We start from the raw sequence: 111,747 nt of genomic DNA on the forward strand, positions 1-111,747 counted from the left end.
CCGCGGGCCTGAAGGCGTGTCTGGAGCCAAGAGGTGCAGATGGGCGAGCCGCCGCAGGGCGAACCAGAGGGACGCAACCTATAAACATACCTTTGCGTCGATAATTCCCTTAAAAGTCACGTAATTAGGTAGACTTACCGGGTTGGTCGACAAGAAGAACGCACTAACTTCACTGTAGATAAGCTCTATTCAATCGGTTTAACTATAGCGAGTTTTTACCATGCGCAGCTTTTCGCGTTATACTGCCGCGGCACCCCTTCTATTTTTCGGCGCGCTTTTTCCTTTGTCTGCTCAGGCAGCAACGGAGACTGATACGTTTGAGGTGCTGTTAACGATCGAGGACGCCTGCGCCGTGACAGCAGGATCTGGCTCTGCGATCGATCTTGGAGCCCAGGCAGCCAGTCAGACGGATATAGCCTCGAGCGGTACGTTCACGGTCAATTGTTCCAATTCAACGCCTTATTACATCGGTCTTGCGCCTTCCAACGGCAGTACGAGCGGTGCGGGCGAACTGGCTTCGGGCACCACTACAGATAAAGTGCCTTATCAGCTCCGCTCCGCTACTGGTGGGGCCGGGACGATTTGGGGCAATACGGCCACATCCAGCGCTGTCGGCAATGGCGTCGCCGGAACGGGCGAGGGCTCTGATCAGAGCTATACTGTCTATGTGACGGTGCCGGACGCCAATTTTACGCCTGCCGATTACAAAGATACGGTAACGGTGACGGTGAATTTTTGATCGTTTTTTGATGCGATGCGCATTCCCGCTCCTTTTGTCGGCCTTCTTCTTGCGTTCCAGAGCGTCGCAGCCAGCAGTGGTGGCTTGCAGGTTTCACCTGTTCGGGTGACAATTGACCAGCCATCGGAAGTGGTGTGGTTGTCCAATGCATCACCAGAGCCGTTATCCGCGCAGATCCGCATCTTTTCCTGGACCCAGGATGGCGGTGAAGAAAGTCTGCGTGCGACCGACGATCTGGTAGCCAGCCCCCCAATCATGGATATTGGTGCGGGTGAGCGTCAGCTGGTCCGGCTTATTCCTCTGGCGGCGTCAGTTATGCAAGCATCGCCGAGCAAAGTCGCCTGCGAAACGGCTTTTCGCATGATCGTGGATGAACTGCCCCCCGAGAGGGATGCCAGGGCAGTCCCACGTGCGGGCGTGCGTTACAGGCTGCGTTATTCGATACCCGTGTTCCAGCCAGCATCCTCCTGCCCGCAAGAAATTACGCCCGAACTCACGTTTACCTGGGAGAGAGAGGGCGAGGATCTGATGTTGAAAGTGGCCAATATCGGGCACCGCCACGCGCAATTGGGCCGGGCAATCCTGCGAGACGCAAATGGCGATGTGAACATATTAAGCGAGGGGTTATGGGGCTATGTCTTGCCCGGAAGCGCGATGTCATTCGCTGTGCCGAGCCTGCCCGATCCTCGATCCCTGTCAGGAACGCTCGAGATCATGGTCAATGGGACGGAAGAACGCCATTTGCTCCAGAGCAGCGCGGCGGATAGCTGATCTCGTGGCGGCCTGCTGTCTAACGCTCTGCATTCCATTCAATGCCAGCGCGGCTGCCCGTCTGGATGACCGACCTACACAAGCCGGCGGCCTGCCGCCAGCGGCGGTTGAGGATGAGCCGGGCGAAAAACCGGTTCCGCTATATCTTGCCGTGACAGTAAATGGCGTTCAGCGCGGTGTCGCGCCCTTCGAGATGCTGGGTAGCCGCATCCGCGCAGCCCCGCTGACGCTCTCCTCGCTTGGGCTCCGTGTTGAGGTGGACAATCCGTCGCCGCTGTCATTGGACGATCTCTCCTGGCTTTCCACTCGATATGATGCCGGTCGGCAGGCGATCGAATTGTTTGCGCCTGCGGAACGGTTGCTGGCGGAGACCGCCTATCTCAACCAATTGCCGGAAGACAATCCGCCCATTCTGCGCGGACAAGGCGCGCTGCTCAATTTCGATCTCGCGGCCAATCTTGTCCGCGATACGCTGAGCATGAATGGCTATGGCAATCTGCGTCTCTTTTCCGGAGATGCCTTGTTCGAAAATAGCGGTCTCTGGCGTCAGACATCAGGCCCTCAGAAGAGTGGTTCTGCATTTCTGCGCTTCGATAGTACCGCGCAATTCAGTCTGCCGGACCGGAAATTGCAGTTCCAACTGGGCGATGTGACCACCATAGGCAGCAGGCTGGGCCGTGCGACGCGGATCGGCGGATTGCGGGTGGGGTCGGATTTCTCTCTGCAACCTTATTTCGTCAGTACGCCGCTGCCCGCGTTTCTGGGATCGGCCATCCTGCCGTCCAGCGTCGATCTGTATATCAACGGGTTGAAGCGCTATAGCGGCAATATCGCGCCGGGGCCGTTCGAGCTTTCAGCCGGCCAACCGCAGATCAGCGGTGCGGGCACAGCGCAGGTGGTACTGACCGATATTCTTGGCCGCAGTGTCACTCTCGATTTTCCGATCTATGATTCCGAAAGCCTGCTGCGGAAGGGCGTTTCCGAATGGTCGTTCGCGGCCGGGACATTGCGGCGGGATTACGGAATCCGATCCTTTGCCTATCAAGATGACGTGCTGGCCAGCGCGGACTGGAGACACGGCGTGTCTGACAGCCTTTCCGTGGCGAGCCACGGCGAATGGCGTGAAGGGATGCTTAATCTGGGCGCAGAGGCGCAATGGCTGAAACCGACGATCGGCCTGCTTTCCGCCGGACTTTCCGCCAGTAGCAGACAAGGGCGCAAAGGCTATCGCTACAGGCTGGGCTATAGCTGGATGGACAGTCGGTTCAGCATATCGGCCGATATCGAACGCGCGAATGAGGCCTATGCCGATATTGCTGCGACCTATGGCGTTCCCTTTCCCACGATCCGTGATCGTTTTCGAATAGGGTACACGACGCGCAGTCTGGGGAGCTATTCGGCAGGTCTGCTGCGGCAGAAAATCGCCGGCAAAGGTGCGGAAACGATTGCCAGCGCCTATTGGTCAAAGTCTTTCAGTTCCAGCCTGTCTGTCAATATGTCCGGCAACTATGCCTTTGGCCAAAGTGGTTACAAAAGCGTGTTTCTGACTTTGTCCTACAGCCCGGGCAGCCGCGCGCATTATTCGGCGTCTTTCAATGAAAGCAATCGCTCCCGGCAGGCGCTGCTCTCTGCCCGCCGTTCCGCGGATTATGATGGCGGCGCTGGTTGGCGGATGCAGCTATTGAGGCGAAGCGATGATGTGGAACTGGCCGGACAGGCTGACTATCTGACTGACTTCGGGCGCTTCACCGCAGGCGGGCGAACAGGGCAGGCAAGCTCAGCCTTTGCCACCTATCGTGGGGCGCTGGTGGCGATGGACGGGGGGCTTCACGCGGCCCGTGAGATTAACGACGGTTTCGCCATCGTTTCTGTTCCGGGACGTGAAGGTGTGCCGGTCCGACTGCAGAACCGCGAATATGGCGTTACCGGCAAGGATGGCACATTGTTGGTGACGGGGCTCAATGCCTATCAGCACAACCGCATCGAAATCGATCCCAGCAAGCTGCCGCCCAATCTCGAGATCAAGGCATTGGTGAAGGACGTGGTGCCCGCGCGAAAGGCGGGCGCTTCGGTCAGATTCGAAATGCAGCCGGGGCACTGGTTGATGATGCATGTCGCGGATGAGAGCGGCAATTATCTGGCGGTGGGCAGCCAGGCAGAATCCACGCTGACCGGCAAGCGGTTTCATCTCGGCTATGACGGAATGCTCTATATCGAACAGGCTCAAGCTGGCGATATTCTGATTATTCAGGTTGATGACGGGGCATGTCAGGTGACACTGCCCGATAGTATCCCGAGTGAAAGGCTCGGGCGCCTTGGCGACGTGACATGCGCGGAGACCATTGATGCCCGGCATTGATCGCTCGTGTTTGAGGAGCAGCCTGTGCTGGAACTGCGCGCTGTTGGCTCTGGCGCTCTGCTGTGGTGCGGTGTTGCTATGGCCTGACCGTGCGAAGGCCAATGTTTATTGTGAACAGACCGATGCGGGAATTGATTTCGGCACGTCGCAAAGCGGGACCGGATCGATCGATTTTCGCTGTTACAATTGGGAGCAGCAGCCGATTACCTTCACACTGTGTGTAGCGCTCGGCACTCCGAGCTGGCCGGGCACGTCCGCCGAACCGCGATTGCGATCGGGCAGCAACAGTCTGGCCTATAATATGCATCTTAACCCCGCTGCGACCAGCGTCTGGGCACCCAACAATCCGTTGGTTCAGGTGGTCTCCATGCCGGCTGCCAATGGCAGTATGGTGACCGGTTCCATCCCCTTCTACGGCCGGCTTGAAAGCTCTGAGACCGTAGCGCCGGGAACCTATACCGGCAGTTTCTACAATTCGCAGATTGGCTTTCTGCCCAACGGCAGCACGGTCTGCCTGCAGCGGATGGGGCGTTATACCGGGCGCAATTTCAATATGACGGCGCGGGCAACGGTGACCAATAATTGCATAGTCTATGCCGGCAGCCCCGCCGATCTCGGGGCGGTGCCGCGGACCGCCGCCAATGTGTCGGGTTCGACGGCGATCACGGTGCGCTGCCCGAGTGGAACGCCCTATGCGATCGGGCTGACACCCAGCAATGGCAGTCACGCCGGGGCAGGGCAATTGTCTGGCACGGGAGCGAATATGGACCGGCCGCCCTATCAGCTGCGCTCTGGCAGCATCGCTGGGCCAGTCTGGGGGGATCTGACAGATGTTTCCTCAACCGGAAATGGTGTGGCTGGCACAGGTGATGGCACGCATCACACCCATGATGTCTTCGTGACGATGCCGAGTCTGCAATATGAGCCCGATAATTACAGCGATTTGGTGCTGGTAACGCTGCATTTCTGAACCGCTGTGGAAGGTGGAAGGCGGTTTCAAATGATTGCAGTTTGGCACGCCTGTGCTTAGATATTGTCCATGCGTATTCTTCTTGCTGCCGCGCTGCTGACCAGCGCCGCCCCGATTGCCGCTCAGACTTCTGATCAGTCCAGCGCTGTGCCGGCTCCTGTTTTAACCACGCCTGATGCGAAGGATGTCTGGACCTATGCCCAGCCTGAAATCGCGCGCGTTACCCATGTAGGGCTTGATCTCGATGTCGATTTCGACAGCCGGACTTTGTCGGGTCATGCGACACTCGATATTCAGGCGCAGCCTGATGCCGGGGAGATCATCCTCGACAGCGACAATCTGAATATCAGCGCGGTGACCAATGGAGAAGGCCGCCCGCTGAATTGGAGCGTCGGCGCGCGCGATGATGCGCTGGGCGCACCGCTGACGATCGAACTGGACGGATCGCGCCAGATCGTGATCACCTACAGGACAAAACCGGGCGCGAGTGCGCTGCAATGGTTGCCGCCGGAAATGACCGCCGGGAAGAAAAAGCCGTATCTTTTCAGTCAGGGGCAACCCATTAACAATCGCAGCTGGATACCGACACAGGACAGTCCGGGTATTCGTCAGACCTGGGATGCCAGCCTGACTGTTCCGGGCGATCTGGTCGCGGTGATGAGCGCGGAAAAACTGAGCGGCGAAACCGGTGAGCTGTTGCCCGATGGCCGCCGCCGCTTCCGCTTCCGCATGGACAAGGCGGTGCCGCCTTATCTGATCGCCTTTGCCGTGGGGGATCTGCAGTTCAAGTCGCTCGGCCCGCGTTCCGGCGTCTGGACGGAAGCCTCCATGCTGGATGCTGCGGCTTATGAATTTGCTGATGTCGAGAAGATGATTGATGCGGCCTCTGACCTTTATGGTCCCTATCGCTGGGGCCGGTATGACATGCTGGTTCTGCCGCCATCCTTTCCCTTTGGCGGGATGGAAAATCCCACGCTGACCTTCCTGACGCCCACGATCATCACAGGCGACCGGTCCAACACCGATGTCGTCGCGCATGAGCTGGCGCATAGCTGGTCCGGCAATCTTGTTACAAATGCCACATGGTCGGATAGCTGGCTGAATGAAGGGTTCACGACCTATTTCGAGAACCGCATCATGGAAGCGCTCTATGGAGAGGAGCGCGCTGCCATGTATTCCGATCTCGATTGGGATGGAATGATGGCGGATCTTGAGGTCTATGGCGGCCCCACCGGAACGGGCGCTGCCACGCGCCTGCATGGTGATCCCGGTGCCACCGGCGGACAGCTTGATTATTTCAAGGGTTCCAACTTCCTGCGCATGCTGGAAAAGACCGTTGGGCGGGAGCGGTGGGATGCTTATCTGCGCTCCTATTTCGACCGGCACGCCTTTCAGCCGCAAACCACGGCCGGTTTCCTGACCGATTTGCGGCAAAATCTGCTCAAGGATGATGCCGATCTGGAACTGTCGATGCAGCTGGATCGCTGGGCCTATGCCGCTGGTCTGCCTGATAATGCGGTGCATATTCAGAGCGAGACGCTGGCGGAAGTGGATCGTGATCTGGCCGCGTATAATGCTGGCGGCGTTGCGGCGGATGTCGATACGCAGGGCTGGAGCACGCAGGAATGGTTGCGCTTCCTGAACGGAATTCCGCGTGAGCAAACCGAGGCGCGCCTGCAGGATCTGGATGAAGCGCTGGGTCTGTCTGATTCATCCAATGCCTATGTCCGTTCCGCCTGGCTCGAACTGGCGATTGCCAATCGTTATCAGGCAGCGGTTCCGTCTCTGACTGAATTTGCGACACGGGTGGGCCGCGGCTTGCTGATCCGCCCGCTCTACTCCGGTCTGATGGAACAGGGCGAGTGGGGACGTGATCTGGCAAGGCAGTTGTATTCAGAGGCAAAACCGACATACCATCCGGCCACGGCTGCCGGTATCGAAGCCATAATAGAGGTGAAATAGAGGGGCACTGATGCCCCCTCCAGTCGGGTGAGGCCGGATCTGCCGGTGCGGGGAGATGATGATTGCAGATAGACGAATTCCAAAGTGATCATCATCCGTTCCCCGGCTCGCCGGGGCCGGATTTGCAGCTGACAATGGCCATGGTCCTGTGTGTCCGTAACTGGCGTGGGATATTAGAGGACCATCTGCGTCCCTTGGGCCAGAGCACGGCGCGGATGGAGGCGCTGTGGGCGATCGCTCATATGCCGCCGGAAAGCACTCAGGCGGATATCGCGCGCGCTATGGGAATAGAAGGTGCGACGCTGACGCGCATGGTCCAGCTGCTGGTTGATGAAGAGCTGGTTGAACGTTTCGCCGACGATGTCGATCGCCGGCGCAATCACTTGCGTCTCACCGCTAAGGGGCAGGAAACCTTGGCCAAGATCAACGAGATCACCGAGAAACTTCGTGCTGAACTGATTAGCGGGTTCGAAACGGAGCAAATCGAGCAGGCCAATGGTTTTCTCGCTCAATTGCTGTCGCGCCTCCGGACGATGGGCCCATAGGGGGAGCCTCCCTCCTACACATTGCTTCTTAATCGAAAACTTAACGATTAGTACTTAGTTTCGCTGGTTGAGAGGAATTGCGGGTTGTCCGGATTCAGCAAATGTATTGAGCGTTATTAAGTATATGCAGTGGCTCAATTCCAGAACTTGGTACAGCACCGTAATCCTGTCGGTTTTGCTAAGCCTGACCTATTTGCTCGGTGGTTTGTTCGGCACGCAATTTGCCATTCCTCCTGGTTACGCCTCTCTCGTTTGGCCTGCCACCGGCTTGGGCCTCATCGGAATTCTGGTGGGTGGAAATCGGCTATGGCCAGGAATCTTTCTCGGTTCCTTTCTTGTGGTTGTCGCGGTCACGGTATGGCGCGATTTGCCGGCCAGTATTCCCAGTGTGCTGGCCAGAGGAAGTCTGGTTGCCATTGGGGCGACGCTACAGACCGTTCTTGCCGCGACACTTTTGCGCAAACGCTTCAGCAATGGAGTGGAGCTGTCTGACTGGCGAGATTGCACGGCGCTCTTGTTGTTGGGTGTGCTTCTCCCCCCGGTCGTAAAGGCGAGCTTCGGTGTCTTGGCGCTGAATTTCTCCGGCTTGCTGCCTTGGGGGTGGGGCGTGACAAATTGGTGGACATGGTGGCGGGGGGACGTTCTCGGCGTTCTGGTTTCCCTGCCAGCCCTTTTGTTCAGCCGTTATTCGCCGTTTGAGATGCGTTGGCGCGGCTCAGCTTTTGGTGTTGCGGCAGGCGGTGCGGCTATTGGCCTTTGTCTGGCCGTTGGTCTCACCTTCTACATGTGGAAAGTTGCGGTCGAACGGGAATATGAACGCGCCCATGAAAGCTTCGTCGCCCTGACCGTAGATGCCGAACAGGCTTTGCGTCACCGCCTGGATACCTATGATCAGGTTCTGGAGGGGGCGGCCGCGCATTTTGCTGTCTCAGACGAAGTGGACATGCAGGAATGGCAGGCTTACGTCGCCCGTCTCGACCTGGATAACACGCTGCCCGGATTGCACGGGCTGGGTTATTTTCAACGGGTCGAGGATGCTGATCTGGCCGCCTTTGAAGAACAAGTCCGGCAGAAGGGTATTCCGGATTTCAAAGTTCATCCCAAAGTTGAACGAGATGAACATTATGTCATCACTTATCTCTCTCCGCTCGAACGCAACAAAGAGGCGGTGGGGCTGGATCTGGCATTCAATGAGGGGCGCCGCAGAGCCATCCTCCGTAGCCGGATCAGCGGAGATACCAGTCTCACGAGCCGGATCATCCTGGCGCAGGATAGTGCGCGCGGGAACGGATTTTTGCTGCTGCGCCCGATATTGCCGCCTTCGCTGCGATATCAGGATTCAACACGCTGGGTCTATGCGCCCTTGTTGGCGAAGGCCTTTCTCCATCGCCTGACCCCGCGGGAAAACATGGATTACGAGCTCTCTATCTATGAGGGAAGCTCGATAGACAACGCCGATCTGATCTACGCATCAATCAGCGTGGACAAGCTTGAAGACTATGCTTTTGAACAGACACGCCAGATCACGATAGCGGGGCAGCACTGGACCTTGCGGTGGCGCAGTCTGCCGGGTTTCGAATACCGGATCGTCTCCAATCAACCGCTGGTGATCCTGGTTACCGGCCTGATCGTCACCCTCGCTCTTGCCATTCTCCTGTTTACCTTGCTCCGCCGTGAAGCGATCATCCGGCGCAAGGTCACCGATGCGACCGAAGAACTTGAGGCTCTGGCTGAAGAGCGACGCCTGAGCGCCGAAGAACTGAACGAGAAAAATTCGATGTTGGTGATGACAGAGGCGATGGCGCATGTCGGGCACTGGCACCTGGACCTGAATGACAACAGCGTCTTCTGGTCGGAACAAACCTACGTCATTCACGGCAGAAAATCACGCCAGCCACCAACCATTGAAGAGGCATTCTCTTATTATCATCCCGATGATGTCGCGCATGTTCAGGAATCGGTTGAAATCGCCAGATCGCAGGCCAAACCTTATGGCTTTGAAGCGCGGATTGTTCAGGAAGGCGGCGATATTCGCTACATTCATGTGACTGCGCAAGTCGAGCGCGGACAAGATGGTCAGGCCAAATCACTGTTTGGGGTCATTGGCGACCGGACTGAAGAAATACAATTGCGTAACGAATTGCTTGTGGCCCGCGATGAAGCAGAGGCGGCTACAGTCGCCAAATCAGCATTTCTTGCCAATATGAGCCATGAAATTCGCACGCCGATGAACGGGGTGATTGGCTTCACCGAACTGATGCTGTCGGATCGCTTGCCGGATATTCAGCGCAAGCGGGCTCAGCTTATTGCGGAATCGGGCCGCGCGATGATGTCTCTGCTCAACGATATTCTGGATATTTCCAAGATCGAAGCGGGTCAGATGGTTCTGACGGATGAGGCGGTGGATCTGCGCCATAAGCTGGATGCCTGTTTCAAGCTGATCGAGCCGCTGGCAGCACAGAAGGGTGTATCTCTGGAGTATGAGATCGCATCCGATGTGCCGACTTACATTCAGGGCGATGGTTTGCGTCTGCGCCAGATCGTGCTCAATTTGCTCGGTAATGCGGTCAAATTCACACATGAAGGCGGTGTGAAAATGCATGTCGAGATTGATCGCGATGGGGATGAAGAATGGCTGTCCATTGCCATTGCCGACAGTGGCATCGGGATTCCTCAGGATCGCCTCGGTCATATTTTTGAGAGCTTTGGTCAGGCGGACAGCACGACGTCAAAGAAATATGGCGGTACCGGGCTGGGCTTAGCGATCAGCCAGAATCTGGGGCAGATGATGGGCGGGGACATCAGCGCCAAAAGCAGAGTCGGAGAAGGCACGACATTTACCCTGCGAATTCCCTTAATCGAAGCCGCAGTACCGCAAATTGATGAGGACGTGCAGGATAGCGGAGACCAAATCGATACCGCAGGAAAACGTGTTCTGGTTGCCGAGGATAATGACATCAATCAGGAGTTGACGCTTTCCATTATCGAACGGCTGGGACTGAAAGCTGATATCGCAGAGAATGGCCGGCAGGCTGTTGATATGGTGATGCAGGCGCGCAGCGATCACACGCCCTATGGCGGGGTGCTGATGGATCTGCAGATGCCGGAAATGGATGGGCTGGAAGCCACTCGGCAGTTGCGCAAATCTGGGGTGACGCCAGAGGAATTGCCGATCATTGCTCTGACTGCCAATGCCTATCCTGAAGATATCGCTGCTTGTCTGAATGCCGGGATGCAGCACCATGTCACCAAGCCCGTGCGTTTGGCGGAATTGCGGAGCGCGCTCCGCAAATGGCTCAGCACGGAAGAGGCTGAGGACGTTACGCCGGAAATCGCAAAGAAGCCGTCACTGGCGGAGCGTTTTGCTATGCGCAAGCAAGAGCTGAATGACCATCTGAAGCAGCTTAGCGCGCAAGATGAAATAGACGAAGCAGCGGCGGAAAAACTGGCGGGTATGATGCACCAGGTAGCGGGAACCGCGGGATTCTTCGATCAAGATGAACTGGGCGACTGGGCGCGCGAGAAAGAGGTGGAAATTCGGAAATCTGAAGACGCTTCCCGAAAGTCCCTGATCAACAACGCATTATCCGAATTCGAACAATTTTCTTGAAGCGCGGCTTACTTGAGACCCTCTTCAGTATTGATTTATCAAATGGTTAATTGACAATTAAACAATGTACACGGAGTATTGTGTACAATCTTGTAAGCGATTCTTTCAATTGATCGGGTCGCATCCTGGGGCGTGGATATGACTAACAGAAAAGGCATTATTCTTGCCGGAGGGTCCGGTACACGGCTCTATCCATTGACACGCGGTGCTTCGAAACAATTGATGCCGGTTTATGACAAACCGATGATCTATTATCCCTTGTCGGTTTTGCTGATGGCGGGAATTCGGGATATTCTGGTAATCGTACGGCCGCATGAATTGTCTGCCTTTCATGCCGTGCTGGGCGATGGCAGCAGTCTCGGAATTGAATTGCAATATGCACTTCAGCATGCGCCCGAAGGGCTGGCTCAGGCATATCACATCGGTGCAGATTTTGTCGGCAGTAATCCATCGACGTTGATACTTGGCGATAACATTTTCTACGGAAATGGTTTTACCGGCCTGTTGAGCAACGCGCTGGCGCGGCCGGACGGGGCCAGCATATTTGGCTATCCGGTAAAAGACGCGAGGGATTTTGGCGTGGTTGCCTTCGACAAACGCGGGAGAGCTGTGTCGATTGAGGAAAAGCCTGCCCAGCCACAATCCAATATCGCAGTTACCGGTCTCTATTTCTACGATGAGAACGCCGTCGCGCTGGCCCGTGATCTGAGGCCTAGCCCGCGCGGTGAATATGAGATCACCGATCTCAACCGGCATTATCTTGAAGGCGGCGCACTGAACGTCGAAATTATGGAGCGGGGCATGGCGTGGCTGGATACCGGCACCCATTCCAGTCTGCTCGATGCCGGGCTCTATGTCCGCACGATTGAGGAGCGGCAGGGGATCAAGATCTGCTGCCCAGAAGAGATCGCATGGCGTCAGGGATTCATCGATGATGAGGATCTGGAACGGCTGGCATCACCTCTGCGCAAAAGCGGATATGGCGACTATCTTCTCAGCCTGATTGAGGGCCGCAGTGTGAATGAACCGCAAAGTGAATTCGATGATATTTCACTCTACTGCTATAATTGACGTCAAACGCATTGTGCCCGACGTCTATGCCGATGACCGCGGCACATTTCACGAAAGCTGGAACAGCCGCGCATTTGCGGTCCATGGAATAGAGGCTGATTTCGTTCAGGATAATCATAGCCGGTCCGCGCGGGGTGTCTTGCGCGGGCTGCATTATCAATATCCGGCACCTCAGGGTAAATTGGTGCGGGTGGTTGCCGGGCGAGCATGGGATGTGGCGGTTGATCTGCGTCCGCAATCGGTGAGTTTCGGCCAGTGGGCGGCGGCGGAACTATCCGCTGAAAACCGCGAGATGCTGTGGGTGCCACCGGGTTTCGCCCATGGCTTCCTCGCGCTCGAGGATGACACCGAATTTCTCTATAAATGTACCGATTATTATATGCCGGATTGCCAGAAATCGCTGGCATGGAATGATCCCGATCTCGCCATAGACTGGCCGTTGGAGGGAATGGAGCCAATCCTTTCCCCAAAGGATCACGAAGCCCCGCTGCTTAGCCAGATCGACGCTGCCGGATGAAGGCGCTCATACTTGGCGCACAAGGTCAGCTCGGCCAGGCTTTGCTTTCTGAAGCGCCCGAAGACGCCATTTGCACCGGCGTGACGCGGCCACAATTGGATGTCACGGATCATGAGGCTGTCGATCGACTGGTGGAGGACAGCCAGCCTGATTTCATCTTCAACGCCGCCGCCTATACAGCTGTTGATCGGGCGGAAACTGATGAAGACAAGGCGCGCGCGGTCAACGCTCTCGCCGTTGGCAATCTATCCGCTGCCGCCCGGCGCCATGGTGCGCTATTGGTGCATACTTCCACCGACTTCGTATTTGATGGCCTGTCTGGCGTACCCTACGCGCGCACCGCGCTGCCCAACCCGGTCAACGCCTATGGCCGCAGCAAATATGCTGGTGAGCGATTGGCGGGCGAAGGGGCTTTGATCGTCCGGACTGCCTGGCTCTATAGCCCGGGTTCGGACAATTTCGTCGCCACCATGCTGCGCCTCATGCGGGAAAAACCCCAGCTGAACGTAGTTTGGGACCAATATGGTACGCCGACATTGGTGTCGGGACTGGCGGCGGCGCTGTGGCAGCTGGCCTGCGCGAATATCCGCGGCATTCACCATTATACGGATGCCGGTGTTGCCAGCTGGTTTGACTTCGCCATCGCCATTCAGGAAGAGGCTCTGGCGTGCGGGTTGCTGGATCAGGCGGTGCCGGTCCGGCCAGTGTCTCATGCGGATTTCAATCTCGCGGCGCCCCGTCCTCGCTTTACGGTTCTCGACAAAAGCGAAACATATGATGCGCTGGGCTATGCGGCTCCGCACTGGCGCAGCAATTTGCGTATGCTGCTGCAGGAAAAAGCTTTCATAGAGCGGTTGCATGCAATCTCAGCCGGAATATCGGCGGCGACACACGGAGAGTTTGGGGGAGGGGCATGGCGGCAATCCTGATTACAGGAGGCGCAGGTTTCATCGGGTCGAACTTCGTCCGCTATTGGCGGAAAAAGGCACCCAATGACGCGATCATCGTGCTCGATGCACTTACCTATGCGGGAAACCCTGCCAACCTGTTCGAGGTGCCCGGCGTAACGCTGGTGAAGGGGGATATTCGCGACACGCAGATGGTGACGGGCCTTTTGTCAGCGCATGGCGCCGACAGGATCGTTCATTTTGCAGCGGAAACGCATGTCGATCGCTCCATTTCTGGGCCGGATGCTTTCATCAGCACGAATATTGACGGCACGCACAGCCTTCTCAAGGCAGCCAGAAGCGTCTGGCTGGATCAGAACAGCGGCAGGCCGCACCGCTTCCATCACGTTTCAACAGATGAAGTCTATGGCGCGCTGGAATATGAAGATCCTGCCTTTCGCGAAGACCATCCTTATCAGCCCAATTCGCCTTATGCCGCATCAAAGGCTGCCAGCGATCATCTGGTCCGAGCCTATAACCGCACATATGGATTGCAGACCACGATCAGCAATTGCTCCAATAATTACGGACCGTTTCAATATCCGGAAAAGCTGATCCCCTTTTTCATTCTGAATGCGCTTCATGGTCAGCCTCTGCCGATTTACGGGGACGGGCTGCAGATTCGCGATTGGTTGCATGTGGACGATCATTGCCATGGCATCGGCTGCATTCTGGACCATGGCGAAATCGGTGAATGCTATAATATCGGCGGGGGGGAGGAGTTGCCCAACCTGACCGTGATCAACGCGATCTGCAGCGTGATCGATGCAGCCTTTGCTGCTGACCCTGATCTGGCCCGGCGATTTCCCGATGCCCCGTCGGCGCAGGGGCGGCTGACTGCGGACCTCAAAAACTACGTGACCGACCGGCCCGGTCATGACCGGCGCTATGCCATTGATGACAGTAAGATCCGCAAGGCGCTGGGCTATCACCCGGGGCATGATTTTACCGCTGGTTTCACTCAGTGTCTGCGCTGGTATCTCGACAACGAAGCATGGTGGCGGCCACTATGGACACCTGCGGAACCGGAATTGCGCTGACCACATAAATCATCCGCACGGGCAAAACTGCCCTGTCCTACAAGATATCACGCCGCGCAGAAGCTTTGTCCTTCACACAAGGATGGAGCGATCATGACCGAAAAACCGCATATTGAAACACGGGGACGTTTCGTGCCCCAAATGGCGCTGGCGATTGGGCAGGCCGGAGAGTCCGCCCTTTCTGTTCATGCTGGCAACCCGCTCCCGGTTCAGCAATATTTGCCTCCGGCTGCTTCGGAGCCGCTGACCGGCACTGCTGCCACAGATGCGGTGCTGGGGCCGTTTTATCCGGCGATGGGCCGGTCAATTTGGCTTACGCTCAGCGGAGACTGGACAGGCAAGGTGACGGTGCTGCGTTCCGCCGATGGGGGGATCACCCAATTGCCACTGACGATTGGCGGTGCCCAATGGGCCAGTTTTTCCGATAATGTTCAGGAAGCGATTGGGGAGGAAAGCGTGGCCGGGGCGGGATGGTATCTTGCCGTCACGCTGAGCAGCGGCTCGGTTGATTATGAGGTGCGCCAATGAGCACTGATATCATCGCCCGAGGGCTCGCCGCTCGGTCACGTGAGGACGTGCAAGGCATCGCTCGCCGCGCTACCGGCTGCATTGGCACCCGCATCGCGGGTGGCCGCATGTTCAAGGTATTTTCCCTCGCATCAGGCGTCGATGCGGGGCTCACCTTTGAACTCACCATGGCTATTGCACCGCCAGAAGGAGCGGATGCGTTCCGCTTCCTGATGTGCCTGGGGCAAACGACCCCGGAAAATAGCAGCGGCTTGTTGCAGAATGTATCGATGAATGGCTCCGTTACCACGTTGGGGGGCATGGGCAATGCCGATCTCTCTAATGCGACATGGACCCGCGCCACAGTGGGAGGCGAGGGAGACTGGACGATGCAGCCGCCCCAAACTTACGGGCGGCGTTCCTATCAATGGTCGGACTGGCTGCCGGTGCCTAGCATGGAGAGAACGGACGGCGACAAACACCATTTGTTGACCGCCCGCGTCTATCTTTATCAGACCACCGGTGCGAGCGCGCCTGTGGTGCTTTGGGGGCATGCGGCGGACAATTTTGAAAACCATGCCAGCCATCCCAGCGGCCGGGTCTGGCGTACGATCTATCGATCCGGCAGTTGCGCCGCTGCCAATCAGAATACGCTTAATCTTACGACGGGATCGCCTGCGAATGGCGGACCGATTGTGGGGTTCCAATATGCCGCCGCTGGAAAGGTGGTGAATCTGGTCGGCTTTGGGGATTCGATTTGTGAGGGTCGCGCGAGCTATATCGGAGATGGATTCGGAGCACCGGCTGCGGCGGCACTGAGCAAATCGGATGCATCCGCTTCCTATGAATGGAGCAACCTCGGCTGGACGGGGCAGACCTCGGCCCAGATCGGCGCCAATCTGGCTGATGCGCTGGAACACGGTATATTGGGGCCGCAGGATATTGCGATTATTCCCGGCGGGTCGCCCAATGACCAATCCAGTTTTACACCAGCCAGCATCGCCAATATGCGCGGTCAGCGGGGTAAATCTCGCGCGAGGCTGTCCGAGGCGAACGTTCCGCATATTCTCTATACGCAGCTGCCCATCGACCCGGTGGCGAAACTTTATGGTGCGAGTGACGCGCTGCGCCGCAGCGACAATGACCGATTGCGGAAACAGGCACAGCACGGGGACGTCGTGGCGGATTTTGCCTCTGCTTTCACCCTGTCGGAAAATGATCAGGGGCAGTCGATACCCAAACCAAACTATATGCAGGCTGATGGCGTGCATCCCAATGATGCCGGAAATGCTGCGGCAGGTGGTCTGCTTGCAACGGCTGTCTCTGAAATGCTCCGGCCTGCTGCGGGCAAGCTGGTTCGATAATCTATGATGATCGGGGTATCTCGAAGCCGGGGCGCATTTTGATGATGCGTGCCGGCACCCCTGCGGCAATCGCGCCCGCGAGTATGTCGCGCGTCACCACCGCCCCCGCGCCGATCACGGCATGTGGGCCGATGGTGACGCCTTCCAGCACACTCACATTTTGGGCCAGCCACGCGCCATCACCGATCCTTATCGGAGTCGAACTTATGCCTTGCGCCACGATGGGGCGGGCAGGGTCGTCAAAGCGGTGATTGCTGTCGCGAATATTGACTGCCCCGGCGATCAGCACATCCGTTCCGATGTCGATCACCGTGTTCGCACCGAAGATACAATTGGGACCGCACAGACTGCGCGCGCCAAAATGGATCGTGCCGCTGCCTTGAAACATGGTGCCCTGGCCAATCGTGTTGGCACCAGCAAATCGAACTTTCAGCAAGGCAGCATCGCCGATCTGCAAGAAGCGCACGCCAGGAAAGAAGCGCACACGCCCGCCAAGTTGAAAATGCGGCCAGAAGCGCAGCCGGATCATCATCCCGCTGATCATGAATGTCAGCCGCGTGATCACCATGCTCCACAGGTGGCCCAGTTTCATGTGTCTGTTCCTTTGGCTGCTGATCGGCTGCGATATCTATAGCCGGCCAGATTGTGCGGATGCGGCGGAGTGAATGTGACGGAAACATGCTGCATCTTGCTGCCTGCCAAGGCGCCGATCAGCAGGGCGAAGACGCCGCCCGTGCTGCCAATGGCATAAAGACCGCCAATTGTAGGCCCGGCCAGCACAGCGGCGATAAGCAGCGCAAACCCAAGGCTGGATGATTGGTCTTCCCGGACTATGCGCCAGCCAAATAAAGCGCATAATAGCGCAATTTGAAGGGCATAGAGCAGCAGCCCGGTCAGGCCGCCTCGCACCATCAGATGCGAATAGATGTTATGAAACTTACCAATTGCGCGCTGTCGCTCTGCGCCGAGCTTAATCGACATCAGCAGCGGCACTTCCTTGCCCCAGCCAAGGCCGAATAGCTGTGCCGAAATGCCCTCACTAACCACGAAGTCAAAACTGAGTGCAGTTTCAAAACCGCGCCAATTCTGCTGAATTTCGCGGCGAGAAGAATAGCTGGTCGGCTGCAGCTCTCCCAAAACCGCATGCTGGTGTTTGGGCGTTGCAGAGTGCACACCGCCAATGTCCTGCACAGCAGGCGTAGTGAGCAGGAACAGAAACCCGGCGCTGCCGAGACCAAGTGCGATATTTCGCCACTTCCCAGCGCACCAGAACAGCAGCAGAGCAGCGAGGACGCCAAGTGTAAGCAAATGTGCGCGACTGCCGGATAGCAGCAGCGATCCCGCGGTCAGCAGCAAAGTGAGAATGGCGCTGGCTTTTGGCGATTGGACGGCTGGGAAGCGGGCAATGCAAAGTGCCGCTGCGATCGCGCAAACTGCATAGCCATGGCCGATAGTTTCCCGAAAATCCGCGCGGGTGGCGCTTATCTCGGGATCGGCGGTGATCGCTTTGCAAATATAGAACAGCGCGAGGATCACCCCGGCTTGAATGATCGCCCTGAAATACACTTCCGAGCGGGGTATATGGGCGCTGAGCAAAAGCCCTGTGGTGAGCAGGATAAGCGGGAAGGCGATATAGAAAAAGGACCGCAGAATGACCACCAGCGAGTCCAGATCGCCGCTGGCAGTGACGATAAGGCCAAGCGGAATCAGCAGAGCCGTTGGGAGTAGCAACAGAAAAACAGCAGGCCGGGTTTTCGCGGAAATAGCCAGGCCGCATGATATCAGACAGCAAATGCCAAAGCTGAGTTCAGGCGGTGCAAGGCTGACGATCAGGAGCAGGCCGGTCAGTACCAGAGACGGGCCTTGGACTATCGACCGCAAGGGATTCAGAGAGGCCGCTGCCGGGTTGTTCGCGCCTTGAAATCTGGAAAATGCCTTGTTCATCGGGCTTTCAATTGCGCCCCCATGGGGGATTGAAGCCCTGCTGTTTCAACAGTTCCAGATCCTCGGAGAAGTGGTTTTGCAGCCGTTTCATCGTTTCTGCAGAAACCGGCGTGGCGGCAGGTTTTCCGCGATTAGTTTCGTTCCATTGCTGCAGGCGATAGGCCGATCGTGGGGGCATGTGGGCAATCATCTGGTCGGCCAGTTTCGATGCCCAGGGAAGCCGCCGGAGCGCGCGCAGCCGTGACAGGCGCGTATGGCCACCGCCCTTGAAGAATTGCTGGCCAGTTTTGCTTGATCGCCAATCGGCATCCACGCCGATCTGGCTGTGAATCTGCCGCATGGTTTCGGCTGGCCGTGCCTCCAGATCGGTCAGAAAATGCACATGCACCTGCGCTTCCCCGAAAAGGTCGATCCATGGTTGCAGCTGTCGGCCATATTCGCTCCAGGCGATGCAGCAATCAGCTTCGTTTTGAGCGGTCATTGCGGCCCGGCGCGCTTTTGCCAAAGCGCCGGGCTGCAGCCATTTTTCGGTGCATTCTTCAAATGATGCCCCAATCTGGCCGCGCCGCAGGCACATGCGGTAATGCGACAGGGTGCGTTCTATGGGCGGGCGCAACATCGCCAGAATGGTCATGCCGGGAAACAGGGCATGGGCCCGTTTCGCAGCATCGCTGCTTGCCAGATATTGCGGGGTACATTTCCCCAGCAGGCGGTTTTCAGTGGTACCAAAGAACTGGCGCGAAAAATTCTGCCATTGCGGGAAAGACGCCGGAGCGCTGTCGAAAAAAGGGGCTTCCTTATTCAGTGGCAAGGCAAGATTGGGATGATCGCGCAGTAATTCATGCAGGGTGGTAGTCCCGCATTTCTGTGCGCCAATCACCATGAAATGCAGCCCCTGCATGCCCCCGTCCAGAATTGTTGTGTTAACAATATTGTAACTATACAATAATCCTCAATCGAATAAAGTTCTGTTCTTCGGGCAAATCATTGTGAGGGGGCTCCACTTGATTACTATAACGACCCTTGCATCATTTTTTTGGAGCAGGGCGCCACATTGGTAATGATGGTAGCCCGGCAAGGTGAACGGCGCAGTGCAGCTTTGCAGGCTGTCTTGCCGGCGGACCGCCTATGGATGCTGGCTGCTTCGGGGATCAGGCTGGCAGGCGGCGTGCTGGTCTTCGTTTTGTTGGCGCGGTTGCTCGGGCCGGGCGCCTTTGGCCTCGCCGCTGCCCTGCTGACTTATGCAGCCTTTGCTGCGCTGATCGGTGATTTCGGCTTGTCGCTCTATTGCCTGCGGGAAGGCAGTGCGCAGCCGGAGCGGGCAGCAGAAATTATGCGGGGTGCATGTTGGCTGAAAGCCGTGATCAGCTTCGCCCTGATCCTTGCCGGCGCTTTCGCGGCTGTATTCCTGCTACCGGTTGCTGCCTTTGGTTTGGTCGCATTCGCTGCGCTGGCCGCGCTGGCGGGGTCCTACGCGGATCTGTTGCTGTTGATGGCCCGGATCCGCCGCCGATATGATCGGGAGGCGCAAGCGGTCACTGCAGGCACGGCGGCGACCGTGTTGCTGGTCGCACTATCGGGGGTGACCACAGGTGATATTGATTGGGCACTGGCCGCTTATGCCGCCGGGCGGATCAGCTATCTCGGCTTCGTGCTGATCGTGTCGCACCGCTGGTGGGGCCAGCCCGCAACGGGGCAGCCTCTGCGGCGCAATGTGCGGACAACATTTCACGCAACCAAAGCCTATGCAGCCGACAGTGTCCTGACCGTCACATCGGGGCAAATCGACATTCTGCTGTTTTCCGCTTTGCTCGGAGCGCAGGCGCTGGGCATTTATCAGGCCGGTGCGCGGCTGGCCCAATCGATTATGCCACTGGCCATAATGCTGTCGGCAATTTACCTGCCGCCGCTTGCTGCTGCATGTGCCGCCGATAGCAGGGCCGCATTTCGCCGTAATGCAGCCCGTCTGAACTACGAATTTCTGATCCTCGCGATGGGCGCTGCCCTTGGCTTTGCGATTTTCGGACCCGTTTTTACGCGGCACATATATGGCGCCGAATATGCCAGCCTGTCTGAGTTATGGCCTGGATTTGCCGCCTATGCCGCCTTGCGCATGATGGCGGCGAGTTTTGGGATACAGCTGGCCGCCAATGGCGCAATGTCGGTACGGATCGCGGCGCAAAGCTCCACGATTGCCGCTTTTGCAATTGCCGTGCTGCTGATCGCACCGGCTGCAGAGCCATTATGGATGCTGCCATGGTTGCTCGCGGCCGCGAACCTGCCGTTGCTGCTGATAATGGGCGCCGCCGCCTGGAGCCGCGACCGCGCCAATCACAGTTCTGCTGTCTGCCTTGCGGCGATCATCGCCGTGGTGGCCGCACTTTTGCTGTGGCAGCATTTCGTCCTCGCAGGGGCGGTGTGACAATGCGTATTGGTGTCGATGGACATGTGCTGACCGGCAAGTTTCAAGGTACACGCACCACGCTTGGCCGGCTGCTGAATGAAGTCAGTCAGCGTGCGGGGGCGCACAGCCTGCTGCTGTATAGTTACAGTCCGGATGAAGCGCGCGAATTGCTGGGGCACAGGGCGATTGCGCACCGTCAATTGCCACCTGGCGGCGCGATCTGGCGGCTGCTCCTGCAATTTCCCCGCCTGTTCCGGCGCGACGCTGTGGACCTGGGGGTTTTCCAATATATTGCCCCGCTTCGAGGGCGGCACATGGTGTTCATCCATGATCTGCTGCCTTTGACTCATCCGCATCTTTTTCCCTGGAGGATGCGGCTGCGCAGCCGCCTGTTTTTTACGCTGAGCATTCGCCGCGCTGCCATGGTTGTGGCGGTGAGCGATTACACCGGCGATCAGATTAGGCAGCGGCTGAATATCCCGCGTGAACGGTTGGCGGTGGTGAAGAACGGCCCCTCTTTCCCGCAGGAGGCCTATTGGCTGCCGCGTGAAACAGGGGATCAGCGCTATATTCTGGCTGTTGGACGGATAGAGCCGCGCAAGAATATGGATTTGCTGGTGCGTGCGTTTCGGCAAGCGAGCCTGCACAATGTGAAGCTGGTGATTGTCGGCACGATCGATCCGGCATTCCGGCATGCGGAGATAGAGGGGGCGGGGGTGGAAATTCGCACTGACGTGTCGGACACGGAATTGCAGGCGCTTTACCGCAATGCCAGCCTGTTCGTCTTTCCCAGTTCGGCGGAAGGCTTCGGGCTGCCATTGCTGGATGCGGTTCTTTTTGGCCTGCCTACTATCAGCTCCGATCGCACTGCCATGCCTGAAGTGGGCGGCGATTGTGCGGTGTATTTCAATCCCGATGCGGATGATGCGCAAGCCGTGCTGGCTGATTTGATCGCTGGCCATTTCGCTCTCTCACCCATTGTGCCACCAAGCCCGGAACAGCGCTGCCAGCATCACGAACAATTCAATTGGGGACATGCGGCACAGCAGTTTCTGACTGCGGCCGAGGCCGCGTATGATGCGTGATCCCGCCAGCATTGCGGGCAGCAAAAGCCGCATCAGCATCGTGATCGTCAGCTATAAATCACTGAACTTCATTGATCAGTGTCTCACGCCAATCGCGCATCGGGCGGATTGGGATATTATCCTGTGGGACAATGATAGCGGTGACGGTATCGGCGGCCATGTTCGCCGCCATTATCCCCATGTTCGCGTGGTGGAATCACCCGAAAATCTCGGCTTTGCTGCGGGGAATAATCGCGCCTTTCGGCACTGCCGTGGCGATTATGTTCTGCTGCTCAACCCGGATGCCTTTTTGCGCGATGCGGCGCAGGTGGAACAGCTGGCCGAATATCTGGAGGCCCATGCTGACGTGGCGGCGTGCGGGCCCCAATTGCTCCATGGAGACGGTAGCCATCAGGTCGGTGATGCGGGCTGGCGGATCAGCCTTCCCACTGTGCTGGTGCATGGCTTCGCACTGCAGCGTGCGGCACCGTTTCTGCGCGGGCTTTACTTGACCAGTCCTTCCCTGCGGCGGCGTGAGCATGTTCCGGTGGACTGGATATGCGGCGCATGTTTGATGGTCCGGCGAAGCGTGATCGACTCACTGGGCGGGCTGGATGAAAGCAGCTTTCTCTATGGGGAGGATATTGAATGGGGCACGCGGATGCGGCGTGCGGGCTGGCAATGCCACTATCTGCCGCGTGTGAAAGTGCAGCATCTGCAAGGTGCAACCCAGCGCGAGGCCGGGCAGGCCTTTCGGTCTTTCGCCTGGCTGGATGACATTGCGCGGCGTTACCGGGTTTCGGGTGGCCGCTGGGGCTATGGAGTGATGCGGCTGGGCTTGGCGGCTGGCTATATCGGCAGAGCGCTGATCTGGGCGGTGCGGGCGCGTATTTTACGGCGACCTGAGGCGAGGGAAAGAGCTGTTATCAAAGGTGCCATCGCCCGCGAATATGCGGCGCATATCTGGCGCTGGCCGCGATTTGATACGCCGGATTAGGTTCGCAGCATTGTGGCATGGGCCTCACTCAGCAGCGTCTCATACTGCTCCAGAATCCGCTCCCAGGTGAAATTTGCCTGCCAACGTCTGCGGCTGGCGGTGCGCAGTGCTTCGCACAGGTGGTCATCCTCGATCAGGCGCGTGATCTGGTGATCGCATTCATCGATATTGGCAAAAAACAGGCCGCCTTCGTCCAGCACCCAGCGATTGAAGCGATTGTCATGGGCAATCACCGCGCTGCCCGCGCCCATGGCCTCCACAAGAGACGGGTTGGTTCCGCCTACCGTATGGCCGTGAAGATAGGCCCTGTTGTGGCCGCGCAGAGCCGACAATATCACCTTGTCATATATCGCTCCGGGGAAAATTACTTCCTCACTCGCTGCTTCCAGCACGCGGGCCTGATAGGGAATGCTGCGGTGATATTGCCCAAGCACGACCAGTTTTTGCCCGCGCAACCGGCGCGAAAACGCCGTTACGATTTCCAGCACTGAATTTTCGGGTTCCGGCCGGGCGATCAGCGTGAAATAGCGATTGGGTTCGAGCTCCAATGCCGCCAGAGGTGCGGTGGCTGCATCGCGCACATCATCTCCGCCATAGGGGATCATTGCGATCCGTTCGGCTGGCGCACGGCTGGAAAGATGTTCGGCGATGCCCGGATGGTCGGCTATCAGCCATGTCCCGGCGCGGGCAGCCAGTCTTTCATTGATCCATAGAAACGCTTTCTTGGCTGCACCATATTTTGCGCGTTTCCATTCAAAACCATCCATGTTGATAAGATTGTGGCGGCCGCGCAGAGCCAGCCAATGCGACAGAAAGCCGGTATTATAGCCCAGCGTCAGCAACAATCCGGGACGTGACACGACATCCCGCGTCGCTTTGGCATCAAATTCGATCGTCCCCCATGCCCCGCCGAGCCGGGTGGGCACATGAATGCGCGTAATACCCGCCCATTCATCACAGGCGATGGCACCGCTTTCGCTGCCCTGACAATAAACGGTGATGTCCCAGCCGCGTTGCTGCAAATGGAGGGAGAGCCGCTCCGCAAAGGTTTCAAACCCCCCATGTGCAGCAGGCACACCGCGAATGCCGAGTATGATCAGCCTTGGTCGCGGATCGCCATTTTCACTTCGCATCGGTGCGCCCCCTCGCAGTTCCGACCTGATGATATGGCGCGACTATGCGGCCATTGGGGAGCAAGAGGAAGAGCTGGTTTTGCGAAAGCGTGGAGGCATCAGGCCAAGCCAGCTGTCAGATTACGCGCTGCATTACTGGTCGCCGCAGGTCAGGGCTGCTCTTTTTCCCATCCGCCGCCAAGCGCCAGAAAGATCTGAACCCGGTCCGCGGCAAGTTTGGCCTCCGAATTGGCGAGCGCGGCTTCTGCGCTGGCCAGACTGCGCTGCACATCGAGGACATCCAGCACGGAAACAGCGCCCTGGCGTGACAATTTGGCCTGTAAGGTTGCAGCTTCTCGGCTTGCATCCCGGGCACTGCGCAAACGCTCATTCTCATCGAGATCGTTGGCATAGCGCGTGAGCGCGCTTTCTGTTTCTTCGAGTGCGCGCAGGACAGTCCCGTCAAAGCGGGCCAGAGCTGCTTTGGCAGACGCGCTGGCCTGATCGATCCGCGCCCGCGCCACATCCGTATTGGGGAAGGACCAGGAAATCAGTGGGCCAACACTGAAACGAAATGCGGAATCGCTCACCAGTCCGTCGATCGTACGCGATGTCGTGCCGGCGGAGGCGCCGAGCGAAACAGAGGGATAAAGCGCGGCGGTTTCCACGCCGATATTGGCGGTGGCGGCCGCCAGTTCGCGCTCGGCCTGACGAATATCGGGCCGCCGACGGATCAGGGCTGCACCATCGCCGACGGGTATGGGTTGGTCCATCTGCGGGATCGCGGAACAGTCCGCCAGATCCGCAGGGTAATCCTGCGGATGGCGTCCCATCAGAATCGCCAGCCGGTACAACGCTGTACGCCGGGTGGAACGATATCCGGGCAGGGCCGCCTGCAGCTGGGAAAGCAGGCTGCGCGACCTTGTGGCATCCAGCGCCGGGAAAACACCGCCACGCACGCCGCGTTCAATCAGTTTTACGGAGCTTTGCTGAAGCGCAACGGAGTGCTGAGCAACCGCCAGAGAGGCGCCCGCTGCGCAGGCATCGCTATAGGCGGCGGCGACATTCGCAGCGACGGTCGTCCGGGCTAGGTCCAGCGCGGCGGCTTTGGCTTCCTGACTGGCAGTGGCGGATTCCACTGCGCGCCGAATTCGGCCCACGGCGTCGATCTGATAGGAAATGCTGGCGCCGAGATCGTAACTGCCATGGGTGCCGGCCGGTCTTCCTATTCCCAGGCTGGATGTCTCGCCGGCGCTGGCCGATCCTTCAAGGCTGGTCTGCACGCCCGCTGCTGCGTGCACTTCGCGGGTCGAGGCTTGCGCCCGCTCCAGATTTGCTGCGGCTTCGCGCAGGTCGGTGTTGGCGGCCAGAGCTTCTTCGATTAGCGCATCCAGCCGCGTATCATTATACAGGCGCCACCAATGGGGGGGCAGGGGGGCCTGCGAGATGGCGGGTGATGCGCTGGCCTCAAAAGCGGTGTCTGTGCTGCTATCCGGCATGGGGGCGGGCGCGACATAGTCAGGCCCGACCGTGGTGCATCCGGCCATGAGCAGACAGAACATGGGGCCAAGATTTCGGGCAGATATTGTGCGCCTCATAATACGTGGTCCGGTTGCAAATGGTCATCGGCCCCCTCCAGCGTGATCGTCGCGGTTCGCCCGGCGATCAGGTCAACGCCATCGGGCACCTGATCAATGGCGACGCGCACTGGGATACGCTGGGCGAGGCGCACCCAGCTGAAGGTCGGATTGACGTCGGCCAGCAAATTGTCGGAGGATGTCGCCCGTTCCCGGTCTTCAATCCCGGCAGAATGGCCAACGACATGGCCCTTCAGCTTGCGGTCTTCACCCATCAGGCGGATGGTGGCGGGCATTCCGTCGCGAATATGGGCGAGCTTGGTCTCTTCAAAATAGCCGGCGACGTAAAAACTGTCGCTGTCGATCAGGGCCATCAGTGGCTTGCCTGCTGTGGCATAAGCGCCGGGGCGCAGCTGCAGATTGGTGACGATACCGTTGACCGGCGCGCGGACTTCTGCCCTCTCCAGATTGATCCGGGCAAGATCACGATCCGCGAGCGCTTGAGACAGCCTGGCGCGTGCTTCCTCTGCGGCGGAACGGCGAAGATCGCGATCCTGCTCCGAGACGACACCTTCCAAAGCTGCATAGCGCCGGGCTTCGCGATTGGCGGATGACAGCGTGGCGCGGGCCGTGGCGATGGCGGCATTGGCCTGATCCAGCGCGTTGCGCAGCCTTGCCTTGTCGATAGTGAACAGCAGATCGCCCTTCTTCACCACCTGATCGTCTGCCACCGCGACGCTTTCGACCCGTCCGGATACGTCAGGTGCCATTTGCACCACATCGGCGCGCAGCCTGCCATCGCGGGTTTGCGGGGCATAGGTGTAGTAATGGTACAGCTTCCACAGGACGAGTGCCGCCAATGCTGCCAGAGCGATGGTGAGCAGCATTTTGCCACCGCGAATAAGGTCGTGTCTGTTTATCATCATTAATTTGTCATCACGCGCAGGCCCGTGAAGACGAGCCATAGGAGGAGGAAGAAAAAGGCGAGATCGAATAAGGGGCGCTGCCACACGATGCGGTAGAACCCGATCGCATCGAGCAGCCGTGAAAGAAGCATCCGTGCGAAGAAGGCCGCCAGCAAAGCGAGCAGCAAGGGGGACACCAGAATCCCGAAAAGGTCGATTTCACCGATCATGACTGGGCGCTCCAGGCAGGGCTTTTTTCAAACAGCGCGAGCCGCAAACCGACCAATCCGCGCATGAACAGGACTTCGTCGGTCTTGTGTTGGCGAACCGCCAGTGACAGCGCGGCATCGATGCGTTCCAGCAACGCAGGCGATGGGGTGTCCTTGTCGAGGTCGTCACGAATGGTTGCCAGAACATTCTCCAGCGCTTGGCGGAGTGCGCCGCTGCTGCGGTCAGCCGCGCGGCGCAGATCCGCGATATTCACGCCGACCCGCAACCGCGTCATCAGGCGCGGACTTTCATCCTCCGCGCCCACCGCCTGCAGGCGGCCGGCCAGTGCACCGATACTGTCGAGCGCGCGGATAACGTACTGATCGCGGTCGCGCGAATTGGCGCGCCAGGTGAGGGCATAAATATCGGCACGGGCTTTGTGGATGAAGCGCCGCACGGCGTGTTCTGTACCCAGTTGCCGCACCATTCTGAGGCAGAAGAATGCCACGAAAATGCCCATCAGATTGGCGCAGGTGCTATCCAGATAGACATTGAAAGAGGCCGGGGCGTAGGTTCCCTGCAAATTGATGGTACTGAGGGATACCACCATCACCAGAATGACCAGCGGATTGCTGAAGGCCCATAGCGTTAGCGGTATCATGTAAATCGCCATCGCGAGGATGAACGTGGTATAATCGCTGGCCATGGGCAGCAAAATATAGCTCAGCACGCCGCCTGCGGCGAAGGCGAACAAGGCGAAGCGCGAAAACTTGGTAAGGACGGCGGCGGCTTCGTCCATGCTGCCAAAAAATGCCAGCGCCACTGGGCCAAACAGCATGGCATAAGGAACACTTTTCCAGCCGGTGAAATACCAGATGAGGCTGAGGATGCCGTAAGTGGAGGCAATGGCCAGCGCCACGCGGGCGGCCATATGAAAATCCGGACGAAGCGGAAACGGGCGTGAATTGTCGACGGCAGTTTCGAGGTCCGGCGACAAATTGCCCTGATTGTTGAGGGCATTTTCGAGGGCGTGAAGCTCCGCTGAGACCGTCAGTGCATCGGCGATAATTCCGGACAGATTGCGCTGAACCAACCGGCGCCAACCGGTCACTCCGTCGTACTCGGCGGCATCCATACGGGCGATGAAATCGGCAGGAGGTTCCTTGCCTGCTTCCAGTAAAGCGCTGGCTTCTGCCAGCATCGGTGCAACGGCTTCGCGATGGACCTGATCGGGATGAGCCAGACGCGATTCAATCGCTGAAATCATCGGGACCAGGCGCAAAAGCCGCTGCTGAATGGCGAAAATCAGACCGCGCTCCCGGCTGGCGATCAGGGGGTCATATTTGATCTGACTGGCGAGGGCGGACAGGGCCGTCATATCGGCAATCATGCGCAAGCGGTCATTGTCACTGCTGGCACTGATGGCCGCATGCTCATCGTCTTGGTCTTGTTCCGGATTGTTCAGAACATCACGCAACCAGCGCTGCGCATCGGGCAGCCACACTTGCAGCTTCTGATGCATGACGGGCCCGATTGAGCGCGGTACGACGATGCTGTCGATGACGGTAACGCATATGATGCCCAGGCCAATCTCCGTGAGACGTGCCAGCGCCGTGGTGAACATGCTTTCGGGCTGACTGATGGCGGGTACGACAACCAGCAGCATCGTAATCCCGAGCAATTGAAAACCGTAGGCACGCGGGGTGCGATCAATCACACCCATGGCGAAGGCGGCCGTGGCAACCAGCCCGGACATCCCCACCATCAGGATCTGTTGGCTACCGAATATCCGTGCGAGAATGACCGCGATGGCGCCGGCACACATGGTGCCGATGAAGCGATAGAGCGCCTTGGACAGCATCGCGCCGCTGACGGGGTTCATCAGCACGCAGCATGTGACCAGCGACCAATAGGGTTGCGGCAAGCCGATATGAACCGCGATCGTAAATGCCAGCATGGCAGCGGTGAACAGCTTGAGTGCAAAGATCCACCGGCCCGGATTGAGGAGGGCCGCGCTCATTCCTTGTCCTGATTGACAAAGGCCTGTGCCCGTTCTTCCATCAGCCTCAGGACGCGTATGGCGGTCTGCAGGTCTTCCTCTGGCAAATCGCCCAGCAGCTCATGCCGCAGTGTATTGAGGCGCGTTTCGAGCATTTCGGCCAGACGCAGCCCCTCGGGCAGCAGCTCGACATTCTTTGACCGCCGATCATTGGGGACATCGCAGCGCTGCAGTAATCCGGCCGCTTCTCCGCGATCGAGCGTACGCACCAGAGCGGCTGGGTTCACCCCCACTTCAACGGCCAGATCCTTTTGCGAAACCTGCGCGCCGTGGCGTGACACCACGAGCACGACCGTGCCCAGCGATGGGGACAGCCCGGCACCAACAAATGCGGACGTCGCCGCCTGCATCCAGGCACGGCGTACCGGTTGTAACGCATTTGGCAGCGCAAACAGTGCTTCGCTCTTGGAGTCGTTTCCTTGGGACATGCATTTCCATTGCCAAAGCAACCATTGCCTTGTCAATGGAAATGTTGCACCTGCGAAGGCGGATTCAGGATCACTGATCGCAAAGCGGATGCGCCCAGATGCGGCACACCGATATAGCGCTGCTATTCAGACCAATTCTTGCCGCGCATCGCCGCGCAATATCCGCCGATAGAGAACCAGCGATGCAAGACAGGCAAGCTGCACGCAGAAGAAGACCGCCATGGCGGGGGCGAGTCCCAACCAATCCGCCAGAGCTCCGGCTGCCACGACCGGGAGGCACAAACCGCAATAGGCATAGATGAAGAAGCCTGCAGTTGTGCGGGCGCGGTCATCCGGGGCGAGCAGGGAGAATTGAGACAGGCCGGAAAGATAGGTAAAGCCGTAACTCGATGCACTGGTCAGCGCCGTGCCGAGCAAGATGAGCGAGATCGATCCCGTGATCGCGCCGGTGAGCAGGGCCGCAAAGCCCAGCGGGATCAGGCAAAGACCCACCGCCAATGCGCGCGGATTGGTCAGGCGCCCTGCCAGCGGCTGGCAAAGCAGGCCGCCCAGGACGGCGAGGAAGATGACAGCACCGGACCAGCCGCCGAGCCCCTGCCGGTCGAGCAGCAGCGGGACCATGGCGATGGTCATGCCGGTGGAGGCCCAACTGAGCGCTATGGCGATGCCGTAAGGCGCGCTGCCGATAGGAAAGACCGGCAGCCTGAGCATGGGTTTGTCTTGCGGCATTGCGATGCGGGGAAGGGCCAGACAGGCCATTACCAGAAGCGGAACCGCCGCAATCAGAGCCCAGAAGCTGATCGGAGCAAAGCTTGGCCCCTGCACGACCAGACTGATGCCCGTGGCCAGCGCTCCGCCGCCGAAACCGAGCGATGTCGCCGATGTGACCATCAGCGCGGCGCGTCTGGCGTGGGCCTCACCCATCAATTCGGTCATGTAAGCTGTTCCCGAGGTGGTGACGAGACCGGTTGCCACGCCCAGAAAGACGCGTGCAATGACCAGCTGAGGCCAGCCGGGAGACAGGGCCAGCAAGAGCGTCGCTCCGCCGCCCAGTAGCAGGGCGCAGATCGTGGGCAATCTGCGGCCCACACGATCCGAGAGGCCGCCAAGGAAAATGAAGGTCGGCAGCAGTCCCGCGACATAAGCGGCGAAGGCAACGGTTGCCGCCATCGCGCCCAGACCACTTGCCGCGACATAGGCAGGATAGAGCGGTGCTTGGACATTGACGGAGAAAGTGACGACGAAAAGGCAAAGCGTCAGCAAGGGCACGGAAAAGCGAGCCATATGGACCTCGATTGTGGAAATTCTTGCCAATCATGGCCCGGCGTGCCTAGGGGCGACAGGAACAATACCGTACAGTTTGACCAAACTGTACTGATCAGATGGGCAGTACACATGAGCGCATTCACTCTTGCCGATGATGCTGGAAAGACCCTTGTCGAACGGGTGATGGAAACCCTCCGAACCAGGATTACCGGGCGTATGGCGGCGCCGGGAAGTAAGCTGCCTTCTATTCGCACTCTGGCTGATCAGCTTGGCGTGTCGCGTTCTACCGTGGTTGACGCCTATGATCGTTTGATGGCGGAAGGCATCGTGCAATCGCGCCGTGGATCGGGTTTTTATGTGGCGGCGCATCTGCCACCCTTTTCACTGAGCGATAGCGGGCCGCCATTGGCGCGTGAAATCGATCCGCTCCTGATCACAAGGCAGGCGCTGGATGGCCGGCATATCCGGGCCAATCCCGGTTGCGGCTGGTTCCCGAACAGCTGGATGCCGCAGGAAGAGATCCGCCGCGCCTTGCGCAGTCTGGCACGGAATTCCGATGTGGGGCTGACCGAATACAGCACACCGCTCGGACTGTCGGACCTGCGTATCCTGCTGGCTGTACGGATGGCCGATACCGGAGTGGAAGCGCATCCCGATCAGATCATTCTGACGGAAAGCGGGACGCAGGCGCTCGATCTGTGTTGCCGATTCCTGCTGGAGCCGGGGGACCGGGTGCTGATCGACGATCCGTGTTATTTCAATTTTCTGGCTCTGTTCCGCGCGCACCGGGTGGAGGCGATTGGCGTGCCACGGACAGCACAGGGCCCTGATCTCGCGGCTTTCGAAGCGGCGCTGAAAGAGCATCGGCCGCGGCTCTATATAACCAATTCGGGACCGCATAATCCGACCGGCACGACCATTTCCCAAGTGACCTGTCACCGCATATTGCGACTGGCTGAAGCGCATGATCTGATGATCGTGGAAGACGATATCTATGCCGATTTTGAGGAACGTCCGGCACCGAGGCTGGCTGGTTTTGACGGGCTGACACGGGTGATCCAGACCGGCAGCTTCTCCAAAACGCTCTCCGCTTCGATGCGCTGTGGTTACATCGCGGTGCGTCCGGATTGGGTTGATGCGCTGGTCGATCTTAAGCTCGCGACATCGGTGGCGGGCGGCAGCATGTCTTTTGAATTGCTGCGGAACTTGCTGAAAGAAGGAAGTTACCGCCGGCATGTCCAGAATATGCGCACCCGGCTGGCCGGGGCCATGAGCGCGCTGACGCCGCAGCTGGTGTCACTGGGCATTATGCCGTGGCACGAGCCGGAATCGGGTGTTTTCCTGTGGTGCCGCCTGCCCGACGGCGTCGATGGCGGCGCATTGACCCGGCTGGCATGGGAGAAGGGAATTGTTCTGGCCCCCGGCAACGCCTTCAGTATCTATCAGAATTATGCATCCTTCATGCGCTTCAACGTCGCTCAGATGCAGGACCCCATGCTGATGGATGACCTCAAGATATTGCTGGACAAGGCAGCGGCGATGGCGGGCGATGCTGCGCCATAATCCGTGCGGTCAAAAGGTCGATTTTGGAGATCTGGGAAATGGTGCCCAGGGACGGAATCGAACCGCCGACACTGCGATTTTCAGTCGCATGCTCTACCAACTGAGCTACCTGGGCATCTTCATTTCAGGATGAGTGCGGAAAGCACTGCATCGCTTGGAGGGGCGCCTATGGCGCGCTGCGCCGAGCTTTGCAAGAGGGAATTCAATCTTCTTTTGCAATATCCTCAGGAGAGGCCGCAGGCCCGGGCACGGCATAGCCATCATTGAACCATTGGGCGAGATCGCGGTCACGGCATCTGGCCGAACAAAAGGGCGCAAATTCAGCGCTTCGTGGCTTCTTGCAGATCGGGCAGGGCTTGTCTGGTCTGGTGCTCATATAACCACCGATTGCGCAAAGGCGCCCTCGAGCGCAAGGGCCGGATCACTTTTCAGCTGCACTTGCCGGCCGCTGCGGCGGCTGAGTTCATCCTGCCAGGCCCTGGGAATCACCGCAATGACCTCTGGATGCGCTGTCAGCAGCAAGGCTCCCGGACTTTCTACCATTTCTGCCTGACGGAGCAAAAGCCGCGCGGCGAGCCGGGCTGGCTGGCTGGCGGCGCGATGCAGCAGGGATGGCCGTTCCAGCCGCGCGACCAGCTGGACAAAGCCGAAGCCATTCATGCCGGTGCGTTCATGCTGCCAGTCCTGCAATGCGTCGCCCAGCGCGCTATCCACAGCCTTGCGTTCAGCCTTGGCAGGCAGGGTGGGAAAATCGATGCCGATGGAGCCGCCCAGATCGAATCGCCTGACACTTTCCGCGAGCGGCGTGATGGCCGCCTGAGCCAGCGCTGCTGGTGGCAGGGTGCCGTCGATATCGATCAGCATCATCGCCGCGGTCGGGGCAAATTGCAGCGCGCCGCCGGGAAAGGTCACTTCGCGGGAAAATGCCTCACCAATCACTTCATTCCAGCCGCTTACCGGGAAGCGGTGAACCTGCTGCACCTGATATCCGCGACTCCGTAATGTCTGGAGCAGGGTGGGGCGCATGGCCGGGCCATTGGCGGGGCGGCTATGGGGTAGCTTCACCCGGCCTGTCTCGGCAATTCCGGCGCGGGTTATTTGCAGATGAAGCGGGGCCCCTTCGCGGGCGTCCTTCGGTAAGCGATCGACCAGTATCTCGCGCGCATTGTCGGTCCTGGCGGTGCCGCGCGCGCTGCCGGCGCGGCGTGAAACCAGAGTGGCTTTGACCACTTCACCGGCAATGAACTCTTCTGGCCAGATAACTGCGCTTGCGACAATTTGCCCGCCAGCCACGGCGATCGCACGCTCTTCACCGATGCCGTTTTCGATGAACCATTCCATCGCCGGCAATTGCATTTCCCTCAGCCGGCAATCAGATTGGCGGAGGCGAGCAAGGTGCGGGTTTCATACAGAGGCAAGCCGACAACACCCGAATGGCTGCCCTGAATCCACGCGATCAGGCCTTCGGCTGCGCCCTGAATGGCGTAGCCACCGGCTTTGCCGTGCCATTCGCCGCCCGCGATATAGGCATCCAGCTCTGCGGCGGAGAGCCGTTTGAAACGGACCGCCGTTTCGCTCAGCTTTTCGCGGATGGTGCCATCCGGCGCGCGCAAGGCGATGGCGCTGAAAACGCGGTGCCGCCTGCCGGACAAGAGTGACAGACAGCGCCTTGCGCTTTCCTCATCCTCGGTCTTGGGCAGAATGCGCCGGCCGGCGGCAACCACCGTGTCGCCCGCCAGGACATAGCCATCGGGCGAGGCAGCGGCGACGGCCTTTTCACGCGCCATGCGTATGGCATAGGGGCGCGGCAATTCGCCTTCGCCGGGAGTCTCGTCAATATCAGCGGGTGCAATGCGCGCAGGTTCAATCCCCAGTCGGGCGAGCAGGTCGCGCCGCCGAGGGCTGGCCGATGCGAGAATCAGCTGAGGAGCGGGCGAGGGCGCGGTCATGCGCCTTTACCAATCAGTTCGACGGGCCAGGGCCACCGCGGCCGGGCATGAAGCGATAGGTAATCCGGCCCTTGGTCAGATCGTAGGGGGTAAGCTCGACCAGCACTTCGTCGCCAACCAGCACACGAATGCGGTTTTTGCGCATCTTCCCAGCCGTATGGCCGAGGATTTCATGGCCGTTTTCAAGCTCTACCCGGAACATCGCATTGGGCAGAAGTTCAACCACCCGGCCGCGCATTTCGAGGAGTTCTTCTTTAGCCATGTAGTTCAGTTTCCATGTTCAGCATTCAGCATGGTCGCGCGCCATAAACGTCCTGCCGCAAAAAGAAAAGTCTAACTGTACAAACCTTTGCCGATCGCAGGCCCTGCGCATCGGCGTTTCACCCCTGGCATGCGACATTTTGTTACATTCCGCGACTTGAGCTGAGCCGGGTTGACCGAGCATAGCGGTGCCAAGTCGGGGGACTTAAATAATTGAGGAAATTGATCTTGCGTTCATTACCCCTTGTCAGCCTGTCCGCACTGATTGCCGGCCTTTTGGCTGTTCCTGCTCAGGCGCAGGACGTTTCTTTCGACGAAAGTGCCGACAGTCTGGCCGATAATGGCGAGATCGTGGTGGTGGCGGAAAGCATGCGCGGGCAAGTGGATGCGCCGCAGCCGCCTTTGTTGGTACTCGATACAAAAGACATCGCGGCCTATGGCGTGGGTTCGCTGCAGGAATTGATGGAAGTCCTTTCCCCGCAAACCGGTAGCAGCCGCGGCGGGCCACCCGCTTTTCTGGTCAATGGCATGCGCATTTCGAGCTTCCGCGAATTGCGCTCCTACCCGCCGGAAGCGATCGAAAAGGTCGAAATTCTTCCCGAAGAAGTCGCCCAACGCTACGGTTTTGCGCCCGATCGGCGCGTGGTGAATTTCATCCTCAAGAAGAATTATTCCAGCCGCGAAATTGAGCTGGAATATGGGCAACCGGATCAGGGTGGCTATTCGGAAAAGGAAGTGGAACTGACCTTTCTCAAGCTGGATGGCCCCAACCGGCTCAACATCAATGCCGAATTTAACGACAGCAGCATGCTGACCGAAGCCGAACGCAATATCGTGCAGGCCCAGACATCCTTGTCCGACATTCCCAGCGATCCCTCTCAGGCGCCCTATCGCAGTCTGGTGAACGATTCGAATGAAGTTGAGGTGACAGCCAACTGGTCCCGCAAACTGGGTGATGCGGGATCATCGCTTAGCGTCAATGGGACCTATGAACTGTCCGACAATCGCAGTCTGCAGGGGCTTAATTCGGTTCGCCTGACAGACCCCGATGGGCAGAGCGTGCTGCGCAATTTTGGTGCGGCCGATCCGCTGGAAAAGAATCGCCGCAATGACACATATTCGCTCGGCAGCACGCTGAATGTGCCGGTGGATGAGTGGGAGGTGACTGCGACGCTGGATGCCAGTCTGGCCAAATCGCGGACAGAAACAGACCGTAATGCTGATACAGCAGCGCTGGAAGCTGCGGCTCTGGCGGGAGAATTCGCGCTGGATGGCGCGATCACGGCAGATACCAGCAATGGCTATGATACGGCGCGCAGCAAGGTGTACTCGTTAGGCAGTTTGGTGACGGCCATGGGCCGTCCGCTGTTGCTGCCTGCGGGGGAAGTTTCTGTCACGCTGGATGCAGGCTATTCCTGGGACCGGATTCAAAGCCGCGATATAGCGCTGCTGAGCGAAGATTCTGTGCAATTGACGCGCGGTGATCTCAGCGCCGGGGCCAATATTGCTATTCCCATCGCCAGCCGCCGGGAAGACCATTGGTCCGCTTTGGGTGATGTTACGCTCAACCTTGCAGGCGGTGTGAACGAGCTTTCCGATTTCGGCACGTTGACCGATTGGAGCGCGGGTGTGAACTGGGGCCTGACCGAAAGCCTCAATCTGTCGGCAACATATATTGCGGAAGATGCAGCGCCCAGCCTGTCTCAACTGGGTGATCCGCAGGTCGTCACGAACAATGTGCAGCTCTATGATCTGCGCAATGAAGAAACCGTTCTGGCGCAGGTGACATCGGGCGGTAACCCGGCCTTGCCCAAGCAAAGCCAGCGTGACTGGAAGATCAGCCTGAACTGGGATTTGCCCATTATGGAGCGGGCCAGCATCAATCTGGATTACATCAACAGCCATACGGATGACGTGACGGCATCTTTCCCGACGCTGACGCCATCGATCGAAGCAGCCTTTCCCGATCGTGTCACGCGCGATGAAACCGGCAGGCTGATCGCGCTTGATCAGCGGGCCGTAACTTTTGCGCAGCAGAAGCAGCAGCGGATCAAACTGGGCATCAATCTTGGCGGCTCCTTTGGCGAGAATGATGACGCAGCGGGCGGAGGACGGCCCGGTGGCCGGGGCAGGCCGGGCGGTGGCGGTCCGCCTCCACGTGGCGGCGCGGCGGATAAGGCCGGGGCGGGGCGGAGCGATGGAGCGCCCGGCAAGCAAGGTGCCAATGCAGCCGCAGGTGAAAATGGCCGGCAATCCAGTGAGAATCAGTCTGCAAATGCGCAATCGGGTGGCAGCGAGGCCAATGGCCAGCAATCGGAAGGAAAGCGGCCGGAGCGCTCAGAGGGGCGTCGTTCCGGCGGGGGACGCCGCGGCGGAGGCGGAATGGGCGGGCGGCCCAGTGGTGGCCGCTGGTTCCTCAACCTCACCCAGACGATCGAGCTGAATAACACAATCCTGATAAGCGAGAACGGCCCGCAGCTGGATCTGCTGGAAGGGGATGCGCTCAGCGCCGGGGGCAATCCGCGCTACAGCGCTGCCTTGCGAGGGGGCGTATTTTATAAAGGCTATGGCCTGTTCACCAGCGGCAAATTCAGCGGAAAGTCGCATGTTTCCGGTACGGTTTCCGATCTTTATTTCGACGATCTGGTGACATTCGATATCCGCCTGTTCGCTGATCTCGGCCAACGGGAGAAGTTGGTGGAAAAGGCGCCGATCTTTGAAAACACGCGCATCTCGCTCAAGATCGACAATGTCTTCGATGCACGCCAGCGCGTGACCAATGGGGAGGGCGAAGTACCCCTGCGTTATCAGCCGGATCTGGTGGACCCAACCGGGCGTTTCATCGGGGTGCAATTGCGCAAGCTGTTCTGATCGTCAAATTGCGGGAAAACAGGCGGCGGCGGGGTGACGAAGCGCGGCGGAGATCCTATCTCTTGGCCGATGCCTCGCAAACCTGCCGCCCCTGACGCGCCCCATAGCGCCGAGCGTTTCCATGAAGATCGCGCGACCTATACGGTCCGCTCTTCGCAGCCCGATATTGAAACCGGGGTGCAGGCGATCCGCGATATGGTCAAAGTGCTGAAGCCCAATCCGGGCGTGTACCGGATGCTCGATGGGCGCGGTGAAGTGCTGTATGTCGGCAAGGCGAGGGCGCTCAAAAATCGCGTGACCAATTACACGCAGATCAACAATCTCACCAACCGTCTGCAGCGCATGGTTTCGCAAACCCGCTCGATGGAGATCATCACCACCAATAGCGAGGCGGAGGCGCTGCTGCTGGAAGCGCAGCTGATCAAGCGCTTTCGCCCACCTTACAATGTGTTGCTGCGTGATGATAAGAGCTTTCCCTTCATCCTGCTGCGGGCAGACCATGATTTCCCGCGGATCATGAAACATCGCGGCGCGCGCAAGGCGAAGGGCAATTATTACGGGCCGTTTGCCAGCGCGGGCAGTGTGAACACCACCATCAATGCGTTGCAGAAACTGTTCTTGCTGCGCAGCTGCACGGACAGTTTTTTCTCCCGCCGTGACCGGCCCTGCCTGCTCTATCAAATTAAGCGGTGCTCGGCCCCCTGTGTCGGGCGGATCGATCAGGAAGGCTATGCCGCGCTGACGCGTCAGGCGAAGGATTTTCTGGCCGGCAAATCTTCTGCCGTGCAGCGGCAGATTGAAGAGGAAATGCAGCAGGCGGCCGAGGCGCTCGATTTTGAAAGCGCGGCGATGTTGCGGGACCGGCTGCGGGCGGCGACCTTCATTCAGGGTAGTCAGGCGATCAATGCCGAGGGGGTGGGCAATGCCGACGTCTTTGCCCTGGCAGCCAAGGGCGGCCATGTCGCTGTGCAGGGTTTCTTCATTCGCGGGGGGCAGAATTGGGGACACCGCGCTTTCTTCCCGCGTCATACGAAGGATATGGATGAGGATGAAGTGCTGGCCGGTGTGCTGGCGCAATTCTACGAAGAAGTCCCGCCCCCGCGCACCATTCTGGTCGACCGGGAATTATCGGATCGCGCTTTGCTGGAAGATGCCTTTTGCCAGATCGCGGAGCATAAGGTCGAGATATCGGTGCCGCAGCGGGGCGACCGGCTGAAACTGATCAATCAGGCCAGTCGCAATGCGGTGGAAGCACTTGACCGTCGGATGGCCGAAAGCGGTACTCAGGCGAAAATCATGCGCGAGCTGACCGAGTTTTTCGAACTTGCCGAAGTCCCCGCACGGATCGAAACCTACGATAACAGCCATATTCAGGGTGCGCAGGCCGTGGGCGCGATGGTTGTTGCCGGACCGGAAGGCTTCATCAAGAACCAATATCGCAAATTCAATATCAAGACCGCGCAGACGAATGACGATTTTGGCATGATGCGCGAAGTGATGACGCGCCGCTTCTCCCGCGCGATGAAGGAAGATCCCGACCGCGATCAGGCGGATAAGGGGGTGTCCATCTGGCCCGATCTGGTGCTGCTCGATGGCGGCAAGGGGCAAATGAGCGCAGCGCAGGATACGCTGGAGGAACTCGGCATTGAAGATGTGCCGATGATCGGCGTGGCCAAGGGGCCGCATCATGGCCGCGAAGGGCGCGAAGTGTTCCATTTTCCTGATGGCCGGGAAAAGACACTGCCGGTCAATTCACCGGTGCTGTTTTATCTCCAGCGACTGCGTGATGAGGCGCATAGATACGCCATTGGCGCGCATCGGGCGAAGCGCAGCCGGGCAATTTCCGCCTCACCACTGGATGAAATCCCCGGTATTGGCCCGTCACGCAAACGAGCCTTGCTGCTGCATTTCGGCACTGCCGGAAAGGTGCGGGCTGCATCGCTGGATGATTTGAAGCGTACGCCGGGAATCAGTGTTGCCGTGGCGCAGACAATTTTTGATTTCTACCATCCGAATGGATGATCAGACTGTGCTGATTGGGTAATCCGGATTCAGGATTGCGATCGCGCTTCGCGGACCATACCTTCCTGAGCCACGCTAGCCACCAGCCGTCCATCCCGGGAAAAGATCTGCCCCCGGTTAAAGGTGCGGGCCGAGCCGGCTGATGGGCTGTCGGTGACATAGAGCAGCCATTCATCCGCGCGAAACGAATCATGGAACCAGATTGCATGATCGAGACTGGCTGCCTTGATCTCGCCGCGATGGAAACTGAGGCCATGCGGCATCAGGCTGGTCGAAAGCAGCTGAAAGTCACTGGCGTAAGCGAGCACCGCCCGGTGGATCGCGTCGTGATCGGGCAGCGACCCTACGGTGCGGAACCACACATGCGACAAGGCTTCCCGCTTGACTGGTTCCAGCCAGTCACGTGTTTCGACCGAGCGAAAATCAATCGGCCGGGCCCTCAGGAGAACGTCGCGCATCTGGCCATCCACTTGCGGAGCCAGTTGCCGGCGGATCACGGCATCGGATTCAATGTCTTCCGGCGGCGGCACGTCCGGCATGCTGGGCGATTGATGAGACAGACCATCCTGCGGCTGCTGGAAAGATGCGGTCAGATTCAGAATGGGCTGACCCGCCTGACTGGCGACCACCCGCCGATTGGAGAAGCTGCGCCCATCGAAGTCGCGCTTCACCCGAAACTCGATTTCCTGATCTTCCGTGCCGGGGCGCAGGAAATAGGCGTGCAGCGAATGTACCGCGCGCTTATCTTCCACTGTGCGCCGGGCGGCCCCCAAGGCCTGAGCAATAACCTGCCCGCCAAATACCCGGCCAAGGCCATGTTTTCGCCGGTGGCCGGTAAAACGATCTCCACCATGCGGTTGAAGATCGAGCAGCAGAACAAGGTCGGCGACCAATTGTTCTGGTGTGGGTGATGAATGGCCAGACTGAAACATTTGGCGCGGTCTTGCTACGGCTTTGGGTTCAGGTCAATCCATCGTGCTGATTTACAGCAGGCTGCACCATTTTTCATTGTCTCTGTTGCCTCCGCGCACTTGGGCATTCCGCGCAAGTTTTCTCTGCCGCTGGTTCGGTCGCCATCAAGATTTTCTCTGTCTTGCTAGAGTAACGCATATCTTTGTCAGCAGCGACGCCGATTGGCTTGTCATGACACGCAATATTCCAGCGATCGTCTAAGGCGGTCACCCAGTTTGCCCATGCATGAGAGACCTTCGACTTCATGATGAGGCAAGTTTGGACTGATGTTCATATGCCCCCGGTAGCAAAGTTTAGTGCTTTTGCTGACATAATTGTCAAGATTCGCCATTGTTCCTTGTCAATTTATGAAACACTGAAAGAACGTAATTAAAATAGGAGTCGGTTAGTATGTATAGTAATACGGATTCGCTCATTCGTTCAAAGTGAATATAATTTTTATTTAAAAATCACAATTTTGTGATAAATTTATATGATTTATCGCGGATTTAAAGATTGAGCATTCAACAAAGGGGTTCTGGTGAATGGATAATGCAGTCGTCAATGTGGCGCTGTTTTTAATCGGGCCGGGCATCATGCTGGGTTTCTGTCTGGCGTTCATCGGGGTCTGGGCAGTTGATCGGCGGCGTTCTTACCTGCTGCTGCTGGGCCTTACATGCCTGATATTTGTGCTAAGCTCCTTGCTTAAAACGGTTCACTGGCCCCACTCAACCAACCTGAACACGCTGGTTACCGGGACGCTGCTTTCAGCAGTCGCCTTGCTCGCCGTTCAGGCAATCCTGATGCGTTCACATCGTGAATTTCACTGGAGCCTTTACCCAACCTTGCTGAGCATGTTTTGGGCGGTGTCGGGCTACTTCCTCTTCGTAGACGAGAACTTTCTTGCCAGGATCTCCATTCGGAATGCCGGATATGGTCTGCTGTTTCTCATCACTGCCTGGCGTCTGCGCGAGCTGCCGCCCGCTCATTCCATGGATCGGGCTCTGTTTTGGGCTGTGTTGCTCTTTGCGCTGCATTTCTTTCCTCGCACATTGTTGGAAATCGGCCTGACAACTCCGGCAGGAGAGGTGCCGATGGGCAACTATCCTTATTGGAACGCATTGCAGCTGGTCGTGACGGCGCTCAGGCTTGGCCTGACGCTCGCCATATTTGCGGCCGCGCTCGCCGATTTGCTTGCAGTTGTCAGGCGGCAACAGACCACTGATCCGCTGACCGGGGCATTGAACCGAACCGGTTTCGAGGAAGCGGCTGCGGCCAGCATCGCAAACCGTGTTAAATCAGCCTCTGCCGCATCCCTCGTCATCTGCGATCTCGATTACTTCAAGCGGATCAACGACGTTTATGGTCATGACGTGGGCGACGATGTTTTGCGCGCGTTCGGGCTGCTTTTGCGGGGATCGGTAGGTCCGGACGATATCGTAGGGCGCTATGAGGGTGAGAAAATCGTGATTTTCATGCCTTCGACCGATTTGGAAGACGCCGCGCCAGCCGTAGAAAGGCTGCGGATTGCGGTCGCAAAAAACCATTTTCCGCACCTCCGTGACGGGGAATTGCTGACGGCCAGTTTTGGTGTGGCAGGGCTGGTGCCCGATGAATGCTGGAGCAGCCTGTTCAAACGTGCTCAAAAATGCCTCTCAGTGGCGAAGAAGGCAGGCAGGAATCGCTGTGTTACCACTCTGGATGTGCAGGAGGAGCTGTCGGGCAGTTCCATCGCAGCGTTCCAGATAAACATGCATCCGCGCAATTCGCGCTGAGCACCACGTCACGATGCGTCTGCCAACGGTCCACTCTCTGCCAGTATAACTGCGCCCGATTATGGGAATAACTGGCTGTTACCTAATGATCTAATGAGACGACCGAGAATGGTAGCACTAAAAATGCACCACGCATTGATCTGGCGCCTTGCGGTCACGCCTGCACAAATGGTATATAAATAGTTAACAAATAACTGTCGTAAGAGTGTCGTTTTGCGAGAGCGTATTTGAGTGCATGCAAAGCAGCGCTGGTTCTGAGCCAAAGCCTGCTTTCGTTAATTTGAAGGGGCAGGCATGATGGACCGTCCGATAGATGTGGCAGACCGCCCGGCGATGGTGCCCGAAGTGGATGGCGCTGCACCGGTCTCGGATCGGGATTCCCCGCGCTTGGCCGTGCCGCTTTCCGCTTCCGACACGCTCGACAGGCATACAAGGGCCGATCTGCGTAGGCAGGAAATGCGAATTGCGCGTGAATTTCATCAGGGACGTATGTGGCCCTATGTGGTCGCCGCCTGGGGCTGTTTCGCGATCTGGCTGTCTTTCTTCCCCCTTGCCATCATGGGGTGGCTGAACCTGCCACTGGCTTTCGTCCTCTCCTGTTTCTTTGCGACGGGCGGCTATGTGACCAGTCATGAGGCGATGCATGACAATATCGCACGGCCGGGCAGCAAATATCGCTGGGTCAATGAGTGGGTAGGGAAGGTTTCGACCATTCCGATCGTGTTCCCCTTTTCCATGGCGCGGCTGATGCATCTGGAGCATCATTACCACTGTAATGACCCCGTGAAGGACCCGGATTATACCGATGAGGCACCCAATATGTGGATGGCCTGGTACAAGACCTGGTATAATCGTCAGCCCGGAGTTGACGGTTCCATCCATCATTACAAACGTATTCTGGCCGAGATGGGCACCAAAAAGGCCGGTAAGGCGATGAAAGACACGCTGAAGCTGCAATTGCTGTTCATGGCTGTGCTGTTTGGGATGGCGTGGAGCGGCTATGCGATCGAGGCGGCGCTGATCTGGTGGCTGCCGCGCCATATTGGCCTCTCTTACATCCGTTTCTACCTGAGCTGGGCACCGCACCATCCGCGTGAAGAGCAGACGGAGCGCTATGCGCAGGCGCGGATTTTCAAGAGCCGCCTGGGGCATTTCATGTCGATGTGCATGGAAACCCATCTCATTCATCATCTTTATCCGGGCATTCCCAATCACCGGACGAAAGATGCCTATTTCGCTTTGAAACCCATTCTCGAAAAACGCGGCGTGGATTGTTCGGCGCTGTGAGCGCCAGCCGGAAAGCAAGGATCTGACAGCATGGAAATCGCGCTCAAGAAACTGTTCCACTGGATGCCTTTCCTGTTCGGGATCGGCTTCATCGCGCCGTTGATCGCGCAGACAATGGCGGCATGGGATATTGCGGCACCTTTCGGAATGGAACGGATCGTGTTCGGCCTGATTATCGGTGCGCCCTGGGGGCTCTATGCCGTGCTCCGCGGTCGCTGGATCTGAGGCGCATAATGGCCGACCATAGCGACACGCTGGAAGCGAAAGAGGGCAGCGCCTTCACTTTGGCCCCGCAAACCGATCAATCGCCCGCTGAAAAGCGCGCGATCCCGCTCGGGCCGAATGAAGGGCTCGACAAGCATACACGCGTCGAGCTGCTGAAGCAGGAACGCGTCATCGCTGATAAATATTACGCGATGGGGCAGACACGGATGTGGATGTATGTCGCCGCGACGCTGGTGGGTTTCACCGTCTGGGTCGCGCTCTTCCCGCTGACGATCATGGACGTGGTGCCGTTGCCACTCGCTTTTATCCTGTCCTATCTCATCGCGACGGGCGGCTATGTCACTGCACATGAAGCGATGCATTCCACCATCGGGCGCAAAGGCACGAAGCGTCGTTTCTGGAATGAGCTGGTCGGTCAGCTTTCCATGGTCCCGCTGATGTTCCCTTTCAGCATCGCACGCGCCACCCATATCCAGCATCACAAATTTCCGAACGATCCGGTGAAAGACCCGGATTATCCCGACAGTGCGCCCAATCTGCGCGCGGCACTGGTGAAGGCATGGCTCAATCGCCAGCCCGGGCCGGATGCACAGGTCCACCATATCAAGCGGGTTATGCTGGAAGAAGTTGGCACACCGGAGGCCAAACGTGCGCTCAAGGAAACGGTGATTTTCCAGATTGTTGGCCATCTGATCTTCATCGGCATGGCCCTCGCTGGCTATGCAATCGAAGTGGCATTGGTCTGGTGGCTGCCGCGCTGGTGTGCGCTGATCCACACCCATGTCTTCTTCAGTTGGGAAACCCATTACCCGCATTCGGGCCGCGGACGTTACGACAACACGCGGATTTTCCGGAGCAGCGTGGGTTCGATCCTGTCGATGTGGATCGAATTCCATCTGATCCACCATCTTTATCCCAATATCCCGATGCATCTGACCAAGCCGGCCTATTTCGAAATGAAGCCGGTGCTGGAACAGCGCGGGGTCGATTGCAGCGCTTATTAGAAGGCGCTGTTACGGACGCTCAGATGTGGCTGAAGCCGAGCCCGTCTGGTTGGGTCATCGCCCGGTCATCCAGCCATACTGGCCCCTGCACGTAAGGCGTGACCCGTCCGATCTGCGTTGCGGGAACGGGCGGCGTGCTTCCTGCGGGGAGCGTGAAGAGCAATTCATAATCATCGCCCCAGCGCAGCGCATCCTGTCGCCGGTCTTCCGGGGCAGCGATTGGCACCTGCTGAGCGTTGATATGCAGTGACACATTGCTGGCGGTGCCCATGCGAAAAGCATCGAGCAGTAACCCGTCAGAAATATCCATCATCGCAGTCACCAGCGGCGCGAGTGCGCGGCCTTCGGCGAGGCGCGGCTGAGGACGGCGATAGGCGTCAGAGCCAGAGCTGGAATCATCTGGGGCCGACTCCGTTTCGGGTGTCGATGCTGCGCTTTGCAATGCCTCCAGCCCCATCATCGCGGCGCCCAGTGGCCCGGTCACATAGATATCGTCGCGGGGTTTTGCGCCGCTGCGAGAGGGCACGGGCACGCATGTCGCGCGGCCAATCGCGGTCAGCCCCATACTGCGCCCGCCAGGCTCAGGCGCAGATACGGTGTCTCCGCCCAGCAACGGCACGTTGTAACGCTCCAATACCTCTTTCAGTCCTGCGGCAAAGCGGTCATCGCCGTGCCCGAGCATATGGCCGAGCAGAACACCCACGGGCTCGGCCCCCTTGGCTGCCAGATCGCTGAGATTGGTCGCAACCAGTTTCCAGGCGATATCCGCCGGGTCCTGTTGGAGCAGGAAATGCACGCCTTCCACCATCATGTCATGCGTCAGGATCAGCACTTCACCGCCAAAGGGCAGCACGGCGGTATCATCCGCCAGTCCGCGCGCGGCGGGGTGGGTGGCCAGAGCGCGCATGGCATTTATAAAGGCGGCTTCACCTGTCATCATGCCTCTTTCATAGCGCTGTCATTCCGCTAGGGGAGATAAAAGCGCTTTCTTCTTCAAACAGGTTGCCCATGAAACGCCCGCTTCGCCAAGTCGCTTCTTCGCTCGCCGCACTCTCGCTCGGCCTTGCTGCCACACCAGCTTGTGCATGGGGGCCGCTTGGCCACCGGATAAGCGCCGAACTGGCTGAGCGCAATCTTGACGGCAAGACCCGGGCCGAAGTCACAAAGATACTCGGGGCCGAGAATCTGGCGGATGCGTCAACCTGGCCAGATGATCAGAAATCCAACCCGGACCCTTTCTGGCAGAAAGAGGCATCCCCCTGGCACTATGTCACCCTACCTGAAGGCATGAATGCGGCTGATTTGCACCATCCCGCTGAAGGAGACGCAGCCACCGCACTTGAGCGTTTCACCGCCACCTTGCGCAATCCCGATGCATCGCAGCAGGACAAGGCCAGGGCGCTGCGTTTCATCGTCCATATCGCCGGTGATCTGCATATGCCGCTCCATGTCGGCAATGGGACCGATCGCGGCGGAAATGACTTCCACGTTCTGTGGTTCGATGAGCCTGTGAATTTGCACTGGGTCTGGGATGAGGGGCTGATCCAGAAACGTCAGCTGTCCTACACCGAATATGCCGACCGGCTGGAACGCGCGATGACGCCGGATGAAACCATCGCCTGGTGGGATGCGAAACCGGCCGACTGGATGGCTGAAAGCGTCGCATTGCGCGACCGTATCTATCCTGCAACCAGCGTGGAATTGGGCGACGGCACGGAGGAAGCGCCCGTCAGCCTGTCTTGGCAATATGCCTATGACTGGACCCCCGCGATGGAACAGCGGCTGGAACAGGCCGGCATCCGGATCGCCGCCTATCTCCAATGGGTGTTCGCCGACCAGACCGGGTAGCGGTCAATTATCGGCAGCTTCTGCTATGAAGCGATTGTTACCGGGGCGGCAGAGTTTGGGGTGATTAGCGGTCGTTCAATTTTCGTCTGATTGATCTTTAACCTCAGAATTCGGCGCCATCCAAAGCCGTTCTCCTGGGAATGGTATTCGGTAGGAGGCAGCCCACTTGCGACCGTTAATCTCTATGGCGCCTTTGGGGTTTCTCTGAGCGAGAAAGCTCTCGAGGGCTCCCATTTCGGAGGATGGCAGGAAAAGGCTATAACTGTCTCCTCGCTGGATAGTCGACGGTGCGGATATGTCGGGCCACTCCTCGTTCCAATGGATCGATGGTTCGGGCGCATATTCGTATGGCCAGATCATCACCTCGATCTCTGCTGGCATCCACGGTTCTGATCGCGCGGATTCGAAAGCTCGTATCGTGCTAAATGCTTTGACTACCGCTGTCGGAAGTCTTGAAGTGACTTGTTGGTCATCAAGTGAGCCATAGACACTAAGAAATACGGGAGGATCGCCATACCAAAGCAGCCTGTTGTCTGGTTGGTCAGTCGCTTCAACGACGCGATATCCCCCATAAAGTTCGGGAGCATCGGCCCCTGAAAGAGAGTTCTTGATCGAGAGTAACTCTGTTTCCTTCAAGCGAACCGAGCGAAAGCCATCTTCGGTTCGATAGATCACCTGTCCATCACTATAGAGCGCAAAACGCGGCGACTCTGATCCTAGGACCTTCCCCCAAGGGTCGCGTTCCAGAAGGACGATCTCAGGCATCGGTCCTTCGCCTTGACGCATCTCCGCAAGCATTCTTGGCCGCTCAAAGAAACGCACATTTTGGGGCAGCGGAATTATTGGCGCATCTGCGTAGGACAAATCGAATGAGGGTGCCTCAGGCACATCCCCTTTGCTCGCGTCGCATGAAGCAACCGCAAGACTGATGAGGATTGCAAGCGCTTGTTTCGCAGGTAGCATTTACTGAGTTTGCCTAATGACCGGATCGTCCGCAATGTTGTCGTATGCGGAACGGCAGGTTTTAATCAGAAAATCGGCAAAGCTGCCATGTCGGCTTTCAGAGATGCGGAAGAAACGATGGTACGGCAGGGATTGGGGTGGAAAGCGGACTGTCAGCTATCAGAGCTAATCTTTAGTTAGCCGCTCTACTTTGCTACGCTCGATGGCCCCGCACAAAGTGTCTTATTCTTGCTTAGCCAGTTTCCCCACCAACCGGTTGAATAGCGTTACTCCCCGGTCGTGTGCACTGGGCATCACTTGCGGATCGGGAGTCATATCAATGACCTTCTGCTGTGCCTCGATCATGATCTTGTCTTCACCGAAAGCCCGGTCGGCAATGCTCATCAGCATGTCACGCAGGACCTCATCCCCATGGCTGCGGTGTGGGCCCCAAGAGAAGAAGTAGCGCGCTGTTCTGTCCGCCATCGGAGTGACAGCCTGGCTGGTGAAGGTAACACCGCTGACCGCCCTGCTGTAATCTGGTGCGCCGTAATCTAGCTCTTTCGCAGTGCCGAGCGGAAAGACGCCGCCGGTCATCAGCAGTACGCCCGGGATCAGAAAGTCGTAGGTCATGAAGCTGTCCATCGGCCCCGCGCTCTTGCGCGAGGATGCGCCACGGGTGTTTTCGGTCCAACGCTCATAGCGGATGCCGCGGTCCAGTGGCGTGATCCGCGCTGGGCTCTCTGCAAATTGCGGACCGGGGCCGAAGCTATTGGCATGGACGAAGGTCAGGTGGCTGAAATCGAGCAGATTGTCGTTTATCAGCCGTGCCTCGGCCTCGTAATCGAGATGGCCGTGCCCCAGAATGTAGTCGAGGTGGTCCAGGCCCACGGCGGGCGGGATTAGCGCCTGATCGGCCAATTCCGGATTTCCCATCCAGACCCATAGCCAGCTATGCCGCTCCACCACCGGGTAGCACCTGACCTTTGCATCGGGCGGAATTTTCTGCTGGCCCGGCATTTCAGCCACGCGACCGTCGGGATCGAAGAGCAGGCCGTGATACATGCACCGGAGCCTTTCGCCCTCGCAGCGACCCAGCGACAACGGCGCCAGCCGGTGCACACAGCGATCTTCCAGCGCGTGGATCGTCCCCGATCCGGTCCGCCAGATCACAATGCGCTCCTTCAGGATGGTGATCGCAAACGGTTTGTCGGTTTCCAGCTCATGCGTCCAACCGGCAACATACCAGGCGTTGCGAACATAGGTCATGGTTGTTCCTCTTCAGCCTCTCTCTCTGCGGAATCCGAAAGTTGACTCCTTAACAGTGTTAAATTGACTTAACAGCGTTAAGGAGTCAACAGTCTGCAGATGGTGCAGCATCCGATGCCAAGTCTTACCCGCGATCAAATCGTGGCCGAAGCTTTCAACTTGCTGGAGGCTGAAGGGCTGGAGGGCCTCAGCATGCGGCGGCTGGCGGCCCGATTGAAAGTCCAGGCACCGGCTCTTTACTGGCACGTCAACGACAAGGCCGAAGTGCTCGGAATGATGGCGGCCGACATCTATGCCGCAGCGTATTCCCGAACCGGCCCCGCGCAGGACTGGCGCGAATGGTTGAGGCAATTCGGCCGCGCGCTCCATCTCAGCCTAACTTCCCATCGGGATGGAGCAAGATTGTGCGCCATAGGTCGCCCGCCTTCTCCTACCGACGCGATTGCCCAAGCGGGCAGGATTGCCGCTCCTCTCACCGCTCTCGGTCTCAACGATCAGCAAGCTCTGGCCCACCAAGCAGCGGTCATTTCCTTCACACTCGGCTGGACGACTTTCGAGGCGAACGGCCCGATGCGTGACTTTCTCCGCCAAATGATGGACTTTGATGCGACCTTTTCCACCGGCTTGGACTCACTGGTGAAAGGACTGCCGGACAAATAGGACAGCGCATAAAGGCGAACTGGGTATCACGTCCGCAATCGGGTCGGATGCGGACATGCTCCATTTCTATAAAAATCCTTGGAAAGCTGCCAGTCCGTTTTCGGGAGGTCGAGAGGCGTAACCGAATGCCCTCTATTCGTGGAACGCGAAAGGGCGGTATTTGCTTGCGATCCTGCGGAGACAGGCGCCCTGGGTGCCTTAACGTTCATTCCATTCATGCCGCAGAATGGCGTATTGCATGGTGTTTTCGTAGATTGGATTTCCGGCGCTGTCGTTTTGGAACGTCACATATTCCAGGAATAGGCCTTCCCTTCGCATGCCAAGCTTTTCGCACAGCCGCCGCGAGGAGGCGTTGTGATCCTCAACATAGGCGTAGATGCGCCTTTTGTTTTGATGCGTGAATAATTCGGCGAACACAGCCTTTGCCGCTTCGAACGCATAGCCCTTGCCACTGAACAGAGGATTGAAATTCCAGCCCACGGAAACCGTGTCGGGTTGTTGAGGTTGTTCCGGATCATCTGGCCATGCAGCATCTGGATGGATGAACACATCGCCGATGAGCTGACCGGATTCTTGCAGACAAACGGCGAGATATTCATCGTTGCCAGCGCGTTTCAGAACCTCCTTCTCGGCTGCCGCCAGATCGGCCAGTTTGAGCGAGAAGAAACAACTCACAGTAGGCTCACGCAGATAAGCGAACAAGGCCTCCGCATCACCCACACGGAAATTCCTGATGGCCAGACGGTCAGTGTGGATCGGTTTCAACTGCTCAATTTCCTGCGCTTCAGACTTATAGAAAACCACGGTTGCCATCGCGTGAACGCTCTATGGCACCGCTTGAGTAACCATCAAGCATTCAAAATCGGGCTATTTCCGATAAATCCGATCTTGAGCAGAAATCCGCGGGCGTTGTCAGGCGTATTCTAGGGTAGGGACGGTGATCGATTGAACGGCGGAAATATCGTGATGAGCGGAAAAGTGAGGGCGTCCGCTGAGCCCGTTTCAAGAAGCCGGGGGCTCGATCGTTTTGAGCATTGCGCGACATTCTCTCTTGCCTATTCGGATACATCCCTTCTTTCAGCGGTTTAGTGAATCCGGAGGGTTTCAAATGTTGCAATGGTTTCGCCGTCGCTATCTCGATGTGCTTGGTTCTATCTATATCTACAACGAACATCGCGGATACACCGCCATTGACCGTGTTCTGGAAGCTATTCGCAAACGCTCTCCTGACGATGAGGGGCTGATTGCCGCGGTTGAGCAGCACCGTGCAGATGAGCGCGCACATTACGTGATGTTTCGCCGGTGGTTCGAACTTCAGCGCAAGATGCCTCTCAAGGTTGATCGGACCTTTGGCCATATCGATCGCTTTATCGAAATCATGTTCCGCACGAGGATTGATGAGCTGGATACGCAAGCCGTCATCGATGATGATCGGCAGTTTGAAAAACTGTGCCGGGTGATCGCCTTGACGGAACAGCGCGGGTACAAGCAGGTCGAAATCCTGATCAATCACCGGCTGGTGAAAAGCGACCCGGTGCTGATGAAGATCTTTCGCGTGATCAAGAAAGACGAGCCCAGTCATTGGGCCCCTTATGAAGAATGGTTGCGCAAAAATGGAAAGCGCGACCCGAAATGGTGGGAATACCGGATAGACACCTTTATCCATTCCGAACTCCTCTTCCTGAAATTGCCGCTCCTGTTTCTGAATCCCTTTATCGGCCGCCGGACGGATTGGGCGGATGAGATTGAAGGAGAGATTTCGCCCAATATGGTGTCTGGCCGCGCGTGACAGCCGATCTTGATAACGCTGAAAGGCGTCCGGCATTCGCGCGTTTTCTGACGCTGCGTGTGGGCGGAATGCTGTTTCGCAACACCGTGGTCAGCACGGCAGCTTTCCTGTTGGGCCTGTCTGCCTTGTGGGCACTCGTGACCTATGGCGGCATGAATGAGGTGCTTGCGACCGGGATCAGCTTCCTTGTCGCGCAGACGCTCCATTATGCCCTGGGCAGGACATGGATATTTCGCGGGACAGACCGGTCAGTCGGAACGGGCTATGTCATTTTCCTGCTCAATGCAGGGGTGGGCTTGTTCGCGACTGTCACGCTATTCGCCTTGCTGGTGAATTATACGCCGATGCATTACCTCGTGGCGCGGGTTGTCGTATCGGTTTTTGCCGGGCTGGCGATGTTCGCCCTGAACGCCTCCTTCAACTTTCGCCGCGTGTGATGTGATGCGAGTTGCCCTGTTTTCCGGAAATTACAATTACCTGCGCGAAGGTGCCAATCGCGCGCTGAACAAGCTGGTCGGCTATCTGGAGCGTGAGGCTGGCTGCACGGTCCGCGTCTACTCTCCGGTGACGGATACGCCCGCTTTCGAGCCGGAGGGCACGCTGGTGCCGGTGTCTTCTGTCGCGCTGCCGGTACGCGGCGAGTTCCAGCTGGCGCTGGGCCTGCCTCGCTCGGCGAGACGAGATCTCGCTCACTTTGATCCGCAGATCGTTCATGTTTCAACGCCCGATATCCTCGGCACACGGGCACAAAGCTGGGCGATTTCACGCGGCATTCCGCAGGTCGCGAGCATGCACACCTTGTTTGAAACCTATCTCGGCTATTACGGTCTGGACTGGCTCCGTCCCTTGGTCGAAGCGCATCTTAACCGGTTCTATCGCCGGGCAGATCATGTCTTTGCCCCTACGCTGGCACTTGTTGACAGCCTCCAGGATCTCCGCGGCGATAGCCGGGCAACGGTTTGGAGCCGCGGAATTGATCGCGCGCTGTTTTCGCCATCGAAACGCGACATGGCATGGCGCCGCCGCCAAGGCATTGATGAAACAGAGGTCGCTGTTCTGTTTTTTGGCCGGTTGGTCAAAGAAAAGGGGATCGATATCTACCGGGAAGCTATCGCGCGTCTGCGGCATCGGCGGGATGTTCGGGCCCTCATCGTCGGTACAGGCCCTGAAGCAGCGTCCTTTGAGGGGATCGACCGGGCAGTATTGACTGGTCATCTCGAAGGGGATGAGCTGGCAATGGCGGTCGCAAGCGCGGATATGATGTTGGCGCCAAGCAGCACGGAAACCTTCGGTCAGGTCATGCTTGAAGCCATGGCGAGCGGACTGCCCGTTGTGAGTGCGGATGTTCCCAGCGCGAGGGGGCTGATTGTGAATGGCAAGACGGGTCTTTTATGCGGCGCCGATGCAATCGAGCAGTTCTCCGCCGCGATTGAGGACCTCGCCTCGGACCCGGCAAGACGAGCAGCGCTTGGAACAGCAGCACGAAGCGCGAGCGCGGCCTATAGCTGGAACCACGCCTCGGAAAGCGTAGCCCAAATCTATCGAGAGCTGCTCAAAAAATCGGCCTGAGACCGGGGGTGAGCGACAATGTAAAACGATCGTTTTACATTGTCTTGCTGCTCCGTTATGCGGTTGGTCATGGACAAAACCGACGCACTCACCGTCGCCGCCGAGCGGCTCTTCGACACAAATGGCTATACTGCGACCGGAATGGACCGGTTGACCCAAGCTGCTGGCATGTCGAGCCGTACGCTGTACAAACATGTCGGCAGCAAGGCGGCGCTCATGGGACGGGTGCTCGCGAAGCGCGACCGACGGTTCATGCAAAGCATCGAGTTGCAAAGCGTCGATGCCCTGTTCTCCGCCATTGAGGACTGGATACGGACCGAAGGCGCCCGGGGGTGCCTGTTCCTGCGCTCCCTGGCCGAGACCGGTGGTGAGACGCCTGAGATCGCTGCGGCTGTCACGGCGCACAAGACGGCGTTCCAGGAACGAATCCATAAAATTGTCGCTGCGGACCTCGGTCATGAGGACCCGGTTCTCGCTGACCAGATTCTGGTTCTTGCGGAAGGAGCGACCCATGCCGCGGTGTATCGGGGCGTAGCGGCCGTATCGGCAGCCCGCTTCGCTGCCGGTCTTCTGGTGGATGCGCGGCGATGAGCCCGTCACTTCGGATCGGTACGATCGGATTTTGCCTGATTGCGCTTTGCTACGGCTTCGCGCGCTTCGCTTTCGGCCTGTTCCTGCCACAGATCGATGCCGAGCTGAATCTTGGCCCTTCTTTGAGCGGCATGATCTCGGGCGGGTCGTTTGCCGGTTATTGTATTGCCATCATAGCGGCAGCCGCCCTGACTGAACGCTTTGGCGCGCGTACCGTGGCATTTGCTGCGGCCACGCTGGCCGCAATCGGCATGGCCGGGATCGCGCTGGCCCCGTCGCCCGCCATTCTGGCTTTCGCCGTAATCGTTGCCGGGTCCAGCACGGGTCTTGCCTCTCCGCCAATGGCAGCGGCTGTAGCCGCTGCGGTGCGCGCCGACCGACAGAATGCGACGAACACGATTATCAATGCGGGGACCAGCGCCGGTGTCGCCCTGTCCGGTCCGATTGCCCTTGCCGTGAACGGGCAATGGCGAGTGACATTCGCGGTATTCGCGGGGATGGCGGTCATCCTTGCGATTGGCGCCGCACGCGCGTTGCCATCTTCACGCGGCAGTCATTCCTCGGTCGGCCTGCCCCCGATCACGCGGCCGCTCGGGTTCCTGATCATCGCCACTTTCCTGACCGGTATGGCAAGCACTGCGATATGGTCGTTCGGCGGGCAGCTCGTCTCGCAAATCCTGGGGTGGGGGCCGACCGGAACCGCCATTCTGTGGAGCTGCATCGGCGCGGGCGGCATTCTCGGGGCGTGGGCGGGAAGCCTCGTGTCGTGCTTCGGCCTGCAGCGCATCCATCTGCTATTCTGCGGCGTGGTTGCAGCCACCATCCTTGCTGTCGGGTCCGGTGTGGCAATCGCCGGGCTGGTTCTGGCAGGCGGAGCGCTGTTCGGTGCGGCTTATGTGATGCTGACCGGAGTCTATCTCATCTGGGGCGTTCGCGCCCTGCCGGACCGCCCCGCTACCGGCTTGACGATCGGGTTCCTGACGCTTGCTATCGGCCAGACTGTGGGGGCTCCCATCTTTGGCCTGCTGATGAGCGGACCCGGTATGGGAACAGCGATCCTGACCTTTGCCGTCCTGGCGCTGCTGGCCGGTGTGGTCCGAACCGGGTTCGGCCACGACCGAGCATGAGGTCGGTGTCTCTCGGCTTCTGCTTTTACGGCGATAATTCAGCTGCATGAACGTCCGCACATGGGGCGTGTGTCGACAGGCAGCTTCTGAGGCTAATTACCTTCAATCCTTGCGAACATCCCGGGCCACGGCATCGAGCACGCCATTGACGAACTTCGCTTCGCGCGCGTCGAAGAAGGCGTGGGCGACATCGACATATTCGCTGATGGCGGTGGCTTTGGGCACGTCGGGGCGGGCCATCAGCTCATAGGTGCCGGCGCGCAGGATCTGCAGCATGGTCTTGTCCAGCCGCTTGACGGTCCAGCCATCGGCCAGACGGTCCTGAATATGGCCATCCACTTCCTCCAGCCGTGACACGGTGCCACGCACCACATCGTCGAAAAAGGGCTGATCCGCCTGATTATACTGATCATCCTCAATTTCCTTGCCGAGACGGTGCAGATGGAATTCATCCAGCAGCCGCATCAGCTTCGTGCCTTCCATCATATGCTGGTACAGCGCCTGCACCGCCGCGAGACGGGCTGCAGAACGGGCTTTGGAGGAGGTCTTGCTCATTTCAAACGGACTTTCACGGATTTGGCATGGGCGGGCAGGCCCTCGACATCGGCTAGCGCCACAGCGGCGGGGCCGATTGCATTGACCGAACTTTCATCGAGCTGGATGAAGCTGGTGCGCTTCATGAAATCGAGCACCGAAAGTCCGGAGGAAAAGCGCGCGCGGCGCCCGGTGGGCAGGACGTGGTTGGGGCCGGCTACATAATCACCGATTGCCTCCGGCGTATAGCGGCCGAGAAACACGCTGCCTGCATGGCGCAGCTGGGCAAACAGAGCTTCGGGATCATCCACTGCCAGCTCAACGTGTTCTGCCGCCAGACGGTTGGCGAGGGCGGGGGCCTCCGCCAGATCATCGACCACGATCATCATGCCGTGATCATCCCAGCTTTGGCGAGCGACCTTGCGGGTGGAGAGCATGGCGCATTGCACATCCACACTGTCTTCCACCTGCTGGGCAAAACCCTGATCGTCAGTGATCAGGATGGATTGCGAAGAGGGGTCGTGCTCGGCCTGACTGAGCAGATCGGCGGCGATCCATTCGGGATCATTCTTGCCATCGGCAATCACCAGAATTTCGCTCGGTCCGGCAACCATATCGATGCCGACCACGCCATAGAGCTGGCGTTTGGCCTCCGCGACATAGGAGTTGCCGGGCCCGACAATGACGTCGACGGGGCGAATATGATCCGTTCCATAGGCCAGCGCGGCAATCGCCTGTGCGCCGCCGACACGCCAGATTTCGCCAATACCCACCAGATGGGCGGCGGCCAGCACCAGGTCATTTATCGCGCCATTGGGGGTCGGGGTGGTGATCACCAGTCGCTCTACCCCGGCAACCTGCGCGGGAATGGCGTTCATCAGCAGGGAAGAAGGATAGGCCGCGCGCCCGCCGGGGACATAGAGCCCGGCGGCATCAACCGCGGTCCATTTGGCCCCCAGACGCACGCCCTGATCATCCCGGTAATCGCGATCCTGCGGCAATTGCGCTGTATGATAGGCGCGAATCCGGCTGGCTGCGAGTTCGAGCGCATCGCGCAAATCGCCATCCAGCGCTTCGAACGCGGCGCGGCATGTTTCGGGCGCGATCCGCCAGCTATCCTCATCCGTCAGCTGATAATTGTCGAAGCGGGCGGTGTATTCCGCCAGTGCCGTATCGCCCTTGTGGTGCATACGGGCCAGAATATCGCTGACCGTTTGCACCACGGCGCTGTCGCTTTCGCGCCGGGCATCGACCAACCGGTCAAATTTGCGGGCGAAATCGGCATCCTTACTAAAAAGCGTGTTCATTTCGCCGCCTCTTGATCGCTCAGGGCGCGGAAGGCATCGACCAGCTCACCCAGTCGGGCATCTTTTTTCAGCGCGGCACGATTGACGATCAGCCGCGCAGAAACCGGCATGATGATGTCTTTTTCGACCAGTCCGTTCTGTTGCAGCGTGCGCCCGGTGGATACCAGATCGACGATTCGCCCGGACAGGCCGAGCGTCGGTGCCAGTTCCATTGCGCCGTTCAGCTTCACGCATTCCGCCTGCACGCCCTTGGCTTCAAACCAGCGTGAGGTGATGTTCGGATATTTGGTCGCGATTCTTAAGTGGCTGGCATATTCATGTCCCCGGTCGCGGGAATCCACCGGCTCTGCCACGGACAGGCGGCAATGGCCGATTCCGAGGTCTACCGGCGCGTAAAGCTCGGAATACTGGAATTCCTCGATCACGTCGGAGCCTACGATCCCGGCTTGGGCAGCACCAAAAGCCACAAAAGTGGCAACATCGAAAGCACGCACCCGGATCAGGCGCATGTCATCGCGCGTGGTGTCAAAACTCAGCGCGCGGTTGGCCTTGTCGTGGAAGCCGCTTTCCGGCACCACGCCGGCGCGCGCCATCACAGGCAGGGCCTCGTCGAGAATGCGCCCCTTGGGGACGGCGAAGGTCAGCGGTTTGGTCATCGACGCGCATGTAAGCGCCAGCAGGAAAAAGGGCAACGTCAATGGCTAATAAGCCGCTCATGGAAATAACCGATGTGGCAGAAGCGATACGCTGGCAGGCGGATCATTCAGAGGAAGCGAACGCTCCCTGCACCGCGCGGGTGATCCGGGCGGAGCTGGCTTTGCTGGACGGCAAAACCGCCACCGGGCGCCGAATGGCGAACTGGCAAGGGCTGTCGCTGGAGGATGCATTACCGCTGCGGGTGGCGGCCGGGTTCCATTATTTGTTTCTGTCGGGCGAGGAAAAACGGCTGGAGCCGGTCTATGCAGGATTAACCACCGATCAGAAAACAATTGACCGGATCGTGTCCGAACTGGCCCAAATGTACGATACGCGGCTGATGCCGTGGCTCGACAGTCCGCCTCAGACCAATGAGGCTGGGCGGTCTGCATCCATCATGGCGGGGCTGTTATGGCTGTCACAACAGCTTGGTCCGAGGTTTGAGCTGAACGAGATCGGTGCCAGCGCGGGCGTGAACACCATGATGGAGCGGTATCATTACGACCTTGGCGGAGTGTGCACGGGGCCGCAGCGCACCCCGATGCAAATAAAGCCCGAATGGCGCGGTACACCGCCGCCGCAAAGCGAGGTGGAGATTTCATCGATTCGCGGCTGCGATATCGCGCCGGTGGACCTTTCGGATCCTGAGCGGGCCTTGCGGCTGAAAAGTTATGTCTGGGCGGATGCGCAGGAACGGATGGCTCGGATCGACGCTGCCATTTCACTTGCGAGTACCAATCCGCCCGATCTGGTGCAGCAGGATGCCGGGGACTTCGTTGAGGAGATGCTCGCCGCACCGCAAGAGCCGGGCGTTATTCGTGTGCTTTATCATTCGGTTATGTGGCAATATCTGCCGCAAGCGACGCGTGAGCGGATAAGCCGGATGATGGAAGCTGCAGCGGCGCAGGCCACAGCAGAAAAGCCGCTCGCCTGGATCCGTCTGGAAACCAACCGGGCAACCTTTCGCCACGAATTATCGCTTCGCTACTGGCCAGGCCATGCCAACTGGGTCATGCTGGGCGAAGCCCATCCGCATGGTGCCTGGGTGAATTGGACCGGCGGCGCCTGAGCGTCTGTTTCAGCCTGTTTGGTACTGCCGCCGCTCAGCTAGACCCCTGCACAACTAAGCTCCCGCACATTAGTCACGCAATTGGAGACCCCACATGAAACCCCATTCCCGCATATTCCTTCCCAGCGTGCTGGCGCTGTCGCTGGTACCTCTCGCTGCCTGTTCGGGCGGTGCAGAGCAGGAGCCAGCACCGCTGGATGGCAGTTGGACTCTGCAAAACGATCAATCGCGCCTCTCCTTCATGAGCGTGAAAAATGGTGCGATCATTGAATCGCACAAATTCACGGATCTTTCTGGCACAGTCTCCGACAGTGGCGTGGCGGAGGTGACGATCGATTTGGGATCGGTCGCCACCAATATTGACGCGCGCGATCAACGGATGCGCGACATTCTTTTTCAGGTCGACCAGTTTCCTGATGCGGTTGTGACGGCGCAGATTGATCCCGCTCAGTTCAAGGCGCTGAAACCCGGTGAAAGCCAGACGGAAACCATACCTGCCGCGCTGGACCTGCATGGCACCAAGGCAGATTTGAATGCGGATGTGGAAGTGACTCGCATCGGTGATGACACGGTGCGCGTGGAAACGGTGACGCCGATAATGGTCAACGCAGCTGATTTCAGTCTCGATCAGGGTATTGAGCAGCTGCGCGAAGTGGCTGGCCTAGATGCGATTACCGGCAATGTTCCGGTCAGCTTCGTGCTGACCTATACACGCTAAATATAGAAGCGGTCCCGCGGGTGCTGCGGGGCCGCTTTTTTAAGGATAGCTGACGGTCTTGGGTTTGTCGGGCAGGGGAATGCTCTCCCCGTCCTCACCGGGCACGGAGTCAAATTTTCCGGCCCGCCAGTCTTCCTTGGCCTGCTGTATCCGCTCGCGCGACGAGCTGACGAAGTTCCAGAAAACGTGGCGTTTGGTGGGGAAGGCTTCTCCGCCAAGCAGCATTACCCGCGCGCCATTGGTGGAGCGCAGAGTCATCGGTTCGCCGGGTTTCAGCACATGCAAATTGAACAATTCCAGCGCTTGCGCATCCAGCGTGGCGTCGCCGCCAACCAGCATTACCGCACGCTCTTCTGCCCGCGCGTCAATCGGCAGGGCACCGCGGGGCTGGAGCACGATTTCGGCATAGATCGTATCGCTATAGGTGGTGGTCGGCGCGCTCTTGCCCCATAGCGACCCCATGATGACCCGCGCCTGAGTGCCGCCATCTTCCAATATCGGCAGGTCTTTCACAGCTTCAAAAGCGGGGGCCATTTCCTCCTGACCATCGGGCAGGGCCAGCCAGGTCTGCATGCCATACAGCTTGGCGCCCTTGTCCCGTTCTTCCTGCGGGCTACGCTCGGAATGGGTGATGCCACTGCCGGCGGTCATCAGATTGACTTGTCCGGGGCGGATGGTCGCATAATTGCCAAGACTGTCACGGTGATCAATCGCGCCCTGAAACAACCAGGTCACTGTGGCGAGATTGATATGCGGATGTGGGCGCACATCCATGCCCTTGCCCAGATCAAGCTGTGCCGGGCCGAACTGATCCACAAAAATGAATGGCCCGATCATGGTCCGATCCCGCGCCGGAATCGCGCGGCGGACTTTGAAATCGCCAAGATCATGCGTGACGGGCGTCAGTGTCTGGATAAAGCTCATGCAGCATCAAGCTCCGGATAGTTGCGGAATATCCCTTCCGTGCCGAAGGCCGCACACCGATCAGATGCACGATACGCATCCAGATATTCCAAGGCGAAGGTTTTTTGCTGAATTTGATGGATCGTGGGATAGTCGCTCTGCAGCGCTGCCATCCGCAGCGGGAACATGAAATGCAGCCCGTCGAGCAGATAGGCGATAGAGGTGTCTCCGGTGCTCCAGCTATCCCCTTCCAGCAGCCAGTCGCCATCATGGGCATTGGCGATCCGTTCGAAATGAGCGAGATATTTGGGAATACGCTGTTCACGGAACTTTTCCGCCGACTGTATCGCCGCGTCCCGCTGATCTTCATAATAGAATGCGGTTGAAATCGGATGATGCACGGCGTGCACCTCTTCGGTGATATCGGCAATATCGCATTGCAACTGATTGAGATAGCGCATGCCAGCCGCATCGCTCGGCCCCAGCCCATGTTCCTGATTTAAAAACAGCAGGATATTGGCCGTTTGTGCGATGCTTTCGCTCCCCGTTTCGAGCAAGGGGACCGCAAATGCATGGCAGCCTTGTTTGGCCTCCAGATGCTCCGCCACTGCGGCAAAGCCATCCTCTGCATCGCGCGCGCAATCCGTATAGGGAATCTGCGCAGCCTCCAGCGGATAGCGGATGAAATCGCCCCGTCCGGGCAGTGTCGGCCAGTACCAGAAATCATAGACCATTTGCGCGCGCCTTACTTCTTGTCATCGGGGGCAGAGGCGCGAATGGCGAGGGCATGGACCCGTTCGCCGGGAATATCGCCCAATGCACGGTTCACCATACGCTGCCGCTCCAGGCGGCTTTTGCCGGAAAAGGCCTCGCTTTCGATTACGACGGTAAAATGCGATTCTCCGCTGCCGTCATCGCCTGAATGGCCCGAGTGCATCGCGCTGTCATTGTTCACTTCCAAGTGGTTGGGGGTGAAGGAATTGGTGAGCAGATTGTGGATTTCTGTTTCTAGCGGTCCGGCCATTTTATCCTCAAGACATCAGTAGGGGGTTTTCATGAAAGGAATCTCTCCCCATCCTAATGGGTGTGAGAGAGACAAAGTTCCACGGTCGATTTGAATCCAAGGGCAGATCCTGTGAGCGGCCCGGCTGCACGCAGGCCGGAGAATTTCGCGCGCCCAGTGATCGCGGCCCCGGTTTTGACGGGCCGGGCGAGTGGCGCTGGTTCTGTTTGGAACATGTGCGCGAATTCAACGCCGGATATGACTGGTTCGAAGGGATGAGCGCGGACGAAATCCTCGATGCGCAATCTCCCATATCAGGCTGGCGCACTTATAATCGCGTGTATCAGGGCACTGGGCCGGATATGCCGCGCTGGCAGGATTATGATGATCCGCTGGATGCCATCAATGGCCGAATGCGTGATATTAAGCGGCGGGCGGCTGGCGCGCAGGCCGAATATAACCGTTTCACTCCGCATGAGCGGGAAGCGCTGACCGTGATGGGCCTGTCCGCCAGTTCCGATCGCCAGCAACTACGCCGACGCTATTCCGAATTGGTGCGCCGTTATCATCCTGATCGCAATGGCGGGGATCGTAGCCATGAAAACCGTCTGCAGCGAGTGGTGGAGGCCTATCAATTACTGCGCCGGGCGGGCGCTTTTGCTTAGCTGCTGACTTGGGCGATACAAATTCACCCGGCCCAGGGCCAGAGCATCTTCGCGCATTCCATGTTGCAGCCGCTCGTCTCGACGTCTACGCACGTGCCGCGATGAATGAACAGACCGATAAAAGCTTCGATAGCACTGAAGATACAGTGCTTGCTGCCCCCGATATCGAGGTAGATGTCCGCCAGACCTTTGGCATCGATATCGATATGAAGGTGCCCGCCTTTTCGAAGGCGGATGCCCGCGTGCCCGATACGGATGAGAACTATGTGTTCGATCCGGACACCACTCTGGCGATTCTGGCGGGCTTTGCCCATGATCGCCGGGTGATGGTCCAAGGCTATCACGGCACGGGTAAATCGACCCATATCGAACAGGTCGCCGCACGGCTGAACTGGCCCTGTGTACGGATCAACCTGGACGCGCATATCAGCCGGATCGATCTGGTCGGCCGCGATGCGATCGTTCTGCGCGACGGTTTGCAGGTCACCGAATTCCGCGAAGGTCTGCTCCCCTGGGCCTTGCAGCATCCGGTTGCACTGGTGTTTGACGAATATGACGCGGGTCGCCCCGATGTGATGTTCGTGATTCAGCGTGTGCTGGAACAGCAGGGCAAGCTGACCCTGCTCGATCAGAACCGCGTGATCCGCCCGGACCCCAATTTCCGGCTGTTCGCCACGTCCAACACGGTTGGTCTGGGTGACACCAGCGGGCTGTACCATGGCACGCAGGCGATCAATCAGGGTCAGATGGACCGCTGGAACATGGTGGTTGGCCTCAACTACCTGCCGGCTGAAACCGAACAGAAGATCGTTTCGACCAAGACCAAGCTGGATGACGAAACCGTCGCCAATATGATCCGTGTTGCCGATCTGTCGCGTCAGGGCTTCATCAATGGCGATATCTCGACCGTGATGAGCCCGCGTACGGTGATCAGCTGGGCACAGAATGCCGAGATTCTCGGTGATCTGGGCTTCGCCTTCCGCCTGTCCTTCCTCAACAAATGTGATGAGGCGGAACGGATGCTGGTGGCTGAATATTATCAGCGCGTCTTTGGCGTCGAACTGCCGGAAAGTGTCGTCGGCAAGGCATAAGAAGCTGGCGGGCCTGTGCGCTCGCCGCTTTCCTCAATCCCGGCATTCCATTTTCGTCGTATCCCGCGCAGGCGGAGATAACGGCGGATAATGATAGGAGGTTTCAGACCTCCTCCGGATAGACCGCCTTCACGAAATAAAGCCCGTCGGGCGGTGCATTGAGGCCCAGTGCCTGCCGGTCGCATGCTTCGAGTGCGCGGCCCATTTGCTCCTCTTCCCATTGTCCTTGCCCGACCAGCGCGAGGCAGCCGACCATGGAGCGCACCTGATGATGCAGGAAACTGCGCGCGGCCGCCTCGACAATCACCCATTCTCCTTCGCGCCGCACATCCAGCCGATCCAGCGTTTTTTCAGGACTGGCGGCCTGGCAATGCGCAGAACGGAAGGTCGTGAAGTCGTGAAATCCGGTCAAGCTCTGCGCCGCGCGGTGCATGGCCTCTGCATCCAGCGGACGCGCAATCTGCCAGGCTAGTCCGCGGTCAAAGGTCAGCGGCGCCCGGCGGTTATGGATGCGATATTCGTAAGACCGGCCAATACAGGAAAAGCGGGCATGCCAGTCATCCGGCTTCACCTCGCAGGCGATGACCGAAATGGGATCAGGCCGTAATTTGGCATTCAGCGCTTCCATCAGGCGGAAGGGTTCGAACGGCTTGGCGATATCCATATGGCTGCGCATGGCCAGCGCATGGACACCCGAATCGGTGCGCCCGGCACTATGCAGTGTCACCTCTTCACCGGTGATGGCCTGCGCCGCCTCTTCCAGCGATTGCTGGACACTTGGGCCATGGGCCTGCCTTTGCAGCCCCATGAAAGGGCCACCGTTAAATTCGATGGTCAGGGCGAAACGGCTCATAGGGAGCACTGCCGCCTGCGCGGGAGGGAAGAATTTATGGAGAAAATTCGAAGAATCACCGCAGCACCGTTCCCACCGGCACTTGTTTACCGCGCAGGAAGGCATCCACATCCATGGCGGGCTTGCCTGCGCGCTGAATCCGCACGGGACGCAGCGCGGCATTACCGCAAGCGATGGTCAGCTGGTCATCCAGCACGGTGCCCGGTGCGCCATTAACGCCCACGACATGCGCTTCGAGCACCTTGATCCGTTCTCCATCGAGCGGAAACCACGATCCGGGGAAAGGGTTGAAGGCGCGCACTTCGCGTTCCAGCAATTCGGCGGGTTTGGTAAAATCTATCTGGGCTTCGCTCTTGTTGATTTTCGCCGCATAGGTCGCATCCTTGTCATCCTGAGGCACCGGATGCAGCGCGTCGAGGTCGATCAGCGTGCCGACGGTCAATTGCGCGCCCAGTTCGGCCAGTTCCTCGGTCAGCTGGCCAGTGGTCTTATCCTCCACCGGGGTGCGCACGGTGGCAATCATGTCGCCCGTATCCAGCCCCTTGGCCATTTGCATCAGGGTGATTCCGGTTACATTGTCGCCAGCCAAGATCGCGCGCTGGATCGGCGCGGCACCGCGCCAGTGCGGCAACAGGGATGCATGAATATTGAGACAGCCATGCTTGGGCCCCTCCAGCACCGGTGTGGGCAGGATCAGGCCATAGGCGGCAACAATCGCCAGATCTGCCTCCAGCTCGAGAAATTCGGCCTGCGCTGCGACATCTTTCAGCGAATGGGGATGGCGCACCTCGATCCCGAGCCGTTCCGCCTCTGCCTGTACAGGGGAAGGGCGCAGTGATTTACCCCGGCCCGCGCGGCGCGGCGGCTGGGTATAGGCGGCAAGAATCGTGTGGTTCGCTTCGTCCAGAGCGGTGAGGGTCGGCACCGCGAATTCCGGCGTTCCCATGAAGATGATGCGCATAGAGTTTTGTGATGCCTTCTAAAATCGTCTCACAGGCCCTATCTGCGAGACCATGGCATCGCAAGAGATCGAGGCGCTTTCCGCAGCATTGGCGCGGCTACCGGGGCTGGGGCCGCGTTCGGCGCGGCGGGCCGTATTATGGCTGGTCAAACGGCGTGAGAGTGCATTGCCGCAATTGCTGGACGTGCTGGCTGCGGTGCGCGACACGCTGGTGGAATGCGACACTTGCGGCAATGTGGATACGAAGAATCCCTGCGGCATCTGCGCGGATTCCAGGCGTGACCAGAGCCAGATCTGCGTGGTGGAGGATGTTTCCGACCTGTGGGCGCTGGACCGGGCCAAGCTGTTCACTGGCTGCTATCATGTATTGGGCGGAAGGCTGTCCGCGCTGGAAGGCGTGCGACCGGAAGATCTGGCCATTGGCAGTCTGCTCGCGCGCGTGGAGCAAGGCGGGGTGGATGAAATCGTGCTGGCGATGAATGCCACGCTGGAGGGGCAGACCACCGCGCATTATATTGCCGAGAGGATGGAGAATATGCCGGTGCGCATTACCCAGCTCGCCCACGGCCTGCCAGTTGGCGGAGAGCTGGATTATCTGGATGAGGGAACGCTGGCTCAGGCCCTGCGCGCGCGCCGCCCGCTGGGCTAAGCTTCCAATTTGACTGAGGGCATCGAAGCTGTACTTTAACTCCTGTTAACCAAGTGCAGGAGGACAAATTGGCGCATAAATTTGAGATATACAAAGACAAGGCGGGCGAATTTCGCGTGCGGTTTAAATATAACTCGGAAATCATGTTCTCGACCGAAGGGTATTCCAGCAAGGCGAGTGCGCAGAACGCCATCGATTCGATAAAGAGCAACGGTCCCGATGCGCCAGTTGAGGACAATAGCTGAATAGTCCTTTGGCCGCGCGGGCCGCTCCCGCGCGGCCAATCGATTACAGCGATTGAAAATCCGGCGCATGCAGCGACTTGCGCCGGAACGAAGCCGCCCTTATCTAGCGCGCATGGCTATTCGTGAAATCCTGGAAGTGCCGGACGCCCGGCTGAAGACCGTGTCCAAGCCCGTCGAGACTTTCGACGCGGAGCTCAAGACGCTCGTCGATGACATGTTCGAAACGATGTATGACGCACCCGGTATCGGGCTTGCTGCGATTCAGGTGGGCGTGCCGCTGCGCGTGCTGGTGATCGATTTGCAGGAACCCGATCCCGACGCGGAACCCGAAAGCTGCGGCGATGATGAATGCGGTCATCAGCATATGGCGGTGAAGAACGAACCGCGCGTTTTCATCAATCCCGAGATACTCGACCCGAGTGAGGAATTTCGCAGCTATCAGGAAGGCTGCCTGTCGGTCCCGGAAATCTATGCCGATGTCGATCGCCCGGCCACCTGCCGCGTCCGCTGGCAGGATCTGGAAGGCAAAACCCATGAAGAGGATCTGGAAGGCCTGATGGCCACCTGTATCCAGCATGAGATGGACCATCTGGAAGGCATTTTGTTCATTGACCACCTGTCGCGTCTCAAACGCAGCATGGCGCTCAAGAAACTGGACAAGCTGCGCAAGGCAGCCTGACCCACCCTGCACATTTTTTGAGGGGATAGCGCCAGCACAGGGCTGGCGTTCACTATGCGTTCTGGTTTAGACAGGACGCATGGAATCCCTGCTCATACTTATCGTTATTCTGCTCGGGGCCGCTGTTGGTCTGTGGGCAGGCTGGTTCTTCGGTTCGCGCCCGGTGGCGGAATGGAAATCCCGTTTCGAGGCCCGCGATGCGGAGGCGAAGGATTACGCCGAGCGCATTTCCCGCATGGCGCCGGAATTGGCGACGATGAGCGACCGGGCTGCGCGTGCCGATCGTTTGGCGGAGCAGCTCGATGCCGCGCGGGAGGAACTGACCATACTCAAGACGCAGGCTGCCGGATTTGAAGAGCAGAAGCGCATGCTGGTCGAAACGCGCGAACAATTGCTCAAGGAATTTCAGAACACCGGCTCCAAAGTGCTGGGTGAAGCGCAGGAAAGTTTCCTCAAGCGCGCGACCGAACGCTTCGGCCATGCGGAGAAAAGCTCGGAAGAGAAAATCCGTGCTTTGCTTCACCCGGTTGGGGAGCATCTTAAAAATTATGAAAAGCAGGTGGCGGAACTCGAAGCGAAGCGGGTCGATGCCTTCGGCCAACTGACCGGCCTTTTGAAGAATATGCACGAGGGGCAGGAGGAAGTTCGCAAGGAGGCCGCCCGGCTGGGCAACTCCCTACGCAACGCGCCCAAGGCGCGCGGGCGCTGGGGTGAGCAGCAATTGAAAAATGTGCTCGAACAATGCGGCTTGGCTGAACATACGGATTTCGTCACCGAACATTCGATCGATACAGAGGATGGCCGCCTGCGGCCGGATGCGATCGTGAATGTGCCCGGTCATCGCAAGCTGGTGATCGACGCCAAGGTTTCGCTGAATGCCTATCAGGATGCCTTTGCCGCGGATAATGAGAAAGACCGCGATCTGGCGCTGCTGGCCCATGCGAAGGCCATGCGCAATCACGTGCAGCAGCTCGGCACCAAGAGTTATCAGAGCCAGTTTGAAGATGCGCCGGATTATGTGGTGATGTTCGTGCCCGGCGAACATTTTGTCGCCGCCGCGCTCGAAACCGATCCCCAGCTCTGGGATTTTGCGTTTGAAAAGCGGGTGCTGCTGGCAACGCCGACCAATCTGGTGGCGATTGCGCGCACCGTTGCGCAGGTCTGGCGGCAAGTGGGGCTGGCCGAGGAAGCGCGCGAAATCGGCCGGTTGGGCGGTGAATTGTATGACCGGCTGGCGGTCGCGCAATCGCATATGTCCAAGATGGGCAAATCGCTCGAGCAGGCGGTCGGGAATTACAACAAATTCGCCAGCAGTTTCGATACGCGGGTGCTGGTTTCGGCCAGAAAGCTAAAAGAAAAGCATATCGAGATTGGCAAACGGGAAATTGATGACGATATACCCTTGGTAGACGGTGCGCCGCGCCATGCGGCGGAGATTCCAGAGGAGCATGAGTAGGCGAATGTTGGGTAAGGGTGTTGCTGGAATAGCATTGGTGCTGGCTCTGGCCGGCTGTAATCGCCATGAAGCGCCTGCTGATGACGTGGTGGCCAAGGCGGAAGAAATCGCCAATCTCAGCTCCCCGGAAGTTGAACCGCTTGCCCCGGGCCCTTACGCGCCACGTGACACGTGTCAGGATGTAAAGGGTGCATCCGATTTTCGTGAGAATCTGGCCACTGCGGTGGAGGCTCGCGACGCTGATGGGCTGATCGCGCTGGCTGCCGATGACATCAAGCTGGATTCTGCGGGCGCATCCGGCGCTGACGAATTGCGCAAGCGCCTGAATGATCCAAGCTGGAAATTATGGGACGAACTTGACGCGCTGCTGACGCTTGGCTGTTCGGCCAATAAGCAGGGCGGAATTACCCTCCCTTGGTATTACACGGAAAAGAGTTACTGGATTGATCCCGCGCGCGCGATGGTTGTGACGGATGAAAATGTTGCCTTGCAGGAAAAGCCTTCGGCCAAATCTGATACGATTCAGCGGGTTTCCTGGCAATTGGTGGAAGTGAAAGGGGTCAAACCCGATGCCGAATATCAGGAAGTGACCCTGAAGGATGGGGAGCATGGCTTCCTACCCACGGATAAGCTGCGCAGCGTGCTGGATTACCACCTGGTCGCCTCCAGCCGTAATCAGAAATGGAGCATTACGAGTCTTCTGGCGGGCGATTGACCCGGGTCAGAATGGCGCTGTGCCCGCGAGAGCGCAGCGTCAGCCTGTCACCATCCAGCTTGAAATTCGGCGCGGCGACCAGCAAGGCGGCCAGCCCCCGCTCAGCCGCAAAAACATCACTGTCGAGACAGGCCATTTCGGTTTTTACCAGCGGCCCGGCCACCAGGCGGTCTCCATTCACATGCCACGGACCGCCCATCTGGTTGCAGCCAATATCGGCGCTGATGCGATCATCTTCAAACCGCAAATGGCCCTGCTCTTGCGCGAAAGCGGTGTCGTCGAGCGACTGAAAACGCCATTCGCTGCCCGTCAGTTCGCGGTCGGGGGACGGACGAATCGCGCAGCCGCTCAGAATGGCAGCCGCGGAAAAGGTGAACAGGAAAAGCCGAATCGAACGCATGGCCGGATTGTGCAGCCAATAGGCTGAGCATAGGCTTAACTAACCAGCAGAATTTTGCTGCTCGATTTTCGGGTGCCGGGTTTTAGGCGTCCAGACTGGCCAGTACTTCATAGGACAGCACGGCGGCGGCAACCGCCGCATTCAGACTGTCTGCCCGGCCGCGCATCGGCATGGTCACGCGCAGATCGCAGGCCATTTCATAGTCTTCGGGCAGGCCTTGCGATTCATTGCCTACCATCACGAAACAGGGCGCGCGATACGGTGCCGCGCGATAGGGCTGTGCATCGCGCAGCGATGCGGCCACCAATTGCCCGTCATGCGATTGCATCCAGGGGTGAAATTCCTCCCACCGCGTTTGCACCAGCTTTTGTGTGAAAATCGCGCCCATGCTCGCGCGCACGGCCTCAACTGAAAAGGGATCGGCGCAATCATCGATCAGGATGACGCCACCAGCGCCCACGGCATCGCCGGTGCGCAGCATGGTGCCCAGATTGCCGGGGTCGCGCAGAGCCTGCGCCACCAGCCAGATATCGGCCGAGGCAGGGTCCACTGATTGCAGGCTGGTATCGAATTCGGGGAAGACGCCCAGAATAGACTGGGCATTATCCTTGCCGGTGATCTTGGAGAGAATGTCGGGCGTGGTTTCGATAATCTCACCCCCGGCTGCGTGAACCGGAGTAATCAGCGCGCTGAGCAGAGGATGCGAATCGCGTCCTTCGGCAAAGACAACGCTTTCGGGCAAATAGCCGTTCTCGCGCGCGTCGGTGAGCAGGCGCAGGCCTTCAGCGAGAAACTTGCCTTCGCGCCGGCGGTGTTTCTTGTCGCGCAAGGAGCGCAGATATTTGACGGTGGGGTTGGAAAAACCGGTAATCTGTCGAAACATTCAAAATTCAATCTTCGCCAAAGCCGCTTTCAATCAGGCCGACCAGTTCGGCAAGATGTGCATGGGCCTGTTCGCCGGTTACGGTAAGTTCCACGGTATCGCCCTTGGCCGCGCCCAGCATCATCAGGCCGAGAATCGACCCGCCAGCTGCGGCAGTGCCATCTTTGGCCACGGTAATCTCAGAGCTTTCCATGGCGGCTGCGGCCCCCACGAATTTGGCACTGGCCCGGGCGTGCAAACCCCGTTTGTTCACGATTTCCACGCGCGCCGATGCACTATCCAAATTCCTTCTCCCTCAACCAGCTGTCTGCCAGTTACACATCCTTACCAAGAAATTCCGAGGCAATCGTTATATAATTGCGCCCCGCATCCCTTGCGGCATTTACTGCTTCGACCAGTTTCATTGATTTTCGCGCGCCTGCAAGCCGTATCAGCATCGGCAGGTTAATTCCGGCGATGACTTCCACTTCACCGGCGCGCATCAAGGATATGGCAAGGTTGGACGGGGTGCCGCCGAACAGATCGGTCAGAATCACGGCACCTTCACCCTGGTCGACCGTGGAAATGGCCTGCGCGATTTCGTCCCGTCGGGCCTCCATATCGTCATTAGGACCGATACAGACGGTGGCGACGCATTCCTGCGTGCCGACCACATGCTCCATCGCATGCACGAATTCCTCAGCCAATTGGCCGTGGGTTACCAGAATCATCCCGATCATACGGATAAGATACTCACAATCCATCCGGCACTGCATCGCCGCACGCCAGGCCACGGCGCATTCGGGCGGCAGAATAGCCGGAAATCCAGTTTAGCTTTCGTCACGACTTTTGCGGCCCTTCGATTAGTTCTGTTGCGCGTGACTTAAGATTGCGGTGCAGCACCGTGGGCGAAAAGCCATTCTCACGCAAGGTGGCGGCCATTCTTTCCGCTGTATATACTGACCGGTGTCTCCCTCCGGTACAGCCAAAGGCAATATTGACGTAGCTTTTGCCCTGTTTTTCGTATCGCGGCAGCAGGTCGAGAACAAGATCGCGAATTCGGGGGAAGCTGCTGATAAAGCCTTCCGAACTCGCAATATGGTCGCCGACCGGGGCATCTTGCCCGGTCAGATCACGCAGCGCAGGGTCCCAATGTGGATTGTCGAGATAGCGCATGTCGAATACGAGATCGGCCACCGGAGGCATACCGCGCGAAAAGCCGAAGCTGGAAACCGTGACGGTCATCCCGCGTGAAGCGGTCGCGGTGAAATGTTCGCGGATCGCCAATTGCAGATCATTGGTTGAGAATTGCGACGTGTCGAGCAGCACATCGGCCCAGCGGCGCAAGGGGGCCAGAAATTCCCGCTCGGCCTTGATTCCCTGACTGACCGGCATTTCCTGCGCCAGATGGTGCCGCCGCCGGGTTTCATTGAAACGCCGCTCCAGCTCATTGTCGGTACAATCGAGAAACACCGTCGTCAGCAGAATGTCGGGGCTGTCGGTGAGCTGTTTGACTTGCTCGATCACGGCTTCGGGTACGAAACCGCGCGTGCGGCAATCAAAGCCGATGGCCAGCGGCCCAAGGCTTTGCTGACGGCTGTCATCCACATTCAACAGACGGTCGAGCAGGCGGATCGGGAAATTGTCGATCGGCTCCCAGCCGAGATCCTCCAACTCGCGCAGTGCGGTCGTTTTTCCGGCGCCGAGCATGCCGGTGACGAGGATGATCCTCTGTCTGCCTGAAGGCGAGTCGCTGGACATTCAGCTCATTTGCGCTTGTGCGTCACAAATGTGAAGAGCCTGCCGGTCTCTGACATGTGCATGACTGCTTTTAAGCGGCGCACTGGCCTTCATTGTTACACGAATAGACCGGCCGCGCCGTCATGCGCGCGGGGCGGGGGAGCGGCCATATTGTTTCAGCGCCCATTCAACCCGGAGAGCAAGGTAGGGCGTGTCGGGAAACAAAGCGATACAGGGCAGGCTGAACCCGCAAATATTGCGATTTTCGGCGGTGTCGACAAAGCGTGGCGCATTGGCAGACAGGGCAATCACGAGCCGCAGCGGGGCGGATGTTACCGGCATTGTGACAATGCCGACATTGCGAATCTCCATCAGGCCAGAGATATTGGGCGGCGGATCAGCATATATGTCATGCTCTGTTGTTCGCAGCGCTACGCCATCATCACCGATCAGGACCGCGCCGCGATCGATCAAGGACAGTCCCAGGCCTGATTTGCCGCTTCCCGGTTCGCCTTCGATCAGCACGCCGCAATTCCCGATTGCCACGGCAGTCGCCTGATGAAGCTGAACACTCATGCGGCGGGGAGTTCCAGAACGAGCCGGGCACCGGGCTGGTTATTGCTGCGTGACTGGGCGGTCAGATGGCCATCATGTGCCTCGGCAATGGTGCGCGCGATGGCGAGGCCCAGCCCGCTATGATCGCCGAAATTCTCGCTTTCAGGGCGCAGCGAATGAAACCGTTCAAATACCTTGCCGCGCTCGGCTTCGGGAATGCCGGGGCCATCATCCACAACCTCAAGCCGGACCATTCCGTCCATCCGGGCCAGTGACAGCGTTATGCTACCCCCGGGCGGGGAGAAGGACACCGCATTTTCGAGCAGGTTTTCAACCACCCTTTCGATCCTCAGCGGTACGCCAAGCACATCCATATCTCCTGCGCTTTGCTCCATATGGATTTTCAACCCTGCATGACCGCCGCGATCCTCACGGCTCCGCACAACATTTTCCACCAGCGAGGCCAGATCCACCCGTTCAAAAACGGCCCGGCTCAGTTCTGCATCGATCCTGCTGGCCTCGGCAATTTCGGTGATCAGCCGGTCTATCCGCCGGACGTCATGCGCCGCGATTTCCATCAACCTGTCGCGCAGGTCGGTATCCTCCACATGGCGCAAGCTTTCCAACGCACTGCGCAGCGAGGCGAGTGGATTCTTGATTTCATGCGCGACATCGGCGGCGAAGCTTTCACCGGCATCGATCCGCTCTCGCAGAGCGCTCGTCATGTCGGAAACGGCGCGTGCCAGCAGGCCGATCTCGTCACGCCTTTCGGTCATGCGCGGTACTTCCACGGCGCGTTCCCGGCCCAGCCGAACCCGGACAGTAGCCCGCACGAGCTGGCGCAGCGGCTTGACGATCGTTCGGGCGAGATAGAGCGATAATTGCACCGAAATGAAAATCGCCAAGGCGGTGATGATGGCAAGCGTCTGGCGTGCATCGCGCACGTCCTGTGTAATATCGATCGCGTTGCGGGTGATGAGCAGAATTTTGCCATCCGTGCCCATCGGTGCGGCGGCGGTGATCATGGGCGTTCGGTCCGGCGCATAACGCAGACGCATTTGCGTGCGTTTCCGCGTGCGCGCCTGCACGACTTCTTCAAAATCCTCGGCATTGGCGCCCTCATGCTCCCGATATGGGGGAATGGGGGCGGCACCGACCATCCAGTCCATCCCGATGTCTAGCAGACGGGCCGTATGTTGATACCAGGGTTCGCTTTGCGGATCGATCAAGGTGAAGCTGGGCGGGCCCAGTTCAAAACTGTCGAGGAGCAGCGCGCCATCGCGGTCATAGACCCGCAGGCGCAATTGCTGGTCTTGTCCGATTTGCCGCAGCAGGTCCTCCTGCCGCTCACGGGCAGCGCCCGCGAGGGCATCGGCTGAAATCTGGGCTTCGCTTTGCGCCAGCTGGAAGCGTTCCTCGAGCAATTGCCGGCGATAGGAATCGAGGAAAAACAGGCCGCCCCCCAGCAGAGCCAGGGCCAGAATATTGACTGCCAGAATACGCGCGGTGAGCGATGCACGGAGCGGGAAGGCCAGCCGTTCCAGCCGGCGGTGCTGATTAGTCGCCGTCATTGAAACTGTAACCGGCGCCATAGAGCGTTTCTATCGCGCCAAAATCCGGGTCCACGGCGCGGAATTTACGCCGCAGACGTTTGATATGGCTGTCTACTGTCCGGTCATCGACGAAAATCGTGTCAGGATAGGCGGCATCCATCAATTGATTGCGGCTTTTGATAACGCCCGGCCGGTGTGCCAGCGTTTCCAGGATCAGGAATTCGGTCACCGTGATGGCAATCTCGCGTCCGTCCCATAAGACATGATGCCGGTCGGGGTCCATGCTCAGCCGTCCGCGCTCCAGTCTGGGTGTCTGACCATGTTCGGCCGACTGTGACGACGCGGTGGGGGCGGCGAGTGAAACCCGGCGCAATATCGCCCGGATACGGGCCACCAGCAGGCGCAGGCTGAATGGTTTGGAAATATAGTCATCCGCGCCGAGAGCGAGTCCGGCCTCCTCGTCCTGTTCATCATCCTTGCTTGTGAGAAAGATGACCGGGATGTCGGATTTTTCGCGCAAGCGGCGCAGCAATTCCATCCCGTCCAGGCGCGGCATCTTGATATCGCACACGGCCAGATCGGCAGGATTGTCGATCAGGGCCTTAAGCGCCGCCTCGCCATCGGAATAGACGCGCGTGGCGAAGCCTTCGGCCTGCAAGGCGATGGACAAAGTCGAGAGGATATTGCGGTCATCATCAACCAGGGCGATAATTAATTGGCGCCCGCCGTCCGAGTCATCAGCCGGTGCCGAAAGCCCTTGAGGGTCTAATTCTCTCGCCATCCGATACGGTTTCCTGCCGGTGATTGTCTTGGGCTCTCTTTCGCATTTGCGGCCCTGTCTGGCAAATCGGCAAATTTCCCTCGCGCGCTAGCAGTTGCGGTAAAGCGATGGAATTATTGCGTTACGTTTCAAAAAATTAGAATGAACATTGGCTTCGTTTCAAGTCGATTTGACGGTTGAGCCTATCACCCTTATGCGCGAGCTTTACCTTCGCCTTGCTGTGCTTTGCGCAGCATCTGGATTTTGTGGGAGATATCCAGTGACCAATACGCTTTCTGTGCCTTTGTCTAAACAAGGTATTAGTACCGATGCCACCATTCTGGCTAATCTCGGTACTTCCGCTCTCGTAGAGAATTCTATTCGTAATGGCGAAGGTCAGCTGGCCAAGGATGGCCCGCTCGTCGTCAAGACCGGAAAGCATACGGGCCGCTCCGCCAAGGACAAATTTATCGTCCGTGATGCGGAAACGGAAGACACGGTTTGGTGGGGCAAGGTCAATGTGCCGATGACGCCCGACCACTTTGCCGCACTGAAGGAAGATTTCTTCGCTGAGCTGGCGAAGAAGGACAAACTCTATGTCGCCGATCTGTTCGGCGGTTCGCAGCCGGAGCACCGGGTCAAAGTCCGCGTGATCAACGAACTGGCATGGCACAATCTGTTCATCCGCACCTTGCTGTGCCGTCCCACGGCGGACGAGCTGGATGGGTTCGATCCCGAATATACGATCATCGATCTGCCGACTTTCCAGGCCGACCCTGCGCGTCACGGCACGCGCAGCGAAACGGTCGTCGCGGTCAATCTCAGCGAAAAGCTGATCCTGATCGGTGGCACCAAATATGCCGGCGAGATGAAGAAGAGCGTCTTCGGTATTCTCAACTATCTCCTGCCAACCAAGAAGGTGATGCCGATGCATTGCTCCGCCAATATTGGCGATGATGGCAAGACGGCGGTATTTTTCGGCCTGTCCGGCACGGGCAAGACCACGCTGTCCGCCGATGCCAGCCGCACGCTGATCGGTGATGACGAACATGGCTGGTCCGATACGGCAGTCTTCAATTTCGAAGGCGGCTGCTATGCGAAGATGATCAAGCTTTCCGAAGAAGCCGAGCCCGAGATTTTCGCCACCACCAAGCGTTTCGGCACGGTGCTCGAAAATGTCGTGATGGATGAAGAAACCCGCACGCTTGATTTCGACGACAATTCACTCGCCGAAAACAGCCGTGGTGCTTATCCGATCGACTTCATCCCGAACTCTTCGGACAAGAACCTCGGCCCCGTACCGGCCAATGTGATCATGCTGACCGCCGATGCCTTCGGTGTGCTGCCTCCGATTTCGCGTCTCACGCCTGATCAGGCGATGTATCACTTCCTGTCGGGCTACACTGCCAAGGTCGCGGGTACGGAAATTGGCGTGACCGAACCGGAAGCCACCTTCTCTACCTGCTTCGGTGCGCCTTTCATGCCGCGTCACCCGAGCGTTTACGGCAATCTGCTGAAAGAACGCATCGCCAAGGGCGGCGTCTCCTGCTGGCTGGTCAACACCGGCTGGACCGGCGGCAAATACGGCACCGGCAAGCGGATGCCGATCAAGGAAACACGCGCGCTGCTCAATGCCGCGCTCGATGGTTCTTTGAACGATGTGGAATTCCGCAAGGATCCGAATTTTGGCTTCGAAGTGCCGGTTTCGGTGCCGGGAGTTGACGATTCGATCCTCGATCCCCGTTCGACCTGGGCGAATAAGGACGAATATGATGCAACGGCGCAGAAGCTGGTGCAGCTCTTCGTTGACAATTTCGCTGAATTTGAAGCGCATGTCGATGAAGGCGTCCGTCAGGCGGCTCCGCAAAGCGCCTGATTGTTCGGACTACATTTGTGAAAAAAAGGGGGCGGGGCCGTGGGCTGCCGCCCCCTTTTTTATATGCAGAACAATCGAAGCGGCGAGGGCGGCAGCGCGAGTTCTGCGCTGATTACCGTTTAAACATTGCCCTGCTTTTCCGGCATTCTGGTTTGTATGACCTTCTGCATCAGCGCGACGAATTGCCGTTTTTCCTCTGCGGTGAGCGCCGCCAGCCGTGCCGCATTCTCTTCCTGCGCGGCTGCCATGGCCGGGCCGCGCAAGTTGCGGGCACGATCGGTCAGCCAGACGCGCTGAACGCGCCTATCGTTCGGGTCCTTCTTGCGGATAACGAGACCATCACGCTCCATACGCGCTAATGTATTGGCCATCGTCGCCTGTTCGATATCGAGCCGCTCGACGAGTTGTTTCTGAGTCAGACCGTCGGTGTCCCACAATTCCAACAGCGCGGGAAACGTGCCGGTGGTCAGGCCCAGAGGCTTGATCCGCGCGGTCAGGCCATGCGCGAAGATGCGCGCCATGTGGTTCGCGAGATATCCCGCCGACTGATCCTTCACAAATTCCATGGCGGATTCTTAGCACTTGCATAGCTCGCTATTCAAGTATTATATAGCTGACTATATATTAATTGTCAGCTTGAGGAATTCCGTCATGGCCAAGATCATTCATCCTATCGCCGGCATCGTTGCACTGATGACGATCCTGAGCTTCTGGCTCTCTACTCTCTGGAGTGAGGCATTTGGCGGAGAACAGGCTGTAACGACGGTCAAGACGCTGATTCCCTACGGATTTTTCCTTTTGGTTCCTGCGCTGATGGCAGTGGGTGGGTCGGGATTTCGGTTGGGCAAACGCATGCGCGGTCCGTTGGTCAGCGCCAAGAAGAAGCGGATGCCCTTCATTGCTGCCAACGGCATCCTGATCCTGATTCCCTCCGCTCTCTATTTATCGTCCAAGGCGCAGGCAGGCGCGTTCGACATGAGCTTCTATGGGGTGCAGGCCATTGAGTTGGTGGCGGGTGCCGTCAATATCACCTTGCTGGGGCTTAACATGCGCGATGGGCTGCGCTTGTCACGCCGGCGGGCAGGGCATCCTCACGCCAATCGCGCATAAGGCGCATTCTGTCAGGGAAGGTCTTCGCCGCCGTGTTTTCTGGCCGTTCGGGGGATAGATTTTCGGCAGTGACTTTGCCGGTAATGTCACCTTGCCATTGGAGCGGGGCTTCGAGCATCCTAAATGGCTACTGAAGGAGACCGAATGATGAGTATGTTTGACGGAATATTGGGCAATATCGCGGCGGCACCGGATGATGTGCGCAATCTGGCGCATAAGATCGGGATCGAACCCGAAGTCGCGGAACGCGCGATCGCGGTGCTGGCACAGATGCATCAGAAACAAGGAGATACTGTGGAAGGCGCGGCGGCCGAAACCGGTCTGTCACCTGATATTCTGCGTCAGATTATCGCCGCGATCGGCGGTGAAGGCTCTCTGATGCAATTTGCCTCGATGTTTGATCAGGATGGCGACGGCAATCCATTCGACGATCTCGGCGGACTTACACAGGGTCTGTTCGGCAAAAAATAAGCCAATGACTTGGTCGGGCAGCCGGGGCATGCGTGCCCCGGCGCCTCTCATAATTCTTCCTATCCAGCCGAAGCGATGTAGCGGCCGACATTCTTGGCCAGCACATCCAGTGGCACATTGCCGCCCAGAACCACGGCGTCGTTAAAGCCCTTTATGTCATAGGCGCTGCCCATGGTCTCAGCGGCGAGCGCGCGCTGGCGCAGGATTTCGTTCTGGCCGATCTTGTAACCGCAGGCCTGACCTGGCCAGCTGCAATAGCGCTCCACTTCGCTGATGATTTCCTCAGGACTGTCGCCATTGCGTTCGACAAAAAAGCGGATGCCTTCTTCGCGCGTCCAGCGCTTGGCATGCAGCCCGGTATCGACCACCAGCCGGCAGGCGCGGAATGCCTGATCCTGAAGATATCCCAGCTTCCAGGCGGGATGCTCGGCATAAGCGCCCAATTCATCCGCCAGCTTCTCCGCATACAGAGCCCAGCCTTCGGAATAGGCATTGAAGGCGAGGATCGAACGGATCAGCGGCAATTGATTGGCATATTCCCCCTGCCACACATGGCCCGGAATCGTTTCATGATGGACCAAGGTGGGCAGTGTATAGCGGCGATGGAGATCGGTGGTGCGCAGATTGATCCACATCTTGCCCGGAATGGTGCCATCCTTCGATCCTGCCCCGCCATAGGCCGTCGGTGCACCGGGCTCTTCGGCAGGGGGCAGCCGGCGAACCTCGAGATTGGGATCGACCAGAGTGTTGAACGCGCGCGGCATTTGCGCGGTGATCCAGTCAATCCGTTCCTTAATAAACTCCATGATTTGCGCACGGCCCGGATCGCCCTCTGCAAATTTAAAGCGTGGATCTTCCGCCAGCGCGGTCATGCGCGTGCCGACCGGACCCTCAGTATAGCCGAGATCGCGCAGGATCGGCTCCATCTCACCGTGGATTTCGGCCAGCTGCTCCAGACCCACGGCATGGATTTCATCCGCAGACATTTGCGTTGTGGTGCTGGCGCGCAAGGCCCAATCATACCATTCATCGCCGCCTGGCTGTGCCCACATCCCTGCATCCTGCGTGGCGAGACTGCGTTGGCGCTTCAGCTCGGCGAGTTGTGCCGCCAAGGCATCGGCGATCGGTCCGCTGGCAAGAGCCGCCGCCTGCGCGCTCCAATTCCCGGGGATATTCTGCGTCCGGTCGGCAATGCTATCCACCAGTGATCCGCCGGCCTGGGCATCGGCCAGTGTGCGTTCCATTTGCGGGATGGCCTTGTCGAGCAGGAAGGCGGGCGGCACCACGCCCATTTCGCGTGCGGCGGAAATCCGCACAAGCTCGCCCTGCAGCACGGCAGGAATTTGCTCCAGCCGCGCAATATAGGCCTCCGCATCAGAGCGGTCCCGCACCGGATGGTCAGCATCCATAAAGCGCGGCAAATCGATATAGGCGCCGACATTCTGGATCACGACATAGGGGGCATTGCGCCAGCCGCCGACCGAGACATCGCCATAGGGCAGGGCAAACCCATCGAGCGATGTAGAATAGCAGCTGTCGATCACATCGAAGCTGGTGCGCGTCACTGGATCGAGCGCCTCGCGGTCAACCGCGCGGACGCGCGCAAGATCCTGCCGCAGCGTTGCCGCCAGTGCAGCCTGCCCGGAAGGGGAGGCATCGCTCAACTGGCTGCGTAGCGCGGCATGCTCGCCCTTATCGACGCCCATGGCAGTGGCGCTGGTCGGCATGTGCTGCAGCAGGTTCCACGCCACATCATCAAGCAGCGCATCGGCGGAGGCGGGCGGTGCCGACACCAGATTGCCGGCGCTCTGGCGCATACAGCCGGGCAGGATGGAAAGAGACGCGCCTGCACCCAATAAGGAAAGCGTGGCACGGCGGGAGAAAGTTGCTGATGAAATCGTCATGCCCTTTTCTGCGCGTGCGGCCCGCGCAAGGTCAATAAAAATAACAGGCCAGGTTTTTAAGGGTCTTTTCCCTTCCGCATGGCGGGCCTAAAGCTGCGTCCATGGATATGGCTCTGTCTCTGCTGGTTTTCACCGCTCTCGTTTTGCTGGCCGGTGCGGCCTATCTCTGGCGCCGCGGCGGCGCGATGAAGCAGGTCTGGCTGATGCTGGTGCTGGCGCTGGTGATGATCGTCAATGTCGCCATCTGGACCTTGCCCAATGCCGAAGGCGAAAATCTGCTCGACATGTCGGAGCAGATAGAGGCGGGTGATCCTTCCGGAGCGCAGATCTGAACGCCGGAAGGATCGGTTACCTCTGCGGCTTCAATCTCAGTCGGGGATCGTCCAGCGAATCCGGCTGCTATAGGTGCCGACCACTTTCGCGCCGCTGTCATTCTTCGCCGGGTTGAAGCGCGCACGCCGCGTCACATTGTCGCAGGTCGCCTTGTCGAGCAGCGCATGGCCGCTGGATGCGGTGATTTCGCAGGATCGCACCTTGCCATCGCTGCCCACCACCACGCGGAATGAAGCAACCCCTTCCTGTCCTTCACGCAAGGCGCGCGAGGGGTAGTCATTTGGTGTCGCCCAGCTGCCCGGATTATTGCGCGGGCTGGCCGCTTCGGGGGTGGCGGCCGGTGTGACCGAGGGGCTGGGGGAAGGCACCGCCGGCGGCAGCACCTTGGGCACTACAGGCCCGATATCGGTCAGCGGTTCGAAGGGTTCGAGCGTCAGATCGGGCTGCGGCGGGGTGAGCGGAAAGGCCGGGCTGGGGGCCATCGGCGGATTTGCCGCCGCTTCATTGGCCGGAGCCGGCTCTGGCACGATTTCGGGCGGCGGCGGAGGATCGAGCGGCATGATGGTCGCCTCTATACGCGGCATCACCTTGTCCACCATATCGGCGGCGAGGCCTGTAACCAGTGCATAGCCGATGACCGCATGAATACCGCCGACTGCAACGAGTGCCGTGAAGCGGCGCGAATTATTCACCTTTTGTTCCGCATATGTCATGCTCTTATCCTCTCTTATACATTCACTCTCCGATAAAAATCCGGCTCGCCGCTTTGCGCATTCTCTTTGCCGGACTGTATTTAATTTTACACGCTTATGCGGGGCCGCGCTACAAAAAAGGGCCGCCAGACGGGCGACCCTTTGAAAATTTATCTTGTTTGATCAATCACTTGATTTCGCATTTGGGATCAAGTCTGAAGTCCAGATACTTGTCCACCGACCCCATCAACTCCTCGATTTCATTTTCGAAGAAGTGGTTGGCCTTGGAAATTTCATCGTGATGAATGGTGATGTGCTTCTGGGTGCGCAGCTTGTCGACCAGCTTCTGCACAGCGGCCGGCTGAACCACCGTGTCCGACTTGCCCTGAATGATGATCCCGCTTGCCGGGCAGGGGGCCAGGAACGAGAAATCATACATGTTGGCGGGCGGTGCGATCGAGATGAAGCCGCGAATTTCCGGACGCCGCATCAGCAATTGCATGCCGATCAGCGCGCCGAAACTGACCCCGGCGATCCAGGTCTGCTGCGCTTCGGGGTGGATCGATTGGACCCAGTCTAGCGCCGATGCCGCATCGGACAATTCGCCAACGCCATTGTCGAAACTGCCCTGGCTGCGGCCGACACCGCGGAAGTTGAAACGCAAAGTGGCAAAGCCGCGATCGGTGAAGGTCTTGTACAAACGCTGCACGATCCGGTCGTTCATCGTCCCGCCGCCTTGCGAATGGGGATGAAGGATCATGGCCACGGGGGCGCGTGGACGCGGAGCCGGTTTGAAACGACCTTCAAGGCGGCCTTCGGGACCGGGAAAAATGACGGAGGGCATATGCGTCTCTCGAACAATGAGTGGGAAGCGCGGGTGGCGCAATAAATGGTGCAGGCTATATAGGGCTTGCAGCGTTTTTCGCAATTACAGAAAACAAATTTAAGCGCGCCGCTCTGACAGGGGCGCGGGAGGCCAAACGGCCCAGGAAGGCAAGCAGTCTAGGTGACATCCCGCATTTATCTCGATCATGCCGCCACGACACCGCTGCGCCCGCAAAGCGCCGCCGCGCAGGTGCAGGCGCAGGCCAGTTGGGCCAACCCCTCCAGCCCGCATGCCGAAGGGCGCGCCGCGCGCGCTGTGCTGGAGGATGCGCGGCGCCGAATTGCCGCCGCACTGGGCTGGGGCGGTGAAGTGATATTGACCGCCGGCGCGAGCGAAGCTGCCGCCATCGCCATGGGCCAAAGCAAGGCCGCCCATTGCCTGGTGAGTGCGGTGGAACATGATGCCGTGCTCAAAGCCTCTGCCAAGGCGCAGATCATTGCCGTGGGCAATGATGGCGGGTTGAACCGGGATGCTCTGGCCGCCGCGCTTGACGGGCTGGCCGGATCGGCCCTGATCGCGGTGCAAAGCATCAATTCAGAAACCGGCAACCGGCAGGATATGGCCGCGATCAAGGCCCTGCTGCGACCTGGCGATATGCTGCTCGTCGATGCGTCGCAAAGCGCGGGTAAATTCCCTTTGCCGGTGGAAGCGGATGCGGTGATCGTCTCGGCCCATAAGCTGGGCGGCCCGATTGGCATTGGGGCCTTGCTGCTACGCGATTATGCCTTGCTGCATCCTTCCGGCGGGCAGGAGCGCGGATATCGCCGGGGGACAGAGAATGTGCCTGCCGCCGCGGCATTGGCGGCAGCGCTGGAGGCCTGCGAGACACCCTATTGCCGCCCCGATGTCCTGGAACCGATCGAAACCCATCTGGCCCCGGCGATTGTCGAATTGGGCGGTCTCAGACTGGCTGATTTGCTGGCCGATCACACGCCCTATATCGAAGCGATTGCCATGCCTGAGCTGTCGGGCAGCGCGCAATTGATGCGCTTCGATATGAAGGGGTTTGCCGTCAGTCAGGGCAGCGCCTGTTCATCGGGAAGTCTCAGGGGCAGTCATGTGCTGGAGGCGATGGGGCTGGATGCGGATGTGGCCGCGCGGACCATTCGCGTCAGTTTCGGCTGGAACACCACACGAGCAGAGGTGGAGGCATTTTGCGCTGAGTGGATTGCCATGGCGCGCTCCGCCTGCGGGAAAACGGCATGATTTATTGCGATTATCAGGCGACGACGCCGCTCGCTCCAGAGGCGCGCGAGGCCATGCTGCGCTGGCTGAGCGGGCCCGAGGATATGGGGTTTGCCAATCCGCACAGTCCGCACCGGGCCGGCAGGCAGGCCGCGGCCGCGGTCGACATTGCGCGGGAACGGGTCGCGCGTCTGTTTCCCGCTGGCGGACAGATCATCTTCACCAGCGGCGCGACCGAAGCGATCAACCTTGCCATGCGCGGGTTTCATGCACTGCAAGGGGACAGGCGCATGGCCGTCTCGGCCATCGAACATGCAGCGGTGCTGGAAACGGCACATGCGCTGGATAGCGGTGCGGTGGAACTGCCGGTCAGCGATGAAGGATTGGTCGATCCGAATTGCGCGCTGCCGGAAAATTGCGGCCTGTGTGCAGTGATGCAGGTAAACAATGAAATCGGCACTATCCAGCCGGTTGAGGAACTGGCGCAGCGGGCACACGCGTCGGGCGCCTTGTTCCTGTGCGATGCCGTGCAGGGCGCGGGCAAGATCGCCCCGCCGCAGGAGGCCGATCTGATCGCGGTTTCTGCCCATAAGCTCTACGGCCCCAAGGGGATCGGCGCCCTGTGGGTGCGGGACGGGGTGGAACTTGCCTGTGTTTCCACCGGCGGCGGGCAGGAGGCGCAGCTGCGTTCTGGCACACTCAGCCCGGCATTATGCGCCGGCTTTGGTGTGGCAGCGGAGCTGGCGGTCGAGCGGATGGAGCAGGACCGCGCGGATGTGGAGAAAATTTGGCTGAAAGCGCGTGAAATGTTTGCGGATTGGACACTGAACGGAGCGGCTGAGCCGCGCTGGCACGGTAATCTGAATCTGCGCCGCGATGGGCTGGATGTGGCGCGGTTGCTATCTGACGCCCGCACTATTGCCTTCTCTGCCGGGTCTGCCTGTGCCAGCGGATCAGGCCGGACCAGCCATGTGCTGCGCGCGCTGGGGCTGAGCGATGCGCAGGCCAAAAATTCCATCCGTCTCGGCTTTGGACGTTACACTTCGATGGCAGAGCTTGAAGAAGCGGCTCAAATCATCAATGATGCAGCGGCAAAACAAGGATAGAGATGATCAGGGTCCACTTCATCACGCCCAAGGGTGAACAGATTGATGCCGAGGCTTCCGCCGGGGATCGACTGCTCGAAGTCGCACAAAATTCGGGAATGCCGCTGGAGGGGACGTGCGAAGGTCAGATGGCCTGCTCCACCTGCCATGTAATTATAGCAAGCGAATGGTTTGCGAAGCTGCAGCGGGCGAGTGAGGAAGAAGAGGACATGCTGGATCTCGCCGCCGGGGTGGCTGCCACCAGTCGCCTTTCCTGCCAGATCGAACTGACGGAAGATCTCGACGGATTGACCGTTCACATCCCCGGCGAAAGCCGCGATGTGCAGCGTTATTGATAAACACCACAGGATCTTCGCGTAAATCCTGCAGATCCAAAGAAAAACCCCGCCGGTACGGGCGGGGTCTCTCGACCATCTGATATATTAGACGATTCTGATATATGCGCGTTATCAGGCGGCCTCTGTTTCGCGCTGTTCCTGCAAGGACTTGATCAAAGCCTTTGAAAAGGCCGGAATATCATCCGGGTTGCGGCTGGTGATCAGATTGCCGTCCTGCTGAACTTCCTTATCGACCACATTCGCTCCGGCATTTTTCAGATCGGTGCGGACGGATGGCCAGCTGGTCAGCGTTTTGCCTTTCACGATGTCCGCCTCCACCAGCATCCATGGGCCGTGACAGATTGCGGCAATTGGTTTTCCAGCCTCGTTGAAATCACGCACCAGCTGAACCGCCTTTTCATTCATGCGCAGAATGTCCGGGTTGATCTGACCGCCCGGCAGCAACAGGCCGCTGAAATCCTTGGCGGAAACCTCGTCGACGGTTTTCTCGACCTTGACGCTGTCACCCCAGTTTTTTTCATTCCAGCCGGTGATTTCACCGCTTTCAAGGCTGACGACGGTGGTGGTGAAGCCAGCTTCTTCCAGATTGGCCTTTGGATCCATCAGTTCTGACTGTTCAAAACCGTTTGTGGCGAGGATCATGATGTTCTTGGTCATATGTAACTCCTTGATATCTATTTGTCCTTTCAACCATCGGGGATAGCAATGCGTTCCGTACTGTCCTGCGAGCCGTGGCAGTGGTAGGGCAAAACGCATGGCCACGACGATCGACCACGACAAAGACCCTTTGGACGGCATTGTAGACGCGCCTTTCGACAGCGCATTGAGCGAGCGATATCTCGTTTATGCCCTGTCGACGATTACCGCGCGGTCTCTCCCGGATTTGCGAGACGGGCTGAAACCCGTGCATCGCAGGCTGTTATGGGCGATGCGTTCGCTCAAACTTGATCCCGGCAATGCCTATAAGAAATCGGCCCGTGTGGTCGGCGATGTGATTGGTAAATATCACCCGCATGGCGATGTCGCGGTCTATGATGCGATGGTCCGTCTCGCGCAGGATTTTACCTTGCGTTACCCGCTGGTGCAGGGACAGGGCAATTTCGGCAATATCGATGGCGATAATGCCGCAGCCTATCGTTATACGGAATGCCGCCTCACGCGTACCGCCATGACGCTGATGTCCGGGCTGGACGAAGGCACTGTCGATTTCATCCCGACCTATAATGGCGAGGAGCAGGAGCCGGAGATTTTCCCCGGACTGTTCCCCAATCTGCTGGCCAATGGTGCCAGCGGTATTGCCGTGGGGATGGCGACCAGCATTCCGAGCCATAATGTCGCTGAAATTATCGATGCAACGCTGGAGCTGATTGATAATCCGCAGGTCGAACATGATCGGCTGATGCAATTGTTCTCCGGGCCGGATTTTTCCACCGGCGGTCTGGTGGTTGATAGCGCAGAGGCAATTTCGAAAGCCTATGAAACCGGGCGCGGTTCCTTCCGTGTGCGCGGGCGCTTTCATGCGGCCGAGGCGGAAAAGGACGCTGACCGTGAAGCCGGGATAGAGCGGCTGCATGGCGGGCAATATCAGCTCGTCATCTCCGAAATTCCCTACATGGTGCAGAAGGGCAAACTGATTGAGCAGATCGCGCAGGCGATTGCCGATAAGAAGCTGCCCATTCTGGAAGATGTTCGGGATGAAAGCGACGAACAGATCCGTATCGTCCTCGTCCCGCGCAGCCGAAATGTCGATCCGGAACTGCTCAAGGAAAGCCTGTATAAGCTGACCGATCTCGAAACGCGTTTCGGGCTCAATCTCAACGTCCTCGATTCCACCCGCACGCCTATGGTGATGGGGCTGAAGGAATTGCTGGGCCATTGGGTCACCAGCCAGATCGACATTTTGCAGCGGCGCACGCAGCACCGTCTGGACAAGATTGCCGCGCGGCTTGAACTGCTTGAAGGCTATATCATTGCCTATCTCAATCTCGACCGGGTGATCGAAATCATCCGTAACGAGGATGAGCCCAAGCCGATCATGATGGCGGAATTCAACCTCACTGACCGGCAGACCGAAGCCATTCTCAACATGCGTTTGCGCAGCTTGCGCAAGCTGGAGGAAATGGAGCTGCGGCAGGAGCGGGATAAGCTGCTGGCCGAGCGGGAAGAGCTGGAAAAACTGCTGGAAAGCCCGGCACGTCAGCGGACCCGCCTTAAGCGCGACCTCAAATCGCTGCGCAAGGAATATGGCGAGGATACCGCGCTCGGCGCGCGCCGTACCACCATAGCGGAAGCCGCGCCGGTGGTTGAATTCAGCATGGATGCCATGATCGAGAAGGAACCGGTAACGGTTATTCTCTCGGAAAAGGGCTGGATAAAGGCGGCCAAGGGCCATGTGCCGCTGGATGGCGATTTCAAATTCAAGGAAGGCGATGCCTTTGCCTTTGCCGTCCATGCGCAGACGACCGACAAATTGCTGCTGGCCTGCGATGATGGGCGTTTCTTCACCCTGGGGGCGGATAAATTGCCCGGTGCGCGCGGTTTTGGCGAACCAATCCGCAACACGCTGGATATTGACGCGGCGGCGCATATCGTCGCGTTGATTGTCCATAAGCCGAAGATGCAATTGCTGCTCGCCAGCAATCTGGGCAAGGGCTTTGGCGCGGTAACCGATGAATTGCTGGCTGAAACCCGTAAAGGGCGGCAGGTCGTCAATCTGAAAGGGGATGCGAAGCTGACCATCGCCAAACCGATCGCGGATGATCATGATCATGTTGCGGTGGTGGGTGACAATCGCAAGCTCGTCATCTTCAGTCTGGAAGAATTGCCAGTCATGACCCGCGGACAGGGTGTGCAGTTGCAGCGCTACCGTGATGGCGGCCTGTCCGATGCCACGACCTTGCAGCTCGAAGAGGGTTTGAGCTGGACGATGGGCGGAGACAGTGGCCGGACGCGGACCGAGAAGGAAATGTGGCAGTGGAAGGTCGCGCGCGGTGCGGCGGGCCGGATGCCGCCCAATGGTTTTCCGCGCGATAATCGCTTCGAAAACTGACCTTAGACAGACATGAAAAGAGGGCCGGAAGCAGAACTTCCGGCCCTCTTTGTTTTAGCTGTACAGCTCAGTTGCTGCTGGCAGGTGCGCTGCGGCGGCGCTCTGGCCGGCGACCGGCGGGTTTGCGATTATCGCCACCAGCGGGTGTTACCTTGGCACCGGGGTTGCGCTTGCGCTGACGATTGCCGCCACCGCCACCGGGCTTGCGCCGACGGCCTCCGTCACGGTCGCCTTCCCCGCGTTCGGCCCCGGCGGGCTTGCGCGCAGGCTTGGGCAATTGTGCTGCCTGTTCGGAGAAATTGGCCGGCAGTGGCACTGTGTCCAGCGTGACACCGGTCAGCTTCTGAATGTCACGCAGATAGGGTTTTTCATCCGGCGCGACATAGCTGATGGCGATGCCGTCACGGCCGGCACGTGCGGTGCGGCCAATACGGTGGACATATTGTTCTGGCACATTGGGCAGTTCGAAATTGAACACTGCGCTCACGCCAGGAACGTCGATCCCGCGTGCTGCAATATCGGTTGCGACCAGCACGGGAATTCGGCTGTCGCGGAAGCCATCAAGCGCGCGGGTCCGCTGTGCCTGCGATTTGTTGCCGTGGATTGCAGCGGCATTGATACCCGCGGCGACCAGATGGCGGACAAGCCGGTCGGCACCATGTTTGGTGCGGCTGAAGACCAGGCAGCGTTCGATCTCGCCATTGTCCAGGCCCTTTTGCAGGGTGAGCGTCAACAGCGCGGTCTTTTCCGATTGATTGATAAAGGTCGCATATTGTTCGACCCGTTCGGCAGTGGTCGATTGCGGTGCCACTTCCACCTTGACCGGGTTCTTGATGAAGCGCTTGCCCAGATTGGCAATGGCCTGCGGCATGGTGGCCGAGAAGAACAGGCTCTGGCGCTTTTCCGGAAGCAAATTGGCGACGCGGGTCAGCGGCTTGATGAAGCCCAGATCCATCATCTGGTCGGCTTCGTCGAGAACGAAGATTTCAACATTGCGCAGCGTCAGGGCGCGCTGATCGATCAGGTCGAGCAGGCGGCCCGGTGTTGCCACCAGAATGTCGCAGCCCGGAACCAGCTTCTTCGCTTGCTTGCCGGCCGGAACGCCGCCGAAGATGCATTGCACCGACAGGTTGAGAAACAGGGCATACCCGCGAATGTTTTCAGCGATCTGCGCCGCAAGTTCGCGGGTTGGCGACAGGACGAGCATCCGGCAGCCTGCCGCCTGGCGCGGCTTGGGATCATTCGCCAAACGGTGCAGCGAAGGCAGCGAGAAAGCGGCGGTCTTGCCGGTACCGGTCTGGGCGATGCCCAGAATATCCCGGCCATCCATCAAGGCCGGAATGGCCTGGCGCTGGATGGGGGAGGGCTCGGTATAGCCTTTTTCCTGCAGGGCGCGCAGGATGGGTTCGGCCAGGCCGAGTTCTTTAAAATATGACATGAAATACTTTCAGTGCACGCCACGGGACGTAATTGTCCTGACGTGAGGGGCCAAAAGGGCGACCCAAGCGTGAAAAGGGAAGCTGTTCTTGCTTTCCGTGCATCTTCTGCGGGACCTGCCTGAATGGCGGTTCACGCTCGCAAAGGATTGCGCCGTAATGGCGCCGGAAGCAATTGGCAGATAGGCGGCTTTTGCACAAAGCGCAAGAGTGCTAATATCCGGTCAGTTTCCCAGTTCTTCAGTCAGCAAGATTTCCACCCTGTCGCGGCCAGGAAATTCCTCTGCGATCCAGCGATTCTGGACGGCTTGCAGGATACGTGCGACATCCGGTCCGGCGGCTACACCGCGAGAGACAATCTCGCCCCCTTTCAACGGAAAATCGGGGTTTTCCCATGATTGCAGCACGCGGCTATCTGCTCCCGTCAGCAGTAAACGGTCGATTGCCGCATCCTTGCCGTTGCGAAAGGCCAGTGCGCGCGGTGCACCGGCATCCTGCGGGCTGCGTTCTGCCAGAATGGTCAGATATTTCTTCTGACTGCGCGACAGGCGCAGGCGCGACGCGACGGCTGCGGCGGTTTCTGCGTTGGGCGGCAACAGGGCCGCCATACGGCGCAGTGAAGACGGCTCGGCACCCTGGCTGGCTTCCCATTTCATCAGCCGTTCCAGCTCTGCCAGTCCAGCTTCCGTTACTTCGGGCAGGATTACGGGCAAAACGCCGAGCTGGAACATGCGGCGGATGGTGGCATCGGGCGCCGGGAGCGCGAGCAATTTCAGCAATTCCATAGCCACACGTTCGCGGCTGAGACCTTTCAGAGTTGCCGCGAGGGTGGAGCAGGCATTTTCAGCCTCGCTATTCAGCTCTGCGCCAAAGCGGGCCTGAAACCGAAAATAGCGCAGAATCCGCAAGTGATCTTCACGAATGCGCTGCTGCGCATCGCCAATGAAGCGAACCTGCCGCGCGGAGAGGTCGGCCAGACCGTCAAAATAATCGAAGATTTGCCCGCTTACGGGATCGGCATAGAGCGCGTTGATCGTGAAATCGCGCCGCGCGGCATCTTCACGCCAGTCACTCGCAAAGCTCACCGTGGCGCGCCGCCCATCGGTGGAAACATCATGCCGCAGCGTGGTAATCTCCACATTGCCCTGCGGCAAAACGGCAGTGACGGTGCCATGGGCGATGCCCGTCGGCACAGATTTGATCCCGGCCTGTTTCAACCGCTCGATCACCTGATCGGGATGAAGCGGGGTCGCGCAATCGACATCGGCCACTGCATGGCCCAGCAGCGTGTCACGCACTGCCCCGCCGACCCAGCGGGCATTGTCTGGCCCCAACGCCTCGATCAATTTTGCAAGATCGGCTCGTGCGGTCCACGCTGCGGATGGCAATTCAGCCATGATATAATTGCTCCCAGGCAAGGCGGCGGGATAGATTGGCGATCATGGCGGCGGTTACGCCCCAGATTCTGTGCCCCTGCCAGTTGATTTCGATATATTCGCGCATTCGACCGCCCAGATGGGCCTGTTTTTTTTCGTGGTTCGCTGGATCGAGCAGGAAGCGCAAAGGGGCTTCAAACCAGTCGGCCACTTCCTGCGGATGCGGATGGATGGGCAAGTCCTGCGGGATGATCCCCAGCACGGGCGTCACGTCAAAACCCGTGCCGGTCACATAACGGTCCGTCGCGCCGATCAATCGCACCTGCGCCGGGTCGATGCCGAGTTCCTCCTCAGCCTCCCGCAAGGCCGCATCGATGGCGTCTTCCCCGGTTTCCAGCTTGCCGCCCGGAAAGGCGACCTGCCCGGCATGCTGGCGCATGGTGGAGGGGCGGTGCGTAAGCAGCACGCCCGGTTCCGCGCGATCTGTCACTGCAATCAGCACGGCTGCCGGGCGCAGCCTGTCCGGCGCGAATTCTGCGTCATTGCGCAGTTTCGCAATATCATCGGCATGACCTTCATCAAACAGGCGCTGAAGCCGTTCGAACAATGTGCTCATGCCGATGGTGCCAGACTATAGCGCTGGCCGGCGCTGGAAATATGCAAATCATCACCCTGGTCCAGCGCATATTGCGCCAGTTGCAACCAGGTGGACCGATCAAGCCGCGCTTCGCAGCCATGCCGGACATGCAGATAGATCGCGGGGCAATCCGCATCACCCTCCGCGCGCAGATCATGTCCCGGCCCGGCCACCACCAGCTCATCAGTGTTCAGGGCGAATACCAGAGCCTTGTCCTTTATCTGCATGTCAATGGCGATGAAGGGCGCGTCTTCGACCTCGATCGATTGCCTGCATTGCGGTGTGACCAGCCAATATCCTTGCTCATCGCGCAGGAGCAGGGTGGAGAAGGCGCGCACCATGGCAGGCCGGGTGATCGGGGTGCCCTGATGATACCACTGACCATTGGCGGCGATGCGCATATGGCTGTCGATGGTTTCAGCCGGTGTCCATTGTTCCAGCGGCGGCAATTTGCGCGCGGCCACCGCATCGGCAATCTCCAGCAATGAAGCGGAGGCAAGGTCTGGGGGTGGCTGATAGGGCATGGGTCTTAGCCGATGCCAGATAGCATCAGCCGAGCCAAGGCCCCAAGACGCCTTCTACCGGCAGAACGGCGGGATTGGTACAGCGGACCAGCAGGCGCGCACGGTCCCATTCGCCGGGAAGGTCCCATTTTTGCGTCGGTGCCGCCTCAAATCCGAAGAACCGCCCGTAATAATCGGCATCGCCGATCAGCACTTGCGGCAAGTCAGCTCTGGGATCGAGCGCGGACAGCATGCCCGCCATCAGCGCTTGGCCAAAGCCTTCGCCCTGTCTTTCAGGGATGACGGCAACCGGCCCGACCATCAGCATGGGATGGGCCCGGCCTTTGCTGTCTGTCAGTGCGACAGGCCAGACCTGGATTGAGCCGACCAGCAGTTCCGTACCGTCCAGCGCAGCAAAGCTGAGGGCAGGGAGGTAATCCACACCATCGCGCACCTTATAGGCCGTTCGCTGATGACGATCGGGGCCAAAGGCGCGATCGAGCAGCGTTTCGACGAGGGCCGGGTCGACATTGTCGAGCGGGATGAGTGTGGGTGTATTGTCAGACATGAGCGGCGCGCGGATAGGCAACGCCGGCGCATGTGGCAATGAAAATACGCTTGTCAGCCGCGAAGTTCTGCGATCACTGCTCGGCAGATGATGCGTTTTTCGCTGCGGTCAGATGAAGCAGGCGGCCGCCTTTCCCATCCTCTATCACCCATAAGGACCCATCTTCAGCTTCGGCAATATCGCGCAGGCGATTGTCAAAATCATAGCGCGATTCCTCGGTGCCGCGCATCGCGTCATCGATGGAAACCCGGCTGATCGATTTGGTTTTGAGATTGGCGATCAGGGCCTGACCGTTCCATTCCGGCCACATATCGCCGCGATAAAAAATGAAGTCGCCCGGTGCGATCACCGGGTTCCAGCTTATCGCTGCCCGTTCCAGATCCGGGCGCGTGGAGGGATTGGGGATCGGGTCGCCATTATAATGGTCGCCGTCGGACACCAGCGGCCAGCCATAATTCTTGGCCGGTTCCACCAGATTAAGTTCGTCACCCCCAGCCGGGCCATGTTCGAGATCCCACAGATGGCCGTCTTCATCGAATTGCAGGCCCAGCAGATTGCGGTGGCCGTAGGACCAGATCTGATCAGATACGCCGCCCTTTTCCGCAAAGGGATTACCCGGCGCCGCGCTGCCATCAGGAAGCAGCCGCAGGACCGAGCCGAGATTATTGGAAAGATCCTGTGCCGGATCGCCTTTCTGCCTGTCGCCGGAGGTCAGAAACAGATATTCGCCATCGGGCGAAAAGGCGATGCGGTGTGAATAATGCCCCCGGCCGGAAAGTTTGGGCACCTGGCGCCAGATTATGTCCAGATTTTCAATCACGCAGCTGGAAGGTTCATCGCAAACCAGCGTGCCGCGCCCCAACACCGCGCCGCGCGTGTCATCGTCGCCCGCCTCGACCCAGGTGAGGTAAATGGTGCCGTCTTGCGCATGATCCGGGCCGAAGGCGATATCGCCCAACCCGCCCTGACCGCCATAATCAACCTCTGGCAGCCCGCCCGTGATAGCGCCGCCTTTGCCGGTTTCAGGATTAAAAAACTTTAGCGTTCCGGGCCTTTCGGTAATGAATATTCGGCCGGTTTCCGGCTCGATAGCCATGGCCCAGGGCTCGTCAAATTCGCCATGTGCCGAAACAGTGAAGGGCGTTTCCTCAATGGCGGGTGCGGGTCTGTCCGCTGGCGCCACCGTAGATTGTGAAGAGGTCTCAGGGGCCTGTGCCGATCCGCAGCTTGCCATCATCAGCGCTGCAGGCGATAGCAGCGCGGCGTAGGAATTGAATGTGCTCATGCTCTCTGGAACTCCCTCACACGATTTTGGTGCCTCTTTCGCGGATCATGACCTTGTTTTTGGGGTCGATGAAGCCGGACGCGGCCCTCTTGCTGGTCCAGTGGTGGCCGCTGCGGTGCTATTGTGCAAGCCGCGGCCGGGCGGGCTGGATGATTCCAAGAAGCTGAGCGAAGCCAAGCGTGCCATGCTGGAGGAGCGTATCCGTCGGCGCTGCGCCTATGGGATCGGCGTGGTGGACGTGGAAGATATTGACCGGCTGAACATCTTCGGCGCGACGATGCTGGCCATGACACAGGCCGTTGCGGCCCTGTGCGATGTGTTGGGACGCGAAGCGGCAAATGTGCTGATCGATGGCAATTGTACGCCTGATGGGCGCAATGCCGCATGGCGCTGGCCTGCCAGGGCGATCATCGGCGGTGACGGGCTGGAGCCCAGTATCGGTGCTGCGTCCATTCTGGCCAAGGAATATCGCGACCGTGTGATGCGCGATGCCGCCCGGACCTATCCCCATTACGGGTGGGAGCGGAATAAGGGATATGGGACGAAGGATCATCTGGCGGCCTTGCGCGAACACGGACCCACGCCGCTCCATCGACGCAGTTTTGCCCCTGTTTCGCAAATGGACCTGTTTTCGTAAAAATAGAGTCCATTGGGTGACACAACTACATATCGAGTCTCGCAAGCGGCCGGGACTCAAGATGCTGTGGCGGACTCCTTTCGTTCCCCGCTATACGTAGCGACTCGTGGGAATCTGCGGGCTTGACGGCGAATCCAAAAAGACTCACCCTCTGGAAAAGCTACAGGGATCGAAATACGCAAAATGGGCGCTCTTACTAAAATTCGCAAAGCCGATACTCTTGCCAAGGCACCAGTGGTCAAGGCTCCAAAGGCCAAAGCACCGCTGGATCTGCCACTGGGCAAGATCCTGTCCGGAGACTGTATCGAGGCGATGCGTAGCCTGCCCGATAACAGCGTCGATCTCGTTTTTGCCGATCCACCCTATAATCTGCAGCTCGGCGGCGATCTCAATCGTCCTGATGGCAGCCAGGTTGATGCGGTAACCGACGAATGGGACCGGTTTGACAGTTTTGCCACCTATGACAAATTCACCCGCGAATGGCTGGTCGAAGCCAAGCGCGTGCTGAAGCCCGATGGCGCATTGTGGGTGATTGGTTCCTATCACAATATCTACCGCGTCGGTGCGATCCTGCAGGATATCGGCTTCTGGATTTTGAACGACATTGTGTGGCGCAAATCCAACCCGATGCCCAATTTCCGCGGCACCCGCTTCACCAATGCGCATGAAACGCTGCTCTGGGCTTCGACGGGTGAAAAGGCGCGCTATCACTTCAACTACACCGCGATGAAGACCCTGAACGACGAATTGCAGATGCGTTCGGACTGGGTTCTCCCGATTTGCAATGGCGGGGAACGGCTGAAAAAAGACGGGCACAAGGTCCACCCGACCCAGAAGCCCGAGGCCTTGCTGTACCGGGTGCTGCTCGCCACCACGGAAAAGGGTGATGTGGTGCTGGACCCGTTTTTCGGAACCGGAACCACCGGTGCGGTGGCCAAGCGGCTGGGCCGGAACTGGATCGGTTGCGAAAGAGAGGACGGCTATCGCGGGGCCGCACTGGAACGGATTGAAAGCGCTCTGCCACTCGATGAAAGCGCGTTGAAGACCATGCAAAGCCGCAAAAGCGCGCCGCGCGTCGCTTTCGGCTCTTTGGTTGAAGCAGGGTTTATTGCCCCCGGCACGCAGCTATTCGACAAAAAACGCCGCTTCAGCGCCACGGTACGGGCCGATGGCTCGCTGGAAAGTGGCACGGAAAAGGGCTCGATTCACGGCGTGGGCAAGAATTTGCAGGGCGCGCCAAGCTGCAATGGCTGGACATATTGGCATCTGGAGCATGAGGGCGACATCAAACCACTCGATGCCTTGCGTCAGACCTATCTCCTCGCCATCGAGGATTGATGGCCCGAATCTATCTCTGCCCGACCGGCTTTTGCAAAAGCCCGCAAGCTGAACATGGCGATGCCCTCCGTTTGGCGGGGGGCATGGTCTATGTGCATCGCTTTGCGGTGATCATTGCCGAAGCGGGCCGGGTGGTGCAGCGCCATCTGGCGAGCCCGGCCAGCATGCCGGAGGTGCTGGCGAAACTGCCCGCAGAACTTGCTGCCGAAGCTGAAGAGCAATGGGCCAACCTCTCGCTTGCCCATCCGCCGCTGCAATGCGGCGATCGAATTATCCGGCTCGACCAGCCGCAAATCATGGGAATTCTCAACGTTACGCCCGACAGTTTCTCGGATGGGGGGCAGTTTCTGGGCGACGATGACGTGGCCCGTGCCCATGCGGGCGAGATGCTGTCAGCTGGCGCGGCTATTCTGGATATTGGCGGCGAATCCACCCGGCCCGGAGCCGATCCCGTTTGGGAAGGGGACGAAATAAAACGCGTCGTCCCTGCGGTCGAATTCAGTAGCGCGATGGGCGCCGCGATCAGTGTGGATACGCGCCGACCGGCCGTAATGGAGGCTGCGCAGAAAGCAGGTGCACATATATATAATGATGTGTCTGCCCTCCGCCACGATCCGCGATCACTGGAGTTTGCTGCCGCCAGTGGCCTGACCGTGGTGTTGATGCATGCGCCGGGCAGCGGCGACAATCTGCATGAAGGTGCGGATTACAATAATGTCGTGTTCGACGTATTTGAATGGCTGCGTGAAAGGCGCGATGCGGCGATTGAGGCTGGCGTCAGAAGCGACCGGATCATCCTCGATCCCGGGCTGGGTTTTGGAAAAAGCCTGTCCGAAAATCTCGCACTGATGAACAATCTCGCGCTTTTCCATGCGCTGGGACACCCGCTATTGCTGGGGGTCAGCCGCAAACGCATGATTGGCGCGTTGTCGAAAGAAGCACCGGCGCATGACAGATTGGGTGGGTCGCTGGCGCTGGCGATTGCCGGAATGAATGCCGGTTGCCAATTGCTGCGGGTGCATGATGTTGCCGAAACGGCGCAGGCGCGTGATGTGTGGCGCGGTCAACGCGACGCAGCGCTGACGGACTTTACCCTAAACGATTAAAACCGGTTTTCCGGACTTTTCAGGCTTCGCATCACGTCGCGTATTTCGGTTCGATAGGCGGATGCTTCATTGCTGATTTGACGGGCCAGCATCAGCGTGCGGCCTTCTACGGGGATGAAGCTATATTCTGTTTCGCTGCCATCGCGGGCGATGGTGACGCGAAAACCTTGCTTATCCATCAGAGAGATTTCCGGCAGATCACTTTGAGAAAAGCCAGCATTGATGAATGCCTGCCCATAATTCGAGATTGGACGCTCCAGCAGAGCCATCGTTAGACCCGGTTCCTTCGCGGCGCTGCAGGTCTGCTGCTCGCCCGAATGGTTGTAATCGCAGCTCGCATTGCCAAGCTTCGCCGCGCTTTTGGCCGGGATGAGCTTAACTCCCCATATCGTGCCATCATAGATTGGCGGCACGGCAATCTCGATTTCGGTGCGGACGAAATCCTCGCGATTATAGTGATAGGAAAACGGGCCGATGTGATCTTCGGCGATGCGGGAGGTGAAAGCTGACACAAAAGGGGCCTGTTCGGCCTCGGCAGTTGAAGAGGCGACATTGTCACCGCCTTCGCCGGAACCGCACGCGCTTAATGCCAGCAAGGGCAAGAGCAATAAGGGCATACGAACTTGATACATGTTAATTTACGTTCGGAGCCTCACTTGAGTTCCCAACTTACGTAGTCTTATGGGGTTTTGTGAGGTCAGTGGGCGGCGTTACGCGACGCTGTCGATGCCCAGCTCGCTCAATTTGCGATAGAGCGTAGATCTGCCAATGCCGAGCCGTCTGGCGACTTCTGTCATCCGCCCGCGATAATGACCGATGGCGAGGCGAATAATATCGGCTTCAATCTCCTGGAGACTGCGTAGATTCCCGTCCTCGGCATAGAGCATAACGCCTACACCGTCATGGCTGGCCGGGCTGTCGTCATTGTCCTGATCACCCAGCAATTCCCGCAATTGGGGGAAGTCTTCTGCTGTCAAAGCGTCCCCGTCGCAGAAAACCGCGGCGCGGAAGAGCACGGCCTGTAGCTGGCGCACATTGCCGGGCCAATCAAACGCGCCCAGCAATTTGAGCGCGCCTTCGGTTATGCTCAAATGGTTGAGTCCGGGCTGTTCGCCGATCCGGGTGAGGAAATGCCGGGCCAATGCCGCAATATCCCCGCTGCGCTGACGCAGAGGAGGCAGGACTATTTTCGACGAGGCAACGGCATCCAGCAATTCGCGCCGGAAATGGCCGGATGCGACCAGATCCGTCAGCGGAAGATTGCTCGCCGCAATAGTGCGCACATCAATGCGAAAAGCGTGCTGCGCGCCAAGGGGCTTCACTTTTCCGGAAATGAGGGTCTCGGCGAGTTTTTCCTGAAGATCGGGGGCGAGGCGATCGATTTCGTCCAGCACCAGCGTGCCGCCATCGCATTTTTCGAAAACGCCGATCTGGCGGTCAAACGCGCCAGCGAAAGATCCCTTTTCATGACCGAACAAGATCGATTCGATCGAATTGGCCGGAACCGCACCGATATTGAGTATCCGAAAGCTGGCCTTGGCGCGCGGAGAGGCCGCATGCATCGCCCGCACCAGCATTTCCTTGCCCGTTCCGCTTTCGCCTTCAATCAGAACGGTGCCGTGCCCTCTGGCAGCCTTGGCTGCTTTGGCCAAGGCATCGCGAAAGGGCGGGGCGGTTCCGATCATCGCATCGAAATCAAGCGTAACCGGCATTTTTTCGGTCAGCGGGGTCAGCTCATCCTTGGGCGCTTCCAGTGATGTGGCGTTGCGCAACGCCTGCATCAGCCGATCGGGGGCCACGGGTTTGACCAGATAATCGGTCGCGCCGGCCCGCATGGCTTCCACCGCCAACATGGGGGAGGCGCTGGTGGTCAGCATCAATATGGGCAGCGCAGGGCGCAGTGCCTTCATCTCACGAATCAAATTACCGGCTTCATCACCGGGCACCCATTGGTCGAGGATGACAGCGGAAAGCTGTTTCCCCTGCCGCGTATCGAGTGCGGAAATGGCTTCTTCGGGATTGCTTACGATGATGGTCCGCCAGCCTTCACGGGCGGCAAGCGCAGAGATCAGCCGGCTTTGGCCAGGCTCATCATCAATCAGCATTAAGGTTCGCTGCTGCGGTTCCGGCATCGTATCCACTGTCTATATTGTTTCAGTCCGAAGCCTAGAGCTGTTTAGTAAAGAGGCGATTAAGGTTCATCTGAACACTTGAGTGGAAGGTGTAGCGTGGATAAAGCGTTTGGGAAATATATGCCACATAAGGAAGTTTGGCCATGAGTTCAGCGCAGGATATCCAGTCTTCGGAAAAAACCTATGAAGGGTTTGTCGGGGCCTTGAAATGGGTCGTTCCGGCCATCGGTCTACTGGTGATGTTCATCGTGTTTCTCATCGCCTGACAGGTGCCCGCGCGGTTCACTGCAGCGCGTTCTGGAGTGAACCGTTTGACGCTGGCCGTTTTGAAGCAGGTTGCGCCGGGCGCTCCAGCCTATCCATTGGGCGTTTCTCGTCCGGGCCGCACCTGCAGGTGATCTTTGCTGCATCGCGGTGACATCCCTGGCTAATCACAAAATTTAACTTTGTAGGCTCTATACAATAGAGCCTACATAAATCGGTTATGAGGGATCTTGGTTTTGCGCAAATTGGGCTTGATCGGCGGAATGAGCTGGGTCTCAACAAGGACCTATTATTCCTATATAAATTCCAGAGTTCAGGCGCGGCGCGACCGGCGCAGCAGCGCACCCATGCTCATCGATAGCCTGGATTTCTCCGAGCTTTACGCCTTGCAGGCGCAGGATGATTGGGACCGGGCAACCAGCAAGCTCATCGAATCTGCTCAGCGGCTGGAGCAGGCGGGTGCCGGGGCGCTCATAATCGGGGCCAATTCCATGCACCGCGTCTATGACCGTGTTGCCGAAAGCGTTTCCGTTCCCATTCTGCATATAGCCGATTGCGTGGGCAAGAAGATGGTCGATGACGGCATCACGAATGCCGCCGTTATTGGCACGAGCAATGTGATGACCGAGAGCTTCTTTCGCCAGAGGCTGGTGGCCCATGGCATCGATCTGCTGCCGCCTGAGATGGATAATGTGCAGGAACTCGACCGCATCATCTATGAAGAATTGATGGTGGGCAAGGCGACCCGCGATGCCCAGCGGAAGCTGAAAACCATGATTACGGTGAAGGAACAGGAAGGGGCGAAGGCGATCGTTCTGGCCTGTACAGAGCTGGAGCAGATCGTTGATGTCGATGCCAATGTTCTGCCGATTTACGACACCACGCACATTCATGCGATGCGTGCGGCGGAATGGATTTTGGGACAGGATTGAGCGAAATCGCAAGGTTGCCGTTCTGTTCTTGTTGTCAGCTTACTGAGCAGCGCGTAGCGCAGCTTTCATGAACCGAGCCGCTTTTGCCGCCGACCCCAACGCCTCCAGAGGCCGGGAATTCAACGAAAACAGGGATGGTGCGCGTGGCCCGCGCGGTGAGTTCCAGCGCGACCGCGACCGGATCATCCATTCCATCGCATTTCGGCGGCTGGCCGGAAAAACACAGGTATTTGTTGCCCCCGATGGCGACCATTACCGTGTCCGGCTGACGCATAGTCTGGAAGTGGCCCAAATCGGGCGCGTCATTGCGCGCAGCCTCGGGCTGGATGAAGATCTGACCGAGGCGCTGTGTCTGGCGCATGATATCGGTCATCCGCCCTTCGGCCATGCGGGGGAAAAGGCGCTTGACGAGGCCCTGACCGATCAGGGGGGATTTGACCACAACGCCCATTGTTTGCGCACGCTGATGCGGCTTGAAAGCCCCTATTGCGACCATCCGGGACTGAACCTGACGTGGGAAGTGCTGGAGGGACTGGCCAAGCATAATGGGCCGGTTGCATCACCGGGCTGGGCACTTGCACAGCTGGATGCCGATTTTCCGCTCGATCTGCAGGGGTTCTCCTCGGCTGAAGCGCAAGTGGCCGCGCTGGCGGATGATATCGCCTATGATAATCACGATATTGATGACGGGTTGCGGGCCGGATTTCTAAAGCTTGATCAACTCTTGTCTCTGCCCTTCGTGGCTGAACAATGGGCCGCAGTTGAACGGCGTTTCCCACACGCTCCGCGCGACACGCAATTGCGTGAACTCGTGCGCGGACAGATCGGAGTGATGGTGAATGATCTGCTTTCCAGCTCTTCCGCTAATCTACAATCCGTCCAGTCACTTGAAGACATTCGCAATGCGTCCGCACCTGTCATCGCTTTTTCGGCGGAGATGCGCGCGCAGGAGCGGCAGCTTAAGAACTTCATGTATCAAAATCTGTATTATCATCCTGAACAATTGCAGGCCGCACAGTCGGCGCGGGACGTGGTGGCCAGCCTGTTCTCGGCCTATCGGGGTGATCCTGCTTTGCTGGCGGCGGGCTGGCGTGACAGCCTGCCCGATGCCGAACCGGCACGCAGCCGCCATATTGCGGATTTTATCGCCGGAATGACCGATCGCTATGCGATGGATTGCCATCGAAGGATCTTCGGCCATGTCCCGTCGGGGCTGTCCAATGTCTGATCGGCGGCGGGTGCTACTGATCGGGGCGACCGGGCTGATTGGCCAGAGCGTCTTGAGGCACCTTCCACTCTATCCGAATGTCTCGCTGAAGGCTTTGGCCCGCAGAGAAGTACCCCTGCCGCGAGGCGCGCCTCTGGAAATGTTGATTGCCGATCCGTCTGGATGGGAGGACGCGATTGCGGATTATGCGCCGCAGGGGGTCATTTGTGCGCTGGGGACGACATGGTCGAAGGCGGGAAAGGACGAAGCAGCATTCCGCGCGGTGGATCATGATCTGGTCGTGTCGGCTGCCCGAGCCGCGAAATCGGCAGGCGCCGATCAGTTTACGGTAATTTCCTCTGTTGGCGCGGATGCAGCCAGCGGTAATTTCTATCTGCGGACCAAGGGTGAAACAGAGGACGCGCTGGCGAAAATCGGCTTTCGGCGGCTGGATATCTTCCGGCCCAGTCTCCTGAAAGGGCCGCGGGGACAGGATCGGCGCAAATTTGAACGTCTCGGGATTATGCTTAGCCCGCTCACCGCATTGTTCCTTCACGGTGCACAGCGACGGTTACGCGCCGTCCCCGCTGAGCGGGTCGCCAGCGCAGCTCTGGCCACAATGGGACAGGCCCAAGCCGGGCGGTTTGTGCATGAATATGATGATATTTCGAAACTGGCCAATCACACGGAGAACCATCGGTGAAGTACAGCGCCCCGGCAGCCGCGCGTAATCGCGTGCCGATTGCAGAAATCCTTTCATCCGAATTGCCGAAGCAGGGGCAGGTACTGGAAATTGCGAGCGGATCGGGCGAGCATGTGTTGTATTTTGCCGCGCAATTTCCGCAGCTGGATTGGCAGCCAAGTGATCCTTCAACCGAAGCACAGGCATCGATCGATGATTGGGCCGGTGAGTATGACGGGGCGAACCTCCTCCCCGCTCTCGCACTTGATGCCTCTGCTGCAATATGGCCAACAGAGCAGGCTGATGCGATTTTATGTATCAACATGATCCACATCAGCCCGTGGTCCGCCAGTGAGGGGCTGTTTGCCGGGGCGAAGCGGTTGCTCGATAGTGGTCAGCCGCTGATTCTGTATGGGCCCTATTTCGAAGCAGGAATTAAACCCGCAGAATCCAATCTCGCCTTTGATGCGAGCCTTAAATCACGGTGTCCGGATTGGGGCATTCGTCAGTTGGCAGCGATTGATGCGCTGGCTCAGCGCAATGGTTTCCAGCGTATGGCGCGCTATGCCATGCCTGCCAACAATCTTACGCTGGTGTACCGCAAACAATAAAGGCGCCGGCGCAGGTAACTGCGCGGCGCCTCACTTGCGATTAGAGCTGGGGTCAGATGGCCCTGTCTGCATCATTGGCCACGGATTCAAGATCCTGGCCAGCACCTGCGACGGTATTGCAGGCGGCGGTGGAAAGGGCGAATACGCTGACGCCAAAGGCGATGAGTAGTTTACGAGCCATGGGTGTTCCTTTCTCTGAACCCCATTGAAACCCGTTGGCCAATATTAGGTTCCCTTTGCTGCGGCCTCGCGCCGACGCTGCCGGGACAATGTGTGTTCACGCCAGGCGATAACGAGTCCGGCGGTAATAATCAGCGGTGCCCCGATCCAGGTCGCCGCGGGTGGCAGGACCTGCCAGACCAGCCAGCCATAGATGGTCGCCCAGAATAAGGAGGAATAATCCATCACGATCACGCTGGCGACGGCGCCAAATCGCAGGGCAGAGGTTAGCAAGAGCTGCCCGGCCGATCCCGCCAGACCGATGCCCAGGAGCAGCGCCCATTCCATCAGTGAGTGGTGGGTCATGACAAATGGCAAGGCCAGAGCCACGCTGGGCGTACTGAATGCAGCGAAATAAAAGACGATTGTCAGGGGTTTTTCGGTCTTGTTGAGATCGGCAATCTGAATGGAAATGAGCGCCACCATAAAGGCCCCGGACAAAGCCACACCGGCACCCACGGCAGGTATGTTTCCGCCGCCCGGCTGCGCGATAATCAACACGCCGGCAAAACCCGCAATCACAGCGGCCCAGCGATATTTACCAACTTTCTCTCGCAGAATAATAGCGGAGAGGATCACCGCCCAGATCGGCGCGGTAAACCCCATCGTGGTTGCCTCTGCCAGTGGCAACAGGATAACCCCGCCAAAATTCAGCACCATGCCGAGCATGCCATATGCGGCTCTGCGCGCGTGGTCCCATGGCCGGTTTGTCGCCAGCACCGCGATGCTGCTGGTCATGGTCACCCATGCAAAAGCGATCGGCAGGGTGATGAATTGCCGCCAGAACAGAATTTCCAGCAAATGGATATCGTGTTCCGATGCCAGTTTGATCAGCATCTGCATCGTGGCCAGACAGGCCACAGCCCCCAGCCTGATCAAAAGCGCTAGGAGAGGGCGCTGAATGGGTGCGGAAGCTGTCATCAAAGCGGCCTTAGGTGACTTTGATTATGGATCAAGCGTTGCCGTATCGTCTGTACCTAACCATATGGGCGCCGTGCTTAAGGAACCGGAATTTCTTCTCTTCGCGAGTGACGCAACTTGGCTCGCTTTGTGGGCCGCGGCTGCCTTCATTGTGGCGATTTTAGCCTTTTGGGCGGAGCGGCGGCGGATCCGGCGCAAAAGCATAGATTCTGTGGGTTGGGTGCCCTGGACGACACTGTTCCTGGTCTCCGCCCTGATCGGGGTGACGCTGGCGACTCTCGCCATCAAGGGGTGGGCTACGGGGTAATCATGGGGCCGGGCTATTGGAATGCTGCGTTACAGGCAGGCTTCCAGATAGGCCTGATCAAACCCGAACATCCGCGCCTTTTCCAGCGTATAGGGACGGAGGCCCGAACTTGCATATTCGCCGATAATCTCGCCATCCTCGGTTTCATCGAGATATTCGAATTTGAACAATTCCTGCGTCACGATCACATCGCCTTCCATCCCGATAACTTCGGTGATGTTGGTGGTCCGGCGTGAGCCATCGCGCAGACGTTTCACCTGAACGATCAGGTCCACACTTTCGGCAATCTGGCGGCTGATAGCTTCCTTGGGGATCTTGATGTCACCCATCAGGATCATGTTTTCCATACGTCCCAGACATTCGCGAGGCGAGTTGGCGTGGAGCGTACACATGGACCCGTCATGGCCCGTATTCATCGCTGCCAGCAGATCGAAACATTCAGAGCCACGGATTTCGCCCAGAATGATCCGGTCCGGCCGCATACGCAGGGCGTTCTTGACCAGATCACCAATCGTGATGGCGCCCTGTCCTTCAAGGTTTGGCGGGCGGGTTTCGAGCGGCAACCAATGCGGCTGTTGCAGACGTAGTTCGGCCGCATCCTCAATCGTCAAAACGCGTTCGCCCGGATCGATCATCTTGGACATCGCGTTGAGCATGGTTGTTTTGCCCGAGCCAGTACCGCCTGAAATCACCACATTCATCCGGCTGGCGCCAGCGATTTTCAGCGCAGTACACATGGCATCGCTCATCGATCCGAAACCCTTGAGCATATCCAGCGTGATCGGTTTTTCGGAGAATTTACGAATGGAAATAGCGGTGCCGCGCAAAGAGAGCGGCGGCACGATGACATTGACGCGGCTGCCATCTTTCAGACGGGCGTCGGCCAGCGGTGTGGTCTGATCCACGCGCCGGCCCACCATATTCACAATCCGCTGAGCGATCTGGAACAGATGCTGCTCATCGCGGAAGCGGATGGTTGAAAGCTCCAGCTTGCCCTTGCGTTCCACATAAGTCTGGTCCGGGCCGTTGACCATAATATCGGACACATCCGGATCGCTGAGCAATTCCTCAAGCGGGCCGAAGCCTAGCAATTCATCAATCAGCACCTTTTCCAGGGCGAATTGTTCACGCCGATTCAGCGTAATTTTCAGTTCGGCCAGAACTTCGGTGATGATGGGGCGGAACTCTTCGGACAGTTCCTCTTTTGTCAGCGTGGCTGCGGCTTCGGGGTCAACCCGTTCCAGCAGGCGCGGGAGCACCTGCTCCTTGATCTTATGGACACTGCCTTCAAACCCGGTGCTTTCTGCCGGCGCTGAGGCAACGGCATTGGCGCGTTCTGCCAGGCGGGCGAGGGCTTCGCTCGCCGCTCCTGAGCCGCGTGAAGCACTGGAGGGGGCCGGAGAAGATGACTCGGCAGGAGCCGGTTCTGCGGCCTCATCCTTGGGAGCAGATTTGCTGCTGCCACCCTTCATGGGTTTGGCGACGCCAAAATTGGGGCGCGCGCCTTGCCTGAGGCCAGATCCTCCGTTCTTTTTTCCGAATGCGTTCATATTGTTTGTGGCTTTCCCTGCCATGCGCCCGGTTATTGTCGGTTCGAAAACGGTATAGAGACAAGATCAATAAAATGAAAACTTTGCGAAGTCCCTAATGTGTCACATGGCGCAATATCAAATATTATGACAAGGGCTGGGCAGGGGAAACAGGAGAGATCGCCAGATGGAGCATTCTGACCGCGCCGGCCTGCTTTTTGTGTTGGCAGGGTTCTCTCTGCTGGCGGTGGGCGATGCGATAATCAAGGGGATGACCGGGATGTGGCCGCCCACGGCGATGGCGGCAACGCGCTATATTCTTGGTGCTATCGGCCTCTCTGCTGTTCTGGTCGCGCGTCATGGCTGGCAAGCTTTATGGCCCATGCCGGTTGCACATTTGCAGTGGGTGCGGGGGCTCGCCGTTGCAACATCGAGCATCGCGATCTTCGCGGCCGTATGGTTGATGCCATTGGCAGAGGCGATCACGATCACTTTCACACAGCCGATGATAACCGCCATTCTGGCAGTGCTGTTTCTGGGGGAAAAGCTCAAACGCCAGACGATTATTGCAACCATAATCGCCTTTGTCGGAGTGGTGCTGGTGCTGCGCCCCAATTTCGTGGAAATCGGCCCCGCGGCCCTGCTGCCATTGCTCGCGGCGATCGGGATGGCTGTGCTGATTATCGCCAATCGCGCCACCATGAATGTGGGCTCTGTGCTGGCGATGCAGGCATATCTCTCGATTACGGCGGCCATCATCTTGTTTGTCGCCACGATTATCGGCCATTTCAGCGGTATTGCGGCCTTGCATATGCACTGGCCAGCCTGGCATGTATTTGCCCGCTGCGCGTTCATTGCGGTCAGCGCCACTCTCGCACATTGGATGATCTATCTCGGCACTACCAGAGCCGGGGCCTCAACCGTCGCACCCATGACCTATGGCCAATTGCTGATGGCGGTTTTGCTGGGCTGGATCTTTTTTGACGATATTCCTGATCTGGTCAGCTTCGCAGGGGCTGCCATCATTGTGGGTGCTGGTCTGTATCTCTGGTGGAGCGGGCGATCTCGCCGCGCGCCGAAGGGGTAGTCCTAGGTCCTTTGCGTATCCAGGCAGAGATGATCCGATGTTTGATACGCCCGCGCGCTGCAAGCCGATAATGCTTGTCGATCGCGGAGGAAACCAGCGCATCGCTTTTCGGATCATGCGGTGTGACAGGAATGTCGGCAGTCACGATTGCACCGGGGCTATCGGTCAGTATCCTTGTGATTTCTTCAGTCTGATCGATCCCTAAAGACCGAGATTCGAGCCTATTGTTCAGCAGATCAGGATAGATGATCGGTGTGGGTAAACAGCTATTTGTCAGCTGATACAGCGCAGTCGGGCCATCATAAACAAACAGGCAGTTCTCATTCTTGCCGATATGTGGGCGAATAGCAGCGGCAAGTTCGCGTATGGTCTTCTTTTCTGTTCCCACCGGCGCTGCCCGGGTGGGGATCTGGCTCTGAGATGTTAAGATCAGCAATATCAGCAGGGCAGGCACCAGTCCGAACGGACCCTTGCGGTTCAACATGGGCAGGCTCAGCAGTAATGCCGGTGGTATCAGCGCTGCAAAATAGAAGAAATAGGTCGTGCCCGACAGATAGGCGGTGATTATGCAGGAGATGAACCACCCAAACACCAGCGGATACAGTCCATCAGTGTCCTGAAGGCGTCTTGCCCACAGCAATCCAGGAATGACGAGAAGGGCAATCGGGAACCAGCAGGCAAAGACATTTTGGTTCCAAAATCCTGCAGGTGTACGATTGAAGAAAGACAGGAAATTGGCGAAAATATAGGCTTCTGACTGGCCGATCAGAAGATAGAACGCAAAGACCAACAATGTCGGGAGCAATCCCAGAAAAGCGAATTGAAAGGCCATTAGACAAATCTGCTTGATGGGCATGCCTTGACGGTAAAACCGCCACAGTGCGTAACCACCCAGAAAGAAACATTGCGGGAAAACCGTATATTTCACCTGAAGCGCGAGGCCGCCCAAAAGCATGGCGCCAGCAGCAGGGAATACGCCAAGGTGCCCCTTTTTCGTTTTGAGCAGGCAGACCATTCCAATCATGAGCAGGACGTGAAACACTTCGCTTTGTGCGGAGTGGACGGCATACATTGGCAACATGACGAGATAGAGGGTAGCCGCGATCAATGCGGTTGTTCCATCGACCAGCCGCGCCGCCAGTTTGTAAATGAGCCATGCTCCGATCGCGGCGAACAGCACGGCCAGCAGCTGATAGGCTATCGGGCCGGGCCCACTGATCCAATGGGCAAAAGCGAATAGAACGAACAGGCCGAAAGGTTTGCGATCCCAGAGGTCTACGAAAGGCAATTGGCCTTCCAGCATTTTTGAGCCGATCAGCGAGTAAAGCTGTTCGTCATAATCGGCGACCGGATCACCAAACCAATAGAACCGCGTTAGAAAAGTCACCGCCAGGATTATCGTCAGAACCAGGGCAGGGGGCGGTGTTTCAGCCGATAGACCTGTTTGGAGTACTCGCCGAGACCGCTGCAATTGGGGGGCTGAGGGCGTCGGCATGTCAGGGTTTCCCCTTCAATTTGTCGCGCCGCACCCAAGCATAGAGCATTCGGTTGTGGTGGTGTATCTGTGCAACCCGTTGATAATCTGTGGCGGTCGCCTTATGAATAAGACGCAGGCTCTCAGGATTCTGGGGCGTCACCGCCTCGCTGGCAGTGATGATGGCGCCCGGTCTCTGCGAGAGTATTCGCGCCACCTCGCCAGCCTGATCGATGCCCAGTGCGTTCGTTTCCAGCGCATTGTTAAGATGATCAGGATAGATGAATGTTGTCGGTAGGCAGCTTTCGGTCAGATCATATAAGCCGGTCGGCCCATCGAAGACGTAAAGGCAATCCTGTCGATGCCCGACATAAGGAGACGTGGCGCGTTCGAGCACGGCTGCTACCTGCCTGTCTTCCTCTGCCATGCGGACCCAGCCAATATTGTTGAACAGGGCCGCGTAAAAGTAGAGGTAGAGGAAAGCCGGAGCCCACCGAAATGGTCCAGCAGATCCATAAAATGGCAGACCCAGCAGCACGGCGCAGGGGATCAGCGCGGCGAGGTAATAAATATAGGTTGTGCCGGGCAGATACACGGTGGCCAGAGCCGCAAGGGACCATCCCACGAGCAGACGATAGGGCGCTGCTTGCGATGTTCCTTTGAGCCGCTTGCAGGAGGCCAGACCAGGGATGGCAATTGCCAGTAATAACAGCCAGCGATGTGGCTTGACGAAACCGGTTCGCCCGAGGGGGACACGATCGAAAAAAGAAATGAAATTGGCGAAGACGAAGGCATCCCATCCGCCTTGCGCCCAATAGAAGATTGCGACGCATATGGTAGGCAGAAGTCCGATTAGCGCAAACAGCATTGCCAGCGTGACGAGCCGAATCGGCGGCATGCCGCCGCGCCAGAAACGCCATAATGCATAGCAGCCGAAGAATATGCACTGCGGTAAAACGGTATATTTGATCTGCAGTGCCAGGCCGCCCAGAAGCATGGCAAAAATAGCGGCGCGAAGCGTGATCGGGCGCCCACCCCGGTAGAGCACGCATAGCATGCCGAGCATAAAGGGAACGTGAAATATCTCGGACTGGCTGGTGAAGATCGTGTATAACGGCATCAGCAGAAGGTAGAATGATGCTGCCAGACAGGAGCAGGCCCAGTCGGTGAGATATAGAGCGAAACGATAGGTGAGCCAGCTACCTGCAATAGCAGCGATCGTCCCCATGATCTGAATACCGATCGGACCAGGTCCTCCGATCCATCTGGCGATTGCATTGATCAGGAAAAGGCCGAAAGGTTTGCGGTCCCAGAGATCGACGAACGGCAGAGCGCCTTTCAGCATATGATTGCCGATCAGCGAGTAGAGCTGTTCATCATAACCGACAATCGGATCGCCATACCATGGCATGCGGCTTGCTACAGCCAGCGCCATCAGCACGCCAAGAGCGATGAGATGCAGATGCCAGGGGACGACCTTTGCCCCGCTGGCGTGTTGTGAATGAATTGGCGACCCCATTGTGATAATTCCCCTCCTGACCCGATTGGCGGAGATGTAGAGCATTTATGGTTAAAAAAAACTGCATCCAGGCGAAAGAGGACGGTGACGCGCGTTTTTGCTGGTTATGCGGCAGACGCATGGGGCAGCGCATTCATTGGCATCATACCGTACCGGAGTCCAAAGGCGGACGGCAGATCGTTCCGCTCCACCCGATCTGTCATCGGACGATCCATGCGAATTTCACCAACGCTCAGCTTGCGCGGATCGGCACAAACCGTGAATTAATTGCGCAAAATGAGATTGTTGCCAATTTTCTCATTTGGATTGCCGACAAGCCCGCTGACTTTTACGCGCCAACCTACGGAAAACGCGGGTAATTTTGTACACTCTGCCATCAGTTGCATGTAATGCAACACCACATGAGGTTTTGTCGTTTGTCCGAATCCGGAGTGATCGGCATATGGGGAGGGCCTTTCAGGCATCCTCTCCCAAACTATTACGGCCCGGTCATCTGACCGGGCCTTTTTTTGTCTAATGCAGATGTGCTGTGTGACGTCGGGTGTCAGCGAGGCTTAACCGCGCAGATCGATCTTCGCGGTGACGACGAGCTGCGGGCGCGCTGCGCTTGTCTTTGACTGATCACTGCGGCTGAGTGTCATGATCAGGCTGGGTTCCTGACGATGGCTGAATTTTGACGTCAGCATGCCGTCGTCACTGAACTCATCGACCAATTGCCAATTGCGAGAAAAATCTGCGGAAGACATCAGCGCGGCGACGGTGGGCTGCAGATCAACTTCGCCGCCTCCCGTGATGTGGCACATGGGCACATGGTCGGACACGACCAGAAAATATCCGGCATCCTTTGTCGCATTGATGCGCCAATAATGATTGGCCACCCGAAGATTGCGCGGAGGCTGAGCCGATTCGGGAATGGAATCCACCAACCCCATGCGATCGCCCAAAGCGACATTTTCCATGAAGGGCTCAATCCCGTCAGTCCAGCTGGCGGGATTGAGAACCCATTCCTCACAGCCCTGAATTGCGCCCTCCAGGCCGCTTTCGAGCGGCTGCTGCGGGGCAGCAGGGGGAGCGAGAGTCAGGCTCGCTGCGAGCACAATGGGGCTAAAAAACATGGCATCCTCTCCGTTGATCGTGTTTTCCCGATCATTGGGTGCCATCCTACGTTTATTCTTGAGCTACACAACAAAAAAAGGGCCGCCAAATGGCGACCCTTTAATTTGCTATGGCAGTTGGTTCAGTCTTCAACATGCTCCGCGAGCAGTGTCAGACCTGCTTTGCCTACTTCAGCGAAGCCACCGCGGACCTGAATTTCTTCAGGTTGAGCGCCAGCCGCTTTGAAAATCTGCACCGCGCCATCGGCGATTGTCGACATGAAAGGGGCGTGGCCTTCCAGTACGCCGAACTCGCCTTCCGTGCCCGGAACGACGACCATATGGACTTCTTCCGAGCGGACCAGCTTGGCCGGGGTGACCAGTTCGAAGTGGAGTGCCATCGAGCTTACGCCTCTTCTGCCAGCTTTTTGGCTTTTTCGATCGCTTCATCGATGCCGCCAACCATGTAGAAGGCTGCTTCGGGAAGGTGATCATATTCGCCTTCGACCACGGCCTTGAACGATTTGATCGTATCTTCGATCTGCACGAACTTGCCCGGAATGCCGGTGAAGACTTCAGCCACGTGGAAAGGCTGCGACAGGAAGCGCTGGATTTTACGAGCGCGCTGCACGGTCAGCTTATCTTCTTCGGACAGTTCGTCCATCCCGAGAATGGCGATGATGTCCTGCAGTGACTTATACTTCTGCAGCGTTTCCTGAACGTTACGAGCGGTCTCGTAATGCTCCTGGCCCACGACGCGCGGTTCGAGAACGCGGCTGGTGGAATCGAGCGGGTCAACCGCGGGATAGATGCCGAGTTCCGAAATCGCACGGTTAAGCACGGTCGTCGCATCGAGGTGGGCAAAGGACGTTGCAGGTGCCGGGTCGGTAAGGTCATCGGCCGGCACGTAAATGGCCTGCACCGAGGTGATCGAGCCCTTGTCCGTCGAGGTAATGCGTTCCTGCAGCTGCCCCATATCGGTGGCGAGCGTCGGCTGATAGCCAACGGCCGAGGGAATACGGCCGAGCAGGGCGGACACTTCGGAACCAGCCTGCGTGAAGCGGAAGATGTTATCCACGAAGAACAACACGTCCTGGCCTTCCTGATCGCGGAAATATTCCGCCATCGTCAGGCCCGACAGGGCAACGCGCGAACGAGCGCCCGGGGGTTCGTTCATCTGGCCATAGACCAGAGCCACTTTGGAGCCTTCGGAAGTTGCATTGCCTTCATCATCCTTAGCGATGACGCCGGCGTCGAGGAATTCGTGATAGAGATCGTTACCTTCACGGGTACGTTCACCAACACCGGCGAAGACGGACACGCCGCCATGGCCCTTTGCGATGTTGTTGATCAGTTCCTGAATAAGAACGGTCTTGCCCACGCCGGCGCCGCCGAACAGGCCGATCTTACCACCACGCGCATAAGGCGCGAGAAGGTCGATAACCTTGATGCCCGTTACCAGAATGGCAGCTTCGGTGGACTGCTCCACGAAACTCGGCGCTTCTGCGTGAATAGGCGAGCTCAGTTCTGCGCCAACCGGGCCGCGTTCGTCGATCGGTTCGCCGACGACGTTCATGATGCGGCCGAGTGTTTTCGGGCCGACCGGAACGGTGATCTGCTTGCCAGTGTTCGTCACGGGCTGGCCGCGGGTCAAGCCGTCAGTGCCGTCCATGGCGATGGTGCGAACGGTGTTCTCACCCAGATGCTGTGCCACTTCGAGCACGAGACGCTGACCGTTATTATCGGTTTCCAGCGCGGTGAGGATCGACGGCAGTTCGCCATCGAAGGTCACGTCGACAACAGCGCCGATGACCTGGCTGATCGTGCCATTGGTGGTCTTGTTTAACACGGGGGCAGTAGCCATGACTTTGTCCTTGCTTTCTATGCCTTAGAGCGCTTCGGCGCCTGCAATAATTTCGATCAGTTCAGTGGTAATCGCGGCCTGACGGCTGCGGTTATACTGAATGGTGAGGTCGCTGATGAGGTCGCCCGCATTGCGCGTGGCATTGTCCATCGCGGTCATCGATGCGCCCTGTTCGGATGCTGCGACTTCCAGCAGGCCGCCGAAAATCTGCGTCTTGATGTAGCGGGGAAGCAATTCCTCAAGGATTTCTTCTTCACCCGGTTCATATTCAACGACCGCATTGTTTTCGGTTTCCGCCACTTCAGGAGTGGGGACCGGAACCAGTTGCTGCACCGTTGGATCCTGCACGAGCGCAGATTTGAACTTGGGATATATGAGATGGGCGACATCGAATTTGCCCGCATCATACATTTCCAGCACTTCATCCGCGATCGCTTCGGCTTCTTCGAAACCGGGGGTGCGAACCGTGGATGTGTCGAAGTTCTGGCCGATCAGTTTGGGGAAGTTGCGCTTGAGCGGCGCACGGCCCTTCTTGCCGACGAGATAGAATTCGACCTGCTTGCCTCCGGCCAGCAACTCGCGGG

The 111,747-nt window shown here is 58.5% G+C and carries 115 protein-coding genes and 1 tRNA gene (1 of these 116 only partly in view); 58 read left to right on the forward strand and 58 right to left on the reverse strand.

What is annotated here, in order from left to right:
- Positions 1 to 220 precede the first annotated feature (220 nt).
- The 13 genes from GRI91_RS00005 to GRI91_RS00065 all read left to right on the forward strand — a co-directional run bounded on the left by GRI91_RS00005 (position 221) and on the right by GRI91_RS00065 (position 16,402).
- Positions 221 to 739, forward strand: a complete 519-nt coding sequence (locus GRI91_RS00005; RefSeq protein ID WP_160734606.1) for a Csu type fimbrial protein — start codon at positions 221 to 223, stop codon at positions 737 to 739.
- 84 nt (positions 740 to 823) lie between these two features.
- A complete protein-coding gene (locus tag GRI91_RS00010) occupies positions 824 to 1,510 on the forward strand; it encodes a fimbrial biogenesis chaperone (RefSeq protein ID WP_160734607.1) in 687 nt (228 codons plus the stop codon).
- Positions 1,461 to 3,869, forward strand: a complete 2,409-nt coding sequence (locus GRI91_RS00015; RefSeq protein WP_160734608.1) for a fimbria/pilus outer membrane usher protein — start codon at positions 1,461 to 1,463, stop codon at positions 3,867 to 3,869. Before GRI91_RS00010 ends, GRI91_RS00015 begins: the two co-directional genes overlap by 50 nt.
- Positions 3,870 to 3,912: 43 nt before the next feature.
- Positions 3,913 to 4,839 carry a Csu type fimbrial protein gene (locus GRI91_RS00020; RefSeq protein WP_160734609.1) on the forward strand — a complete coding sequence of 309 codons (927 nt, stop codon included), beginning with the start codon at positions 3,913 to 3,915 and terminating at the stop codon, positions 4,837 to 4,839.
- A gap of 69 nt (positions 4,840 to 4,908) precedes the next feature.
- Entirely contained in the window at positions 4,909 to 6,801 is a 1,893-nt protein-coding gene (locus tag GRI91_RS00025; protein WP_160734610.1) for a M1 family metallopeptidase, read from the forward strand.
- A 62-nt stretch (positions 6,802 to 6,863) separates the two neighbouring features.
- A complete protein-coding gene (locus tag GRI91_RS00030) occupies positions 6,864 to 7,346 on the forward strand; it encodes a MarR family winged helix-turn-helix transcriptional regulator (RefSeq protein ID WP_160734611.1) in 483 nt (160 codons plus the stop codon).
- 106 nt (positions 7,347 to 7,452) lie between these two features.
- A complete protein-coding gene (locus GRI91_RS00035) occupies positions 7,453 to 10,956 on the forward strand; it encodes a CHASE domain-containing protein (RefSeq protein WP_160734612.1) in 3,504 nt (1,167 codons plus the stop codon).
- Positions 10,957 to 11,094: 138 nt separating this feature from the next.
- A complete protein-coding gene (gene rfbA, locus GRI91_RS00040) occupies positions 11,095 to 12,027 on the forward strand; it encodes a glucose-1-phosphate thymidylyltransferase RfbA (RefSeq protein WP_160734613.1) in 933 nt (310 codons plus the stop codon).
- The gene (gene rfbC, locus GRI91_RS00045) at positions 11,999 to 12,544 is read left to right on the forward strand and encodes a dTDP-4-dehydrorhamnose 3,5-epimerase (RefSeq protein ID WP_160734614.1); all 546 of its coding nucleotides are present in this window, start codon (positions 11,999 to 12,001) and stop codon (positions 12,542 to 12,544) included. Before rfbA ends, rfbC begins: the two co-directional genes overlap by 29 nt.
- Positions 12,541 to 13,473 carry a dTDP-4-dehydrorhamnose reductase gene (rfbD, locus tag GRI91_RS00050; protein WP_160734615.1) on the forward strand — a complete coding sequence of 311 codons (933 nt, stop codon included), beginning with the start codon at positions 12,541 to 12,543 and terminating at the stop codon, positions 13,471 to 13,473. Before rfbC ends, rfbD begins: the two co-directional genes overlap by 4 nt.
- A complete protein-coding gene (gene rfbB, locus GRI91_RS00055) occupies positions 13,458 to 14,531 on the forward strand; it encodes a dTDP-glucose 4,6-dehydratase (RefSeq protein WP_160734616.1) in 1,074 nt (357 codons plus the stop codon). The genes rfbD and rfbB overlap by 16 nt, the downstream gene beginning before the upstream one ends.
- A gap of 93 nt (positions 14,532 to 14,624) precedes the next feature.
- A complete protein-coding gene (locus GRI91_RS00060) occupies positions 14,625 to 15,059 on the forward strand; it encodes a hypothetical protein (RefSeq protein ID WP_160734617.1) in 435 nt (144 codons plus the stop codon).
- Positions 15,056 to 16,402: an SGNH/GDSL hydrolase family protein gene (locus GRI91_RS00065; protein WP_160734618.1), complete on the forward strand. Its 1,347-nt coding sequence runs from the start codon at positions 15,056 to 15,058 to the stop codon at positions 16,400 to 16,402. Before GRI91_RS00060 ends, GRI91_RS00065 begins: the two co-directional genes overlap by 4 nt.
- 1 nt (position 16,403) lies before the next feature.
- On the opposite strand, the gene GRI91_RS16210 is transcribed toward GRI91_RS00065, so the two are convergent.
- Genes GRI91_RS16210 through GRI91_RS00080 form a run of 3 tightly spaced genes read right to left on the reverse strand, consistent with a single transcriptional unit; the run spans position 16,404 to position 19,247 of the window.
- Entirely contained in the window at positions 16,404 to 16,994 is a 591-nt protein-coding gene (locus tag GRI91_RS16210) for an acyltransferase (protein WP_272917824.1), read from the reverse strand.
- A complete protein-coding gene (locus tag GRI91_RS00075; protein WP_160734619.1) occupies positions 16,991 to 18,346 on the reverse strand; it encodes an O-antigen ligase family protein in 1,356 nt (451 codons plus the stop codon). The genes GRI91_RS16210 and GRI91_RS00075 overlap by 4 nt, the downstream gene beginning before the upstream one ends.
- 7 nt (positions 18,347 to 18,353) lie before the next feature.
- Positions 18,354 to 19,247: a sulfotransferase domain-containing protein gene (locus GRI91_RS00080; RefSeq protein WP_160734620.1), complete on the reverse strand. Its 894-nt coding sequence runs from the start codon at positions 19,245 to 19,247 to the stop codon at positions 18,354 to 18,356.
- Positions 19,248 to 19,406: 159 nt separating this feature from the next.
- On the opposite strand from GRI91_RS00080, the gene GRI91_RS00085 reads away from it, so the two are divergent.
- Genes GRI91_RS00085 through GRI91_RS00095 form a run of 3 tightly spaced genes read left to right on the forward strand, consistent with a single transcriptional unit; the run spans position 19,407 to position 22,811 of the window.
- Positions 19,407 to 20,768, forward strand: coding sequence for a lipopolysaccharide biosynthesis protein (locus tag GRI91_RS00085; RefSeq protein WP_160734621.1), 1,362 nt, complete (start codon positions 19,407 to 19,409; stop codon positions 20,766 to 20,768).
- A gap of 2 nt (positions 20,769 to 20,770) precedes the next feature.
- Positions 20,771 to 21,835 (forward strand): glycosyltransferase family 4 protein, encoded by a 1,065-nt coding sequence (locus GRI91_RS00090; protein ID WP_160734622.1) that lies wholly within the window; start codon positions 20,771 to 20,773, stop codon positions 21,833 to 21,835.
- The gene (locus tag GRI91_RS00095; RefSeq protein WP_160734623.1) at positions 21,825 to 22,811 is read left to right on the forward strand and encodes a glycosyltransferase family 2 protein; all 987 of its coding nucleotides are present in this window, start codon (positions 21,825 to 21,827) and stop codon (positions 22,809 to 22,811) included. Before GRI91_RS00090 ends, GRI91_RS00095 begins: the two co-directional genes overlap by 11 nt.
- Here GRI91_RS00095 and GRI91_RS00100 read toward each other — a convergent pair.
- From GRI91_RS00100 to GRI91_RS00130, 7 genes are all read right to left on the reverse strand, one after another.
- The gene (locus GRI91_RS00100) at positions 22,808 to 23,944 is read right to left on the reverse strand and encodes a DUF1972 domain-containing protein (protein ID WP_160734624.1); all 1,137 of its coding nucleotides are present in this window, start codon (positions 23,942 to 23,944) and stop codon (positions 22,808 to 22,810) included. The two genes, GRI91_RS00095 and GRI91_RS00100, sit on opposite strands and share 4 nt — an antisense overlap.
- A 149-nt stretch (positions 23,945 to 24,093) precedes the next feature.
- Positions 24,094 to 25,521, reverse strand: a complete 1,428-nt coding sequence (locus GRI91_RS00105; protein WP_202385380.1) for an efflux transporter outer membrane subunit — start codon at positions 25,519 to 25,521, stop codon at positions 24,094 to 24,096.
- Complete coding sequence (locus GRI91_RS00110; RefSeq protein ID WP_160734625.1) at positions 25,518 to 26,426, reverse strand: efflux RND transporter periplasmic adaptor subunit; 909 nt, start codon at positions 26,424 to 26,426, stop codon at positions 25,518 to 25,520. Before GRI91_RS00110 ends, GRI91_RS00105 begins: the two co-directional genes overlap by 4 nt.
- Entirely contained in the window at positions 26,426 to 26,635 is a 210-nt protein-coding gene (locus tag GRI91_RS00115) for a DUF1656 domain-containing protein (RefSeq protein ID WP_160734626.1), read from the reverse strand. The genes GRI91_RS00110 and GRI91_RS00115 overlap by 1 nt, the downstream gene beginning before the upstream one ends.
- Positions 26,632 to 28,635: an FUSC family protein gene (locus GRI91_RS00120; RefSeq protein ID WP_160734627.1), complete on the reverse strand. Its 2,004-nt coding sequence runs from the start codon at positions 28,633 to 28,635 to the stop codon at positions 26,632 to 26,634. Before GRI91_RS00120 ends, GRI91_RS00115 begins: the two co-directional genes overlap by 4 nt.
- The gene (locus GRI91_RS00125; RefSeq protein WP_202385381.1) at positions 28,632 to 29,102 is read right to left on the reverse strand and encodes a MarR family winged helix-turn-helix transcriptional regulator; all 471 of its coding nucleotides are present in this window, start codon (positions 29,100 to 29,102) and stop codon (positions 28,632 to 28,634) included. Before GRI91_RS00125 ends, GRI91_RS00120 begins: the two co-directional genes overlap by 4 nt.
- Before the next feature lie 126 nt (positions 29,103 to 29,228).
- Positions 29,229 to 30,386 carry an MFS transporter gene (locus GRI91_RS00130; protein ID WP_160734628.1) on the reverse strand — a complete coding sequence of 386 codons (1,158 nt, stop codon included), beginning with the start codon at positions 30,384 to 30,386 and terminating at the stop codon, positions 29,229 to 29,231.
- Positions 30,387 to 30,497: 111 nt separating this feature from the next.
- Between GRI91_RS00130 and GRI91_RS00135 the strand changes: the two genes are divergently transcribed.
- Complete coding sequence (locus GRI91_RS00135) at positions 30,498 to 31,931, forward strand: aminotransferase-like domain-containing protein (RefSeq protein ID WP_160734629.1); 1,434 nt, start codon at positions 30,498 to 30,500, stop codon at positions 31,929 to 31,931.
- A gap of 39 nt (positions 31,932 to 31,970) precedes the next feature.
- Here the strand turns inward: GRI91_RS00135 and GRI91_RS00140 are convergent.
- The 5 genes from GRI91_RS00140 to infA form a co-directional block, all read right to left on the reverse strand.
- Positions 31,971 to 32,046 (reverse strand) — tRNA-Phe (locus GRI91_RS00140).
- Positions 32,047 to 32,133: 87 nt separating this feature from the next.
- Complete coding sequence (locus GRI91_RS00145; protein WP_160734630.1) at positions 32,134 to 32,307, reverse strand: DNA gyrase inhibitor YacG; 174 nt, start codon at positions 32,305 to 32,307, stop codon at positions 32,134 to 32,136.
- On the reverse strand, positions 32,304 to 33,287 hold the full coding sequence (locus tag GRI91_RS00150; protein WP_237437569.1) for an Rne/Rng family ribonuclease: 984 nt from the start codon (positions 33,285 to 33,287) through the stop codon (positions 32,304 to 32,306). Before GRI91_RS00150 ends, GRI91_RS00145 begins: the two co-directional genes overlap by 4 nt.
- 5 nt (positions 33,288 to 33,292) lie before the next feature.
- A complete protein-coding gene (locus tag GRI91_RS00155) occupies positions 33,293 to 33,880 on the reverse strand; it encodes a Maf family protein (protein WP_160734631.1) in 588 nt (195 codons plus the stop codon).
- A gap of 13 nt (positions 33,881 to 33,893) precedes the next feature.
- Positions 33,894 to 34,142: a translation initiation factor IF-1 gene (infA, locus tag GRI91_RS00160; RefSeq protein WP_160734632.1), complete on the reverse strand. Its 249-nt coding sequence runs from the start codon at positions 34,140 to 34,142 to the stop codon at positions 33,894 to 33,896.
- A 227-nt stretch (positions 34,143 to 34,369) separates the two neighbouring features.
- On the opposite strand from infA, the gene GRI91_RS00165 reads away from it, so the two are divergent.
- Both GRI91_RS00165 and uvrC read left to right on the forward strand, forming a co-directional pair.
- Entirely contained in the window at positions 34,370 to 37,012 is a 2,643-nt protein-coding gene (locus GRI91_RS00165; protein ID WP_160734633.1) for a TonB-dependent receptor, read from the forward strand.
- 69 nt (positions 37,013 to 37,081) lie between these two features.
- A complete protein-coding gene (gene uvrC / locus GRI91_RS00170) occupies positions 37,082 to 39,034 on the forward strand; it encodes an excinuclease ABC subunit UvrC (RefSeq protein WP_160734634.1) in 1,953 nt (650 codons plus the stop codon).
- 29 nt (positions 39,035 to 39,063) lie between these two features.
- Here the strand turns inward: uvrC and GRI91_RS00175 are convergent, their stop codons facing one another.
- Positions 39,064 to 39,966 (reverse strand): acyl-CoA thioesterase, encoded by a 903-nt coding sequence (locus tag GRI91_RS00175; protein ID WP_160734635.1) that lies wholly within the window; start codon positions 39,964 to 39,966, stop codon positions 39,064 to 39,066.
- A 564-nt stretch (positions 39,967 to 40,530) separates the two neighbouring features.
- Between GRI91_RS00175 and GRI91_RS00180 the strand changes: the two genes are divergently transcribed.
- From GRI91_RS00180 to GRI91_RS00195, 4 genes are all read left to right on the forward strand, one after another.
- Entirely contained in the window at positions 40,531 to 41,760 is a 1,230-nt protein-coding gene (locus GRI91_RS00180) for a GGDEF domain-containing protein (RefSeq protein WP_160734636.1), read from the forward strand.
- 294 nt (positions 41,761 to 42,054) lie between these two features.
- On the forward strand, positions 42,055 to 43,047 hold the full coding sequence (locus GRI91_RS00185; RefSeq protein WP_160734637.1) for a fatty acid desaturase: 993 nt from the start codon (positions 42,055 to 42,057) through the stop codon (positions 43,045 to 43,047).
- Positions 43,048 to 43,077: 30 nt separating this feature from the next.
- Positions 43,078 to 43,272, forward strand: coding sequence for a hypothetical protein (locus GRI91_RS00190; RefSeq protein ID WP_160734638.1), 195 nt, complete (start codon positions 43,078 to 43,080; stop codon positions 43,270 to 43,272).
- Positions 43,273 to 43,280: 8 nt separating this feature from the next.
- Positions 43,281 to 44,276: a fatty acid desaturase gene (locus GRI91_RS00195; protein ID WP_160734639.1), complete on the forward strand. Its 996-nt coding sequence runs from the start codon at positions 43,281 to 43,283 to the stop codon at positions 44,274 to 44,276.
- Positions 44,277 to 44,295: 19 nt separating this feature from the next.
- Here the strand turns inward: GRI91_RS00195 and thiL are convergent, their stop codons facing one another.
- Complete coding sequence (gene thiL / locus GRI91_RS00200) at positions 44,296 to 45,213, reverse strand: thiamine-phosphate kinase (RefSeq protein WP_160735298.1); 918 nt, start codon at positions 45,211 to 45,213, stop codon at positions 44,296 to 44,298.
- A gap of 71 nt (positions 45,214 to 45,284) precedes the next feature.
- On the opposite strand from thiL, the gene GRI91_RS00205 reads away from it, so the two are divergent.
- On the forward strand, positions 45,285 to 46,124 hold the full coding sequence (locus GRI91_RS00205) for a S1/P1 nuclease (protein WP_160734640.1): 840 nt from the start codon (positions 45,285 to 45,287) through the stop codon (positions 46,122 to 46,124).
- A gap of 75 nt (positions 46,125 to 46,199) precedes the next feature.
- On the opposite strand, the gene GRI91_RS00210 is transcribed toward GRI91_RS00205, so the two are convergent.
- Positions 46,200 to 46,889: a hypothetical protein gene (locus GRI91_RS00210; protein ID WP_160734641.1), complete on the reverse strand. Its 690-nt coding sequence runs from the start codon at positions 46,887 to 46,889 to the stop codon at positions 46,200 to 46,202.
- A gap of 420 nt (positions 46,890 to 47,309) precedes the next feature.
- Positions 47,310 to 48,335 (reverse strand): aromatic ring-hydroxylating dioxygenase subunit alpha, encoded by a 1,026-nt coding sequence (locus GRI91_RS00215; protein ID WP_160734642.1) that lies wholly within the window; start codon positions 48,333 to 48,335, stop codon positions 47,310 to 47,312.
- 114 nt (positions 48,336 to 48,449) lie between these two features.
- Here GRI91_RS00215 and GRI91_RS00220 point away from each other — a divergent pair, with 114 nt between their 5' ends.
- The gene (locus GRI91_RS00220) at positions 48,450 to 48,995 is read left to right on the forward strand and encodes a TetR/AcrR family transcriptional regulator C-terminal domain-containing protein (RefSeq protein ID WP_160734643.1); all 546 of its coding nucleotides are present in this window, start codon (positions 48,450 to 48,452) and stop codon (positions 48,993 to 48,995) included.
- Between the two features lie 198 nt (positions 48,996 to 49,193).
- Here the strand turns inward: GRI91_RS00220 and GRI91_RS00225 are convergent, their stop codons facing one another.
- Positions 49,194 to 49,808 carry a GNAT family N-acetyltransferase gene (locus GRI91_RS00225; RefSeq protein WP_202385382.1) on the reverse strand — a complete coding sequence of 205 codons (615 nt, stop codon included), beginning with the start codon at positions 49,806 to 49,808 and terminating at the stop codon, positions 49,194 to 49,196.
- Positions 49,809 to 50,103: 295 nt separating this feature from the next.
- On the opposite strand from GRI91_RS00225, the gene GRI91_RS00230 reads away from it, so the two are divergent.
- From GRI91_RS00230 to GRI91_RS00250, 5 genes are all read left to right on the forward strand, one after another.
- Positions 50,104 to 50,784, forward strand: coding sequence for a ferritin-like domain-containing protein (locus GRI91_RS00230; protein ID WP_160734644.1), 681 nt, complete (start codon positions 50,104 to 50,106; stop codon positions 50,782 to 50,784).
- Entirely contained in the window at positions 50,781 to 51,221 is a 441-nt protein-coding gene (locus tag GRI91_RS00235; RefSeq protein WP_160734645.1) for a GtrA family protein, read from the forward strand. The genes GRI91_RS00230 and GRI91_RS00235 overlap by 4 nt, the downstream gene beginning before the upstream one ends.
- A 4-nt stretch (positions 51,222 to 51,225) precedes the next feature.
- A complete protein-coding gene (locus GRI91_RS00240; protein WP_237437570.1) occupies positions 51,226 to 52,353 on the forward strand; it encodes a glycosyltransferase family 4 protein in 1,128 nt (375 codons plus the stop codon).
- Positions 52,354 to 52,422: 69 nt separating this feature from the next.
- Positions 52,423 to 52,944 carry a TetR/AcrR family transcriptional regulator gene (locus tag GRI91_RS00245; RefSeq protein ID WP_160734646.1) on the forward strand — a complete coding sequence of 174 codons (522 nt, stop codon included), beginning with the start codon at positions 52,423 to 52,425 and terminating at the stop codon, positions 52,942 to 52,944.
- Positions 52,941 to 54,071, forward strand: coding sequence for an MFS transporter (locus GRI91_RS00250; protein WP_160734647.1), 1,131 nt, complete (start codon positions 52,941 to 52,943; stop codon positions 54,069 to 54,071). Before GRI91_RS00245 ends, GRI91_RS00250 begins: the two co-directional genes overlap by 4 nt.
- A gap of 102 nt (positions 54,072 to 54,173) precedes the next feature.
- Here the strand turns inward: GRI91_RS00250 and nusB are convergent, their stop codons facing one another.
- From nusB to hisG, 3 genes are read right to left on the reverse strand one after another with little or no spacing between them, the layout of a single operon-like run.
- Entirely contained in the window at positions 54,174 to 54,626 is a 453-nt protein-coding gene (gene nusB / locus GRI91_RS00255; protein WP_160734648.1) for a transcription antitermination factor NusB, read from the reverse strand.
- Positions 54,623 to 55,912 (reverse strand): histidinol dehydrogenase, encoded by a 1,290-nt coding sequence (gene hisD / locus GRI91_RS00260; RefSeq protein ID WP_160734649.1) that lies wholly within the window; start codon positions 55,910 to 55,912, stop codon positions 54,623 to 54,625. The genes nusB and hisD overlap by 4 nt, the downstream gene beginning before the upstream one ends.
- On the reverse strand, positions 55,909 to 56,568 hold the full coding sequence (gene hisG / locus GRI91_RS00265) for an ATP phosphoribosyltransferase (RefSeq protein ID WP_160734650.1): 660 nt from the start codon (positions 56,566 to 56,568) through the stop codon (positions 55,909 to 55,911). Before hisG ends, hisD begins: the two co-directional genes overlap by 4 nt.
- Positions 56,569 to 56,609: 41 nt before the next feature.
- Here hisG and GRI91_RS00270 point away from each other — a divergent pair, with 41 nt between their 5' ends.
- Complete coding sequence (locus GRI91_RS00270; protein ID WP_237437571.1) at positions 56,610 to 57,677, forward strand: DUF2332 domain-containing protein; 1,068 nt, start codon at positions 56,610 to 56,612, stop codon at positions 57,675 to 57,677.
- A gap of 94 nt (positions 57,678 to 57,771) precedes the next feature.
- Positions 57,772 to 58,395 carry a YceI family protein gene (locus tag GRI91_RS00275; RefSeq protein WP_160734651.1) on the forward strand — a complete coding sequence of 208 codons (624 nt, stop codon included), beginning with the start codon at positions 57,772 to 57,774 and terminating at the stop codon, positions 58,393 to 58,395.
- A gap of 39 nt (positions 58,396 to 58,434) precedes the next feature.
- On the opposite strand, the gene GRI91_RS00280 is transcribed toward GRI91_RS00275, so the two are convergent.
- From GRI91_RS00280 to GRI91_RS00290, 3 genes are read right to left on the reverse strand one after another with little or no spacing between them, the layout of a single operon-like run.
- A complete protein-coding gene (locus GRI91_RS00280; protein WP_160734652.1) occupies positions 58,435 to 59,319 on the reverse strand; it encodes a pirin family protein in 885 nt (294 codons plus the stop codon).
- A complete protein-coding gene (locus GRI91_RS00285) occupies positions 59,316 to 60,032 on the reverse strand; it encodes a glutathione S-transferase (RefSeq protein WP_160734653.1) in 717 nt (238 codons plus the stop codon). The genes GRI91_RS00280 and GRI91_RS00285 overlap by 4 nt, the downstream gene beginning before the upstream one ends.
- A gap of 11 nt (positions 60,033 to 60,043) precedes the next feature.
- Positions 60,044 to 60,322 carry a BolA family protein gene (locus GRI91_RS00290; protein ID WP_160734654.1) on the reverse strand — a complete coding sequence of 93 codons (279 nt, stop codon included), beginning with the start codon at positions 60,320 to 60,322 and terminating at the stop codon, positions 60,044 to 60,046.
- A 56-nt stretch (positions 60,323 to 60,378) separates the two neighbouring features.
- Here GRI91_RS00290 and GRI91_RS00295 point away from each other — a divergent pair, with 56 nt between their 5' ends.
- Both GRI91_RS00295 and GRI91_RS00300 read left to right on the forward strand, forming a co-directional pair.
- Positions 60,379 to 60,966 (forward strand): J domain-containing protein, encoded by a 588-nt coding sequence (locus GRI91_RS00295; RefSeq protein ID WP_202385383.1) that lies wholly within the window; start codon positions 60,379 to 60,381, stop codon positions 60,964 to 60,966.
- A 101-nt stretch (positions 60,967 to 61,067) separates the two neighbouring features.
- Positions 61,068 to 62,057: an AAA family ATPase gene (locus tag GRI91_RS00300; RefSeq protein ID WP_160734656.1), complete on the forward strand. Its 990-nt coding sequence runs from the start codon at positions 61,068 to 61,070 to the stop codon at positions 62,055 to 62,057.
- A 103-nt stretch (positions 62,058 to 62,160) separates the two neighbouring features.
- Here GRI91_RS00300 and truA read toward each other — a convergent pair whose 3' ends face one another.
- Complete coding sequence (gene truA / locus GRI91_RS00305; protein ID WP_160734657.1) at positions 62,161 to 62,910, reverse strand: tRNA pseudouridine(38-40) synthase TruA; 750 nt, start codon at positions 62,908 to 62,910, stop codon at positions 62,161 to 62,163.
- A gap of 55 nt (positions 62,911 to 62,965) precedes the next feature.
- Positions 62,966 to 63,871, reverse strand: coding sequence for a methionyl-tRNA formyltransferase (gene fmt, locus GRI91_RS00310; RefSeq protein WP_160734658.1), 906 nt, complete (start codon positions 63,869 to 63,871; stop codon positions 62,966 to 62,968).
- A gap of 52 nt (positions 63,872 to 63,923) precedes the next feature.
- On the opposite strand from fmt, the gene recR reads away from it, so the two are divergent.
- The 5 genes from recR to GRI91_RS00335 all read left to right on the forward strand — a co-directional run bounded on the left by recR (position 63,924) and on the right by GRI91_RS00335 (position 67,615).
- A complete protein-coding gene (recR, locus tag GRI91_RS00315) occupies positions 63,924 to 64,520 on the forward strand; it encodes a recombination mediator RecR (RefSeq protein WP_160734659.1) in 597 nt (198 codons plus the stop codon).
- A 68-nt stretch (positions 64,521 to 64,588) separates the two neighbouring features.
- Complete coding sequence (locus GRI91_RS00320) at positions 64,589 to 64,765, forward strand: YegP family protein (protein WP_160734660.1); 177 nt, start codon at positions 64,589 to 64,591, stop codon at positions 64,763 to 64,765.
- 112 nt (positions 64,766 to 64,877) lie between these two features.
- Positions 64,878 to 65,444 carry a peptide deformylase gene (def, locus tag GRI91_RS00325; RefSeq protein ID WP_160734661.1) on the forward strand — a complete coding sequence of 189 codons (567 nt, stop codon included), beginning with the start codon at positions 64,878 to 64,880 and terminating at the stop codon, positions 65,442 to 65,444.
- Between the two features lie 79 nt (positions 65,445 to 65,523).
- Positions 65,524 to 66,900, forward strand: coding sequence for a DNA recombination protein RmuC (locus tag GRI91_RS00330; protein ID WP_160734662.1), 1,377 nt, complete (start codon positions 65,524 to 65,526; stop codon positions 66,898 to 66,900).
- Complete coding sequence (locus GRI91_RS00335) at positions 66,893 to 67,615, forward strand: hypothetical protein (protein WP_160734663.1); 723 nt, start codon at positions 66,893 to 66,895, stop codon at positions 67,613 to 67,615. Before GRI91_RS00330 ends, GRI91_RS00335 begins: the two co-directional genes overlap by 8 nt.
- Here the strand turns inward: GRI91_RS00335 and GRI91_RS00340 are convergent.
- From GRI91_RS00340 to GRI91_RS00375, 8 genes are all read right to left on the reverse strand, one after another.
- Positions 67,590 to 68,015 carry an META domain-containing protein gene (locus GRI91_RS00340; protein WP_160734664.1) on the reverse strand — a complete coding sequence of 142 codons (426 nt, stop codon included), beginning with the start codon at positions 68,013 to 68,015 and terminating at the stop codon, positions 67,590 to 67,592. The genes GRI91_RS00335 and GRI91_RS00340 overlap by 26 nt on opposite strands.
- Positions 68,016 to 68,097: 82 nt before the next feature.
- Positions 68,098 to 68,898: a TrmH family RNA methyltransferase gene (locus GRI91_RS00345; RefSeq protein ID WP_160734665.1), complete on the reverse strand. Its 801-nt coding sequence runs from the start codon at positions 68,896 to 68,898 to the stop codon at positions 68,098 to 68,100.
- Positions 68,899 to 68,905: 7 nt separating this feature from the next.
- Complete coding sequence (locus GRI91_RS00350) at positions 68,906 to 69,181, reverse strand: HPr family phosphocarrier protein (RefSeq protein WP_160734666.1); 276 nt, start codon at positions 69,179 to 69,181, stop codon at positions 68,906 to 68,908.
- 31 nt (positions 69,182 to 69,212) lie between these two features.
- Entirely contained in the window at positions 69,213 to 69,617 is a 405-nt protein-coding gene (locus GRI91_RS00355) for a PTS sugar transporter subunit IIA (RefSeq protein ID WP_160734667.1), read from the reverse strand.
- Between the two features lie 100 nt (positions 69,618 to 69,717).
- Complete coding sequence (gene rapZ, locus GRI91_RS00360) at positions 69,718 to 70,638, reverse strand: RNase adapter RapZ (protein ID WP_160734668.1); 921 nt, start codon at positions 70,636 to 70,638, stop codon at positions 69,718 to 69,720.
- Between the two features lie 120 nt (positions 70,639 to 70,758).
- Entirely contained in the window at positions 70,759 to 71,193 is a 435-nt protein-coding gene (locus tag GRI91_RS00365; RefSeq protein ID WP_160734669.1) for an HPr kinase/phosphorylase, read from the reverse strand.
- A complete protein-coding gene (locus tag GRI91_RS00370) occupies positions 71,190 to 72,743 on the reverse strand; it encodes a stimulus-sensing domain-containing protein (protein ID WP_160734670.1) in 1,554 nt (517 codons plus the stop codon). Before GRI91_RS00370 ends, GRI91_RS00365 begins: the two co-directional genes overlap by 4 nt.
- Positions 72,730 to 73,506, reverse strand: a complete 777-nt coding sequence (locus GRI91_RS00375; RefSeq protein WP_160734671.1) for a response regulator transcription factor — start codon at positions 73,504 to 73,506, stop codon at positions 72,730 to 72,732. The genes GRI91_RS00370 and GRI91_RS00375 overlap by 14 nt, the downstream gene beginning before the upstream one ends.
- A 259-nt stretch (positions 73,507 to 73,765) precedes the next feature.
- Between GRI91_RS00375 and GRI91_RS00380 the strand changes: the two genes are divergently transcribed.
- Positions 73,766 to 75,361, forward strand: a complete 1,596-nt coding sequence (locus tag GRI91_RS00380) for a phosphoenolpyruvate carboxykinase (RefSeq protein WP_160734672.1) — start codon at positions 73,766 to 73,768, stop codon at positions 75,359 to 75,361.
- 119 nt (positions 75,362 to 75,480) lie between these two features.
- On the opposite strand, the gene GRI91_RS00385 is transcribed toward GRI91_RS00380, so the two are convergent.
- Entirely contained in the window at positions 75,481 to 75,927 is a 447-nt protein-coding gene (locus tag GRI91_RS00385) for a MarR family winged helix-turn-helix transcriptional regulator (RefSeq protein WP_160734673.1), read from the reverse strand.
- Between the two features lie 85 nt (positions 75,928 to 76,012).
- Between GRI91_RS00385 and GRI91_RS00390 the strand changes: the two genes are divergently transcribed.
- Positions 76,013 to 76,471 (forward strand): hypothetical protein, encoded by a 459-nt coding sequence (locus tag GRI91_RS00390; RefSeq protein WP_160734674.1) that lies wholly within the window; start codon positions 76,013 to 76,015, stop codon positions 76,469 to 76,471.
- Between the two features lie 144 nt (positions 76,472 to 76,615).
- Complete coding sequence (locus GRI91_RS00395; RefSeq protein WP_419866817.1) at positions 76,616 to 76,942, forward strand: hypothetical protein; 327 nt, start codon at positions 76,616 to 76,618, stop codon at positions 76,940 to 76,942.
- Positions 76,943 to 77,001: 59 nt separating this feature from the next.
- Here GRI91_RS00395 and GRI91_RS00400 read toward each other — a convergent pair whose 3' ends face one another.
- Positions 77,002 to 78,846, reverse strand: a complete 1,845-nt coding sequence (locus tag GRI91_RS00400) for a DUF885 domain-containing protein (RefSeq protein ID WP_160734675.1) — start codon at positions 78,844 to 78,846, stop codon at positions 77,002 to 77,004.
- Positions 78,847 to 78,947: 101 nt separating this feature from the next.
- On the opposite strand from GRI91_RS00400, the gene GRI91_RS00405 reads away from it, so the two are divergent.
- Positions 78,948 to 79,178, forward strand: coding sequence for a hypothetical protein (locus GRI91_RS00405; protein ID WP_160734676.1), 231 nt, complete (start codon positions 78,948 to 78,950; stop codon positions 79,176 to 79,178).
- Positions 79,179 to 79,214: 36 nt separating this feature from the next.
- On the opposite strand, the gene GRI91_RS00410 is transcribed toward GRI91_RS00405, so the two are convergent.
- Complete coding sequence (locus GRI91_RS00410; RefSeq protein ID WP_160734677.1) at positions 79,215 to 79,892, reverse strand: energy transducer TonB; 678 nt, start codon at positions 79,890 to 79,892, stop codon at positions 79,215 to 79,217.
- A gap of 166 nt (positions 79,893 to 80,058) precedes the next feature.
- Positions 80,059 to 80,715, reverse strand: a complete 657-nt coding sequence (locus GRI91_RS00415) for an alpha/beta hydrolase (protein WP_160734678.1) — start codon at positions 80,713 to 80,715, stop codon at positions 80,059 to 80,061.
- Between the two features lie 162 nt (positions 80,716 to 80,877).
- On the opposite strand from GRI91_RS00415, the gene GRI91_RS00420 reads away from it, so the two are divergent.
- The 3 genes from GRI91_RS00420 to GRI91_RS00430 are packed head-to-tail and all read left to right on the forward strand — an operon-like array spanning position 80,878 to position 83,383.
- Positions 80,878 to 81,963 carry an aminotransferase class V-fold PLP-dependent enzyme gene (locus tag GRI91_RS00420; RefSeq protein WP_160734679.1) on the forward strand — a complete coding sequence of 362 codons (1,086 nt, stop codon included), beginning with the start codon at positions 80,878 to 80,880 and terminating at the stop codon, positions 81,961 to 81,963.
- Positions 81,960 to 83,048 carry a cysteine desulfurase family protein gene (locus GRI91_RS00425; protein WP_160734680.1) on the forward strand — a complete coding sequence of 363 codons (1,089 nt, stop codon included), beginning with the start codon at positions 81,960 to 81,962 and terminating at the stop codon, positions 83,046 to 83,048. The genes GRI91_RS00420 and GRI91_RS00425 overlap by 4 nt, the downstream gene beginning before the upstream one ends.
- A gap of 2 nt (positions 83,049 to 83,050) precedes the next feature.
- Positions 83,051 to 83,383, forward strand: coding sequence for a 2Fe-2S iron-sulfur cluster-binding protein (locus tag GRI91_RS00430; protein ID WP_160734681.1), 333 nt, complete (start codon positions 83,051 to 83,053; stop codon positions 83,381 to 83,383).
- Between the two features lie 114 nt (positions 83,384 to 83,497).
- Here the strand turns inward: GRI91_RS00430 and GRI91_RS00435 are convergent, their stop codons facing one another.
- Positions 83,498 to 84,043 (reverse strand): type 1 glutamine amidotransferase domain-containing protein, encoded by a 546-nt coding sequence (locus GRI91_RS00435; protein WP_160734682.1) that lies wholly within the window; start codon positions 84,041 to 84,043, stop codon positions 83,498 to 83,500.
- 97 nt (positions 84,044 to 84,140) lie between these two features.
- Between GRI91_RS00435 and parC the strand changes: the two genes are divergently transcribed.
- A complete protein-coding gene (gene parC / locus GRI91_RS00440; protein ID WP_160734683.1) occupies positions 84,141 to 86,435 on the forward strand; it encodes a DNA topoisomerase IV subunit A in 2,295 nt (764 codons plus the stop codon).
- A 67-nt stretch (positions 86,436 to 86,502) separates the two neighbouring features.
- Here parC and GRI91_RS00445 read toward each other — a convergent pair whose 3' ends face one another.
- From GRI91_RS00445 to GRI91_RS00470, 6 genes are all read right to left on the reverse strand, one after another.
- The gene (locus GRI91_RS00445; RefSeq protein WP_160734684.1) at positions 86,503 to 87,873 is read right to left on the reverse strand and encodes a DEAD/DEAH box helicase; all 1,371 of its coding nucleotides are present in this window, start codon (positions 87,871 to 87,873) and stop codon (positions 86,503 to 86,505) included.
- Between the two features lie 222 nt (positions 87,874 to 88,095).
- Positions 88,096 to 89,268 (reverse strand): CCA tRNA nucleotidyltransferase, encoded by a 1,173-nt coding sequence (locus tag GRI91_RS00450; protein ID WP_160734685.1) that lies wholly within the window; start codon positions 89,266 to 89,268, stop codon positions 88,096 to 88,098.
- The gene (locus tag GRI91_RS00455; RefSeq protein WP_160734686.1) at positions 89,261 to 89,863 is read right to left on the reverse strand and encodes a CoA pyrophosphatase; all 603 of its coding nucleotides are present in this window, start codon (positions 89,861 to 89,863) and stop codon (positions 89,261 to 89,263) included. Before GRI91_RS00455 ends, GRI91_RS00450 begins: the two co-directional genes overlap by 8 nt.
- Entirely contained in the window at positions 89,860 to 90,408 is a 549-nt protein-coding gene (locus GRI91_RS00460; protein ID WP_160734687.1) for a DUF1285 domain-containing protein, read from the reverse strand. The genes GRI91_RS00455 and GRI91_RS00460 overlap by 4 nt, the downstream gene beginning before the upstream one ends.
- A 25-nt stretch (positions 90,409 to 90,433) precedes the next feature.
- Positions 90,434 to 90,955 (reverse strand): GNAT family N-acetyltransferase, encoded by a 522-nt coding sequence (locus GRI91_RS00465; RefSeq protein WP_160734688.1) that lies wholly within the window; start codon positions 90,953 to 90,955, stop codon positions 90,434 to 90,436.
- A 73-nt stretch (positions 90,956 to 91,028) separates the two neighbouring features.
- Complete coding sequence (locus GRI91_RS00470) at positions 91,029 to 92,240, reverse strand: PQQ-dependent sugar dehydrogenase (RefSeq protein ID WP_160734689.1); 1,212 nt, start codon at positions 92,238 to 92,240, stop codon at positions 91,029 to 91,031.
- On the opposite strand from GRI91_RS00470, the gene GRI91_RS00475 reads away from it, so the two are divergent.
- The 3 genes from GRI91_RS00475 to folP all read left to right on the forward strand — a co-directional run bounded on the left by GRI91_RS00475 (position 92,239) and on the right by folP (position 95,321).
- Complete coding sequence (locus GRI91_RS00475; protein WP_160735303.1) at positions 92,239 to 92,877, forward strand: ribonuclease HII; 639 nt, start codon at positions 92,239 to 92,241, stop codon at positions 92,875 to 92,877. The genes GRI91_RS00470 and GRI91_RS00475 overlap by 2 nt on opposite strands.
- A 183-nt stretch (positions 92,878 to 93,060) precedes the next feature.
- Entirely contained in the window at positions 93,061 to 94,215 is a 1,155-nt protein-coding gene (locus tag GRI91_RS00480) for a site-specific DNA-methyltransferase (protein WP_160734690.1), read from the forward strand.
- On the forward strand, positions 94,212 to 95,321 hold the full coding sequence (folP, locus tag GRI91_RS00485; protein WP_419866818.1) for a dihydropteroate synthase: 1,110 nt from the start codon (positions 94,212 to 94,214) through the stop codon (positions 95,319 to 95,321). The genes GRI91_RS00480 and folP overlap by 4 nt, the downstream gene beginning before the upstream one ends.
- Here folP and GRI91_RS00490 read toward each other — a convergent pair.
- Together GRI91_RS00490 and GRI91_RS00495 are read right to left on the reverse strand one after the other, a co-directional pair.
- Positions 95,318 to 95,953 (reverse strand): hypothetical protein, encoded by a 636-nt coding sequence (locus tag GRI91_RS00490; RefSeq protein WP_160734692.1) that lies wholly within the window; start codon positions 95,951 to 95,953, stop codon positions 95,318 to 95,320. The two genes, folP and GRI91_RS00490, sit on opposite strands and share 4 nt — an antisense overlap.
- 78 nt (positions 95,954 to 96,031) lie before the next feature.
- Positions 96,032 to 97,453 carry a sigma-54-dependent transcriptional regulator gene (locus tag GRI91_RS00495; RefSeq protein ID WP_160735304.1) on the reverse strand — a complete coding sequence of 474 codons (1,422 nt, stop codon included), beginning with the start codon at positions 97,451 to 97,453 and terminating at the stop codon, positions 96,032 to 96,034.
- A 143-nt stretch (positions 97,454 to 97,596) separates the two neighbouring features.
- Between GRI91_RS00495 and GRI91_RS00500 the strand changes: the two genes are divergently transcribed.
- The 5 genes from GRI91_RS00500 to GRI91_RS00520 all read left to right on the forward strand — a co-directional run bounded on the left by GRI91_RS00500 (position 97,597) and on the right by GRI91_RS00520 (position 101,149).
- Complete coding sequence (locus GRI91_RS00500) at positions 97,597 to 97,719, forward strand: aa3-type cytochrome c oxidase subunit IV (RefSeq protein ID WP_160734693.1); 123 nt, start codon at positions 97,597 to 97,599, stop codon at positions 97,717 to 97,719.
- Between the two features lie 234 nt (positions 97,720 to 97,953).
- Entirely contained in the window at positions 97,954 to 98,649 is a 696-nt protein-coding gene (locus tag GRI91_RS00505) for an aspartate/glutamate racemase family protein (RefSeq protein WP_160734694.1), read from the forward strand.
- A 67-nt stretch (positions 98,650 to 98,716) separates the two neighbouring features.
- Positions 98,717 to 99,877 carry a deoxyguanosinetriphosphate triphosphohydrolase gene (locus GRI91_RS00510; RefSeq protein ID WP_160734695.1) on the forward strand — a complete coding sequence of 387 codons (1,161 nt, stop codon included), beginning with the start codon at positions 98,717 to 98,719 and terminating at the stop codon, positions 99,875 to 99,877.
- Positions 99,870 to 100,559: an NAD(P)H-binding protein gene (locus GRI91_RS00515; protein WP_160734696.1), complete on the forward strand. Its 690-nt coding sequence runs from the start codon at positions 99,870 to 99,872 to the stop codon at positions 100,557 to 100,559. Before GRI91_RS00510 ends, GRI91_RS00515 begins: the two co-directional genes overlap by 8 nt.
- Complete coding sequence (locus GRI91_RS00520; protein ID WP_160734697.1) at positions 100,556 to 101,149, forward strand: DUF938 domain-containing protein; 594 nt, start codon at positions 100,556 to 100,558, stop codon at positions 101,147 to 101,149. Before GRI91_RS00515 ends, GRI91_RS00520 begins: the two co-directional genes overlap by 4 nt.
- 52 nt (positions 101,150 to 101,201) lie before the next feature.
- Here GRI91_RS00520 and GRI91_RS00525 read toward each other — a convergent pair whose 3' ends face one another.
- Both GRI91_RS00525 and GRI91_RS00530 read right to left on the reverse strand, forming a co-directional pair.
- The gene (locus tag GRI91_RS00525) at positions 101,202 to 101,330 is read right to left on the reverse strand and encodes an Entericidin EcnA/B family protein (protein ID WP_160734698.1); all 129 of its coding nucleotides are present in this window, start codon (positions 101,328 to 101,330) and stop codon (positions 101,202 to 101,204) included.
- Between the two features lie 44 nt (positions 101,331 to 101,374).
- Entirely contained in the window at positions 101,375 to 102,289 is a 915-nt protein-coding gene (locus GRI91_RS00530) for a DMT family transporter (protein WP_160734699.1), read from the reverse strand.
- On the opposite strand from GRI91_RS00530, the gene GRI91_RS00535 reads away from it, so the two are divergent.
- The gene (locus GRI91_RS00535) at positions 102,270 to 102,596 is read left to right on the forward strand and encodes a hypothetical protein (RefSeq protein WP_160734700.1); all 327 of its coding nucleotides are present in this window, start codon (positions 102,270 to 102,272) and stop codon (positions 102,594 to 102,596) included. The two genes, GRI91_RS00530 and GRI91_RS00535, sit on opposite strands and share 20 nt — an antisense overlap.
- Before the next feature lie 29 nt (positions 102,597 to 102,625).
- Here the strand turns inward: GRI91_RS00535 and GRI91_RS00540 are convergent, their stop codons facing one another.
- On the reverse strand, positions 102,626 to 104,146 hold the full coding sequence (locus GRI91_RS00540; RefSeq protein ID WP_160734701.1) for a TadA family conjugal transfer-associated ATPase: 1,521 nt from the start codon (positions 104,144 to 104,146) through the stop codon (positions 102,626 to 102,628).
- 166 nt (positions 104,147 to 104,312) lie between these two features.
- Here GRI91_RS00540 and GRI91_RS00545 point away from each other — a divergent pair, with 166 nt between their 5' ends.
- On the forward strand, positions 104,313 to 105,212 hold the full coding sequence (locus GRI91_RS00545; protein ID WP_160734702.1) for a DMT family transporter: 900 nt from the start codon (positions 104,313 to 104,315) through the stop codon (positions 105,210 to 105,212).
- On the opposite strand, the gene GRI91_RS00550 is transcribed toward GRI91_RS00545, so the two are convergent.
- Together GRI91_RS00550 and GRI91_RS00555 are read right to left on the reverse strand one after the other, a co-directional pair.
- Entirely contained in the window at positions 105,148 to 106,707 is a 1,560-nt protein-coding gene (locus GRI91_RS00550; protein ID WP_337190292.1) for an ArnT family glycosyltransferase, read from the reverse strand. The genes GRI91_RS00545 and GRI91_RS00550 overlap by 65 nt on opposite strands.
- Before the next feature lies 1 nt (position 106,708).
- Positions 106,709 to 108,205, reverse strand: coding sequence for an ArnT family glycosyltransferase (locus tag GRI91_RS00555; RefSeq protein WP_160734704.1), 1,497 nt, complete (start codon positions 108,203 to 108,205; stop codon positions 106,709 to 106,711).
- A gap of 119 nt (positions 108,206 to 108,324) precedes the next feature.
- On the opposite strand from GRI91_RS00555, the gene GRI91_RS00560 reads away from it, so the two are divergent.
- Positions 108,325 to 108,564, forward strand: a complete 240-nt coding sequence (locus GRI91_RS00560; protein ID WP_237437572.1) for an HNH endonuclease family protein — start codon at positions 108,325 to 108,327, stop codon at positions 108,562 to 108,564.
- Positions 108,565 to 108,759: 195 nt separating this feature from the next.
- On the opposite strand, the gene GRI91_RS00565 is transcribed toward GRI91_RS00560, so the two are convergent.
- The 4 genes from GRI91_RS00565 to GRI91_RS00580 form a co-directional block, all read right to left on the reverse strand.
- The gene (locus GRI91_RS00565) at positions 108,760 to 109,365 is read right to left on the reverse strand and encodes a hypothetical protein (protein WP_160734706.1); all 606 of its coding nucleotides are present in this window, start codon (positions 109,363 to 109,365) and stop codon (positions 108,760 to 108,762) included.
- A gap of 77 nt (positions 109,366 to 109,442) precedes the next feature.
- Entirely contained in the window at positions 109,443 to 109,700 is a 258-nt protein-coding gene (locus GRI91_RS00570; RefSeq protein ID WP_160734707.1) for an ATP synthase F1 subunit epsilon, read from the reverse strand.
- Positions 109,701 to 109,705: 5 nt separating this feature from the next.
- The gene (atpD, locus tag GRI91_RS00575) at positions 109,706 to 111,163 is read right to left on the reverse strand and encodes a F0F1 ATP synthase subunit beta (protein WP_160734708.1); all 1,458 of its coding nucleotides are present in this window, start codon (positions 111,161 to 111,163) and stop codon (positions 109,706 to 109,708) included.
- 24 nt (positions 111,164 to 111,187) lie between these two features.
- On the reverse strand, positions 111,188 to 111,747 hold the 3' portion of the coding sequence (locus tag GRI91_RS00580) for a F0F1 ATP synthase subunit gamma (RefSeq protein ID WP_160734709.1). Its footprint extends 316 nt past the window's final position; the window shows 560 of its 876 coding nt (coding positions 317-876); its start codon lies beyond the right edge, outside the window; the stop codon is at positions 111,188 to 111,190.

The sequence above is a fragment of the Altericroceibacterium endophyticum genome (genome assembly GCF_009827595.1).
Classification (GTDB): domain Bacteria; phylum Pseudomonadota; class Alphaproteobacteria; order Sphingomonadales; family Sphingomonadaceae; genus Altericroceibacterium; species Altericroceibacterium endophyticum.

Coding starts and splice junctions, on each gene's coding strand:
- GRI91_RS00195 (WP_160734639.1), top strand. CDS start 43,281: ATGGCCGACCATAGCGACACGCTGGAAGCGAAAGAGGGCAGCGCCTTC.
- GRI91_RS00015 (WP_160734608.1), top strand. CDS start 1,461: ATGGGACGGAAGAACGCCATTTGCTCCAGAGCAGCGCGGCGGATAGCT.
- GRI91_RS00510 (WP_160734695.1), top strand. CDS start 98,717: ATGAACCGAGCCGCTTTTGCCGCCGACCCCAACGCCTCCAGAGGCCGG.
- GRI91_RS00120 (WP_160734627.1), bottom strand. CDS start 28,635: ATGAGCGCGGCCCTCCTCAATCCGGGCCGGTGGATCTTTGCACTCAAG.
- GRI91_RS00270 (WP_237437571.1), top strand. CDS start 56,610: ATGGCTAATAAGCCGCTCATGGAAATAACCGATGTGGCAGAAGCGATA.
- GRI91_RS00340 (WP_160734664.1), bottom strand. CDS start 68,015: ATGCGTTCGATTCGGCTTTTCCTGTTCACCTTTTCCGCGGCTGCCATT.
- GRI91_RS00085 (WP_160734621.1), top strand. CDS start 19,407: ATGATGGTAGCCCGGCAAGGTGAACGGCGCAGTGCAGCTTTGCAGGCT.
- GRI91_RS00515 (WP_160734696.1), top strand. CDS start 99,870: ATGTCTGATCGGCGGCGGGTGCTACTGATCGGGGCGACCGGGCTGATT.
- GRI91_RS00210 (WP_160734641.1), bottom strand. CDS start 46,889: ATGCCTGAGATCGTCCTTCTGGAACGCGACCCTTGGGGGAAGGTCCTA.
- truA (WP_160734657.1), bottom strand. CDS start 62,910: ATGAGCCGTTTCGCCCTGACCATCGAATTTAACGGTGGCCCTTTCATG.
- GRI91_RS00275 (WP_160734651.1), top strand. CDS start 57,772: ATGAAACCCCATTCCCGCATATTCCTTCCCAGCGTGCTGGCGCTGTCG.
- GRI91_RS00135 (WP_160734629.1), top strand. CDS start 30,498: ATGAGCGCATTCACTCTTGCCGATGATGCTGGAAAGACCCTTGTCGAA.
- GRI91_RS00095 (WP_160734623.1), top strand. CDS start 21,825: ATGATGCGTGATCCCGCCAGCATTGCGGGCAGCAAAAGCCGCATCAGC.
- GRI91_RS00145 (WP_160734630.1), bottom strand. CDS start 32,307: ATGAGCACCAGACCAGACAAGCCCTGCCCGATCTGCAAGAAGCCACGA.
- GRI91_RS00555 (WP_160734704.1), bottom strand. CDS start 108,205: ATGGGGTCGCCAATTCATTCACAACACGCCAGCGGGGCAAAGGTCGTC.
- GRI91_RS00205 (WP_160734640.1), top strand. CDS start 45,285: ATGAAACGCCCGCTTCGCCAAGTCGCTTCTTCGCTCGCCGCACTCTCG.
- GRI91_RS00285 (WP_160734653.1), bottom strand. CDS start 60,032: ATGGTCTATGATTTCTGGTACTGGCCGACACTGCCCGGACGGGGCGAT.
- GRI91_RS00525 (WP_160734698.1), bottom strand. CDS start 101,330: ATGGCTCGTAAACTACTCATCGCCTTTGGCGTCAGCGTATTCGCCCTT.
- GRI91_RS00450 (WP_160734685.1), bottom strand. CDS start 89,268: ATGGCTGAATTGCCATCCGCAGCGTGGACCGCACGAGCCGATCTTGCA.
- GRI91_RS00190 (WP_160734638.1), top strand. CDS start 43,078: ATGGAAATCGCGCTCAAGAAACTGTTCCACTGGATGCCTTTCCTGTTC.
- GRI91_RS00240 (WP_237437570.1), top strand. CDS start 51,226: ATGCGAGTTGCCCTGTTTTCCGGAAATTACAATTACCTGCGCGAAGGT.
- GRI91_RS00495 (WP_160735304.1), bottom strand. CDS start 97,453: ATGCCGGAACCGCAGCAGCGAACCTTAATGCTGATTGATGATGAGCCT.
- rfbC (WP_160734614.1), top strand. CDS start 11,999: ATGATATTTCACTCTACTGCTATAATTGACGTCAAACGCATTGTGCCC.
- GRI91_RS00445 (WP_160734684.1), bottom strand. CDS start 87,873: ATGTCATATTTTAAAGAACTCGGCCTGGCCGAACCCATCCTGCGCGCC.
- GRI91_RS00410 (WP_160734677.1), bottom strand. CDS start 79,892: ATGACATATGCGGAACAAAAGGTGAATAATTCGCGCCGCTTCACGGCA.
- GRI91_RS00065 (WP_160734618.1), top strand. CDS start 15,056: ATGAGCACTGATATCATCGCCCGAGGGCTCGCCGCTCGGTCACGTGAG.
- GRI91_RS00110 (WP_160734625.1), bottom strand. CDS start 26,426: ATGATGATAAACAGACACGACCTTATTCGCGGTGGCAAAATGCTGCTC.
- GRI91_RS00180 (WP_160734636.1), top strand. CDS start 40,531: ATGGATAATGCAGTCGTCAATGTGGCGCTGTTTTTAATCGGGCCGGGC.
- GRI91_RS00100 (WP_160734624.1), bottom strand. CDS start 23,944: ATGCGAAGTGAAAATGGCGATCCGCGACCAAGGCTGATCATACTCGGC.
- hisD (WP_160734649.1), bottom strand. CDS start 55,912: ATGAACACGCTTTTTAGTAAGGATGCCGATTTCGCCCGCAAATTTGAC.
- GRI91_RS00330 (WP_160734662.1), top strand. CDS start 65,524: ATGGAATCCCTGCTCATACTTATCGTTATTCTGCTCGGGGCCGCTGTT.
- GRI91_RS00280 (WP_160734652.1), bottom strand. CDS start 59,319: ATGAGCTTTATCCAGACACTGACGCCCGTCACGCATGATCTTGGCGAT.
- GRI91_RS00185 (WP_160734637.1), top strand. CDS start 42,055: ATGATGGACCGTCCGATAGATGTGGCAGACCGCCCGGCGATGGTGCCC.
- GRI91_RS00370 (WP_160734670.1), bottom strand. CDS start 72,743: ATGACGGCGACTAATCAGCACCGCCGGCTGGAACGGCTGGCCTTCCCG.
- def (WP_160734661.1), top strand. CDS start 64,878: ATGGCTATTCGTGAAATCCTGGAAGTGCCGGACGCCCGGCTGAAGACC.
- GRI91_RS00530 (WP_160734699.1), bottom strand. CDS start 102,289: ATGACAGCTTCCGCACCCATTCAGCGCCCTCTCCTAGCGCTTTTGATC.
- rfbD (WP_160734615.1), top strand. CDS start 12,541: ATGAAGGCGCTCATACTTGGCGCACAAGGTCAGCTCGGCCAGGCTTTG.
- GRI91_RS00425 (WP_160734680.1), top strand. CDS start 81,960: ATGATTTATTGCGATTATCAGGCGACGACGCCGCTCGCTCCAGAGGCG.
- GRI91_RS00335 (WP_160734663.1), top strand. CDS start 66,893: ATGAGTAGGCGAATGTTGGGTAAGGGTGTTGCTGGAATAGCATTGGTG.
- GRI91_RS00540 (WP_160734701.1), bottom strand. CDS start 104,146: ATGAACGCATTCGGAAAAAAGAACGGAGGATCTGGCCTCAGGCAAGGC.
- GRI91_RS00475 (WP_160735303.1), top strand. CDS start 92,239: ATGCTCTCTGGAACTCCCTCACACGATTTTGGTGCCTCTTTCGCGGAT.
- GRI91_RS00250 (WP_160734647.1), top strand. CDS start 52,941: ATGAGCCCGTCACTTCGGATCGGTACGATCGGATTTTGCCTGATTGCG.
- GRI91_RS00150 (WP_237437569.1), bottom strand. CDS start 33,287: ATGCAATTGCCGGCGATGGAATGGTTCATCGAAAACGGCATCGGTGAA.
- GRI91_RS00545 (WP_160734702.1), top strand. CDS start 104,313: ATGGAGCATTCTGACCGCGCCGGCCTGCTTTTTGTGTTGGCAGGGTTC.
- GRI91_RS00245 (WP_160734646.1), top strand. CDS start 52,423: ATGGACAAAACCGACGCACTCACCGTCGCCGCCGAGCGGCTCTTCGAC.
- GRI91_RS00535 (WP_160734700.1), top strand. CDS start 102,270: ATGGGTGCGGAAGCTGTCATCAAAGCGGCCTTAGGTGACTTTGATTAT.
- fmt (WP_160734658.1), bottom strand. CDS start 63,871: ATGCGCATCATCTTCATGGGAACGCCGGAATTCGCGGTGCCGACCCTC.
- GRI91_RS00345 (WP_160734665.1), bottom strand. CDS start 68,898: ATGTTTCGACAGATTACCGGTTTTTCCAACCCCACCGTCAAATATCTG.
- hisG (WP_160734650.1), bottom strand. CDS start 56,568: ATGACCAAACCGCTGACCTTCGCCGTCCCCAAGGGGCGCATTCTCGAC.
- GRI91_RS00290 (WP_160734654.1), bottom strand. CDS start 60,322: ATGGCCGGACCGCTAGAAACAGAAATCCACAATCTGCTCACCAATTCC.
- GRI91_RS00115 (WP_160734626.1), bottom strand. CDS start 26,635: ATGATCGGTGAAATCGACCTTTTCGGGATTCTGGTGTCCCCCTTGCTG.
- GRI91_RS00080 (WP_160734620.1), bottom strand. CDS start 19,247: ATGCAGGGGCTGCATTTCATGGTGATTGGCGCACAGAAATGCGGGACT.
- GRI91_RS00385 (WP_160734673.1), bottom strand. CDS start 75,927: ATGGAATTTGTGAAGGATCAGTCGGCGGGATATCTCGCGAACCACATG.
- GRI91_RS00130 (WP_160734628.1), bottom strand. CDS start 30,386: ATGGCTCGCTTTTCCGTGCCCTTGCTGACGCTTTGCCTTTTCGTCGTC.
- GRI91_RS00560 (WP_237437572.1), top strand. CDS start 108,325: ATGGGGCAGCGCATTCATTGGCATCATACCGTACCGGAGTCCAAAGGC.
- GRI91_RS00300 (WP_160734656.1), top strand. CDS start 61,068: ATGAATGAACAGACCGATAAAAGCTTCGATAGCACTGAAGATACAGTG.
- GRI91_RS00295 (WP_202385383.1), top strand. CDS start 60,379: ATGGGTGTGAGAGAGACAAAGTTCCACGGTCGATTTGAATCCAAGGGC.
- GRI91_RS00365 (WP_160734669.1), bottom strand. CDS start 71,193: ATGAGTGTTCAGCTTCATCAGGCGACTGCCGTGGCAATCGGGAATTGC.
- thiL (WP_160735298.1), bottom strand. CDS start 45,213: ATGACAGGTGAAGCCGCCTTTATAAATGCCATGCGCGCTCTGGCCACC.
- GRI91_RS00500 (WP_160734693.1), top strand. CDS start 97,597: ATGAGTTCAGCGCAGGATATCCAGTCTTCGGAAAAAACCTATGAAGGG.
- GRI91_RS00460 (WP_160734687.1), bottom strand. CDS start 90,408: ATGCCCTATCAGCCACCCCCAGACCTTGCCTCCGCTTCATTGCTGGAG.
- GRI91_RS00565 (WP_160734706.1), bottom strand. CDS start 109,365: ATGGCACCCAATGATCGGGAAAACACGATCAACGGAGAGGATGCCATG.
- GRI91_RS00415 (WP_160734678.1), bottom strand. CDS start 80,715: ATGCCCTCCGTCATTTTTCCCGGTCCCGAAGGCCGCCTTGAAGGTCGT.
- GRI91_RS00060 (WP_160734617.1), top strand. CDS start 14,625: ATGACCGAAAAACCGCATATTGAAACACGGGGACGTTTCGTGCCCCAA.
- GRI91_RS00225 (WP_202385382.1), bottom strand. CDS start 49,808: ATGGCAACCGTGGTTTTCTATAAGTCTGAAGCGCAGGAAATTGAGCAG.
- GRI91_RS00455 (WP_160734686.1), bottom strand. CDS start 89,863: ATGAGCACATTGTTCGAACGGCTTCAGCGCCTGTTTGATGAAGGTCAT.
- nusB (WP_160734648.1), bottom strand. CDS start 54,626: ATGAGCAAGACCTCCTCCAAAGCCCGTTCTGCAGCCCGTCTCGCGGCG.
- GRI91_RS00375 (WP_160734671.1), bottom strand. CDS start 73,506: ATGGCGAGAGAATTAGACCCTCAAGGGCTTTCGGCACCGGCTGATGAC.
- atpD (WP_160734708.1), bottom strand. CDS start 111,163: ATGGCTACTGCCCCCGTGTTAAACAAGACCACCAATGGCACGATCAGC.
- rfbA (WP_160734613.1), top strand. CDS start 11,095: ATGACTAACAGAAAAGGCATTATTCTTGCCGGAGGGTCCGGTACACGG.
- infA (WP_160734632.1), bottom strand. CDS start 34,142: ATGGCTAAAGAAGAACTCCTCGAAATGCGCGGCCGGGTGGTTGAACTT.
- GRI91_RS00430 (WP_160734681.1), top strand. CDS start 83,051: ATGATCAGGGTCCACTTCATCACGCCCAAGGGTGAACAGATTGATGCC.
- GRI91_RS16210 (WP_272917824.1), bottom strand. CDS start 16,994: ATGAAACTGGGCCACCTGTGGAGCATGGTGATCACGCGGCTGACATTC.
- GRI91_RS00395 (WP_419866817.1), top strand. CDS start 76,616: ATGATGAGTATGTTTGACGGAATATTGGGCAATATCGCGGCGGCACCG.
- rapZ (WP_160734668.1), bottom strand. CDS start 70,638: ATGTCCAGCGACTCGCCTTCAGGCAGACAGAGGATCATCCTCGTCACC.
- recR (WP_160734659.1), top strand. CDS start 63,924: ATGGCATCGCAAGAGATCGAGGCGCTTTCCGCAGCATTGGCGCGGCTA.
- GRI91_RS00550 (WP_337190292.1), bottom strand. CDS start 106,707: ATGCCGACGCCCTCAGCCCCCCAATTGCAGCGGTCTCGGCGAGTACTC.
- GRI91_RS00005 (WP_160734606.1), top strand. CDS start 221: ATGCGCAGCTTTTCGCGTTATACTGCCGCGGCACCCCTTCTATTTTTC.
- GRI91_RS00470 (WP_160734689.1), bottom strand. CDS start 92,240: ATGAGCACATTCAATTCCTACGCCGCGCTGCTATCGCCTGCAGCGCTG.
- GRI91_RS00105 (WP_202385380.1), bottom strand. CDS start 25,521: ATGAGGCGCACAATATCTGCCCGAAATCTTGGCCCCATGTTCTGTCTG.
- GRI91_RS00400 (WP_160734675.1), bottom strand. CDS start 78,846: ATGACGATTTCATCAGCAACTTTCTCCCGCCGTGCCACGCTTTCCTTA.
- GRI91_RS00465 (WP_160734688.1), bottom strand. CDS start 90,955: ATGTCTGACAATACACCCACACTCATCCCGCTCGACAATGTCGACCCG.
- GRI91_RS00435 (WP_160734682.1), bottom strand. CDS start 84,043: ATGACCAAGAACATCATGATCCTCGCCACAAACGGTTTTGAACAGTCA.
- GRI91_RS00405 (WP_160734676.1), top strand. CDS start 78,948: ATGGATATGGCTCTGTCTCTGCTGGTTTTCACCGCTCTCGTTTTGCTG.
- GRI91_RS00355 (WP_160734667.1), bottom strand. CDS start 69,617: ATGATCGGGATGATTCTGGTAACCCACGGCCAATTGGCTGAGGAATTC.
- rfbB (WP_160734616.1), top strand. CDS start 13,458: ATGGCGGCAATCCTGATTACAGGAGGCGCAGGTTTCATCGGGTCGAAC.
- GRI91_RS00075 (WP_160734619.1), bottom strand. CDS start 18,346: ATGAACAAGGCATTTTCCAGATTTCAAGGCGCGAACAACCCGGCAGCG.
- GRI91_RS00025 (WP_160734610.1), top strand. CDS start 4,909: ATGCGTATTCTTCTTGCTGCCGCGCTGCTGACCAGCGCCGCCCCGATT.
- GRI91_RS00230 (WP_160734644.1), top strand. CDS start 50,104: ATGTTGCAATGGTTTCGCCGTCGCTATCTCGATGTGCTTGGTTCTATC.
- GRI91_RS00480 (WP_160734690.1), top strand. CDS start 93,061: ATGGGCGCTCTTACTAAAATTCGCAAAGCCGATACTCTTGCCAAGGCA.
- parC (WP_160734683.1), top strand. CDS start 84,141: ATGGCCACGACGATCGACCACGACAAAGACCCTTTGGACGGCATTGTA.
- GRI91_RS00125 (WP_202385381.1), bottom strand. CDS start 29,102: ATGTCCCAAGGAAACGACTCCAAGAGCGAAGCACTGTTTGCGCTGCCA.
- GRI91_RS00090 (WP_160734622.1), top strand. CDS start 20,771: ATGCGTATTGGTGTCGATGGACATGTGCTGACCGGCAAGTTTCAAGGT.
- GRI91_RS00570 (WP_160734707.1), bottom strand. CDS start 109,700: ATGGCACTCCACTTCGAACTGGTCACCCCGGCCAAGCTGGTCCGCTCG.
- GRI91_RS00215 (WP_160734642.1), bottom strand. CDS start 48,335: ATGACCTATGTTCGCAACGCCTGGTATGTTGCCGGTTGGACGCATGAG.
- GRI91_RS00390 (WP_160734674.1), top strand. CDS start 76,013: ATGGCCAAGATCATTCATCCTATCGCCGGCATCGTTGCACTGATGACG.
- uvrC (WP_160734634.1), top strand. CDS start 37,082: ATGCCTCGCAAACCTGCCGCCCCTGACGCGCCCCATAGCGCCGAGCGT.
- GRI91_RS00490 (WP_160734692.1), bottom strand. CDS start 95,953: ATGTATCAAGTTCGTATGCCCTTATTGCTCTTGCCCTTGCTGGCATTA.
- GRI91_RS00155 (WP_160734631.1), bottom strand. CDS start 33,880: ATGACCGCGCCCTCGCCCGCTCCTCAGCTGATTCTCGCATCGGCCAGC.
- GRI91_RS00220 (WP_160734643.1), top strand. CDS start 48,450: ATGCCAAGTCTTACCCGCGATCAAATCGTGGCCGAAGCTTTCAACTTG.
- GRI91_RS00175 (WP_160734635.1), bottom strand. CDS start 39,966: ATGTTTCAGTCTGGCCATTCATCACCCACACCAGAACAATTGGTCGCC.